This is a genomic window from Kosakonia sp. WA-90 (assembly GCF_039871955.1).
Taxonomy (GTDB): domain Bacteria; phylum Pseudomonadota; class Gammaproteobacteria; order Enterobacterales; family Enterobacteriaceae; genus Kosakonia; species Kosakonia oryzendophytica.
On the sequence record NZ_JBDPLJ010000001.1, the window covers coordinates 344,570 to 459,912 of the forward strand.

Sequence of the window (115,343 nt, forward strand, 5' to 3'; positions counted from 1 at the left end):
CTGATGGCGACCGGTACGGTATGTTTTATGATAGGTCTGCTCGGCTTTATGTTGTCCGGCAACAATCTGTGGCTGTGGGGGCTTTCCGCCGCCGTTTTCACGCTGGGTGAGGTGATCTACGCGCCAGGCGAATACCTGCTGATCGACAACATTGCGCCAGCGGGAATGAAAGCCACCTACTTCTCGGCTCAGGCGCTGGGCTGGCTCGGTGCGGCAATGAATCCCTTAATCACCGGCATTATTTTGACCACGTTACCCGCCTGGTCACTGTTTATTATTTTAATAATCACCATTGTGCTGGCCTGGCTGATGATGATACGGGGGATGCAAATCCGCCCGTGGGGCGTTGTGCAGACGCAATAAAAAAACCGGCGCGTTACGCGCCGGTGTCCCACGCTTACCACACCTGTTCGGCAATCTGCGTCACCAGCCGAACCTTGTCCCACTGTTGTGCTGGCGTCAGGGTATTGCCCTCTTCCGTTGAGGCAAAACCGCACTGCGGGCTGAGGCAAATCTGGTTGATGTCGACAAATTTCGCTGCTTCCTGAATACGCTCCTTGATACCCTCCGGGTTTTCCAGCTCGCCATTCTTGGTGGTGATCAGGCCCAGCACCACTTGCTGTTTGCCGGGGCGGACAAAACGCAGCGGTGCAAAATCGCCGGAGCGGTCATTGTCATATTCGAGAAAGAAGGCATCAACATTGACGCTGCCAAATAGCACTTCCGCTACCGGCTCATAGCCCCCTTCCGAAATCCAGGTGGAGCGGAAGTTACCACGACAAACATGCAGCCCGACGGTTAAATCCTCCGGCTTGCCTTCCAGTGCCTGGTTAATCACCCGGGCGTAAATGCGTGCCAGCGCATCCGGATCGTCGCCACGCTCACGGATTTGTCGACGCTGATCGTCAGAACACAGATAGGCCCAGACGGTGTCATCCAGTTGCAAATAGCGGCAACCTGCGGCGTAAAACGCGTGGATCGCGTCGCGCCAGGTGGTCGCCAGGTCATCAAAATAGGCATCCAGATGCGGATAGACTGTCGCGTCGATATCTTTACGTCCGCCGCGGAAGTGCAGCACGCTCGGGCTGGGAATGGTCATCTTCGGCTGGGCATTGCCGCTGATGCTTTTCAGATAACGAAAATCCGCCAGCATCGGGTGATTGCCGAAACGCAGTTTGTCGATCACCCGTACGCCGTGCGCTTTGGTTTGCACGCCATTAAATTGAATACCTTTATCAGCGTCATAGCGCTCCACACCTTCCAGACCGTCGAAGAAGTCAAAATGCCACCATGCACGGCGAAACTCACCGTCGGTCACCACATGCAGACCGCAGGCGCACTGTTGCTCAACAACCTGACGAATGGCTTCATCTTCCACACTGCGCAACTGCTGTGCGGTGATGTCACCCTGAGCAAACTGCTGACGCGCCTGTTTAATGGCGTCCGGACGTAAAAAACTGCCGACTACGTCAGCGCGGAATGGGGCCTGATGTCGCTGCATACTGCTTCTCCTCGTGCGCCTGGGCAGATGGTTACCCGGCGTGATAATTCATTATTTGAATTTTTAGCCTTCTGGACGGCTAAATGTCCAAATAAAATGTCACACCGGGCCGCTGACCGCAAACGAGAAAAATTCACGGGCCATGAATAAATTTCAACTTGAGTGCACGAAGATGAAACTCTCATGCTTAGCTCGCATCAGGGCCTTACCCGTGGGCAAAAGTATAGCCTTCATCTTCCCAGCCGGTGATCCCACCGAGCATAATTTTCACCGCCAGCCCCATCCGCGCCAGTTTCAGCGCCGCGCGATCGGCACCGTTGCAGTGCGGCCCGGCGCAATAGACAACAAACAATGTGTCTGCTGGCCACTGTGCCATACGCTCCGGAGTCATCTGGCTGTGCGGTAAATGCAGCGCGCCGGGGAGATGGCGACGGGCAAACGTTTCAGGGCTACCCACTACGTGTAACAACACAAAATCCTGATCCTGCTGGCTGATGGCATGGTGCACATCCGCACAATCGGTTTCTACGCTCAGGCGGTGCATAAAGTGGCTGGCGGCTTCTTCCGGCGAAGCGGCGGGAATATCGGTCACATAGCTCATAGTGCTTTCTCCGTGTTTGTGTTAACACTACTCTAACCAAAACAATACAATCTCACTGCCCGTCTCTATGCCAGATAACACCAGGATAATGACAACTTTACGACGTACTGCATCGCGCCATCGCGTTATTGCCCTCGCCTACGATGGCCTGTGCACATTTGAGTTTGGCGTGGCCGTGGAGATTTTTGGTCTGCCACGCCCGGAGATGGGCGATAGCTGGTACAGCTTTGCGGTGGCGGCCATAGAAGAAGGTGAGCTTCGCGCCACGGGCGGTATTCGCGTCCTGACGGAGGGGGGGCTGGCGCTGCTCGCCACTGCTGACACGATTGTGGTTCCCGGCTGGCGCGGCGCGCAAATGCCGGTTCCTGAGACATTGTGCGCTGCCTTGCGGACAGCCAGCCTGCGGGGTTGCCGCATCATCTCAATCTGTTCCGGTGTCTTTGTGCTGGCGGCTGCCGGCCTGTTGAACGGGCGTAAAGCGACCACCCACTGGCGCTACACGCCGCTGCTGCGTGAGCACTATCCGGCAATAGATGTGCTGGAAGATGCGCTCTATTACGATGAGGGAAACGTGATGACGTCTGCCGGTAGCGCGGCAGGTATCGACCTGTGTCTGCACGTGGTGCGACAAGACTTTGGTATCGAAATAGCCAATCTTGTCGCACAGCGCCTTGTGGTACAGCCGCACCGCGATGGTTCGCAAACGCAGCACCTCACCCGCCCGGTAGCCCGAACCCGGGAGAGTAAGCAACTGGGGCAGTTGTTCGATTTTCTCCACCAACAGCTGGCACAGCCACATACGGTTACCTCGCTGGCACAGCGCACAGGCATGAGCCCACGTACCTTTTTACGCCGTTTTCAGGAGTCTACCGGAACCACGCCACAGCGCTGGATTTTACAGGAACGGCTCCTGCGCGCACAGGAGTTGCTGGTCACGTCGCGGATGAGTATTGATCTTATCGCCGGGCATAGTGGATTTGGCAATGCCGCATCATTACGTCACCATTTTCACCAACAGCACGGTATTTCCCCGGCGATGTATCGGAAGAAATTTACGCTTCCCACGAAATAATTCACACTATTCAGCTTTTATTTAGATTTACCCGGTTAATATATCTCCATCGCGGCAAATTAAGGTAAGAGAGGTCAGTTCGTACATTAGATGGAGGTTTAACATGATGGGAAATATGCACGTATTTATCGCAGTACTGGGAATTGTATTGTTTTCTGGTTTTCTGGCTGCTTATTTTAGCCATAAATGGGATGACTGATGAACGACGATAATCCCCCACCGCGACGGCCCTTTACGCAAAACGTAAAGGGCCGTTTCTTTTTCTGGCTGATGAACAAAAAAAAACCGCCAGATAACGGCGGTCAATGCTTGCATGGATAGTTTTATGTTTTGCTTTATACGCTAACTCAAACGATCTGGTTAACGGATCGTACATAATTTAACATCGCCATCCTCAACGGTATCTAAACGGAAAAAACCACATCGCGCTTACTGCGTGAGGGTTGTGGGCGGAATATTTCCGTCAGCGAAACGTTTTACTGTTGAAATCACTGACGATATATCTTTCAGAATGAACTTATTGTGTTAACTTCAGCTTTCCATTCAACAGGCCGGAGGGGTTATCCCCAATATTAAATTTCAATGCCCGGTTTGCAGCAGTCAAAAATTTTTATTCACGACATTCTGCCCGGGCCGGCATCAGCCTCATGGTGCAATTTGCTCGGTTTGTGGTACGAGACTGACGGCAAAATCCTGTATTCCCGTGCTACGAAGGAAAAGGTGGCCGAAGCAGGTAATAGAGTAAGGGCCTCTTGTTGAGGCCCTTTTATTGACATATTCCGTTACGCGTTTTTGGCTTTGCCTAAAGAAAAACCGCTCACCTTCGCAATATGCACGCGTAATATGGTTCCTTTAACGCTGGTCCACCCCGCATTTCCGGTCATCCATGACGGATCTTTAATATGCAAATAATTAAGTGGAATAACATGGTCATCGTCAACGCGATAATCTTCAGCCAGATCGTCAAAGAACCGGGCGATAGAGTTTGTCACCGATTCATCGCCGGGAACAGAGCGGATCGCTTTGGCGGTAAATAAGGCATACTCCTGCCCGGAAACCAGTTCTCCGGCGACAACCTGACCGTCGACAACCAGCGTGACCACCATTCCCGCACCTAAATTCGCACAGGATACCAGGTGAGATAAGGCGCTGTCCTGCGTACTGATCGTGGGCGTTATTGCCGCGGGCACTTCACGTTGATTTTCCATTTTGATCTCCGCATCTGGTATTGAAAACCGCCCGCAGGCGGTTGTTATGAGTAGAATTGACGGATGGCCTGTTCAGTTTCCTGCGAAGTGACCAGGTCAGAGAATCGGGCGACAAGAAATGTTTCGCCATCAAGATCCCAGGATTCAATGGGAATTTCGAGAAACGAGCTCTGCTCATTTTTGAACGTAACCGATTTTGCATTATCTTCCACGGTTACGTTTTCAACCTTACCACCGGCGCGAATTACCACTACATTTTTGGTCATGTCGGTTACCTCAGTTGCTCAAATAGCATTCGACATTAACACAGACATTCCAGTAATGCCTGCGTGATGCCACAGAATGTTAAGCTCCAAAATCGGGTCTTTTAATTTGACTTAATGAGGCGGGTAATGCCACGGGTCGAAATGTGAGGCAGCACACACTTTAACAATTGAGTGTGCCGCCAAAAGCACTTAACGCAGTAAGGAGAGCATGGTTTGTGGCACCTGGTTGGCCTGCGCCAGCACCGAGCTTCCCGCCTGCTGGAGTAGTTGCGCGCGCGACATGTTCGATACCTCCGTACCATAGTCCGAATCCAGGATCCGGCTGCGAGCCGAGGAGAGATTATTCGCGGCATTGCTTAAATTGCTGATCACCGATTCAAAACGGTTCTGGTAAGCACCCAGTGCGCTACGCTGCGTATCGACCGCTTTAATCGCATCATCGATGGCCGCCAGCGGGCTGCCGCTCGTCATGCCGCCGGAGGTCACAAGACCGTGAAGAACATCAAAGCCTTGCGACATCGTGCTACGCGCGCTGCCATTGATAAAATCCCCGGACACGTCGCGAATCGCACCTGAATTGGCGTAGAGGTTGTAGCTGTCGCTGCTGCTCATGCTGATGGCGATTTCCTCACCGTCCTCCGTGCCCACATGGAAGCCATAGCGGAACGTTCCGGAACTGGTGTTCAGCACTTTGATGCCGTTGAAATCCGTTTGCGTGGTCACACGGTTAATCTCTTCCATGCGTTCGTTCACTTCCGCCTGGATTGAGTCGATATCCGAGGCGGAATTTGAGCTGTTTTGCGCCTGGACGGTCAAATCCCGGATACGTTGCAGGTTGTTGTTGATTTCACTCAGTGCGCCTTCCGCCGTTTGCGCCAGTGAAATGGCGTCGTTGGCATTACGCGCAGCAACACCCATGCCGTTGATATTAGAAGTAAAACGGTTGGCAATAGCCTGACCCGCAGCATCATCTTTCGCGCTGTTGATGCGGACCCCGGAAGATAAGCGTTCAATCGACGACCCCAACGCCGTCTGCGATTTACTGAGATTGTTTTGGTTAATCAGTGAGAGTGTATTGGTGTTAATGACGGCCATAAGCGAATCCTGCGCTGAATTTTTATAATCTTTCCTGCCGATATGAACCGGTGTTCCGGTTATGTATCGACAAATTATTTCAGGGCTTTAAGGATTTTCTTAGGAAGCTTTACGGCGACAGCCAGAGACCCGACGACAAAACAGATCTCTGGCTGTACAGATTACGGTGATGCCGGGTGCCTCCCGGTGAGTCTGCTCCAGTCCGCAAACTCGCCTTATCCCAAAAAGGTACGACTGGTAGCCCCTCCGCGCAGGGGGATTCATCACCACGCCTAACGGTATTTCCCTTGTGTATGTAAGGTCAATGACCGGGCGGGTTATGTAACTTTTTAAAGTGTATTGCAACCGGAATACGGCCTGTCCATCACACAATATGTGACAGGAAGGGTATTTGACTCCCTGTACGCCACAGCGCGGAAGGTCAGAAAACCTACCTGATTTTGCCTTGATTCTCATTCTTGTTTGGAAGACCACTCGCCCGCTTAAGTTTTTTCTTAAAATCAAATTTTTATTACATTGTTAACGGATTGCGCATGAATATTGATACGGATAGCGATTGTTTAGGCTTCGATCCTAACCATCCTCTGGCGAATAAATTTGATGTTTTGGTTTATCGGGATGGACTTTTCAGCACATTGCCTAAAAATTTCTTCCAGAACTGGCTGGATGATACGTCGCAAATTGGCACGATGCATATCGGTAAGTGCTCCGGTTTTGGCGTTGACTCCTTAGTGAAATATGACAGTGATGCGCAAGCATTGCATGTTGGCCGCTTTGTTTCCGGTGGTTTGCGGTTAAAATTCATCCTGAATGGTCAACACGAAACCCGCGCCATGTCGACGTCGATCCTGTCGTTTATTCATCCTGAACTGAAAAGCCCGACGCTGCCGCAATACGGACATTCAGTTATCAAGAATGATATCTGGATCGGTGACGAAGTGATGATGTTAGGCGGCGGCACGATTGAGAATGGCTGTATTATTGGCGCGCGTTCCCTTCTCCCGCCGAATTTCACATCAGAGCCCTATGGGATTTATGTCGGTAGCCCGGCACGGCTGGTGCGTTTTCGTTTTACGGACAAAGTGATTGAATCCTTACTGGAACTCGCCTGGTGGGACGCCCCGGATTTGGCGAACTGGTTAAAACGGGTTAACCGCTATTTTCTCGTGGATTTTACGCAGGACGAGAGCAAAACGCTGGATTTACTGGCCGAAGTGAAAGCCCATAAAGCGACGTGGGGTAAAAAAATGGCGCTGGCCGTCTGAGGCTGGGGCACACGCAAATAAAAACCGGGCTCAACGCCCGGCCTCGGCATTATTCACTCAATCCACGGTTTTTCAGCATCGGTTCAATTTGCGGATCATGGCCGCGCCAGTTACGATAAAGTTCAGCTAAATCAGTGCTATTCCCGCGCGATAAAATCGCTTCGCGGAATTTTTGCCCGTTCTCACGGGTTAATCCCCCCTGCTCAACGAACCATTGATACCCATCATCAGCCAGCATTTGCGTCCACAGGTAGGCGTAATAACCCGCGGCATAACCGCCACCAAAAATATGGGCAAAATAGCTGCTGCGATAGCGCGGCGGCACGGCGGCCAGATCAAGCTGCTCGCGTTGGAGCGCCTGCTGTTCGAAGCTCTCCACGTCATTCACAGCCGTACCGTTCGCCAGACTGTGCCAGTTCATATCCAGCAGTGCAGCGCTCAGAAGTTCGGTCATGTCGTAGCCTTTGTTAAACTGTGTAGCGCGCAGCATCTTCTCGCGCAGCGCGTCCGGCATCGGATCTCCGCTCTTGTAGTGCCGCGCATAGCGACTGAACACCTGAGGCTGGCTGGCCCAGTGCTCATTAATCTGCGAGGGGAACTCAACAAAATCACGCGGTGTATTGGTACCGGAAAGGCTGGCGTAGCGCTGTCGGGCAAACAGACCGTGCAGCGTGTGACCAAATTCATGGAACAGGGTGATGACATCATCCCAGGAGAGCAGCGCGGTCTGCCCGGCGGCGGGTTTTTGATAATTACAAACATTGTAAATCACCGGCTTCGTGCCCAGCAGGGTCGACTGTTCAACGAAGTTCCCCATCCATGCGCCACCGCTTTTTGAATCGCGTGCGAAGAAATCCCCGTAGAACAGCGCCAGCCCTTGCCCGTCGGCGTCGAAAATCTCCCATACGCGCACATCCGGGTGGTAAACCGGAATATCAAAACGTTCAACCAGACGGATGCCGAACAGTTCACTGGCGGCCCAAAACACACCTTCGGTGAGCACGGTATTGAGCGCAAAATAGGGTGCGATTTGCGACTCATCTAAATCGTATTTCGCCAGCCGTACCTGTTCAGCATAAAACGCCCAGTCCCAGGGTTGTGCGCGAAATCCCCCTTGCTGTGCAACAATCACCTGTTGAATATCCGCCAGTTCGCGTTCGGCACGCGCCCGGGCAGCGGGGGCAATATTGCGCATAAAGGTCAGTGCGGCCTGCGGTGTACCCGCCATCTGATCAGCGATTTTCCAGCTGGCGAAGTCAGCGAAACCGAGCAATGCCGCCTGCTGCGCGCGTAATTGCACCAACCGCAACACCAGTGCCCGGGTGTCATTAGCATCACCGTGCTCTGTCCGTAGCCAACCCGCCATAAACAGATTTTCACGGGTTTGCCGATCGCGCAACGCTGCCAGCGCGGGTTGTTGTGTGGTGTTCAACAGCGCCAGCAACCAACGGTTTTCAAGGCCTTTTGCCGACGCAGCTTCAGCCGCCGCCGCAATCGCCTCTTCGCTCAGCCCTTCGAGCTGGCGCACGTCGTCCACCACCAGTCCGCCTGCTTTATCCGCTGCCAGCAAGCGTTGATTAAACTGACTGGTAAGCGTGGCGGCTTCGGTATTCAGCGCTTTGAGAGTCACTTTATCGTCAGCACTTAAGGTCGCCCCTGCCAGCACAAAGCGTTGATACGTTGTCTCAACCAGTCGCAATGACTCCGCATCGAGCGCGAGGGCATCACGCTGCTGCCAGACGGTTTCTACCCGCGCAAACAATGCGTCATCAAGATAGATATCGTTCGCCAGCTCCGCCAGTTCGGCAGAAAATGCCTCATCCAGTTGTTGCAAAAACGCATTGGTATGCGCAGAGGTCATGGCGAAAAAGACGCTGGTTACCTGATTTAACAATTGCCCGCTGCGCTCCAGCGCCAGCACGGTATTATCAAAATCCGCCGCAGCCGGGTTACCCGCAATGGCGGCGATTTCGCTGCGCTTTTGTTGCAGGCCTTGATCAAAGGCCGGACGGTAATGTTCCTGCTGAATCATGTCGAACTGCGGTGCCTGGTAAGGCAACGGACTGGCGGCAAAGAAAGGATTAGTAACCGACATATTTCGCTCCTGAATTCGGTAAGTCTCCTCAGAGTAGGCATCCCTCGCGCGCATCGCAATCATTTCTCGTCCTTGCACACAAGCAACGGTTTTTTGCCACACTGTAGGGTAGGACAACTTGCGTTACCGCTCAGCAGCGGCGCATGCTATGGTACAACACCACAAAAAGCGTTGAGGAACAGTGAGATGATTATTCTGGTTACCGGGGCAACGGCAGGTTTTGGCGAAGCTATTGCGCGCCGTTTCATTCAAAACGGCCACAAAGTGATTGCGACAGGGCGCCGCCAGGAACGTTTGCAGGAGCTGAAAGACGAACTGGGCGATAACCTCTACACGGCGCAACTGGATGTGCGCAATCGCGCCGCTATCGAGGCGTTTATTACCGCGTTGCCAGCACCGTGGCGTGAGATTGACGTGCTGGTCAATAACGCCGGTCTGGCGCTGGGTCTGGAGCCTGCGCATAAAGCCAGTGTCGATGACTGGGAAACGATGATCGACACCAATAACAAAGGCCTGGTCTATATGACCCGCGCCGTGCTGCCGGGCATGGTGGAGCGCAATCGCGGCCATGTGATCAACATTGGCTCCACCGCAGGTAGCTGGCCTTACGCGGGAGGCAACGTCTATGGCGCCAGTAAAGCCTTTGTTCGCCAGTTCAGTCTGAACCTGCGTACCGATCTGAGCGGCACAGCCGTGCGCGTTACTAATCTTGAGCCGGGACTGGTTGGCGGTACGGAGTTTTCGAACGTGCGCTTTAAGGGCGATGATGATAAAGCCGGCAAAACCTACGAAAATACCACTGCCTTGACACCGGAAGATGTGACCGAAGCGGTATGGTGGGTAGCGACGCTGCCGAAACACGTCAATATCAATACGCTGGAAATGATGCCAGTCAGCCAGACATACGCGGGGCTTAGCGTTCACCGCCAGGGTTAATCCCCTCGCCCGGCCTGCGGGCCGGGTATGGGATGTGGGTAAAATTAATGGTATGGTAGACAGGTTAACCCTTTAAAAAGTAAGAGCGCATGGCTGCCGAAACGGAACTCAATCCTACCCAACCCGTCAATCAACAAATTTACCGCATCCTGCGGCGAGATATTGTGCATTGTCTTATCCCACCAGGCACGCCGCTGTCAGAAAAAGAGGTGTCGGTGCGTTTTGACGTGTCGCGTCAGCCGGTGCGTGAAGCATTTATCAAACTGGCGGAAAACGGCCTGATTCAGATCCGCCCGCAGCGCGGCAGCTATGTCAATAAAATCTCCATGACGCAGGTTCGCAATGGTTGTTTCGTCCGCCAGGCAATTGAGTGCGCCGTTGCACGACGTGCCGCCGCGATGATCAATGACAGCACCGCTTATCTGCTGGAGCAGAACCTGAACCAGCAGCGTGTCGCCATTGAGCGCAAGCAGTTGAATGACTTTTTCGAGCTGGATGACAGCTTCCACCAGAAACTGGCGCAGATTGCGGATTGCCAGCTTGCCTGGGACACCATCGAAAATATCAAAGCCACCATCGACCGCGTGCGTTATATGAGTCTCGATCACGTTTCACCGCCGGAGATGCTGCTGCGTCAACATCTGGATATTTTTGCCGCACTGGAAAAGCGCGACGCCGATGCCGTCGATCGCGCCATGACCCTGCATTTGCAGGAAATCAGTGAGTCGGTAAAAACCATTCGCCAGGAAAATCGCGACTGGTTCAGCGAAGAGTAATTTCCCCTCCTTATCCGCCCTGTCTGGCAAGCACGTCATGCTTTTTGCTCATTAAAAAGTGTGACTTTGATCAAAAACAACACCTCATCGCGTGAGAGGCGTATTGATAGTGAGTCCGTCGCGGGGACATCTTCTGCCCCGGATGATTTTGCGGATATCAACAAGGAGAAACCACCATGATGACTTATGATCGTAACCATAATCCCATCACCACCGGCACCCGCGTCATGATTAATGGCACAGGGCGCACCGGGAAAATTGTCGCTATTCATGCTGAGGGGCTAAGTGCGGCAGCGCTGCGTCGCAGCAAAACGGTGGAAGTGGAAGGTTGTGAAGGCAAATTCGAACCGGTTGAACTGATTCGTCTGGGCATGCACTAAGCACGACGTGGTGAGAATGCCGCCGCGGCGGCATTCTACAGAGAATTACAACGCCGCAGCGTACTGCGCAACCGTCGCTTTTGCTCCTTTCTCCAGCAGTGTCTGATACGCTTTTTGCACCTGCGCAACAAAGGTGGTGTCTTTCGGCAGCTCACGGCCGAAAATCGCATCAATACCCAGTAATGCCCACACGCGCGCTTCACCCTGCGCACTGTTGTTCACGGCGCTCTGGATCACCGCCAGCAGCGGATCGCACACCTCAATGGCCTGCCCCTTTTCATCCACACCGCCCACGTAGCGCATCCAGCCCGCGATGCCTAACGCCAGCAGAGAGAAATCGCGCTGATGAACCCGGTGCCAGCGTACAGAATCGAGCATACGTTGTGGCAGTTTCTGACTACCGTCCATCGCGATTTGCCAGGTGCGATGACGCAGCGCGGTGTTGCTGTAGCGTGCAATCAACAGATCAGCGTAGTGCGCCAGATCAACGCCCTTCACTTTCAGCGTCGGTGCTTGCTCTTTCAGCATGAGCGCGTGTGCGGCTCGGCGATAGTTGTCGTCTTCCATGCACTCATTAATGTGCTGATAGCCCGCCAGGTAACCGAGATAAGCAAGGAACGAGTGGCTGCCGTTGAGCATGCGCAGTTTCATCTCCTCAAACGGGATCACATCCGCCACCAGTTCAGCGCCTGCTTTTTCCCATTCCGGGCGTCCGGCAACAAAGTTATCTTCGATAACCCACTGACGAAATGGTTCACAGGCCACACCCGCCGGGTCGCGCACACCGGTCAGTTGTTCGATTTTATCCAGCGTGTCAGCGGTTACTGCCGGAACAATGCGATCCACCATGGTTGACGGGAACGTGACGTTTGCCTCGATCCAGTCAGCGAGTTCTCCGTTGACAGCGCGGGCATAGGCACAGACGACATTGCGCGTAACATGACCGTTTTCCGGCATATTATCGCAAGACATCACGGTAAAAGGCGGTAACCCAGCGGCTTTGCGGCGCGCCAGTGCTTCGACAATCACCCCGGCAGCGGATTTTGGCTGGTGCGGGTTTTGCAAATCCCCCACGATTAAAGGATGGTCGGTCATCAACTGGCCGGTGGCCGGAGAATGGCAATACCCTTTCTCGGTGATGGTCAGCGACACAATCGCTACTTGCGGTTCGCACATTGCCGCCAGTACGGTTTCCAGGCCGTCCACCTGCGCGTGCAGCGCGCGTTTCGCAACACCGACCACACGCGCCGTCCATGCATCCGCAGACATTTCCGCCACGGTGTACAAATTATCCTGCTGTTTCAGGTCAGCAATCTGCTGCTCGCCGCCAATCAGGTTGACTTCGCAGTAGCCCCAGTCGCTGCCATGTTCCGCGGCGAGGATATCCGCATAGACCGACTGGTGAGCACGGTGAAACGCACCAAAACCCAGATGCACGATCCGCGCCTGCAGTGCGTCGCGGTTATAGTGGGGAAGTGTTGCTTTTGCGTTGAGTAACCGGTTTTCCATAGTTGCGACTCGTTAATAGATGAAACGGAAATCCCGTCAGCATGGCGGCCGGACTGTTTGATGCGACCGGTCGCCTGCTGACTACATAAACTAGAATGGTAGATAAGGTAAAAAAATATCTGTCATTAACGATACCAATTGTGGGTGGCTGAACATTGATTTACGTTAACTTTTGCCTAAGTGGTGTGATACAAAAGCAAAGTTATGTGACAGCATTGTGCTTTAACAACCAGGTTGTAAACCAGAAGATCAGGCGGAAGTCACCCGCGAGGTCCCTGTTTGCTCTACCGTGCCTTTTTCTACCCATAATGCGTCGTAATCGTAACCGGTCAGATCTTCCACAATGCGGCGGGTATCCGTGGTTACCGCATTTTTTGTCCCTCCCGCTTTCAGGCGATCCACCTCTTCAACAAAAATCTTATGCGTCTTTTTATTGAGATTGAACGTGACAGCCTGCCAAAGTGCGAGTAACAGGAGCCCTGCCGTGCCGATAAACATCAACATGGCAATCATGTGAATTGCTTCTGGCGGTTGAACCTGACTTCCTTTTACAAACCCGCCATTCTGCAATAAAAGGCCGACAATAAATGTCGCAATGGCTACCGTCGTTTTACGTGAAAACGTCATTACTGCCGCAAACAAGCCCTCACGACGCTGGCGACTCACCATTTCGTCAATATCAGGAATAAACGGGAACACGTTCCACGGAGTGAACTCCAGAACACAGCGACCAACCTGATACAACCCCGCCAGAATCACCAGTGTGGCGACCGTGTTCAACGCCGGGATGTGATATACAGCGAAGAACCCCCCAAGGCACAACAACATCAATGAGTAGGCAAAAACATAAAGACGCGAAGGACCAAATTTAATAATGCCAATCCCGGCGATCAGCGTTACAGGTAAGCCAACGATGCTCATAGAAAGGAGGCTACCAGCCAATGAAGATGAGACATTCAGACAATACACACAAAAGAAGACAAACACTGTGTTGTAAACATCTTTGCCCGTGAATGACAATAAATAAATGGCAAGGTGTTTTCTGAACGCCCTGATTTTCAGCGTTGAACCATACTCTTTGAACAAGCGTGTAAATGCGCATACTTTTTGCGAAAAAGTCGTATTTCGTGTTTTTGTTTCCAGTTGAGCGAGCATATCCGGGGTCAACTCACGCTCCCAGGTCACTTTCCATGAAATAAACACACAGACCATAAATAACACCGCAAAAATCACACCGTTAATCAAATAGGCGTTCGCATTATGCTCACCAAAATAGCCTATCAAAAGCCCCGGAATAAACGTTGCCAGAAAGGTGCCGGATGCGGATAAAAACATGCGACAAGTCGATAACTTCGTACGCGCATTAAAATCCTTGGTCATTTCCGAGGGCAGCGTTTCCCAGGGGATCAAGACCATTGCGGCAATGATTTCGAATGCGAGATAGACAGACAGATAAAATCCATAACTCATTCCATTCAACCACAACAAGCTATATACCAGCATGAGTGGCGCGCCAAGCAACAAGAAGAAGCGGCGACGACCGAATTTTTTGCCGAAATAATTCTTGTAAAAATGATCGGTAAAGCTGCCCATAAATAAACTTACGATGGCATCCACAATACGAGCAATCGCGACAATGGAAGCGGCTTCTACCGGGGACAAGCCAACAAAAGTCGTATAAAAAAAGAGTAACCATGCACCAATAACGGTAAATGCACCCCCACCCATTATATCCGTCATGCCATACCCGATACTCACCGGTATGGTGATTTTTTTACTTGAAATAGACATGTTCTATCCTCAGAGAAGGTAATTAGAAATTAAAATAATCCTTGGCGTTGTCGTGGCATATATTCCGAATCATGCGAGACAATATCTTGTTATTATCGGGTACTTCTTTTCTTTCTACCCAACCGCCAATAAGGTTGCATAAAATCCGTCTGAAATAATCATGTCGGGTATAAGATACAAGACTACGAGAATCCGTAAGCATGCCAACAAAGTTCATCAACAAGCCCTGATCGGCCAGGCAAGCAAGCTGGTTCTCCATGCCCCGACGTGTGTCATTAAACCACCAGCCTGATCCCAATTGCATCGGTGATTTAACACCGCAATCCGCAGACTGGAAATTCGCGATAGTCGTAGCCACAAGATCGTTATAGCTGGCATTAAGGTTGTACAGGATAGTTTTCGGCAAGGCATTGTCTTTCGCCATGGCATCTAACAATCCATTCAGATTTTCTGCCAGTTGATATTGATCTGTTAACGCATCAAAACCTGTATTAATGCCCAGAAGTTGATGCATTTTGGTATTGTTATTGCGAATAGCACCAAAATGGATCTGCATTGCCCAATTATGTTTTTTATAATGCCGTGCGAGCATGATAAAAATAGCGCTATTAAGAATAATACTTTCGTCCTTGCTTAACGCCTGCCCTGCTCTTTTACGCAAAAAGAGTGACGAAACTGTCGTCTCACTTGCGGATTTATAATGAATCTCAACGGGCCCATGATCGGAGACACGACACCCCGTTTGGTGAAAGAAACGGATGCGTTCACCAATAGCCGCGGAGAAATCAGCAAAAGTAGCAATATTTATTGCTGTTATATCAGACAATTTATCAATAAATAGAGAGAACGCTTTCGCGTTATTTTCAAAAACTTCATCAGGGCGGAACGTGGGTAATACTTTTACTGGGAAGTCAGACTCTTCACTTAGTCGTTGATGATAATACAAAGAGTCGAGCGGAGAATCGGTCGTGCAAATCACTTCAACATTGGCGCGTGTAATTAACTGTCGCGGTGAAAAATCCGCCCCAGATAATAAACTGTTGCAATGCTCCATGATCTCTTTCCAGTTATGGCTATCCAGCAACTCGTCACAATGAAAATAATGATGCAACTCAAGGTGAGTCCAGTGGTAAAGCGGGTTACCGAAACTTGCTTCTACTGTTTGCGCCCATGCGGCAAATTTCTCTTCAGCGCTGGCATCCCCGGTAATGTATTTCTCTTCAATCCCATTGGCACGCATTGCACGCCATTTATAATGGTCACCTGCTAACCATAACTGAGTGATGTTATCGTAGTTCTTATTTTCGTATATTTCCCTGGCGTCGAGATGACAATGGTAATCAATGATTGGTAATCCTTTTGCGATATCCTGATATAATTGCACACCGCGAGCATTGCCAATCATAAAGCTATCGTTGATAAATTTCATATATAACCCACATTTATTTATGGTGTTACTTTTTATCGTTATCCCCGCCTGCGTAGAGGCAGGCGGGAATGCCTTAATTCAGCGTTACCAGTTCCATAATGTGCCGTCTTCCAGTCTGGCGACCGGTAAGTACGCCGGGTCGTAGGGATATTTTGCCGCCCGTTTTTCATCAAACTCGATACCCAGCCCCGGTTTATCGCCCGGATGCATATACCCATCTTCAAAACGCCAGTTGTGCGGGAAAACCTCGAGCATCTGTTCGGAGTAACCCATATATTCCTGTACGCCAAAGTTCGGTACCCACAGGTCGAAATGCAGTGCGGCGGCGTGACAAATCGGTGACAAATCAGACGGGCCATGAGAGCCGGTGCGAACCTGATAAAGGGATGCAAAATCGGCAATGCGACGCATACCGGTAATGCCGCCTGCGTGAGTAATAGTGGTACGGATATAGTCAATCAACTGCTCTTCGATCAGCTGCTTGCAATCCCAGATGCTGTTAAACACTTCGCCGACGGCAATCGGGGTGACGGTGTGCTGGCGGATCAGCCGGAAGCATTCCTGATTTTCCGCCGGGGTCGGATCTTCCATCCAGAACATGCGATACGGTTCGATGCTCTTGCCAAAACGCGCAGCTTCAATCGGCGTCAGGCGATGGTGCATGTCGTGCAGCAGATGCTCGTGGAAACCAAACTTATTGCGCACGGCGTCGAACAGTTTCGGCGTAAAATCGAGGTATTTCTCCGTCGACCATAATTGCTCTTCCGGCCACTGCCCTTTGGTTGCCGGCTCGTAGGCCAGGCCTTTGCCTTTTGCCATGCCATAAGTGGTTTTCATGCCCGGCACACCGCATTGAACGCGAATGGCCTTAAAACCCATCTCTTTATGCCGGGCATAATCTTCCAGCACATCCTCAATGGTATGGCCGGTGGTGTGGCAATAAACCATCACCCCCTCGCGCGACGCACCGCCCAACAGTTGGTACAGCGGCATATTGGCGGCTTTGGCTTTGATGTCCCACAGCGCCATGTCCACCGCGGAAATCGCCGACATGGTCACCGGACCGCGACGCCAGTAGGCACCTTTATAGAAAAATTGCCAGATATCTTCGATACGATGGGCATCGCGGCCAATGAGCTGCGGGCAAAGATGATCTTTCAGGTAGGACGCGACAGAGAGCTCACGCCCGTTAAGGGTGGCATCGCCCAGCCCGACAATCCCCTCGTCGGTAGTGATTTTTAAGGTGACAAAATTGCGCCCTGGACAGGTAACAAAAACTTCAGCCCCTACGATCTTCATTCGGTTATTCCTTGCATCGTCTTAACGTAATGCAGGAAATCTACGCTCTTGGACTACTACCATACAAGTAGGTTGATCAGAAAATACGCTTTTGGTCACAAAAAACGGAGGCTTATGCGCGCCCCCATCCGGCGACAATGATCAACATTCCACACATCGCCACTGCGGCACCCAGCCAGTCATATAGAGTGAGTTTTACTCCGTCCACCATGCGCAACCACAGCAGCGCGGTACAGACATACACTCCGCCGTAAGCGGCATAAACCCGCCCACTGGCCGCCGGATGCAACGTCAATAACCAGACAAACAGGGCCAGCGCCAGCGCCGCTGGCACCAGCAACAGTGGCGTTGCGCCACGCTTCAGCCACAGCCAGGGCAGAAAACAGCCGACGATTTCACACAATGCTGTGGCAAAGAAAAGCAGTGTCGTTTTGAACATTTTTGGCACTATTATTCAATATTGGTTGAACCATCATACCCGATAATGCTCTCAGTCAGAGCGCCCGGTATCCCGGATGGCTGAGATCGCATAGAATAGAAACGTACGCCTTTTGTTTCTCACAAATAAGGAAATCGCAATGACAACTACACTTAGCAAACGCCTGTGCCTCACCGCTATGCTGACGCTGGGTGCCATCGTGTACACCACTTCCGCTCTGGCTGAAACCAACCGACTGGTGATCGAATCCGGCGACTCGGCCCAAAGCCGTCAACAGGCCTCGATGGAAAAAGAGCAATGGAATGACACGCGCAGCCTGCGCAATAAAGTGAATAAACGCGTAGAGAAAGAGTGGGACAAAACCGACGTGGCTTTTGATGCCCAGGATAACTGCCAGAAAAGCACTAACGTGAACGCTTACTGGGAACCGAATACCCTGCGTTGTCTGGATCGCCGCACCGGTCGCCAAATTCAGTAATCGCTTTCGGGCGCGCTTAGCGCCCACCTCTCTCACTGCAAAAGGATGTCTCATGAGTGACGCCAGCAGCGTTCGTTTGCGCCCGCTAGAGCGCGAAGATCTACGCTTTGTCCACCAGCTTGATAATAACGCCAGCGTGATGCGCTACTGGTTTGAAGAGCCGTACGAAGCCTTCGTTGAACTGTCTGACTTGTATGATAAGCACATCCACGATCAGAGCGAGCGCCGTTTTGTGGTGGAGTGCGAAGGCGAAAAAGCCGGGCTGGTTGAACTGGTGGAAATTAACCATGTGCATCGCCGGGCGGAGTTTCAGATCATTATTTCGCCGGAGCATCAGGGCAAAGGCCTGGCATCAAAGGCGGCCAGGCTGGCCATGGATTACGGTTTTACCGTACTCAACCTCTATAAGCTCTATCTCATCGTTGATAAAGAAAACGAAAAGGCCATTCACATCTATCGCAAGCTGGGATTTATGGTGGAAGGCGAACTGATCCATGAATTTTTTATCAATGGTGAATACCGCAATACCATCCGCATGTGCATTTTTCAGCAGCAATATCTGGCCGCGCATAAAACTGGCTCTACGCTGCTGAAACCCACCGCGCAATAAGCGCGGCGGGCACGGGTATCAATAATAATCGATGGTATTTTTGATGCTGAATTTGCGTTCCACCGATGGCGTTACGCTGTTATCGATCATCACCAGGCTGCAACTGATCGGGTTGTCGTGGCTGTCGTAATCACAGCTCTGTTTCACGTTGCCCAGCGGTTTATCATTCAACGTACTGACCGCTGTGTAATCGAGCTTCTTGCGCTTATCTTTGGAGGGCGTGGAGGCCACCGTTAAATGTTCCTCTTTCGAGGTGGTGGATTTACCCAGCGGGTATCCTTCCTCATCGTAGCGGTACTTCACTTCCATATCTTTACCGCGGGCAAGCACAACAAAACCGTTGTCATCCGTATCCCAGGTCACACCCGCCGCAGGGAACTCCGCCAGCTGGCATTTCCCCTGCAAGCGCAAGCGCTTCTCCTGAGAATCGGCATCAACATAGTAGTTCGCATTCAATACCAACGACACGCCGCTATTGTTTTCCAGGTCGTGAAGCTCCAGCGTATCGAAACACCCCTCCTTCGACAGCGTGCCGGTCACGCGCTTGGTCACTTCACCCTTATCGTTGAGCAACGTCTGGCTGAAATCTTTTACCGGGCCACGCAGCGGATCAAAATCAAATTCATTTGAAAAACTGGCCATCTCTGGCGTAAACGATACCGGTCCTTTCGCATCATCACATCCGGCTAATAACACGGCGAGAGAGATGACTAATAGCTGTTTTTTCAACGGGTTCACCACATTTTTCTTCTGTATTGCGCATATATTAGCAAATCCTATCCAATATAGGGCAGCCCCCTGGTGGTTTCTCTGCTTTTCTATCTAGCTTATTCAGATTATTCAGATATTTACCTTTCGCTTACGCGGGAAGTGCTAAGCTTAATACGGGTTAAATAAAAAGGAGACGAGGATGCACGCTTCACGTTGGCTTTGTGCACTACTGCTGGGGGCATGTGTTCCGGCATTTGCCGCGCCGGATTCCTGCGAGCGCGTCAAAACAGACATCCAGCAGCGCATTATGAATAATGGCGTTCCGGAATCTGGTTTTAGCCTGAAAATTGTGCCCAATGACCAGGCCGATCAGGCAGGTGCCCAGGTCGTTGGGCATTGTGCCAATGATACCTACAAAATTCTGTACATCCGCAATAGCGGTGCCGCGCCGCAGGGCGAACAGGGCACCGACGCGCAGTAAATATAATCCCCCTGAATACTGGGGGATTATCCTCAACTTGATCACGGTTAATATTTCCCTACCCCATGGTGGGTACGATCACTCTATTGTTAGCCTGCTTATTAATTTGGCGGGTAATTTCTTTTAATTATAAATAATAATGGAGTGAGCTATGTCTGAAACCGAACACAGCGGTGGCATAAGCCGACGAACGCTGGTGAAATCCACTGCGCTCGGGTCGCTTGCGCTGGCTGCCGGTAGTTTTCATCTCCCTTTCGGTATGCGTTCCGCCGCGGCCGCAGTGCAGCAAGCCATGCAACCCGCTCCGGATAAAGTGGTATGGGGCGCCTGCTCCGTAAACTGCGGCAGTCGCTGCGCATTGCGCTTACACGTCAGGGATAACGAAGTTTACTGGGTTGAAACAGATAATACCGGCGATGATCAGTATGGCAACCACCAGGTCCGCGCTTGCTTACGCGGGCGTTCGATTCGTCGGCGCATCAACCACCCGGATCGCCTGAACTACCCGATGAAGCGCGTGGGCAAACGCGGCGAGGGTAAGTTTGAACGCATTAGCTGGGACGAGGCGCTGGATACCCTCGCCAACAGTTTAAAAAGCGTGGTACAGAAATACGGTAACGAAGCGGTCTACATTAATTACTCTTCCGGTATCGTCGGTGGAAACATTACCCGCTCTTCCCCTTCAGCCTCCATTATTGCCCGTCTGATGGCCATGTACGGCGGTTTCCTTAACCAGTACGGCACCTACAGCACCGCGCAAATCTCCTGCGCCATGCCCTACACCTACGGCTCCAATGATGGGAACAGCACCTCAGACATCGAAAACAGCAAACTGGTGGTGATGTTTGGTAACAACCCCGCAGAGACCCGTATGAGCGGCGGCGGCATCACCTATTATCTGGAGCAGGCGCGCGAGCGTTCCAATGCACGGATGGTGGTGATTGACCCGCGTTATACCGACACCGCCGCCGGGCGCGAAGATGAGTGGATCCCGATTCGTCCGGGAACCGATGCCGCGCTGGTGGCAGGAATGGCCTGGGTGTTGATCACCGAGAACCTCGTCGATCAACCGTTCCTGGATACCTATTGCGTGGGCTACGACGAGAAAACGCTGCCAGCAGACGCGCCCGCCAACGGGCACTACAAAGCCTACATTCTGGGACAGGGCGATGACGGCGTGGCAAAAACACCGCAGTGGGCTGCCCATATCACCGGTATTCCTGCCGATAAGATCATTAAACTGGCCCGCGAAATCGGCACAACGAAACCGGCGTATATCTGCCAGGGCTGGGGACCACAACGCCAGGCCAACGGTGAACTGACCTCGCGGGCAATCGCCATGCTGCCCATCCTCACCGGTAATGTCGGCATTCATGGCGGTAACAGCGGTGCGCGGGAATCCACTTACACTATCACCATCGAACGGATGCCGATGCCGGAAAACCCGGTCAAAACATCAATCTCCTGTTTTACCTGGACCGATGCCATTGACCATGGACCGGAAATGACTGCCACCCGCGACGGTGTGCGCGGAAAAGACAAACTGGATGTGCCGATTAAGTTCATCTGGAACTACGCGGGCAATACCCTCACAAACCAGCATGGCGATATCAATCACACCCACGATGTGCTGCAGGATGACAGCAAATGCGAAATGATCGTGGTGATTGAGAATTTCATGACTTCATCAGCCTTGTACGCCGATATCCTGCTGCCGGATCTGATGACCGTGGAACAGGAAGATATCATTCCCAACGATTATGCCGGGAACATGGGTTACCTGATCTTCCTCCAACCGGTGACCACACCGAAGTTTGAGCGTAAACCGATTTACTGGATCACCAGCGAAATCGCCCGCCGCCTGGGGCCAGATATTTACCAGCGCTTCACCGAAGGACGCACCCAGGAAGAGTGGCTGAAGTATCTGTACGCTAAAATGGTGGCGAAAGATCCGCAGTTGCCCACCTACGACGCGCTCAAGGAGATGGGGATTTACAAGCGCAAAGATCCGAATGGTCACTTTGTCGCCTATAAAAAATTCCGTGACGATCCGCAAGCCAACCCACTGAAAACCCCGTCAGGCAAAATCGAAATCTACTCCAGCCAACTGGCGAAAATCGCCAGCAGTTGGGAGCTGGAAAAAGATGAGGTCATTAATCCGCTGCCAGTGTATGCCTCAACCTTTGAAGGTTGGGACTCACCGGCACGCAGTCAGTACCCGCTGCAACTGTTTGGCTTCCACTATAAAGCGCGTACCCACTCAAGCTACGGCAACATTGATGTGCTGAAAGAAGCCTGCCGCCAGGAAGTGTGGATCAACCCCATCGATGCGCAACAACGCGGCATCGCCAATGGCGACATGGTGCGCGTGTTTAACGACCGTGGCGAAGTGCGGATTGCCGCAAAAGTGACGCCACGCATTATGCCGGGGGTCAGCGCAATGGGCCAGGGCGCATGGCATCAGGCCAATATGGACGGCGATCGTGTCGATCATGGCGGCTGTATCAACACCCTGACCACCCACCGCCCCTCGCCGCTGGCGAAAGGCAACCCGCAGCACACAAATCTGGTCGACATCCAAAAGGTTTAAGGAGTAGCGGATGACTACGCAGTATGGTTTTTTTATCGATTCCGCCCGCTGCACCGGTTGTAAAACCTGCGAGCTGGCCTGTAAAGATTACAAGGATTTAACCCCGGATGTCAGTTTCCGCCGCGTATACGAATATGCCGGCGGCAACTGGCAGGAGGATCAGGGTATCTGGCATCAGGACGTTTTTGCCTATTACCTCTCTCTTTCCTGTAACCACTGTGACGATCCGGCCTGTACCAAAGTCTGCCCAAGCGGCGCTATGCATAAACGCGAAGATGGCTTTGTGGTGGTGGATGAAGATGTGTGTATCGGCTGTCGCTACTGCCATATGGCCTGCCCGTATGGTGCGCCGCAATACAATGCCGCGAAAGGGCATATGACCAAGTGCGACGGGTGTTATGACCGCGTCGCGCAGGGCAAAAAGCCGATCTGCGTCGAGTCCTGTCCGTTACGGGCGCTGGATTTTGGCCCCATCGACGAATTGCGCAAACAGCATGGTTCGCTCGCCGCTATCGCGCCGTTGCCGGCATCGCACTTTACCCGGCCGAATATTGTCATCAAACCCAACGCCAACAGCCGCCCGACAGGGGATACCACCGGCTATCTGGCAAACCCGCAGGAGGTGTGAAATGGGAAGCGGATGGCATGAATGGCCGCTGGTGCTGTTTACCGTGCTCGGTCAGTGTGTTGCAGGCGGATTAATCGTCACCGGCCTTGGCTGGATGGCTACCTCCGGGGATCAGCGTACACAGGCAAGCATTGTGCGCAGCCAGCTTTTGCTGTGGATCTTGATGGGCATTGGCTTTATTGCCTCGATGATGCACCTCGGCTCACCGCTGCGGGCATTTAACTCCCTGAACCGTGTGGGCGCATCGGCGTTGAGTAATGAAATCGCCGCCGGGTCGCTGTTTTTCGCCGTGGGCGGTGTCTGGTGGCTACTGACATGGCTTGGCAAAATGCCGGCTGCGCTCGGGCGCTTATGGCTGGTTGTCAGCATGGTGCTGGGTGTGCTGTTTGTCTGGGCGATGACGCGTGTTTACCAAATCGATACCGTTCCCACCTGGCACAACGGTTACACCACCGCCAGCTTTTTCCTGACGATGCTGATTGGCGGGCCGCTACTGGGGGCGCTGCTGCTAAGGCTGGCGGGGATGCGTTATAACGCATCACGTTTTGCGGCGGTGAGCGTTGCCGCCCTGGTGGCGAGCTGTGCAGTGGTGATGTTACAAAGCGTGCAGTTAGGCGAAATCCACAGTTCGGTACAGCAGGCCATCGCGCTGGTGCCAGATTACGGCATGCTACAGGTATGGCGTTTAGCGCTGGTGGCGCTCGGGCTGGGGTGCTGGATCTGCCCGCTGGTGATGCGTAAGCAACCACAGGTGATCAGTCTGCTGGCCGGGATCGTGCTGGTGGTGGCGGGCGAAGCCGTGGGACGCGGCCTGTTTTATGGGCTGCATATGACCGTCGGCGTTGCCGTTGCGGGTTAACCGCGTGCGTGCCGGATAGCGGCTTGCGCCCTGTCCGGCCTCTCTAAACGACGTTGACCGACATTATCAGGAAGAGTATGACTGACGATACCCGTGAAGCATTCATTTTTACCGCCCGCGTGCTGGGCGCACTCTTTTATTATCCACCGGACAGCGAACCCGCAGCACCGCTGATTGCCGCGTTTAAACAGGATGACTGGGTTGAGCAGTGGCCGCTGCCACAAGCCGTCCTTCAGCCGCTGGTAGCGGCTTTTACAACAACCAGTGATGAGCCATTGCAGGACGCCTGGCAGCGTTTACTGATTGGTCCTCACGCGTTGCCCGCACCGCCCTGGGGCTCGGTGTGGCTGGATAAAGAGAGTGTGCTGTTTGGCGACTCCACACTGGCGCTGCGCCAGTGGATGCGCGAAAACAGCGTCGTTTTCGACAGTACGCAAAATGAGCCGGAAGATCACTTCGGCGCATTGCTGTTGCTGGCAGCGTGGCTGGCAGAACAAGGCAACCGTGTTGCCTGCGATCAACTGCTGGCCTGGCATCTGCTGCCGTGGGCCGGGCGTTTTCTCACCGTATTCAGCGACGAGGCCAGGCATCCTTTCTGGCATGCGCTGGGCTTACTGGCGCAGCTTACGCTGGCGGACTGGCAATCCCGCTTGCTGATCCCGGTCGCACAAAAACCCCTTTTTCGTTAATTTCCCTCCCGATCAGGCGATCGGGACACATCTCTGCGCACCCTCATTAGTGACAGTGTCACTTACATGCTTCGCTTTTAAGACAATTCTATAGGCACTGTATACAGCCGTTACGCCATCCGGCTTGAGCCCGTGACACGGCACCTGACGATGTGTCAAAACCGACGCCATTTACTGGAATCCTTCCCAGGTGCTTGCTATAGCTCAACACACCCTGCCGAACATGGCATAACAACACGCAACGTCTGTTGCCACAACGCATGCAAACAGGGAGACACACTGCAATGCACACCTCCACGCTTACGCGCGCCCTGCTCTTTATCGCCGGGATTGCCGTTGTTCTGGCTCTGCTGGTCTGGGGAATCGGACCGGAAACCGTTAAAGCCCGCCAGGTTGATTTGCTCTACCTCGGGCAACAACATGTGATTCTGGTGTTCAGTTCCATGTTTTTTGCGCTACTGGTAGGGATTCCCAGTGGTATCGCCCTTAGCCGACCCGCGGCACGCGGTGTGGCGGAATACGTGATGCAACTCTTTAATGTTGGCAATACCCTGCCGCCGCTGGCAGTGCTGGCACTGGCGATGGTGGTGATTGGTATCGGCGATACACCGGCCATCATCGCACTGTTCCTGGCCTCGTTGCTGCCGATAGTACGCAACACCTATGCCGGCCTCTGTTCCGTGCCCCCTTCATTACTGGAGGCAGCGAACGGGATCGGTATGACCAAATGGCAACGGTTGCGCCAGGTGGAGCTGCCCAGTGCCCTGCCAGTGATACTCTCCGGCGTGCGCATTGCCACCGCTATCAACGTCGGCACTGCGCCGCTGGCTTTTTTGATTGGTGCCAGCAGTTACGGCGAGCTGATTTTCCCCGGTATCTACCTGAACGATTTTCCAACCTTGATCTTAGGCGCGGCGGCAACCGCACTGTTCGCCCTGATCCTCGATACCCTGCTGGCAGCACTGGGCCGTTATCTGAGCCCGCACACAGCCTGAGTACATAACAAGGAATGCCAATGAAACGACTGAGCCGATTGCTGGGAGCCCTGGTCGCCATCGCGTTGTTTAGCGCCAGCGCCCAGGCCGCACCGTTAATCCTCGCCACCAAAAGTTTTACCGAGCAGCATATTTTGTCCGCCCTGACCGTGCTGTACCTGCAAAAAAGAGGTTTTCAGGTGCAGCCGCAAACCAATATCGCCACGGTAATTTCCCGTAACGCCATGATAAATAAGCAGGTTGATATGACATGGGAGTACACCGGCACCTCGCTGATCATCTTCAACCATATCAACAAGCGGATGTCACCACAGGAATCGTATGAAACGGTGAAACGCCTGGATGCCCAACACGGGTTGGTCTGGCTGAAGCCCGCAGATATGAACAATACCTATGCGTTCGCCATGCAGCGCAAACGCGCGGAAGCCGAACATATCAACACCCTGTCAGAAATGGTGGCGAAGATTGAGCAGATCCGTAAAACCGACCCGAAAAAGAACTGGTTGCTCGGGTTGGATCTGGAGTTCTCCGGGCGTAGCGACGGTATGAAACCGTTGCAACAGGCCTATGCCATGGAACTGGATCGCCCGCAAATCCGCCAGATGGATCCCGGCCTTGTCTATAACGCCATTCGCGACGGTTTTGTCGATGCCGGGCTGGTTTACACCACCGATGGACGTGTGAAAGGGTTCGATCTGAAAGTGCTGGAGGACGACAAAGGCTTCTTCCCCAGCTACGCGGTGACGCCGGTGGTGCGCAAAGACACGCTGGCGGCCAATCCGGGGCTTGAAGAGGCACTGAATAGCCTCTCAGGGTTGCTCAATAATGACGTCATCATGACCCTGAACGCCAAAGTCGATATTGATCACCAGACGCCGCAGCAGGTCGCCAGCGACTTTCTGCACGAAAAAGGGGTGTTATAAGGAGCGCCTATGGACACGATTCATTACATGATGGAAAACGCGGGCTATCTGGCGGCGTTGACATTCCAGCACCTGTGGCTGGTCGCGCTGGCGGTGGGACTGGCGATTGTGATTGGCGTACCGCTGGGGATTTTAATCGTCCGCCATCAATGGCTGGCAACCCCGGTATTGGGCATCGCCACGCTGGTGCTAACGATCCCCTCAATTGCGCTGTTTGGTTTGATGATCCCACTCTTTTCGCTGATCGGTCAGGGTATTGGCGCCGTGCCTGCCATTACCGCCGTCTTTCTCTATTCACTGCTACCGATTGTACGCAACACACATACCGCGCTCGACAGCCTGCCGCCGGGTCTGCGTGAAGCAGGTCGTGGTATCGGCATGACGTTCTGGCAACGTCTGCGCTGGGTAGAGATCCCGATGGCGCTACCGGTCATTTTTGGCGGTATTCGCACCGCCGTGGTGATGAATATCGGCGTGATGGCGATCGCCGCCGTAATTGGCGCGGGCGGACTGGGTCTGCTGTTGCTTAACGGCATTGGCGGCAGCGACCTCCGTATGTTGATTGCCGGGGCGCTGATGATCTGTGTTCTCGCTATCGTGCTCGACTGGTTACTGCATCGCTTACAAATTGTGCTTACGCCGAAGGGGATCCGTTAATGATTAAACTCGACAATCTGACCAAACAATTTACGCAAAAAAACGGCCAGACCTTCAAGGCTGTTGACAATGTCAGCCTGGAAGTGCCTGAAGGTGAAATGTGCGTTCTGCTTGGCCCATCGGGCTGCGGTAAAACCACCACACTGAAAATGATCAACCGCCTGATCACCCCCTCCAGTGGGACGATTTTGATCAACGGTGAAGACACCAGCGCGATGGATACCGTCAGTCTGCGGCGCAATATTGGCTATGTTATTCAGCAAATTGGTCTGTTTCCTAATATGACCATTGAAGAGAACATTACGGTGGTGCCACGCATGCTTGGCTGGGATAAAGCCCGCTGTAAAACCCGTGCCGAAGAACTGATGGAGATGGTGGCGCTCGATGCCAAAAAATTCCTCCACCGCTATCCGCGCGAGATGTCCGGCGGGCAGCAGCAGCGTATCGGCGTGATCCGCGCACTGGCAGCCGATCCGCCGGTGCTGCTGATGGATGAACCCTTTGGTGCCGTCGACCCGATTAACCGTGAAGTGATCCAGAATCAGTTTCTCGACATGCAGCGCACGCTGAAAAAAACCGTCATGCTGGTCAGTCACGACATTGATGAAGCGCTAAAACTGGGCGATCGCATTGCGGTGTTCCGCCAGGGGCGCATTGTGCAGTGCGCCAGCCCGGATGAGCTGTTAGCCAAACCGGCCAATGAATTTGTGGGAAGCTTTGTGGGCCAGGACAGAACACTCAAGCGGTTGCTGCTGGTCTCCGCAGGCGATGTCACGGATCAACAACCCACTCTCACCGTGCGCGAATCCACCTCTGCGGCGGAAGCGTTCGCCACAATGGACGATCACGATATCCGGGCGATTACCGTGGTGGATAACGCGGGTAAACCGTTGGGTTTTGTCAAACGCCGCGAAGCGCGAAACGCCGCCGGGCGCTGCGCAGATCTGCTGCATCCGTTCCGCATCACCGGCAAAGCGGAAGATAACCTGCGCGTGGTGCTGTCGAAACTGTATGAAAGCAATACCAGCTGGATGCCCATCGTCGACGAAGAGGGGCGTTATAACGGAGAAATCTCTCAGGACTACATTGCGGATTATTTAAGTTCCGGCAGAACGCGCCGCGTGCTCAATATTCACAGCGACGCCTGACGGTCAGGCAAAACCCTCCATGCGGAGGGTTTTTTCAGGCTAAAACACGGTCGGCCACCAGCATGCCGGTTGCCATTTGCAGATTAATGTACTGCGCCAAATCACGTTGTTCCGGGCGCGGCAAGTACGGCAGTTCACCGACCAGCGGCGCAGGCAGTTTTTTGCTCAGTACATTGATGATTTCTGCATAATGTGCCAGACCCGGATTGATACGGTTGGCGACCCAGCCAATCAGCGGCAGACCGTCGCTGGCAATCGCCTGTGCGGTCAGAAGTGCATGGTTAAGGCACCCCTCCTGGATCCCCACCACCATCACCACCGCCATTTGCTCTTGCACTACCCATTCAGAGAGCGGGCGTAAGTCATTCATCAGGCTGCGCCAGCCGCCGGTGCCTTCAACCACCACATGATCAACCCGGTCGCACAAATTCGCCAGGCCGTTGGATAACAGGGTGTAATTGATTGGGCAGCTATGTGCAACGCTGCTCTCTTCTTCGCTTAACGCGATAGGGTTTACCGCCTGGTAAGGTAACTCCAGCGATGAAACGCTTTGCAGCACCAGCGCATCTTTATTGCGCAGCCCTTCCGGCGTCTCTTTACTTCCTTTAGCGACAGGTTTGTAGCCTGCCACTGTTTTGCCGCTGGCAGCCAGCGCCTGTAGTAGCGCGCGGGACGCCACTGTCTTGCCGACAGAAGTGTCTGTACCCGTTACAAAGAAACGCTTAAGCATGACGAACCCCACCGTTGTTCAACGAAAATATAAACCAGGAAAATAATTCAGTGGGGAAAGTCTAAGTTAAGTGCACAGGACTCAGCTTGAGGTAGCGCAATTTTTAGGGCAACAGTGCAAAATTGTTACCCCTGCAACAGACGAATCAGCAACGATCCGTTATACATCGCGTCTTTTACCAGCGCCGCACCGGCCATGGTGCCCTGGTTGGTGAACTGGGTGCTCTCAACGCTGATGTGTTTACTGTAAGCCGGCAGCGCCTGTTGGCGAATGCAATCGGTAATGGCGGGAAAGAGGATATCTGCGGCTTTGCTGAGTGGCGAACCAATCAATATTTTTTGCGGATTGAACAAATTCACCATGATGGCAAGGATACGACCAATATTGGCGCCAACACCGTTGATAATGTCTTTTGCCAGCAGATCCCCCTGCTGTGCGGCCTGACACAGCCACTCTACCGTTAGCGGTTTTTGATGCAGCATCGAACTCATTGACTGGCTCATTCGCCGCTGCGCCAGTTCCAGCACGCTTTCTACGCTGGCGATGGTTTCGAGACAACCGTGGTTGCCGCAATAGCAGCGTTTACCGTAGGGATCGACCTGGGTATGGCCGATTTCCACCAGACTGCTGCTCCCGGCATGCAGTAAGCGCCCGTCGGTGATCACCCCGGCGCCCACGTTATGATCGATCACCACCTGAATCACATCCCGCGCGCCGCGCGATGCACCAAACAGCGCTTCCGCCATTGTCCACGCGCTGATGTCATGCTGCACATACACTGGCACACCAGTGTGATTCTCCAGCACTTCGCCCAACGGCATATCTTTGACATCCTCATAAAACGGCATGCGGTGAACGATGCCATTTTCCGTATCAATAATGCCCGGCAGCGTAATGGCGATAGCAGTCAAACGCTCCAGCTTGTTCTGATGGCGGGTAAAGAAACGATCAATATGCGACGTGACGCGTTCCAGTAACGGTAACGGATCAACAAGCGGCAGTTCGAGGCGATCTTCCACGACCAGTTTGCTGCTGAGATCGCGCAAGGAGAGGAAGATTTCGCCCCGGCTGATGCGCAGTGAAAGATAGTGCCAGGCTTCGGTTTCCACCGTCAGCCCCACAGCCGGACGCCCCCGGCTGCCGGGTTCCTGAATTTCCGTTTCCTGCACCAGGTGCGCTTCGAGCATTTCACGGACGATTTTGGTGATACTCGCGGGCGCAAGTTGCGCCAGTCGGGAAAGGTCGATGCGCGACACCGGGCCAAGCTGATCAATCAGGCGATACACTGCCCCTGCATTGGTCTGCTTAATTTGATCAATATGCCCAGGCTGACTATCAGCAACCACCTCTGACTCCCTTATTTTCGCGCTTCGAAATAAACTTTTGAGCTATGGTGAAGCACTTCACGGGTCGTCGTCAAATTTTTACCCCGGCTTGTGATTTACAGCACATTTTGCAAGGACTTATGTGCAAAAATCATCCGCCCGCCGCGGCAAGCAGATGCTGTTTAAAACGCGCCGCCGCCGTTCCCTGTTCATGGTGTTTTGACCATACCAGCCACATTTCCGACACCGCATCCGGTTCGGTAATCGGTACCCAACGCATTTCACGCAATTGTACGCGCCGGAAAGAGGCAGGCAGAATCGACACCCCCATGCCGGCCGCCACCAGACCAATAATGGTCATGGCTTCGCCGACCTCCTGCGCAATCGTCGGCGTCAGGTGGTAACGGCGCATCAGCCCAAGAATATCGTCATACAAGCCAGTGCCCACATGCGGATCGAAAAAGACAAACGGTTCCTGCGCCAGTTCCACCAGCGATACCGCCTCACGCGCGGCTAAGGGGTGGTTGCGGTGGATCATAGCCAGCAGCGGTTCACGCAGGATCACCTGCCATGCCAGCGTTTCCGGCAGTTGTGTATTACGCATTAACCCCAAATCCAGGCCCCCTTCGTTTAACGGTGCTATCTGTTCACGGGTGTTTATTTCCCGCGTTTGCAAATGCACATCCGGGTAGCGTTGACGAAACGATGACAGCGTGTCGGAGACAGCTTTGATAAAGGGTGCCGATGAGGTAAAACCGATGCGTAACTCACCGGTTTCCCCTTGATGCAAACGCGCCGCGCGAGCCGCGGCGTCATCCACCTGACTTAAGATTTGCCGGCTATCGGCCAGAAACTGTTTGCCCGCAGGCGTCAGCGATACGCTGCGGTTGGTGCGTGCCAGCAGACGCGCGCCGATTTGCTGCTCCAGAATCTGGATCTGCTGGCTCAGCGGCGGTTGCGAGATATTCAACCGCGCGGCGGCATGACCGAAATGCAACTCTTCGGCAACGGCAATAAAGTAGCGTAGATGGCGAAGCTCGATATTCATATTTAATAAGTCTTATTTGAGATTATTAATATATTAGACAGAATATTACACATTTCATACCCTTATGAGGTGGTAAGCCCGTCACCAAAATCACGGGATGAAAAGCTAAGGATCTCGAGTGAGTCGTACAACTACCGTTGACACCGCGCCGGCAAGCGTCGTTAACGAAAAACCTGTTTCTGTGCCGGGACAGTTTATTAAACGTGGTACTCCCCAATTTATGCGCGTGACGCTGGCGCTCTTCTCCGCCGGGTTAGCGACCTTCGCCCTGCTCTATTGTGTACAGCCGATTTTACCGGTGCTCTCCCAGGAGTTTGGCGTCTCGCCGGCCAGCAGCAGTATCTCCCTTTCTGTTTCGACCGCGATGCTGGCGATCGGCTTGCTGTTTACCGGACCGCTGTCGGATGCGATTGGACGTAAAAAAGTGATGGTGACCGCACTGTTACTCGCCTCCTGCTGTACGTTACTGTCGACCATGATGACCAGCTGGCACGGCATTCTGGTGATGCGCGCGCTGCTGGGCCTGTCATTAAGCGGCGTGGCGGCGGTCGGTATGACCTATTTAAGCGAAGAGATCCACCCCAGCTTTGTCGCCTTCTCAATGGGGTTGTACATCAGCGGCAACTCTATTGGTGGAATGAGCGGCCGCCTGATCAGCGGGGTATTTACCGACTTTTTTAACTGGCGTATCGCGCTGGCGGCCATTGGTTGCTTCGCACTGGCCTCGGCGCTGATGTTCTGGAAAATTTTGCCGGAATCGCGCCATTTCCGCCCGTCCTCACTGCGTCCCAAAACGCTGTTTATTCATTTCCGGCTGCATTGGCGCGATAAAGGCCTGCCACTGCTCTTTCTGGAAGGCTTTCTGTTGATGGGGTCGTTCGTCACGCTGTTTAACTACATTGGCTACCGGCTGATGCAATCCCCGTGGATGCTGAGCCAGGCGGTGGTCGGGCTGTTGTCCGTGGCCTACTTAACAGGGACCTGGAGTTCGCCGAAAGCGGGTGCGATGACCAGTAAATATGGCCGTGGCCCGGTGATGATGGGTGCCACCAGCATAATGTTGATAGGTTTGCTGTTAACACTGTTCTCGTCGCTGTGGCTGATCTTTGCTGGCATGCTGCTGTTCACCGCCGGTTTCTTTGCCGCCCACTCGGTCGCCAGTAGCTGGATTGGGCCGCGTGCAAAACGCGCCAAAGGCCAGGCCTCGTCACTCTATTTATTCAGCTACTACCTGGGATCCAGCCTGGCGGGCACGTTAGGTGGGGTGTTCTGGCACAGCTACGGTTGGAATGGCGTGGGTGGTTTTATTGCAGCAATGCTGGCTATCGCGGTGTTGGTAGGCAGCAGGATCCACGCTCGCCTGCGGTAATGCCGCGAACAGCATCATGACCCCGCCCTTGCGCGGGGTTTTTTATTTGCGCTGTTGGCCTGTTAAAACAACCCCAGTATGGACGAGGCGCCCATCAGCTCCCGCACGGCATCAAGCGCCATCAGAGCAAAAATTACCCATACAAATGGATTCATGGTTATCGCTGCGCTGTGTTGTTATTTGGTGATGTAAATAAGATTTATCTATTATGGTACAAATCCCATTATCGGCAGCATAACTACTACTTTTAGGTGGTTATGACAGAAAAACACAACCAGAGGCATTATGGATAAGCAAAACTATCAACAGCTCACCCGCACATTTCTTCGCCTGTCGCGCTTTTCACATCTCGCCGCCATCGCCAGTTGGGACATGTTCGCCATGATGCCGCCGGGCGGAAGCGCCGCGCGGGGAGAAGCGCTGGCGGAACTCAGCGTATTGCGCCATCAGATCCTTACCGACAAGAAAACCGGTCAATGGATACAGGCCGCGCAACAAGAAGATCTGGACGATATTGAACAAGCCAACCTGCGTGAGATGACCCGCCATTACCAGGAAGCGGCCCTGTTACCAGAAGCGCTGGTGGAAGCGCAGTCGCTGGCGGGCAGTAAATGCGAGCACGCCTGGCGCACACAGCGCCCTAATAATGACTGGGCCGGATTTTCCGCCAACCTGAAAGAGGTCGTCAGGCTGAGCCGTGAAGAGGCGAAACTGCGTGCGGACGCCAAAGGTTGCACGCCTTACGACGCTCTGCTGGATAAATTTGAACCGGATATGACCAGCGCCCGTCTGGATGCACTGTTTGGCGATATGAAATCCTGGTTGCCGGACCTGTTGCAAAAAGCCGTCGCGAAGCAGGCGCAGCAATCGCTGGTTGCGCCGCAAGGGCCATTCCCCATTGATGCGCAGCGTGAACTGGGGTTACAGGCCATGCAGGTGCTGGGTTTTGATTTTAATGGCGGGCGTCTGGATGTGAGTGCGCATCCTTTCTGCGGCGGCGTGCCGGAGGATGTGCGCATTACCACCCGCTACGATGAAAATGAGCTACTGAGCGCGTTGTTTGGTGTCGTGCATGAAACAGGTCATGCGCGTTACGAGCAAAACCTGCCGCGTCATTGGCCAGGCCAGCCCATCGCGCTCGCGCGCTCCACGGCCATTCATGAGTCGCAAAGCCTCTTTTTTGAGATGCAACTCGGGCGCAGCGATGCCTTTTTGCGCCGCCTGCAACCTGCCATCGTGCAGCGTTTCGGGATGCAGCCAGCCTTTGAAGAGCACAACTTTATTGCCTGGAATCAGCGCGTAAAACCGGGGTACATCCGCGTCGATGCAGACGAAGTCAGCTATCCGGCGCATGTGATCCTGCGTTATGAGATCGAACGCGCGCTGATGGATGGCGAGATTGAGGTTGAGGATATTCCGGCACTGTGGAACGAAAAAATGCAGGCATGGCTGGGACTCTCCACTGAAGGCAATTACCGTAACGGTTGTATGCAGGACATTCACTGGACCGACGGCGGCTTTGGTTATTTCCCCTCCTATACGCTGGGTGCCATGTATGCAGCCCAACTGTTCCATGCCGCGCGTAACGCGCTACCGGGGCTGGATGACGCCATTGCCGCCGGTGATTTCACCGCACTGTTCGACTGGCTGCGGCAAAATATCTGGCAACATGGCAGCCGCTTCAGTACCGCGCAACTGATCGAAAACGCCACTGGCGAGGCGCTCAACGTGCGCTATTTCCGCGAGCATCTCACCCACCGTTACCTGTAGTAAACCCGCGCCGGAGCTGCGTTCCGGCGCGCTATTTTTCGCTGTACATCCCCGCTGTACATTCCGTTACACGCCGATACCAATCACTCACGGAAGTGGTGATTTTTTATGGATATAGTTCTTTCAACGGCCCCGCAGTGGGGTTGAATGAAGAAACCAATTCGAGGATATCGGAATGAAAAAAGTATTAGCTCTGGTTGTTGCCGCTGCAATGGGTCTGTCTTCTGCTGCTTTCGCTGCCGACACTGCAACAACAACTCCGGCTCCGGCTGCAACCACGACTGCGACGACCACCACGACTGCCGCACCAGTGAAAAAAGTACAGAAACATCATAAAAAAGCCGCTAAACCGGCTGTAGAGCAGAAAGCTCAGGCTGCAAAAGTTAAGAAACACCACAAAAAAGCCGCTAAACCGGCTGTAGAACAGAAAGCTCAGGCTGCAAAAGTTAAAAAACACCACAAAAAAGCTGCCAAACCGGCTGTAGAACAGAAGGCTCAGGCTGCTAAAAAACACGTTAAACATACTAAACACGTAAAACACACTGCTAAACCGGCTGCACAACCGGCTGCATAAGTAAACGTGATTGAATCCGGCGCTCAACGTACGAGCGCCGTGTTTAACCGGCGCTGACCCTTCGGGCGAAGCGCCGCTTTTCTCTGGAGGGCATATGCTGCGACGTTATCGTTTTGAAGTGATCCTGGCGATGCTGATTATTTGCGCGATCATTGCCGTCCAGTTCTATCTTTACTGATGTAGTGCGCTGATTTTACTCCCACTTTCTTCACGTCCCGTCTATATTTATTAACCTGGGCTTACGTTTAATAATCATAATTACCCCCACCCGAGTGTGATATGCGAAAAACCGTTGTGCTGTTGCTGGGACCGCTGCTTTTGTTTTCCGCTGTTGGACATGCTGACGAAGGCGATGATGACGCCGTAAACGCCAGCGACGTGAAGACGCTGTTTTTCGGGCATGATGATCGTGTCCGGGTTACCACGCCGACCAAAGCGCCATGGGATGCGATAGGTCAACTGGAAACCGCCAGCGGCAACTTGTGTACCGCTACGCTGATTTCTCCTCACCTGGCCTTAACCGCCGGGCATTGCCTGTTAACGCCGCCGCGCGGTAAAGCGGATAAGGCCGTCGCCCTGCGTTTTGTGTCGCAAAAAGGCGTCTGGCGCTATGAAATTCACGATATTGAAGGTCGGGTCGATTCCTCGCTCGGGCACCGCCTGAAAGCAGACGGCGACGGCTGGATCGTCCCCTCTTCTGCCGCATCCTGGGATTTTGGGCTGGTGGTGCTGCGTAACCCGCCTTCCGGCATTACGCCACTACCGCTGTTCGCCGGTGATAAAGATGCGCTCACTGCGGCGCTGAAAGCAACCGATCGTAAAGTGACGCAGTCCGGCTATCCGGAAGATCACCTCGATACGTTATACAGCCATCAGGATTGTGTGGTGACGGGGTGGGCGCAAAATACGGTACTGTCGCACCAGTGCGATACGTTGCCGGGCGACAGCGGTTCGCCGCTGATGCTGAAAACCGATGACGGCTGGCAACTGATTGCCGTGCAAAGCTCAGCGCCCGCGGCAAAAGATCGCTGGCGCGCCGACAACCGGGCCATTTCCGTCACCGGGTTCCGCGATAAGCTGGAAGCACTGGCGAAAGAGAACGACTAGTTCAGCCTTGCTGCTGTAATGGCAGTTGCAAAATCTCGTTCAACGGTTTTGGCGCACTGTAATAATAACCCTGTAGCTGGTCGCAACCGGCCAGCCGCAGCAGTTTCATCTGTTTCTCTGTTTCCACCCCTTCTGCCACCACCTGCATGCCGAGCGCACTGGCGATACGGATGGTGCCACTCACCAGCACCGACGCCTGTTCATCATCATCCACCAGACCGGCCAGTGATTTATCAATTTTGATGGTGTCAAAATTAAAACGCCGTAAATAACCGATGCTTGAATACCCCGTGCCAAAATCATCCAGCGCCACCGCCGTCCCCAGCGCTTTTAAATTGGCGATCGCCGCCCGCGCGCGTTCCGGGTTTTCCAGTACGTAGGTTTCCGTCACTTCAAGCTGTAACCGCCGCGCGGGAAAATGGGTTGTGCCCAGCACGCTGGCCACTTTGTTTTCAAATTCCGGATCGCGAAACTGCGCGGGCGAGATGTTTACCGACAGCTTAAGCGTACTCAATGGCATTAATTGCTGGCAGGCACGCCGCAGCACAAACTGGCCCAGCGCATAGATCAGGCCACTGGTTTCGGCCACAGGAATAAAATCATCGGGCTTCAGTTCACCGCCCGGACGACGCGGCCAGCGCGCCAGCGCTTCCACTCCAATCATCGCCTGCGTACGGGCATCAACAATCGGTTGATACCAGACATCAAACTCCTCGCGCTCCAGCCCTTCACGAATGTCATTTTCGATCAACAGTTGCCGCTCGCGGGCGCTGTTCAGTTCGGCATTGTAAAGTGTCATACACGCCTTGCCTGTCATTTTAGAGTGATACATCGCAATATCGGCGCGGCGAAACAGTTCCGAACTGGAGCACTCCACCAACGTCCCGCTGGCAATACCGATACTGGCACCAATATGAATCGTCCGTTTACCAATACGGACCGGTGCCGTAAGGTACTGCAACACGCTTTCGGCAAATTCGATCGCTTTCTCCATCGACCACGGCCCACTGAGCGTCATCGCGAATTCGTCTCCCCCCATCCGCGCCAGCATACCATCGGTAGGGATCTTCTCGCGCAGCGTCTGAGCAAGGGTGGCAATCAACCTGTCGCCGACATCATGCCCGTAAATATCATTGATATCTTTAAAACCATCGAGATCGATAAACACCACGCTAATCAATTCACTGTCACCCATCGCACTCAACTGCTCCAGGTGTTCGATCAGTGCGCGTCGGTTTGGCAAGCGACTCAACCAGTCCGTCAGGGCAATTTTGCGCGCGATTTTCTCTTCTTTCGCCAGCTTATATAACCCGGCGCTGCTCAGGGCAATAAACAGAAGGATCAGCGCAGAGGCAAGCATCGCAATGTGGCGGATATCTCCGGCGGCTGCACGGGCGGCCTGGACGCCAGGTAAACCCGGCCTCCAGCTCAGATAGCCGAGCAACTCACCTGCGGATCCGCGAACTGGAATACTGGTTGTTGTCACTACGCCTGGAGAATAGCTCAGGTTTTCAATTTGAAAGGTCGTGCCGAGATCGCTCAGGATGCGGGCGTTAAGATGTCGGGTAATAACCAGATAGCGGCGGGTCTGGTCATATACCTCAAGGCGCCCCACCATCGGGCGGATAAGCCCGATACTGACAAATGCTACCCCTTCGCGGGTTCGGGTCAGACCGGCAAAAACCTCCTGCCCGGACTGTAACGACTGCGCATGGTTACGGATTAACGCCACCAACCCGTCGCCAAAAAAAGCGAGATTGCTTTCGCTGAAAGGTTCGCCACGAAACGCGCCCCATAACACGCGGAAATTTTCGTCCAGCACGAAGGTACCATCATAGAGGTTATCCACTTTGAAACCCGCGCCCCAGGTCGTGAACAGCCACTGAAGATCAAGCTGCGGGCGATAAGTCTCACGCACCGCGTCATCCCAAACGGCGTTATCAATTACCAGCGAACGGGTACGATTAATTGCGGTCTGAATCGCCCCCTGCACCGAGAGCGCCGTGCGATGCTGATCAATTTCATTGGTCTTGGTGCTGATCAGGTGTAACGAGAGATAGAGTAACGCGATAACGGAAATAATCAGGCCAATCCCTGCCATAAAAATCATGATAAACAGGGTTCGGGCTGTAGGGATATTTCGCCAGCTTAACGGATTAAACATTCGCCGCCTCTTAATGGTGGCCCGAAAAAGTAGCCGCAGTGCGTCACGGTATTCTAAGCGTAATACAGCCGACGAATTTCGCTGCCCGCAATAACGGGCAGCGATCACATCAGGCGAGTTTAATCAGTGTCATCCCGACGATTAATAATATCAACCCCAACCAGCCTTTATCGTTCAGACGCTGCCCAAAGAGGATCCAGCCCGCCGCCAGCGTAGCGATAACACCAAAGCCCCCCCACAGAGCGTAAGCCACGGAAAGATCAATGCCTTTTACCGCTTGCGACAGTGCGCTGAACGCCGCCAACACCGCCAGCAGCGATCCGCAACCAAAGGCTTTACGACGAAAACCATCGGACCATTTGAGAAAAATATTCGCCGTGATCTCCAGTACGATGGCAATGGCCAGCCATGCGCCGTGGATCCATTCAAACTGCGACATGTTCACGCTCCTGGCGCACGGCTTTGCGCGTCCCTGATTTAATCAACACAATGCCCAGCACCAGTGTTGTTAGCCCCGCCACTTTTAGCGTCGATAACGGTTCATCAAATAAACGGACGCTCAACACAGTAATCAATACTATGCCAATGCCTTCCCATAATGCATACGCCACGCCCAGGGCGATTTTTTTTACCGCGAATGACAAGAAAATATATGACAGCGCAATCATTACCAGCATTACAATAAAACCGCTGTGGTTCTCGCTCATCGTTGCCCATTTCATCGACAATGTGCCGGTAATTTCCGCAACGATGGCCAGCGCTAAGAAGATCCAATAAATCATTTTTTTCTCCTGCTTGAGAATACAATCCTTTGCGGCTTACCGAACCTCGGCAAACCGGATCAACAGAAATATCCGCCGCGCGTAAGCGGCCAGTTCAGGCAGAGAGAAAACTAGAGCGCCGAGCGCCAGTATTGTTCGCCCGAGAGCGGGCAGCAGGTATTGGAAAGAGAAAAAACAGAAGTGAAAATGCTGAATGGAATATCCATATCATTACAATTATCCGCAAATTGCTTCTCATCGTCGCGGAATAATATGTCCCCGGTAGTTAAACACGGTTTATTTCTATCACAGGCCAGGAATTTACTCAAAAGCTTTGCACTTCTTTACGCCGACAGTAACGCGCCGCTTGATACAGACAGCGGCGCGCTTTCTGCTACTCTTGCTGTTTTACAGCGCTGGCCCGCGCTTCCGCCAATAAATTCCACGAGCTGATAAATAATGCGGCAATCATTGGCCCCAGCACAAACCCATTAATGCCAAAGAATTGCAGCCCGCCCAGCGTGGTAAGCAGGATCAAATAATCCGGCATGCGGGTATCTTTCCCCACTAACAGCGGACGCAAAATATTATCGGCCAACCCTACCACCACCACAAAATAGAGCGTCAGCATTGTTGCAGTAGCAAGTTCATCGGTGGAATAGAGGAAAATCACCGCCGGGATCCAGACAATCGCGGTTCCTACCGCCGGAATCAACGACAAAAACGCCATCAGCGCGGCCCACAGCAGACTGCCGTTGAAACCGGCGAACCAGAAACCCATTCCGCCCAGCGCCCCCTGGACAATGGCCACCACCAGCGTCCCTTTGACGGTAGCCCGTGCCACACCCGCAAATTTCAGAAACAAGCGGCGTTTAATTTTTGCCGACAGCGGCATCGCTTCATAGATTTTACGCACCAGATGCGCGCCATCTTTCAATAAAAAAAACAGCAAATAGACCATTAAGCAGAAATTGATGGTGATCCCCAACGTACCTTTGCCAATGATCACTGCGCTCCCGGCCAGGTAACGCCCAACGCTTAGCGCAACGCCGGAAAGTTTTTCACGGATGGCCATCACTGAATCAAAGTCGTTCTCCCGCAGATAATTTCTCGCCCATTCCGGCAGATGCGCAATACCATTGCTTAATAACTGCGGTAGGTCGGTGGCGTTATTTTGCAGGCGCTGATACAGATTATTTATTTCGACCGCCAGTGACGACAGCACGGTCATCATCGGAATAAACACGATCACACAAATCAGCAACACGGTAATCAGCGAGGCGATACCGTTACGCCCGTGCAGGAGAACCGACAAACGCATGCGCAATGGATAAAAAATTAATGCCAGAATCACCGCCCAAATAATCGCGGAATAGTACGGCTGGATAAGCGCAAAAAACGCCACACTGACCAGCAATAGCAAAATGATAAAGAAGAAGTTGTTTATTTTTAGCGTCGTCATTCGGGCCATCCATTGGTTACACTGCCCCCAAGTGTAGTGACCTGACCCCGGAATGTAAAAACAATGTCTGCCACCACAGGATGTATTGAAGCCAGAAGAAGATACCTATGCGGCTGAATAATGACGTAACGGCAGCGGCTCCACGGCAGATAACAACTGCCGGGTCCAGGGGTGACGCGGCGCGCTGAATACCTGCTCCACCCCGCCGCTCTCCACGACTTCGCCATCTTTCATCACCGCAATACGGTGACTCATATGCTGCACGACACCCAAATCGTGTGAAATAAACACCATCGATAAGTGCAGACGATTTTGCAGCGCCACCAGCAGATCCAACACCTGCGCTTGCGTGGTCACATCCAGTGCCGAGACCGGTTCATCGCAGATCAGGATGTCCGGCTCGCAGGCCAGCGCCTGAGCAATGGAAATGCGTTGCCGCTGGCCACCGGATAATGTTGTCGGGCGTCGGCTCAGCAGATCACGGCTTAACCCCACCAGCGTCAGCAAGGTTTCGATGCGGGCAAGACGCGCCGGAGCAGAAAGCGTGGTATGCAACCGCAACGGCTGTTGCAGCAACTGCGCCACCGTGTATTGCGGATTAAAGGAGCCGAGCGGATCCTGCACAATGGTCTGAATGCGTGTACGCAGCGGACGCCGCTGACGTTCGGTTAATGTACTCCAGGCCTGCCCGCCAAGACGGATTTCGCCCTGCGGTGGCGTTTGCAGCGCCAGCATCAGTTTACCCAGCGTGGTTTTTCCGGAGCCGGATTCACCAACAATGCCCAACGTCTCGCCGTAGGCCACCTGCAATGACACGTTATTCACCGCCTGCAATACGCCGCCATCCGGCAATGAAAACGCCTGTGAGACGTTATCCACCGCCAGCACGGGCGTTGCACTTCCGGTCACGACATGCTCACGTACCGGCGTATGCGCCAACGGATCGCTCCCGGTCAACCACTGCCCACGCGTGCCCGCGCCCGGAATAGCCGCCAACAAACGTTGGGTATAGGGGTGTTGCGGCGCATGCAACACCTGCTGCACCGTGCCACTTTCCACCGCCTCTCCCTGTTGCATCACCACCACCCGATCGGCAATATCCGCAACCACCGACAGGTCGTGGGTGATCAACAGCACGCCATGCCCGGCATCCGCCAGCGCGCGGAAAACTTTCAGCACCTGTTTTTGCACGGTGGCATCCAGCGCGGTGGTCGGTTCATCGGCGATCAACAAACGCGGACCGGCCGCCAGCGCAGAGGCAATTAACGCACGCTGCCGCAAGCCGCCGGAGAGCTCATGAGCGTACTGCGCCATGCGATTGTGCGGATCGGGGATCCCCGCCTGAATCAACAGCGCTGCCACCTGTTGACTGACCTTCGCTTTTCGCGCCAGCCCGTGAGTCAACAGAGGTTCCGCCACTTCCTGGCCAATACGACGCAACGGATCGAGCGATGTCAGCGCATCCTGTAAGACAAAACCGATTTCCCGCCCACGCAGTTGCCGCCAGCGTCGGGTATCGCACTTCAGCAGATCTTGCGCCTGGCCATCGCGTCCTTTCAGGGTTAAGGCACTGGCGTGGATCACCGCACCAACGCCTGCCAGTCCTACCAGCGTGCGGGCAGTGACCGATTTCCCCGAACCGGACTCGCCTACCAGCGCCACGACTTCGCCAGGATTGACGCTGAATGAAAGTGATTTTACGGCCTCCACCACGCCCTGCGGCGAAGGAAAACTGACGCTCAGCTGCGCCACGCGCAGTAGCGGTTGTTGCAGGATCTCTGTATTCATTCGATACCGCCTTTGGTCATAATGGTTTGCAAACGTCTCCCCAACAGCGTAATGGCAATCACAGAGAGCGCGACAACGCTGGCGGGCAGCAGACTGACCCACGGCGCACTATCAAGGAAATTACGCCCTTCGGAAAGCAGCGCCCCCCACTCCGCCGTAGGTGGGGTAACGCCCAGTCCAAGAAAACTTAACGCCGACGCGGACAGCACCGCGTACCCCATTCCAACCGTGGCCAGCACCAGTAACGGACGCAGCGTATTAGGAATGATATGACGCAGGATAATCGTCAGCGGTGACTCACCCAGCGCGACCGCGTGTTGCACATACCCGGACAACCGGACCTGCAACACTTGCGCGCGCACCAGACGTGCATAACCGGCAATGCCTGCCAGCCCGACCGCCAGTAACGTATTCTCCGGCCCGCGTCCCAGTACCGCGATCGCCAGCAGCGCCAGCAACAGATCGGGAAAGGCCAACAATACATCCAGCAACCGCACCAGCGTCTGGCGTACCGCACGAGGGGCTAACCCGGCGAGGGTGCCAAGAAGAATGCCGCCCGTGCTCGCGACAAGCGTTGCCCCCGCGCCAATCCCCAGCGACAACGCACTGCCATATATCACGCGGGCAAAGACGTCGCGCCCGAGCTGATCGGTACCGAACCAGTGCACCGGCCCCGGTGGCTGTAAAATCGCGCCCAGATCCATGTCGTCCGGCCGGTAAGAGGTAAACAGCGACGGAAAGCACACGGCCACACTCAGCAGCAGCACGAGCAATAAGGGAATGAGGGTGCCTGGCGTCAGCCACGGGTTGCGGTAACGCGCACGTACGCGGCGGGAAGCCGCCAGCAGAAAATCACTCATCGGCGTGGCTCCTTGTTCGCAGACGCGGATCGATCAGCAGATAGAGCGCATCGATAAGCAGGTTGATCACCACAAACAGCAGCGCAGAGAACATCACCACGCCCAGCACCAGCGGCATATCGCGGTTCTCAATCGCACTGAGGGTGACCTGGCCCAGCCCTGCGCGACCAAAGACCGTTTCCGTCAGGATCGAGCCGCCCAGCACGCTGGCCAGCAGCGTGCCGGTCAGGGTCGATACCGCCAGTGACGCATGGCGCAGCGCATGACGCAGTCGCAGGCGCGTTTCACTGACGCCACGCGTGCGCACCGTGACAGCAAACGGCTGGGAAAGCGCCTCTTCCAGCCCATCGCGCAGCACCTGGCTGAGCATCGCCGCCAGTGGCAAACTGAGGGTGACAACGGGCAACACCAGCGACATCCAGCCGTCATTACCGGTCACCGGAAACCATTGCAGGCTAAAGCTGAAGAGGCTTAACAGCACAATGCCAATCCAGTAAACCGGTGTACTGAGCAACATCAGTTCCAGCCCGGCCAACAGATTGCGCAGGCGTGGGTTGCGCCCGGCAGTCAGCAGCGCATTACTCACCGCCAACAGCAGCGCCAGCGTTAACGCGCTCACGGCCAACGGAACGGTCTCTTGCAGTGCTCCGCCAATCACCTGCGCCACCGGTAACCGGTACTGATAACTCTGCCCGAGGTTGCCGGTCAGCGCCTCGCCGCAATAGCGCAGGTACTGCAACCAGAGGGGCTTATCCAGACCAAACTGGCGGGTCAGCGTTTCGCGGAAACTGTCATCCACGACGCTGTTGGCGCTGCCCATCAGAATCGCCACCGGATCGCCAGGGATCAACTTCACGGCAATAAAGGTCAGCGTCGCCGCGCCCCACAGCACGGCGAAAATGGTCAGCAGCCGTTTGCCTGCGGCCCGCAGCTTAACGTTGGATCCAGACATCATAGAAGTTCGGCTTCGCGTTAGTGGCCCAGCTAATACCCTGCACCTGTTTCGATTTACCCAACTGATACGCCGGAATATAAATCGGCACCGCCCACGCCTGATCAATGATCTGCTGCTGGATGGCGTAATAGAGGCGTTTACGCTCCGCGTCGCTGGCGCCAACGGCGGTCTCCAGTTGACTGTCCAGCGCTTTTACCCGGCTGAAGTTGTTCCCTTTTGGCGGAATGTAGTTGGAGTGAAACACCGTGCGCAGAATGTCCGGCTCCGGGCGAACAAAGTAGTTCGAGATAATGTCATAGTGATTCGCCGCCGTGCGACTGCTGAGGATGCCGGAATCCAGCGGATCGAGTTTCAGTTCAAAGCCGGCCTGCTTCACCTGATACTGAATCGCCTGAAACAGCGTCACATCCGCCGCTTCCACATCGCTGGAGGCGTAGCTGAACTGCACCGACAAACGCTTACCCTCTTTCAGCCGATAACCTTCGCCATCTTTTTGCGTCCAGCCTGCCTCATCCAGCAGGCGATTGGCTTTTTGCAGATCAAACCCCCACTTACCGGCAATCGACGGATCGTAATCGAGCGTCGCAGGCCCGAGGATATTGTCCGCCGGTTTCAGAATGCCGAAAAAGGCCGCCTTCACCACGGATGTGCGATCGATAGCGCTCTGGAACGCCTGGCGCACCTTGACATCGCTAAAGATGCCGGTGTCGCTATTCAGATAAAGGACGCGCGGCACACCGGGGTTTTCCCGGGTAATGACATCCAGTTTCGGGTTATTTTTCACCTGCGCGTAGTTCACCGGTGGAATGGCGTCGATCACCTGCACCTGACCGCTATTCAGCGCCCCCAGGCGTACCGCAGATTCCGGCAGATACTTGAACTCAATACCATCGAGCCAGGCGGGTCCTTGATGACTGGCGTAGCCCGGTCCCCAGTGATAATCCGCGCGCTTGCTCAGACGGCTGCCGCTGCCTTTCACAAAGGCGTCAAGAATAAACGGCCCGGACCCCACCACCGTGTTACTGGTGTTAGCGCTCTTTTTCAGGTAGGTCGGTGACTGAATACCTAAATAGGGCAAACTTAAGCCCTGCAACAACGGTGCAAACGGAGACTTATAACGGATCACTACCGTGTACGGATCCGGCGCGGTAATCGACGCCACCGGGCCCAGCAACGATTTGGAATAGCTGGAGGTGGTTTTCGGGTCGAGAATTCGGTCAAAGTTGTATTTTACCGCTTCAGCATCCAATTTCGTGCCATCACTGAAGGTGACATCCTGGCGGAGATGAAAAGTGTATTCGGTATTGTTGTCGTTAACCTCCCAGCGCTGTGCAAGCCACGGTGTAAAGCGGTTATCTTCCGCCTGGCCCACCAGTGAATCCACCACGTTGCGAGTGACCAGCGCGGTGACGGAATAGGCGGTGATTGACGGATCGATAATCGGCGTATCGCTCCCCAGTGCCACATGCAGCACGCCGCCTTTCTGCGGTTCGGCGTAACCCGGAAAGGCAACACCAGCCAGAATGACGGCGGAAATAAGGGACAAACTGACAATACGGCCAGCGGTAACGACACGTTTTTTCATCTCTTTTTCTTCCTTTTTGAGTAGTGAAGGCGCGAAGTCATCTTAGGAAGAAAAAAACCACCGGCAAACGATGTAAAACGTCTATCCTTTGCCAGAAATAAGCACTCGTCAGTCAGCCCCCCATGGATGTGACGTGCTGTTAATCCGTTTTCTTTCAGATTCGTCTGCTCGAAACCTGATTCACGATGCCTATTCTCTAATTACGCGTTATCATATTCGCTGATCTATATTGTATACATTAATGAATGTTATATCAGACATCATATATATCTCACCTCTCCCGGACCAATGTTTCAACAGCATTATTTGCAGGCTATTTAATCATTAAACTATTTTGACAGCCGACAATAACAATTCCATCAAAACACATTAACCACATGATTTAAATAGTTAATATTTTTATTTTATTCTCGATGTTGTTTTTTTTGTTATTGCTGCATATTGTTAATGACGTAGTTACCTCAAAACTGTCTTGCAAAAGAAGCAGATTAAATACCATTACTGAGGTAGTCACATGCTCGTTAAAATATATGCTATTGCAGGCAGCAATCAATTACGGAAAGTAATAATAACCCTGGTTTAATGCAATGGGAATCAACGGGTTTCATCTGTTTTTATCTCACGCAATTTAAGCCATGCTTAATGCACTATTCAAAATAGTGTAAAACACAATAGTCATTTAACAATGAACACCAGCCATCAATAATACGTTGATGCAAAAGCTTATTGACCACTTTTATTACAGCAACAAATCGGTATTTATAAACATAATTATCCTCTCTTCCCGTATGGGAATGGGGCACCTTTTCCCTTGTTTTCTGGATTATTGTATGACGACACTCAGCTACTCCAATGACGACAGAGATATCGTCAAAAAAGTGATCGCACAATACGGCAACAAAGGCACATTCGCGATTGATGCCAATGACCCTTTGCTGGTGCGCTTTTATGCTATTCAACTCGCACTGGCGGGTATCACGCCGAACAATTACCCGGCGTTTAGCCGCCAGTGGAACGACGCTACCCGCTTTAAAAGCAGCGCCGGTAGCCTTGATCAAGCCAGCGTCAACGGCGCGGTGCCGGTTTACAGCATTGTGGATATCAACTCCCTGGATGGCCGGAATTACACCGCTGATGCGCTGGGATCGCTGCCCACCCAGGCCACCAATGTCACGCAAACGTTAGGGCTGTTTGACAGCGATGCCAACAGTGTGGGAACGGTAAATTACACGAAGTCCTATATTAATGCGACAGATTGCCATATTCAGGCCAGCGGTGTTTATTCCCGCGCTCCGCAGGAAAATACAGAAAACGTCGCTGTTATTTATACCTTTGCGCAGACTATCAATCAGCAAACGGTTTTTGGCGCAGAAGTGATTGCCTCGCAGAGTTATCCAAAAGAAATCATTAATACCTCACCCACAGATCTGAAACAGAATAGCCAGATTAAAATTTGTTTAACCCGCGAGTCTGCCGACTGCGATTACTGGCATGATTATAACGGCGTGGTCAGCGTTCCCATTAAAGGTCAGGTCACCTATTTAAATAACATTGACATGAATGGCGGGCAACCGGTAAATGCCTGGAACGCCATTTACCTTATTCGCACGCGGGCTGGTGGTGATCCTATTACTCCGCTCAGTGATGTGAATGTGTTTAACAGCCCGAAAACGCAAATCAATGGCAATAGTATTTCCTGGGACCTGGACTGGCTGAAGTTTAAAACGGTTGATTTTCAATCGGGTGAAAATGTGTATTACATTTTCAAAATGGGCGTTTCCGTTGGTGGGAAAAACGTAGCCAGTTTTATTACCAACGCACCCAAAAATGTATTACCCGAACAGCGTTTTCTTAATACGTTCACCATAAAGCCCATGCAAATTGTTTATGGCTGTCTGGCCAAAGGGACGCAAGTCATTATGCGGGATGGCAGTCAGAAGAGTATCGAAACGATTGTGCCTGGCGAATGGGTATTATCCCAGCAGCAGCGTTATTTACGCGTGGAAGATGTCATTCGCGGTAAGGAATCCGATTGTCGGGTGCTTCATTTTACCTCGCCACATGGCGCACAAAACCTGACCGCCAGTGCCGGGCACCCCATCTGCACCACCCTCGGTGTTGTGCTGGCAAAGGAACTGACGCCGCAACACCGCCTGATAACACATGAAGGTGAGTTCACCATTGACGCCATTGAGACAACAACCCATGAACAGGACGTTTATAACCTGCATCTGTCGACCGACGATCCCCTTGCCGATGGGCTGGAAGGACGCAGCACACTGTACGCCAACGGTGTACTGGTGGGCGACAGCCAGATGCAGTGGCAGTACGAAGAAGAGTACAACCAGCGTCCGGTGAATGTGCTGGCTCAATTGCCCGACGAATGGCATCAGGATTACCAGAATTACCGTGCGGTAATGAGGAAATAGCGCCATGTACAAAGGCTATCCGGATTTCCAACAGATCATCACCAGCGACGATCACCTTTTCGTTGCGGATTACCAGCAAGATGGCGTGTTCTATCTCTACCCGCAGAGTAGCGCCATTCTTGCCACGGAACCGCCACCGCTGGCGTTTGCGCTGGATATTATCCGCAGCTATAGCCTGCAAGTGATCTACGGCAAACTGGCGTTTACCTGCCAGTTGCAATTTGCCGACAAAACGACGCTGGTGAATTTCAGCCGTCAGCACCCGGACTCCAGCATCCGCGTGCTGCCAGTGTCGCCCGACCAGCTTGGCTTCAGTGCACCACCTGACCACGCCTCCACGCTGACCGACAAACCCTATGATCCGACGTGGTATGCCGCGCAGGATATCCAGTTTATTGTGCTGCTGGATGTCTATAGCGCGGCGTTGATTGAAAAAGTACTACGCGATGGTATTACCGGCTTTCGCGCACGGATGGATGGCGGGGTTATCGGCGTCTCCCCGCGTCTGGACTATACCGTCGACACGAACGTTAAAACGTTGATTGGCGTGCTGGCCGACAATGTACCAGGCAGTGAGCGGCTGGCGGACAATCGGGTGATTTTTAATTATCTGCAACTGGCCGGGTATCTTGCTGAACATCTTACCCGGCTTCCGCTTAACATCATGCCGGTGTTAACGTCAACGGATCCGGAGCTGATACGCCTCTTAAGTCAGGCGTTACTTGACCGGTTGTACAATCGCTACGGTCAGCCGTGGTCTGGCCCTGTTGACAGCAATACCCCGTGGATTGGCCTGAAAACGCCGAATGACGGGCACGATGTTATTGAACTGTTCCGGGAGGAACTCACCCGCCGCCCGCTCTGTTTTACCCTTGATCCGTTTGCCGCCGCGCAACAGATCGCCAAAGTCGACATCAACGCTATTCTCCATTATCCCGAGCCGCTGCCGATGCCAGACGGCAAGCTGACATTCAATCTGTTCTATACCTGGCCGCCGGGATTGAGCGATGGTGTCAATATCGATGTGCAGATAACGATCCCGGCCGGGCTGTTGTACCCCACTGAGCAGACAAAAACGCTGTTACTGCAGGCAACGACCACCCATTTAACCTGTGAGTTTTATAACAACAACCCGGACGAAACGGGCAGTTATCACTACCAGGTGCGCATGACCTGGTCTGGGGAGCACGGTCGTCAGTTTCTGATCGGCGAGCGCACTCCCTTTAGTGGCAACACGCTGGTACTGGGCTACAACGCGCTACCCTGTCCGTTTTTAACCATCAATATTGATCCCGGCTTTGCCTCCAGCTGCCGGGTAAGCGGCATTTTCCACAGCCAGGATAAGGAAGTCCCCGTGCTGTTAACGGAGAAAGCGCAGTGGTTCAGCTATCCGCTACTCGACAAGGCGGATCACGCACAGCTTAGCGCTGAGCAACTATCCGGGCCGGGCGTCGTCCCGCTGCCGACACCCGTGATGTTAAGCACCACCATTGGCGCCTGGTGTTTCCCGCAATTTGGCGCACAGCGTGCGCTGATTACCGTTCACTTTCCGTCAACGATGCCTTACGTGGAGCTGCTGTTTCAGGCGCAGGGACGGGACGATGATCAGGCACATGCGTTTACCCACTCACAACCCACTTTTGAGTATCGCTGGATCGTGACGTCAATATTCGCCGCGGGTTTTCGTTACAGGCGACCTGCTGGCGAGTGGTCAGATTACGTAAGCGGCGATCAGACGATCGATATAGAGGCCTAACCATGACAGCCGAATACCTCAACCCGGAGCAAACATTGCAGGATTTTTTTCTGCTGGAGAGTGCGTTTGCTTTTCACGATCAAACCCAACCACCGACGGTGTACGCCTATGGCCGCTTCACCCCAGACTTGATACTGGATATGCAGAATACGCCGGTGAGCGCCCTGCACCTGATAACCAGCCCCGGCGGCGGCCTCGCCACGTTTATTTCACCTCAGCTTCCCGTCGACCGGGGGGCCATCGTTGCGTGGATCGAACAGCATATTGCGCCAGGGTTGCAGAACGTCCAACTGATGCAGTGCGAGAGTCAAATCGCCCTTGGTCTGCGCTTTGTTAACAGCGCCGACGGTACCTCCAGACGGCTGGAATTCAGCGAGGCAAAACTGGCGCTGACCCATGCCGAAAGCAGCCAGTTGGCGGGCGCGATTCAGGGAACGGCGAACCAGGTGTTTCTTAACACGCTCACGACGTTTCTGGTTATTTGTCAGGCAGACGGCGCGCTTGCCGCAGACTGGCTCGCTTTTTTACGTCTGGCGGTCACGCAGGGCATCCGCCAGACGCCGGAACTGATTGCGCTGATTAATCAGCAAATTGACGCTGGCGCGATCACATTCACTCACCACTATGCCAATTCACCCTCTGCGGAAACCCAGGCGCTGGTACGCAGCGAACTGGTGAACCTCGCGGCATTGCTTACTGGCAACACCTTAAAAAACATAAACAATATTGATCAGTTACCCAGTCAGATCACTTACGACATCACCTACAGCCACAGTGTGCCGCAGCGTTATTTGCTGGAGTATGACCAGGATCTTGCGCCGCTGCTCAGTCAGTTGCCTTTTGACACGATCGTCTCCTACAGCCCAACACCGCTGCCGGAACCCTCAAGACCCGATAAACCCGTTGAGCACACTCGCTGCACTGTACAACTGGGCTTTAAAGCCAGCGAGTACAAGATAACCGCCATCGAATTACGCTGGGGCAGTCAAACACAGGCCATGCAGTGGCCCTCATTTCCCCCGGTCACGCTGGAGAACGAAGGTTCCCCCGGCGACATCACGTTGACGGTGACCTTCGCTGACTACTCCACCTTCAGTAAGTCATTGTTCTGGCAGAAGGACATTACCCTCTGGCCAGCCGATATTGGCGTGAATACGGTGGTGTTCGATGCCAGCCATCTGGCAACCGTGTTTGCCAGCATCAACGGCAGCGCCACCTGGATCCCTGCCACCTCTTCGCTGAAAAAAGTCTCCACCAGTTTTCAGTTCTCCGGCAACCAGTGGCAAAGCACCTGGTTGTTGAATACCCATGCCGAAAACCTGAACGGGCGCATTGAGTATCGCTGGGAGGGCGTACCGGCGTCTCACTGGTCGAAGAAATATGAATCAGGTCCACAGCAGTCCACCGTCAGCCCCATCGTGTTGCAGTACATCAAGTAACATCACTGAGAGGAAACGCACATGTTAACGACCGCATTGCAGCAATCTGTCAAAATTCCCGTCAGCAGCTATTTAGGCCTCACTGAATATGCCTATACCTGCTATGCCGACAGTAATGACAAGAACGTTTTTTACGTCGTGCCCGAAATTCCCGTCTTTTCCGCCCGGGACGGCAGACCACAGTTTATGTTCTACAAGTACCGCAGCACCGACCAGCAAGGCGGCTATGCGCAGTTTACCGTTAACCTGCCCCAGCCCACGGAGGAGATGAAAGATAAGATCCGCGCCCTGCTCTATAACAATATTTCAGGGCAGCTGAGCGCTAAATCGACGCTGATTGTGAAGTATGTGAAGGCCAATAAAGCCTTTAAAGACGATCCGACCAACAAAACGAAAGAAAAAGATCGCGATACCGCGCTGAAAAACACCGGCTTAACCGCCGAGCAGGCCAGTGTCTATGAGGAGTTGTACGACCCCAGCAAAGGCGATGATCAATTCTTAAACCGTCTGATGCCCGATGAAGCGAAAAAGATAAAGCTGCAACAGCCGCGTTATACCACTGCGCAGGCCACCTTGATCCTCGATAATAACAAAGCGTTTTACCGGGAGATCCCCACGGTGTTGACCCCATCGGGCCTGGGTGACAACGATACCGTATTTAGCCTGTCGCTGACCGGTGAAGGCGCCACGCTATTCGAACAGGTTCTGAAAGGCTCAGAAAAAAATGCCAGCGTTGGCGTCCGCTTTAACTTCACGCTGGATGCCTCACTCCCGGCGGCAAGCGTTACCGTCAGCTATAGCAGCGAAAAAACCAAAGAGGTGACGCAAGAGATCGATCGCCACACCTGGTCCGCTGATGAGAAGAAAATCGAGCAAAAATACCTCGACGCGCAGGCCATCACCTCCAAAGTGGAGATCGACCTGGGGGCAGAGGAACTGGGCATGAGCCAGGAGCAGTACCTCGCCTGGAAAGAGTCGCTTCGCCTGTGGGGGCAGAAACAGGTTGAGCAGATCCTCAGTAGCCAGACCGGTCTGGATATGAGCCTGAACCTGCTGAACGATGCTGGCGGCTTCGATAAGTTCAAAGAGAGCCTGAAAGATACCCAAAGTTTCAGCCGCGTCTATTCAGAAAACGCCGTGGTTTCCTTTACCATCGCGCCGCAAACGCAACTCCCCTCAATTCTTTCGCTCCTGAAGAAAGGTGAAAAACTGGAGGACTACTTTAAAGAGTACGATCTGGACGACCCGTTCTACAGTCACCTGCAACCGGAGTTCTATGTCACCCGCGACCTGGCGAAATACAACATTGAAAACGTTATCGTCACGGTGAAATATGGCGATAAAGCCTCTACGTTGACCTTCGACAGAGATGACGATAAGCCGAAAAAAACGGATTACTGGTATGTCGACCAGAAACTCGGTCGCGTCTACAGCTACTCCTACGTGGTGAACTTCTCCGGCGTCCATGCCAAACCCTACCATTCCGGGCCGATCGAAGTGGTGGATAGCCTGGTGGAAACCATCAACGTCGCCCAGTGCGGTATCGTCTATGCAGATATCGCCACGCTGATCTCACCGGCGGGTTGGAAAATCTTCGAGCAGGTGGTGGTTAAAACGCAGTATTCCGATCCCAAACATGGCATTGAAGAGAACCCGGTAAACCAAATCGTTACCGAGAAAAACCCGCCACAGCCCTATATTTATCCGATTGGGATCAAACAGGAAGAACCGATCTTCTTCACCGCCGACTACCACACTGTCGATGGCAGTAAACTGACCTATGTGCCGCCGGGTTCAGACTCCAGTTCGCAGATGCCGGATTATGCCACTACCAAAGCCAATCAAATCCAGATCGAAAACGCGCTGCCACGGCAGCAGAACTTTAACATTGTGTTCCAGATCCCTGAACAAAACGTGGCGTTTATCTCCTTCGACTTGTATATCGACTATCCGCGGTACCATTTTAAAATCACCAAAAATCTGACGGTAGATGAGTTCCCGGAGAACAAAAAAACCATCGTCAAATCACTCACTGTGCAAGTCATGGCGGATGAGGCCGGTAACGAGGCTGAATACAGTTATAAAGCAACCATTGTTTATAACGAAAAACCGGAAAAAGAGATTGAGGATAAATTCACCGGCACCACTGTTTTTGTTAAGTGCTAGCGATATTTCCCGCCAGGGTAATGCGCTGATGCATTCCCTGGCGACGGTCTCTCTTTATTAAGATGGACAACTGCCATGTCCAATATCATTATTCAGAACAATATTGCTTTTATTCCTGCCGCGGTGGAGCGCCCGATATTTTATTATATTGCGGCCACGCCGACGTGCATTCTTCATACCGACAACACGCCCGCCGTGCAGTTGCAGGTCTTTCGCAACAGCAGCGACCCGGACGATGTGTATTATGCCATGCTGTCACTGCAAACGCAGTTGGCCAGCAGTCAGGCTGCGGCGCAGGCAGCGGCAAGATCCTGTCCGGCGATCCCGCCGGATGCCGTACTGCAACCCTTGCAGGCGATAGCCTGTACGGCAACCTTAAATATTCCTGGCATACTGCCTGAGCAACCGAACAGAGCCTCGCTGAGCAATGAGCAAGTCTGTTATCTATTCGGCAGAATAGCGAAAAAAGAGGATATTGAAGTACTGGTGGCGTTATTACGATCTCCGCAGTCCGCCCCTGTTGCCGTAAGTTATAAAGTGGATTATTTGCAACAATTACCGCCCTCAACGTTTGAGCTGGAAGCAAACTGGCAGGAGGTGTACGACTATTTACAAACCAGCGTGGGATTTAACATCCTTATTTTATCGGTTGATATTAAGGATATTTCCTCGACGCTGATTAGCCAGCGTACTGTCAAGATTAAGACCCGCCAGAGCGATCCCGACAGTCATATTATTCAGGCCGGTGAAGAGTTGACAGATATTTTAATCAGTGAATTTTTCACGCCGGCATTTGCCCATCAGGCGCCCGAGGCACCACCCCGTTTTGGCTTTTATTTACAGCAGGTCTCGCTGAAGGAGACGGATAATCGACGCCTGAGTGCGAAGCTTTCGGAAACCACCGCCGTCAAGCGCTCCCTCTACCCGCAGGCGCTATTGGGTGTGCTGGTCGAAAACAGCGATTATCAGCCACAACGCGTGATTGAACTCATTGATCTGAAAGATGATTTTTTTGCTCATCGTACGGTCAACGTGCATCTGCTCAACCCGGAGCTTGACGATAATATTCTGCTGGTGGTGGCAAACATGACCTATGGCAAGCAGAACCAGGCACTCAAGTTCAACGCCGCCGCGCCACAGCCGCAAACCTTTACCCGCCCCAGCCTTCTCGATCCCAACACCGGCGAAATGATCTGGCCGGTCAGTTATCAGTTTACGGTCTATTTCCAGCAGCCCATTGGCGGCCTGGCGAGCGTGAGTTCCGGGCCGATGAGCACCTCGCTGGGAGATGTCTTCCTCGACGTCGAATCGTTATATGCGCGCTATGACTTTACGATCAAAACGCAGTCGCGCTTTAACTGGGACTGGTATGACTCGGTGTTGGTCACCGTCATCTGCCAGCATTTGCGGCAGAAAAACAATCGCATTGCGAAAAGTTTTCTGCTCGATCAACACACCACGCACGTCAATTACCCGCTGATGCTTCCGGACACGGATCTCTGGCAGTTTGACGTCACCAAGCAGTACAGCAATGCCGCCAACGCCCCGCATATCCCGGCCACGCTGAGTCAGGCTATCGGGCAGGATGTTTTCATTTTTTCGGCACTCTACCCGCAACGCACATTACAGGTTGCCGCCGGGTTTGACTGGCAGGTTGTCAGACAAGCCACAGTGTTTCTCAGCTACAACAGCGGGCCTGATGGTCCCGTGCTCCAGCAGATGCAGATGTTTACTGAAGATGGCGAGAACCCGCAGTCATTCTCCGCCGACCAACTGAACGCCGACTGCCGCACCATTGCCCTGGAAATCCTGGTCGAGTTTCAGCCGGATCACAGCAACGGTAACGATCCGCGCATCAACACCACCACGGATGCTGATTTTATCGATATTGCCAAACTCATTTAAGGAACCGCTATGTTACTACTCAGAGCAAAAACCGCGACCATCGACAACATCACCTTCTTTGCTGATGATTCTGATGAAAACCAGTTCTGGTATATGCCCGGCGATATCCACCTCGCTGAGCGCGAGGGGAATCCCATTTTTACCTTGATCAAATACACCGGGGATGGTGCCGATCAGCAAGGCGGTTATATCAACTTTGAGGTGGATACCTCCATCCCGGAAAGCGACCTGAAAAGCGCCTTCAGAGCCTATTTAAGCAAGCTGAAAGTGACCCCGCCCAACCCGCTCCTGCAACAGGTTCCTTACGACAACGGTACGGTAAACTTTTTCGTGCTGGATGCGCAAAACGCCAATGGCAAGCTGGTCAGTGCGCAAAGCCCAAGCCTTTTCGCCAAAAACAGTGCCATTTTTAGCGCAAAACTGACGCCGGAACAGGCGGTGATCCTTGAAGCGGCATTCAGCGAAATGCAGGCACCAGCGGCGGTTGCGTATAACCTGACCTACACCGGCATTACGCCCGCGCTGAAAGTGGAGGTTGAGGGCAAATTTGAAAATATCTACCAGGAATTCGACACCAAATTTGGCGCAAACATTCCGATTCCAATAGAGACGCCTGCCAGCTTCTGGCTTGGCTTCGACAGCGTAATGCAAAAGCTCCAGCAGGAGCAGAAGTTAATTATCAAAGTCACTGAAAGTATGCCGGGCGAAGAAGCGGCCAAAGAAAAAGAGTGGGCGCTGGAATTTGTGAAAGGTGAAATCCTGAAAAGTTTCTTCACCGCCTCGCTGAAGCCCAACGAGGATAAAAATACGCAGGCCAAATCCGCCAGCGACTCGATTCTGGACGCACTGTTCGCCAGTGGCAAGTCCGAAGACGGGAAAGAAGGTAAAGGTGGCCTGCTACCCTGCGCCTCTCTGGAGATCAAGCTGGTGCGCCGGGAAGAGACCAAAACGCTCAACTTTACCTACACCTCTTCCAAAGCCATCACCCAGTCCGCCGTGCCGCAGAATTTTATCGGCAGTAAGCTGCTGCGCGTGAAGAAAGAAAAGCCTTATTTTAGAGAGGTCAATGTTAACGATCCCTTCTTCCAGAAAATTAAGCTGGAGGTGCTCGGGCCGGACGGTTTTAACCAGTACGGGCTGAAAGCCGCCACGGTGGCGGTGAAATACAACAATAATATCTACACACCGGATGCTTTTACGTCAGATAACGGGAAGTGGGAAAAGGAGATCGCCCGCAGCAAAAATACCCAGGAACTGTTTCAGATTGACAGCGAGTTTGCGTTTAAATCAGCGGCGGTATCCGGCTGGGAAGGCAGCACCAGTTACCACCCGGCGTCCCGCAGCGCCTCCACCATGGTGAACCTCGATCCCACCGAAGTCCTGACCTTTAACCAAATCCGCATTAAACCGGATAAAAAGTTCCCGTGGGATGACTATAACGAGGTGGTGGTTGAACTGCGTTATCAGGATGATGAGCAAACCATCAAGTCGAAGAAGTTCACCTTTTCGGAAGATGAACCACAAATGCAGATCTTTAAATATCGCTGCCTGACGGAAAAACCCTGGACGATAAATTACACCATTACCTACTACCTGCTGAACGGTAAAACGCGGCTGTTCAAAGGCGAAGAGAACCCACCCGCCATTATTATCTCGCCGTTTAAAGAGGAGAATACCTGATGGTGACGGGCATCACTTCCGTACGACCTGCGGCGCTGGATGCGCTGGTAGAGGGGTTATGCCAGCAAGCCCCGTGGCTCGCTGACGCATTACGGGCAGATGTTGCCCGTTTTCTGGCACCCCGGCTGGCGTCGGGCTATCTCTCTGCGGCGTTTAATACCAGCCTGCTGGCGTGGAACGGCTGCCCGCTTGAATTTACCACCTCAACCGCCAGGCCTCAGGGTCTGGCGGGTACATTTGATACGCAATTGCCGCAGTTCCACTGCGCATGCGATGACGGTCTGCGCTTTGGTCACTGGCAAGGACGCAAATACAGTCCGCAAGGCGTGCGCACCAAGATCTATAGCGAAGTGCCCACTGGCGGCGACTGCCCGGCGCAGTGGACTCACAAGGGCATGCCCTACAGCACCGCGCAACTGGCGGAAGCAGGTCTGCAACTGCTGATGGTCGGCCACTATCCCGATCAGGCCGACTCACCGGTTGAGTTCTATTTCCAGTGGCACAGCGCGGAAATCACCCACGACGATATGGTTGCGGTTGCCGCGTTGTTTGCCTGTGACACCGCCCTGCCAGCGCTGATGCCGCTTCTGGAGGCAGCACGGGCGCAAACGCAAAGTGACGGGCATTTCCCGTATACCACCTACGGCTTCAGCGTGGTTTACCAGCAACACCAGTTGGAGAGTTTCACCGTTTTCACCATCGCGCCGCGTTTTTTTGGCAGTAACGCGCGTGTTCCCGATGCACTCAACCACCTGCTGGCACAGCAGGTGTGCGCCATGCCGTTGCTGCAATCGTTGCTGGATAAGCGCATACCGCTACAGTTCAACGTGCTCGGTCTCTCCGTCGATATGCAAGGCCGCTGCGCCATCAGTTGCACATTCAGTCCGCAGAACGATCGCTTTACCGAGGTGGCGATAAAGGTTGCCCCCTCGCCGCCGCCTTCCACGCCGCTGGGTTGTTTATTGCAACGGCAGACCGCGAGCGGGGCTTTTCCTTCGTATGTGCGCACGCCGGATGGCCGCTGGCATCGGGATGAAAACGCCTTTGTTACTGCACAGGTGCTGCGCACACTGGAATATACCGCTGAAACCGCGCCCTACATTGAAAAAGCGCTCGATTTTATCGCCGCCTGCGCATGCCAGCCTGCGCATTATCGCTTCTGGCCTGGGGATGCGCACCCGGTCTGGATGCGGGGCGATACCCTGCCACCCGACGTCGACGACACGGCGATCATCACCGAGTTGCTGTATAAGTTTGGCCGTATTTCACTGGATGAGGTCGTGAATACGCTGGCGACGCTGAGTGCCTACCAGATCCAGCGGGTGGATCGTCGTCAGGCAGAACCGCAATGTCAGTGGGCGGAGTGCCTTGCCTTTTATACCTGGATGAAAGAGCCCACTGTGCTGGCGCAGGTCGATTGCTGCGTCAATACCAATGCGTTGATTTTAATCGCGTGTGTGAGCAAAGCGCAGAACCGCGTGATCCCGGCGTTCGCCCGTATCCTCACCCAGTTCGACAACGCGCTGGCATGGAGTGAAAACCAGTACGATCGCATCAATCAACTGATCCCTTATTACGCGCATCCCAACGAATGGCTGGCCACGTTGCACTACGCCGCACGTTGCGGCATTGCGCATCTGACGCCGTTTATCGCAGCGTTAGAAAAATGGCGACTTCCCGCCAGCCAGACGGAAATACCGCTGTATCGCCGCCATGACGGGCAGTATCTCTGGACCTCCACCGAACTGAATGCTTTCCGGCAATTAGCCCTTTCACATCCCATCAAGGATACCTATGAACACCTTCCTCACTGATCTGGTCACCCTCAACAGGGTTATCCTGGCGAATGCGGCGCAACAGTTTCCGGGTGTCGCGAAACCGCAGTTACGCGCTCTGCGCGCGCTACCCACCGATCTGACGGCGGCGGTGAGCACCGAAATTGTATCGGGCGAAATTCGCTATCAAATCACGACCGCCAAAAAAGAGACCGGCTGGATAATGACCCTTGATTTCGATCTCAATCAGGCCGTATCGACCCTTCCTGATGTGGTACTGAGTTTCTCAACATTCGGTGATGAAACCGAGATGCGCTTTCAACAGGTGGAAACCAAGCCTTCCGGCGGCAATAGATATCAGGCGCGGCTGCTGCTGTCGCTGCCGAGCGAGCGGGATGCCTTACTGCGGGCGCTGGACAGTTATGATTCGCAAACCACGTTGGTGGTGGCCCTTAAAACCCACGAGGGACTCCTGAACACCGTCACCGTACCAACGGTGTTTTACTTCTCTCAGACTTACTACCCCTACATCTATCAGGGTCTCTTACCCCCGCCGCCCGTGCGGCAACTCACGCTACTGAACATTCCGTTCAACACGCACAACGATCACTATTTCCAGGACTATGTCCACCCGGAATATCTTTTTTACCTTCCGGACCGATTTGCGCTGGCAACCGATGCTGAGAACGATAATAAGCCAATGTTATCCATCTCGTTCAGCGCACCGGAACATGCGACATCGCTGGATCAGATCAACGTGACGTTTGATTATTTTATCCTGCCGCAGGTCAATCAGGCGCGCATTGCCAACGCCCAAACGGTGTTTCACGATCACTATGCACAACCACAAGGACAACTGTTTCCACTGGCTAACGCCCATGCCTTAACCCTACGGCTTTCGTTGCCGGCAGGCATGACAGAAGAGAAAAACGCGCTGATCGACCTGCAAAGCGGCATCGTTGATGCTTTCACCTTGCCGTCATCACAATTCGGACAGATTTGGGATGCGTTGTTCGACACGGCACAGCAAAGCCTGCTGCTTAAAGGTTTCCTCAAGGTGGAACTGGTGGGATTTGACCCGGAAAACATCCCGGTGCAGTTAGCGCTCGACGCGAAATACAAAAATACCCCGCGGACATTTATTAAGCAGTCTGCACCGGTCGATATCACCAAAACGTTGGAATTCAAAAGCGATAAAGATGCCTTTGATCCCTACGGTCCGAAACCCATTTCCCGCATTCTGATAAGCGTAGGCGGGCAAACGATCGAACTCGATAAAGATCACACCAGCCAGAAAGTGGATGTGAAGGTGTCGGTGCTGGAACAGATCCTCAACCCCTCCAGCAAACTGGTTTATCACTACGATATGCAAATTTATTACGTTAACGGCGGCAGGAAAGATCTCCCTGACCAACAAACCACGTTTGAGGTGATCTACGTGCCCTGATAGCGCTGCTGTTATGTTTGCGGCGAATCAGGATCGGCTGACGATCCTGATTCGGCCTTTATCGCCGCTTACCTGTCAGCAGTAAGCTGAAGGCCGCGGGTAACACCGTAAGCGTCACCAGTGTTGCCACCATCAGCCCACCGATAATGGCAAAGGCCATTGGCCCCCAGAACACCTGGTGCGAAATGGGGATCATCCCCAGAATAGCTGCGCAAGCGGTAAGCATAATCGGCCGCGCACGGTGTTCCGCCGCCGCGATGATCGCCGCATCATTCGCCATGCCCTGCTGCACATTGCTGTCGACTTCACTTATCAGGATCACTGCGTTGCGGATGATCATGCCCGCCAGCGCAATCACGCCCAACAAGGCGACAAACCCCATTGGCGTCCCCGTTGGCAACATCGCCAGTACAATGCCCGGCAGGCCAAAAGGGGCCATCAACAACGCCAGCAGCATGCGGGAAAAACGCTGCAACTGGATCATTAACAGCAGCAACATCACGATAAGTGTCACGGGCAGTACCGCATAGACCGATCGGTTGCCTTTATCCGACTCCGCCACCGCGCCCCCCTCTTCAATCGTGTACCCGGCGGGTAATTGCGCGCGCAGCGCATCCACTGCCGGGCGCAGCCCTGCCGACACAGCATCGGCGCGCATTCCCGGAGCGAGGTCGGTTTGCACCGTAATAAACGGTAACCGCTGTCGCCGCCAGATAACCGGATCTTCCACCCCCCAAACCAGCGTGGCCACTTCGCTCAGGGGAATTTTGGCGCCATTCGTCCCGGACAGCATTAACGTCGATAATGTGCCCATATCCAGCCGCTCACGATCGTTGCCGCGCAGCACCACATCCACCAGGCGATCCTGATCCCGTACCGTGGTGACGGTCGAGCCGGACCAGACGGTGTTTAACATCTGCGCAATGCTTTCGGATGAGACGCCCGCTGCACGTGCCGCGGTTTGATTCACCTGCACGGTGATCGCCCTTTCTGGCTCGCCCGCCGTGAGATTGACCTCCCGCGCCAGCGGCGATTCACCCACCACCGCTGCCAGACGGTGGGCATAGCGCTGCACCTGCGCATAGTCCGGCCCGCTTACCCGGTATTTTACCGGCCAGCCCACTGGCGGACCGAGCTCTAACGGTGACACACGCGTGGTGATATCACTAAAGTGTCTGTCCAGCAGCGTCGACAGTTGTTCACGTAAGCGATCCCGCGCCGCCAGGTCTTTGGCCACCACCACCAGTTGCGCAGTGTTTTCGTTTTCCCGCAGCACGTCCATGGGGAGATAGAAACGTACCGCGCCGGAGCCCACGTATGCACTGAAGTGATCGATGTTGTCATTGCCCATCAAAGACTTTTCCAGGCGCTCGACCTGTTTTTCTGTTTCTGTCTGTGATGCGTTGGCGGGGAGAGAGAGGCTCACCAGCAGCTCGGGACGGTCGGAAGCCGGGAAAAACTCACCCTGCATATGCGTTACACCCACCACGGACAGCGCCAGCGCCAGCAGTGCCGCCCCGATTGTCGCCAGCCGATGACGCAGCGCCAGATGCAATAACCGCCGGTACAGGCGGGCCAGTTTTCCCGCCTCACCACTATGCGCCGGTAAGCGAACAGGCAGCAACCACGCACCGGTCAGAGGGGAAAAAAGCACCGCGACCACCCACGAGCAAAGCAGCGCAATCAGTACCACCGCAAACAGGGAATAGCAGTACTCGCCGGCGCTCGATGCGGCAAAACCGACCGGAATAAAGCCGGCAATCATCACCAAAGTGCCCGTCAACATCGGAAAGGCGGTTGTGTTGAACGCTCGCGTTGCCGCCTGTTGACGCGTATCCCCCGCTTCCAGCCGGGCAACCATCGTCTCGACCGTGATCATCGCATCATCAACCAGCAGACCGAGGGCAATGATCAGTGCCCCCAACGAAATGCGCTGTAAGCCAATGCCCGCCAGCATCATCCCGACAAACGTCATCGCCAGTACCAGCGGAATGGCGGCGGCCACCACCAGCCCCGCGCGGGTTCCCAGAGAGACAAACGACACCGCCAGCACAATCAGCACCGCTTCCACCAGCACCCGAACAAAGCCGCTAACGGCCTCGCTGACCACCGCCGACTGGTCTGCCACCTTGACGATCTCGATACCGTGCGGCAACTGTGCTTTCAGTTGCGCCATTCTGGCATTCAGCGCCTGGCCGAAACGAAGCATATTGCCGGTCGATGCCATAGAAATCGCCAGCCCCATCGCCGGTTGCCCATTAACACGAAAGACCGGCGCTGGCGGTTCCGCACGTTGTCTGCTCACGGTGGCGATATCCGTCAGGGGGATATAGCGGTTATGAATGTGCAGGGTCACGGCACGCAGGCTCTCTTCCGATGCCAACGCCCCGCTAACCCGCAACGCCATATTATCCTTTTCGGTGCGTATCGTTCCCGCAGGTGCGACGGCGTTTTGTGCGGCTAACGCATCGCTCACCTGCTGGATGTCCAGCCCCATACCCGCCAGTTGGCGTGGCGAAAAAGCGATGACAATCTGCTCATTCTGCTCGCCCAATAACGTGATCTTGCCGATATCTTTCAGCGACATCAGATCGCGGCGGATCTCCTCCAGCCGATCGCGCAACTCGCGGGGCGTATAACCTTCGGCGGTAAAGCCATACAGCGTACCGAATGTGTCATCAAACTCATCGTTAACGGCTGGACCCTGCGCGCCCTGCGGCAGTGACGAGGCCACATCCTGCATTTTTTTACGGACTTGATACCAGATATCGGCGACGTTTTGCGGTGGCGTATCGTCTCGCAGGTTCACATAGATAACCGCACTACCGGCACGAGTTTCACTTTCGAGATAGTCGAGCCATGGCGTCTCTTGCAGCTTTTTTTCCAGCACATCTGTCACCAGCCGGGTGGTGTCGTCAACGGTCGCGCCAGGCCATTGCGCAGACACCACGGCGGTTTTGATGGTAAATGCCGGATCTTCATTACGCGGCAGGTTTTCGTAACAGAGGATACCGGCGGCAACAATCACCAGCATAAAAAAGCTCACCAGCTGCTGGTGCGCAAGCGCCCACGCGGAGAGATTAAACGTGGCGTTGTTTGAACGAAGCGTCATCATAGTTGCTCTCCGGGGATCACTTTTTCGCCGGTGCGCAGTTTGCTGACGCCCGCGGTCACGACCTTATCCCCTGGTGCCACTCCGGAGGCGATAATGGCTAACGACGCGGTATAGCCCGCCAGCGTCACCGGGCGCAACTGCACCTGCTGGTGGTTATCAATAAGAAAGACGGCAGGACGGTTGTCCAGACGAGCGATCGCCGTTGCCGGAACAGCATAAGTATCGCCGTTATGATCGGAACCGGGGTCAGCGGGCATGGCTACCGTGACGCTGGCACCCAGCGCCATCGCTGCAGGTGGGGTTAGCAGCGTTAACCTGACCCGCCATGTCCGGGTCTGCGGGTCCGCCTGCGGGCTGATATCACGGACAATCCCCGTAGTCTGCACCGCCGGATCGGCCAGCAGTGCAACCGGAAAATGCGTCGCGGTGTCTGTTGACAAGCGTTGTGGATCGGTAATATCAATCACCACATCACGCCGATCGCTGGTCGCCAGCGTGAAAACCGTCTGACCTGCGCTGACTACCTGACCTGCCGCTGCACTGACGCCGGTGATCACCCCGTCAGCAGGCGACGTTAATTGCGTCCATGCCAGGTTGTCCTCTGCGTTCCGCAAAGCGGCCTGGCTACTTTTCAGGCGCGAGGCGGCGGTCAGCCAGTCCGCGCGGGCACTGTCAAGCTGAGTACGCGCTATCGCGCCGGAGGGCATCAGCTTCTGCATCCGGCTCAGATTAAGGGCCGCCACTTGCTCTGAGGCTTTCGCCGCCTCCAGGTCGGCTTTCGCGCTGGTTAGCTGATTTTGCCCGGTTGTGCTTTCCAGTCGCGCAAGGACCTGGCCTGCCCGCACGCGATCGCCAATATCAACAAGGCGGCTGACCATGCGGCCATCCAGACGAAAAGCCAGTGTGGTTTCATCATGTGCGCGGATCTCTCCGGTGCGCATGGCGGCTTGTCCAAACGCAGACGGCGCAACCACCACGTAGCGCACCGGCCGGGGCGGCGCGGGTTTATCCGCTGACTTTTCGCCACAGCTTGTCAGCAGCGGAACAGCAATGCTCAACGCAATGAGCGGAAGAAGGGAGAGGAGTGAAACGGTGCGTGCAGCAGTGAAAAGGTGGTGCAGGCACTGACGAAAGTAATCAGTAAATTGTTCTGGCATGATGGCGCTCCGGCACATAAAGAGCACCATTTCATGCCAGTTAAATCGAGATTCACTGCATGTTTCGTCAAGAGTTTATCAAGACGACGATTTTCCTTCCTGCGCCGACGCCGCCGGGAGGATGACGCTGATTTGCAACCCGCCAGATGCGGGTAACGATGCGCTGATGCTCCCGCCATGCGCCAGGCATATCGCACGGGCAATGGATAACCCCAGCCCGCTGCCGCCCGAATGCCGTGCGCGGGAGGTTTCCGCCCGCGTAAAGCGATCAAACATCACCGGTAGAAAATCGGCCTCCACGCCGGGTCCGTTATCGCAAAAATCAATCCGGTAATCCTGCTGCTGGCGGTGTAGGTGAATGGAGAGACGCCCACCCCGTTGCCCGTAGCGCAGCGCATTTTCCATCAGGATGGTAAAAACCTGCCCCAGGCGAAACGCATCACCGTAATAAGGACAGGGTTGTGCGCCCTCAATGGAAACGCCGATCCCGGCGTCGTCGGCCTGCGGTTTCAACCAGGCTGCCTGCTCACGCAACAGCTCATCCAGAGAGAAAACCTGTCGGTTGAGTGTCAGTTGTCCCGCGTCTGCCAGCGACAGTAAATGCAGTTCGTCAGTCAGACGACTGAGATGTTGCAGTTGCTTCATCACCATCCCCAGTTGCTGGGGCGTGGGTTCAAAAACACCATCAAGCATCCCCTGTAAGCGGCCGATGGCGGCGGTCAACGGCGAGCGAATTTCATGGGCCATCGCCACGTGCGACGCGCGCAATTCCCGGTCATAACGCGCCAGTTGCCGTGTCATCACGTTGAAATCGCTGGCAAAACGGATCATTTCCGCAGGCGCATCCTTGACCAGCTCGGCCTGGCGACCAAACTCCCCCTGCGTCACCTCTTCGGCGGCATCCCGCAGACGGCTAAACTGAATGGACAATGGGCGGGCATATTTTAGCCCCATAAAGACAATAAAGGGGATCATCACCAACACCAGCACCCCAACCATCAACCAGTCGGCAGAAGCGATGGACGGTGTGGAGTAGCTGAGTCCCCACCAGCTGTCCACAATATCGTGGAAACGCGCCGGGTTTATCTGCGGATCCTCCATCAGTACAAGGAATTCTTCGCGCAATGCCGCGGGCATCTTATGCAGGATCCAGTAGTTGCCAATGGCAAAGCGTAACCACATACACAGGGCGATAAGGATCACAGTGCCAATCGCCAGCGCCAGAATGCGCCCGCAGATCCAGCGCCAGAGAGATTGATATGTGGAATTATTCATAGCTGGCGAAACCTGTAACCAATGCCGCGAACGTTGGCTAACACGCCGGTAATGCCTGCGTTCTCCAGTTTTTTGCGCAGGTTGTAAACGTGCGTATCCACCACCCGCTCCAGCGCTTCGCTCTCCGGCAGACAGTGTTCCAGTAAATGTTGGCGGGAAAACGGCCGGGTCGGGTTGCCCATCAGCGTCGACAACAAGGAGAATTCGGTCGGCGTCAGATCCAGTACCCGAATGTTATCCCCCTGCGTCACCGTGGCGGTAATGGCGACCCTGTCCACTTCCAGGGTATGCCAGCGCAGCACGTCGTCCCGCGTTTCCGTCTTTCGACTGCGGCGCAGCACCGCCTGTACCCGCGCCACCACTTCGCCAGGGTGGTAAGGTTTAACAACATAATCATCCGCGCCGTAGCGCAGCGCACCGATGCGATCCGGCGTATCCCCCATGGCGGTCACCATAATGACGGGCACATCGCTTTTACGCCGCAGCGCCGCCAGCACTTCGGTGCCATTCAGGCCAGGCAACATCACATCCAGCAGGATCAGATCCGGCTTCCAGCGCTGCGCCATCTCAAGCCCGGATAAGCCATCGCCCACAATGGACACCTCGTAGTTTTCACGACGCAGATAAGCTTCCAGCACGCTGGCGGCATCCGCATCGTCTTCAATCACAAGCACTCTTCTGGATAACATCTGCCCACCTTGACCGTTTCTTAACAATTTCCCGACCGTTCATTGATACGTCGCGACCATACTTCTGCACCATCCTACGGTGACCTTTGGTCAGCCGTATTATCTCCTCACCACCGGGATGCCATGATGATAATGAGAAAAAATGCGCTGTACATGATCGGCTCACTCCTCCCCGCCTTTATGTCGGGCGCATACGCCAGTGATGCCACTGTGCCACAGGATACGTTTACGCTGGGACTGGGTGGGCAATATGCGCCACAATACAGCGGTTCAGACAAATACGCATTGCAGATTGTTCCCGTGATCCAGGCGCGCAAGGGGGCCTTTTTTCTGGATACGGAAAAAGGGGTGGGCTACGACCTGCAAACAGCAGATGGCCTCTATCTCGAACACACGCTGGGTTACAACCTCGGGCGGGCGGACAGCCGCTCTGCCTGGCGGGACGGTGCAGATAACTTAAAAGGGATGGGTACGATTGACGCTGTCCTCAATACCGCGCTGGCTGTTGGCTGGTCGGTAACGCCCTGGCTGACGGTAGAAGGCAAAGCCACATTGCCGCTGACCGACAGCCAGGGTGTGCAATACCAGACTTCGGTAACACTTTTACCTGTGCAGAGCGCCTACGATACTGTCGCTATTCAGTCCGCCATGCTGTTTGGCGACAGTCGCTACATGAACATATTTTATGGCGTGAACCGGCAGCAAAGCCTCGCTTCGGGGTATAGCCGTTATTCGGCGAAAGGCGGAATGTACGGCATTGAGACTCGCCTTATCTGGAGTCACCAGTTTGATGCGCATTGGGGCACCACGTTCAGTGCCGGGTATCACTGGCTGGATAGCGCAGCCGCAGACAGCCCAATCGTGCTGCGGCGCAACGAAGGTTCCACTGTCGCCGCCTTCACTTACACCTTCTGACAGGAGCACCAGTCCGTGAACAAAGAGGATTATCAGTGGGTAGGGATTCTCTGGGGATTAAGCGCGGTGACTTATCTGAGCGCCTGGTATTTTTACGTTGTGTTATTGCCGTAGCCAGCCAGTGTCGGTTTTTTTATCACCGCCAGCGCTACACCGGTATTTCACCGACGCAACAGGTGCGGGTCGGCCGTCGCCCTGTCATCTACGCATCGTGATTGTATGCAGGTAATGATGGGGATCGTTCGCACCCTGCCACTCATTCGGTAAAAATAAACGAAAAAAGTGGAGTGGTATATTCACAGGGAAAGCGGTGCCATACTTTCCCCGCAAAAAATGGCTTCATGATAACCAATACATATTGGCTCCATACTCCCTACAAAACAGGATAATAAACCCTCTGCATACTGTTCAGCGTTCTCAGGAGGAACAATGAACAGATTAAAATATGTATGCAACTATGCAGAGTACCTTGGAAAAAGAGTGAGAGCGTGGATTGTGAACGATGAAACATTCCATATCAGCAGATTGCAACGCGTAATAAACAGGAAGCCTGACTTAATGCATCCGAGGGCGTTAAGTGAGAAAATTTGTCATCGGTTACTTTTTGATCGCAATCCACTTTATACACGACTGGCGGACAAACTGGCCGTCAGAGAGTATATCCAAAACAAGACGGATAAATTAACCCTCGCACCGCTGCTGGGTATTTATACCCGTGTAGAGGAGATCGATTTTAGCCAGTTACCCGAGAAATTCGTGCTGAAATGCAATCATGACAGTGGCAGCGTGGTGATATGCACGGATAAAGCCACGTTTGATAAACCTCGTGCGTTGGCCAAACTGAAATTAGCCATGAAGAAAAATATGTATTACAGCACACGCGAATGGCAGTATAAAAACATCACACCGGTAATATTATGCGAAACATATATTGATCTTTTTACTGATCGCATAAAAGACACCACGCCAGAAATGTTACGCATACATTGCTTTCATGGTATTGCCAGTCTCATTGAGGCCGATATAACAGACAGTTCAGGAAAAGAATATATCAACGTTTACGATCGGGCATGGCAACTGCAGCCATTTCAGATGGAGTATCCCAACACGCCTTACGCGGTTTCCACGCCACCATTACTCTACGAAGCGCTGGATGCGGCTCAGGATGTGGCGCGTGACATTGATTATTGCCGCGTGGATCTGATGTTACGACACGATGCTGTCGTTTTTAGCGAAATCACCTTAAGTCCACGCCGGGGAAAACTCCAAATCACGCCTGCCGAGTGGGATATAAAACTGGGTGACATGTGGCAATTAGCGGGAACAGACAACAGGCTCTGATGAGCCTGTTGGCGTGGAGTCCTTAACCCGTTTTGCTGGCTGGCCACGAGAGTGTAAACACGGAGTGATGGTTATTGAGCAAGGTATAGCTTACATCGCCGCCATGTGCATTCATGATGGCTTTTACCACCGACAACCCTAGCCCGCACCCTTTTGGGTTCACATTTCGCGCACGCGAGCCTCGCTGAAAAGGCTGAAACAAAAACCGATGGAAATCCTCAGGAATACCCGGGCCATAATCTTCTATCTGAATATAAGACGATCCTTCAGTAACGCCATTTCTGATAACGATGATTTTGGGGGTGGCATATTTTATGGCGTTATCGAAAAGCACGGTAAGACACTGAATGATGCGTAACGGGTCGCAAACGACGTGATGCGTCTGAAGTTGCGTGATGATTTGAAATTCATTGCGAGTGAACTCAAGCGAAAACGCATCGATGGCATTCTGAATGGTATCTTGCAGTTCAACATCGGTTAATTTCAGCGAAAAATCGGTGGTGCCGGATGAACCGACAATCCGCAGATCGTCGATCAGGTTTGTCAGCCCTTCCGTTTGTTTTAATAAGTTATTGAATAAGGTTGGACTGGGTTCAAAGACGCCATCAACCAGCCCTTGCAGCCGTCCTCTTAACACGGTGACCGGAGTACGGAACTCGTGCGCAATTGCAGCATTCCAGGATTTTCGCTGGCTATCAAGCGCTTGTAACTTTTCCGCCATTTCATTGAAGTCATTGACTAAATTGTTAAGCTCGCCCAAATGTGAGTAGGCGCAAAATGCCCTCGCCCCCAGATCGCCCTGAGCAATGCGCCGCAGGCTGGTTGCAACGGAACTTAATGGATTGAGTATTTTCGCTGATAGCCTGATGGTGAAAAAAAAAGAGACAATTAAACTGCTGGCTGACGCGACGAAAAGCCAGATCCAGTCAATGTATGTCACGCTGTCTTCATCTCCGACGAGCGTGCCGCCCGGAATATAATCAATAATAAAGGCGTAGAAAAAATAGGATCCCATGATCGTTATCGCTATCACGATAAGCGTCAGGGAGATCATAAACAGCAGGATCTGTCGGCTGAGAGCCTGATCTTTATTCATTTGTTTTCACCCAGTCGATAACCGATACCGCGGATGCTTTCTGGCGTCCCTTTTAATCCGCAGTTTTCCAGCTTTTTGCGTAGCTTACTGATGTGGCTGTCAACGGTACGGTCAAGCGCATCGCCTTCCGGCAGGCAGGAGCTTAACAATTCGTCACGCGAGAAGACTTTTCTCGGGTTTCTGGCCATACAGGTCAGTAGCTTGAATTCTGTTGTCGTCAGATCCGGCGTGACCACTCCCCCTTCGGTGGTAATTTCCACATAAAAATCTTCCGGGTAAATCGTTAAGTGAGGGGTGCGGATCGGCTTTTGGTAACTGTTCTCCGCGCTGACGTTGACGCGCCGCAGCACGGCTTCTATCCGGGCGACCACTTCAGAGGGATTAAATGGTTTCACCACATAATCATCGGCTCCCAGCCTTAACCCCATCAATTTATCCACATCCTGATCGAGCGCGGTGACCATAATCACCGGGATGTTGCTTGCCCTGCGTAACGTCGACAGGACACGCCAGCCATCGACCAGCGGGAGTTGAATGTCCAACAACACCAGATCGGGTTTGCGTAATCGAAACTGTTCCAGCGCCTGTTCCCCGTCGGCGACACGAACCGTTTTCATTCCTGCCCGATGAATATAACTCACTAAAATATCAGCGATTTCATCATCATCTTCTGCGACCAGAATAATTTTCTCATGGTTCATATAACCTCCGTCTCGTACCAATCCGCGTTATGGGTTTTAAAGTGTGTTCGCCAAAAATAAAAATTCTTTTTTCTCATCATTTTTAAGGGCTTCAGATGCGTAAACGTAGTGATTGCAGATAATCTTCACCAGCGCTGCATCGATAAATCGCTGTTCATTTTCAACTCACTTTCGAACGTAATCTGACAGGATTAACCGGGTTAAAATCGTTATAATTTGCATGAGACTTTTTTTAAACTAAAAAGTTTCTTCGCGATGCTAAAAAAAATGAACTGACCATCAAACAGGTGATTCAGCATTGTCGGTTCATAAAGACAACAGCTTTTGCTCTCTTTGAGAAAAATGCAGGTTCAGAATGGCACTCCACACTTCCTCCATACTCAATCAATTATCGTTACATACAGCCGTACGATAATACGCTTTCATCGCAATGCTATTTGGATGTAATGACAGTGGCGAAAATTTTAACAGCATCACTCCTTTTTTCTGAAAAGATCATGTCGCTGTTTTTTTTCCTGGCAGGTACCTGGTCAATGCTTTATGGCTGGCTGATTTTGATGCACTCCATTGGCGAGAGGGTTAAATGGACAATGCTGGCGTCACCTTTAGCCTACGTGGGCATTTTGCTGACCTGCGCATTAATTTTACTACAAAGAAAAGAGGGTATCTTTCGCGAGTTATGTACCATTATAGTGGTATTAAGTCTGTTTTTTATTTACCTGATTATTCTTTTCAACATACTGATATGTTCATACCCGACGACCTGCGATTTTATATTTTATTATGAATGTTTTATCGTCGTTTTTTTAGGCGTAACGCCATTATATTTTGTTTTCAGGTTATATGTACGCTGACCTGCGTGTTGAATCAACCTGGATGATGAGACGTTATTTACGTGTTGGATTGGATATCTATTAATGTCTGACTTCTTTATTAAACGCCCGATTTTCGCCTGGGTAATTGCGCTTTTCATTACTCTCGGCGGTATTCTGGCTATTCCTCAATTACCCGTGGCGCAATATCCCTCGGTAGCCCCGCCCAGCATCATTATTTCTGTCAGCTATCCGGGTGCTACGCCGCAAACCATGAATGATTCGGTGATATCCCTGCTCGAACGTGAAATTTCGGGGGTGGATCATCTGCTCTATTTTGAGTCAACCACCGATGTGTCCGGGATGGCATCCATCACGGTGACGTTTAAACCCGGCACTGACATTAAACTGGCGCAAATGGATGTACAGAACCAGATAAAAGCCGTTGAGCCACGTCTGCCGCAAGCCGTGCGCCAAAATGGCATCAGCACTGAGGCTGCTAACCCGGGGTTCCTGATGATGGTGGGCCTGAAATCGCCTTCCGGGGCGTATCAGGAGGCTGATCTCAGTGATTATTTCGCCCGTAACGTACTGGAGGAGTTGCGTCGGGTTCCCGGTGTCGGAAAAGTGCAACTTTTCGGCGCTGAAAAGGCGATGCGTATCTGGGTCGATCCGGTCAAACTTTTCAATTATCGCCTCTCCTTCAACGACATCACATTGGCGTTAAATCAGCAAAACGTTCAGATAGCGCCAGGAAGCGTGGGCAGCGAACCCGCCCTGCCCGGTCAGCAGGTGACTTACCCATTGAGAGTTCGCGGTCAGCTCACCTCCGTTGAGGCTTTCCAGAACATCACGCTGCGGGCCAATACCGACGGGTCACGCGTCCGACTCGGCGACGTTGCGCGTATTGAACGCGGCTTACAAAGCTATGCCTTCGCCATCCGGGAAAATGGTCATCCGGCAACGGCCGCCGCCATCCAACTGGCGACAGGTGCCAATGCCGTTAACACGGCGGCCGGTATCCGGGATCGTCTTGAAACCTTATCTGCCGTGCTCCCTGAAGGGATGCAGTTCTCCGTGCCTTTTGACACCGCGCCTTTTGTAAAACTGTCGATTGAAAAAGTGGTTCATACCTTTTTTGAGGCCATGGTGTTGGTGTTTCTGGTGATGCTGCTGTTTCTGCAGAATCTGCGCTATACCTTTATTCCCGCCATTGTGGCACCGGTTGCGTTGCTGGGAACGTTTACGGTGATGCTGCTCAGCGGCTTCTCCATCAACGTTCTCACTATGTTCGGCATGGTGCTGGCTATCGGCATTATTGTGGATGATGCCATCGTGGTGGTCGAAAACGTCGAGCGGCTGATGGCAGAAAAAGGGCTTGCGCCACGGGAAGCGACACAGCAGGCGATGCGTGAAATCACCCCGGCCGTTATTGGCATCACACTGGTGCTCACCGCTGTGTTTATCCCGATGGGTTTTGCCAGTGGCTCGGTGGGGGTTATCTACCGCCAGTTTACCCTGTCGATGGCGGTGTCTATTCTGCTTTCGGCCTTTCTTGCCCTGACCCTGACGCCAGCATTGTGCGCGTCGCTGCTTAAGCCGGTCAGTCATCAGAGCGAGCGGGAAAAAGGGTTTACCGGATGGTTTAACCGCCACTTCAACCGGCTCTCCCTTCGCTATGCGTCCGCTCTCGACCGCACGATAACGCGTTCAGGGCGCGTGATGGCGTTGTATGCGGTATTGTGCGGCGTCCTTTTTCTGGCGCTGCGTGAACTGCCTTCCTCGTTTATTCCCGATGAGGATCAGGGGTATTTTATCACCTCCGTGCAGCTTCCTTCCGATGCGACCCAGGCACGTACACAGGAGGTCATGCGTCGTTATGAGTCGCTTGTCGCCGGACGGGAAAGTATTCAGAGCAACCTGTCCATATTCGGCTTCAGTTTTTCCGGTTCGGGGCCCAATACGGCACTGGCGTTTACCATGCTCAACGGGTGGGATAATCGACATGGCGCAACGGCGCAGGGAGAGGCAAACGCGGTGCAAGCGGCAATGAGTGCCGATCCGGCAGCCACGGTGATGAGTATCATGCCGCCCGCGATTTCCGATCTGGGCACCTCATCCGGTTTCACATTTTACCTTGAGGATCGTGCCGGGCACGGCTACCCGGCGCTGCAAGCCGCACTCGAACAGTTGCTTAGCCGTGCCGCCAACAGCCACGTTGTTGAAGATGTGTATCTGGACGGATTGCCGGAAGGCATCAGCGCCACACTGGATGTGGATCGCGAAAAAGCTGAGGCGATGGGCGTTTCCTTTGAGGAGATAAACCAAACCCTCTCTTCGGCGAGCGGTTCAAATTATGTGAATGACTACACGGACAACGGGCGCGTTCAGCAGGTGATCGTTCAGGCCGATGCGCCCTACCGTATGCAGATACAGGACCTGATGAAACTGTACGTTCGCAACAAGAGCGGTGAGATGACGCCGCTGGCGTCGTTTGTGAAAGCCCACTGGGGTCTATCACCGCAACAGCTCAACCGCTATCAGGGTTATCCTGCGGTCAGAATAAGCGGCAGTGCAGCCGCAGGTTACTCCAGCGGCGCGGCGATGGCCGAGATGGAGAAACTGGCGGCTACGCTGCCTGCGGGCTTTATGATGGAATGGACCGGCACCTCCTTGCAGGAACGCGCCTCCGCCTTACAGATGCCGACGCTGATGGCGCTGTCCGTGCTCACCGTGTTTATGGTGCTCGCCGCGCTGTATGAAAGCTGGGCCATCCCTTTATCGGTGATGCTGGTGGTGCCACTGGGCCTGGCGGGGGCCGTGACGGCGGTTTATATCGCCGGAATGCCCAATGATGTCTTTTTCCGCGTGGGACTTATCACCCTGATCGGCCTTTCCACTAAAAATGCCATCCTGATTGTTGAGTTCGCCCGGCAACTTCACGCCAGCGGGATGGGTATTCATCAAGCGACCATTATGGCTGCGCGCTTACGTTTACGCCCCATAGTGATGACATCGCTGGCGTTTACCCTTGGCGTAGCGCCGCTGATGCTGGCCACCGGAGCAAGCTCGCAGACCCAGCACGCAATTGGCACCGGCGTCTTTGGCGGGATGATCAGCGGCACACTGCTGGCGATTGTCTTTGTGCCGGTATTTTATGTGGTGGTCATGCGTGGCGTTGCCGCCATAAACCGCCGGAGAAAACGCATGTGAAGGCACGGACTCACGTAAGACCCAGGCTTTACCTTCTGTCAGCGGAGACACTCCCTGACAGGCAGTGAAATAGCGAGTCAGGGTGGCAGTATCCCAGCAGCCACCCTTCTCCGGCGGGCATAATGCGCGTTTTTTTGCAGCATTGAGCTCGTAGCCGTTTTGCGTGATACCCGTTTCATGGTCGCTGAGCCGTTTCAGAAATGAGGGGGGAGACAAACAGCGCCTTACACCCCGGACACAGCATTGTCTGTTTACGGCGAACTCTGGAGAGAGATTGAGATGAGCGTAAGCCGCAAACCGGACAGATGATAGAGGATCTTGATGAACCACTAATGAATTTCATTGCGTAATCGATGAGAGACATGATGATTAACCTTTCAATGAATGAGCTTCACCGTAACACGGTTGATTGAAATTTAATCATTCAATTTATCCTCCCGTTCTTTATAAAAATACCACAGGGAGAGAGGATACCGTTTCAGGAGAGATAGATGTTCGCAGCCACAGGACCACGGAGACCGTTGATCCGACAAAATTCGATGCGGACCCCCGGCATGAGTAATTCTGATTCGCTGGCGTTAACGGCTGAAATATGAAGCAGAACGTCTTTTCGACCATCTGAAGGGGTGATGAGGCCTTTGCCACTGAGACTGTCAAAACTTTTGACAATTCCTGTCATTTTACGGGACAAGTCATTTCCTTTTATTGAAAACACGTAATCACTATACGTTGAAATAAATTTAATGCCACTTTTAACTTTTTTCAGGACCTCTGGATGGCTAAAATATAATTTGCTTATTATGACTTCCCGTGCCTTAATGAACTCATCGGTTCGATGTACAAACGAACGTAAAACATTTTCCGTGCAGTCCTCATTACCAGGCGCTATCGCTGATATCCCCTTCTTTTGAGTCCATACGCTTAATACTATACGTTTACTATCAATACTAATAGGTAACTGGAGTCAGTATGTCCTCAAGAATTAAAGGCCTGGTAAAGTGGTTTAACGAAGACAAAGGTTTTGGCTTCATCTCTCCTCTCGATGGAAGTAAAGATATCTTTGTTCATTTTTCTGCACTTAACGGCGATAACTTCAAGACGTTATTTGAAGGACAGAAAGTTGAATTCGCAGTACACAGTGGTGATAAAGGCCCTGCAGCTGCAAATGTAATACTTTGCGATAAATAAATTTTTGTGGATCTGCGACAACGATGAAGGATTATTCCTGAGTAGACAGGTCCATAAATTAATGCAACGACATAGAGATTATTCTTAATATCAGGTCAGCGTATTTTTGCGCATATATGAGTGTGCTGACCGATGTGATGAAGTGCAGGTCTGCTGCATGAAAAGTCTAAAAGCAGAAGCTAACTGCTTGTTAAATAATAAAGTGCGTAAGAGGCCTGGCAGCCTCCGAAAGCATCACGTCCTTGATTTTACTTTACTGGCATTTCCCAGTTTGCATCATTACGTGAACAGGGTTTTGACATGCATAACCCCTGTCACCTGGAAAATGCAGCGCTTTTATCGTTGCGTCGATTTGAACAGTGTACTGCAGTAGGGACAGACAAGTTGGGACCCTTTCAGGACTCGACTGAAACTATGTTCAGACTCTTTTGCACAGTTTGGGCATGGGCATTTGACTAAGTGATTACGACGGGCTTGTGTGTTTTTACGTCCGGACATAGGCATTTCCTGATTTAATGGACAGTCACCATACACCTTTTAATCAAGTGGTGCTTGTTTTAATTTCCTTAAAATTACAAAAATGTAAAAAAGGGAAATTGCAAGACTTTTTTACCTGTCACATCGTCCCGTAAAATTTACTGCAAAAAATTATTCCCTGTACCGAAGCGGTGACATTATGGGAAAGACTAACAGAATCATGGTGGCATATGATAAGAGTCCTTGTTTTTTTTAATGTCGAACCCTGTAAGGTCGTGACCGTTCTGGAAGGTATATCCTCTATCAGGCAGGAATACCCAAACGGTGAAGAAACACATCTTCGGATTATGTCTGCAGGCTTTCCTTCATTGACCGGTGATCATAGTGTTGTTTACGTGGCTTCTGACAGGGAATTGACTTCACAGGAGATACTTGATGCTGCCAGGAAATATTTATAGCCTTTCATTAAGTTCTCTGTCTCACATTGCATTGCGCACTCTTGCTTACCTGATTCATCCGATACAAACAAAAAAATGCGTAAAAAACCTTTATTGCCTGCTAACAGCAGGCTTTTTTATTACAGACTCAAATTTTTATAAGAACTCACCCTGAGAAGAGAACATCATTCTTTGTGTGCTGACCAATTGCCGATTTTCTCCAATCCCCTTCATGCCTATTTTGCCTTTATGGTGACCCTGAAGGGAGACTCGCCCGGGTACAACGTACCGAAATGATCGTATTATTCAGCATTGTGTTCTCAATCTGTGTTCCCCGCGAATGAAATAAAGAATTGCCCCTTTCTGCGGTTCGATACAGGCATCCCTACCGAACGATCGGTAAATCGGGATAGTGTGTTGTATACCTGGGCGATAACATTTCACGTTTCATCGCCCAGCTTTGCTGGATCCCCTGCCCGGCAAACCATACTGTACCCCGGCCAGAATGATTAAGACGGTCAATGACCTGCATCAGCGCATGGCTATCGGGCCGGGGTGGGTATTCATCAAATAAATTGAGCTGCGCGACGCCCTGACTGAAAAAGTCGCTCAACATCACTCCCGCTTTCATATAGCGAAAACCCTCTTTCCAGATCGCCTGCAGCGCATGGGTGGCAACACGAACAATGTCGCGGGTATCGTTAGAGGGAACCGTCAGCCGCCCGCTGGATTGTGGGGCGTAGAACGTTTCATTTTGAGCATGCGGACTGGTGCGCATAAACACACTGACTGCACAGCAGAACTGCCTTTCTGCTCTCAGCTTTTCGGCCGCGCGTTCAGCATAAGCACACACCGCCTGATGCATATCACGGTACGCGGTAATGCGCTGGCCAAAGGAACGACTACAGATGATCTGCTGTTTGGAGGGGGCGAATTCATCAAATGCCAGGCAGGATTCACCACGAAGTTCACGGACGGTGCGCTCCAGCACCACGTTGAAGTGTTTACGCATAACCCATGTCGAGCTGTCGGCAAGTTGCAGCGCATTTTCGATGCCCATCAATCCCAGTTTTTTGCTGATACGCCGCCCTACTCCCCAGACTTCATGCACCGGCACCAGCGCGAGTAATTTACGCTGCCGATTCCGGGATGAGAGATCGACAACACCACCTGTCTGTTGCCAATTTTTGGCCGCAAAGTTGGCCAGTTTGGCGAGCGTTTTTGTGGGTGCAATACCGACACCCACCGTCAGCCCTGTATTTTTTAATACCCGTTCACGGATTTGGCGGCCAAACGTCTCAAGCGGCATACAGTTCGCGATACCGGACACATCAACAAACGCTTCATCAATGGAATAAAGTTCAACCGCGGGCACCATTTCTTCTAATGTCATCATCACGCGGTTGCTGAGGTCACCATACAGTGCGTAATTCGAACTAAAAACAGTCACCTGGTTGCGATGTAATTCGTCTTTAATTTTAAAGTAAGGTGCCGTCATGTTGATGCCCAGCGCCTTTGCCTCTACCGAGCGCGAAATGATGCATCCATCATTGTTTGACACAACAACAACGGGCTTTCCCCGAAGATCGGGCCGAAAAACCGTTTCGCAGGAGGCATAGAAGTTGTTTACATCAACAAGCGCGAACATATCTCTGTTTAACTCACAATAATACTGTATATATAAACAGTATTATCCTGTGGTATGAACAAATCAAGCACATCAAAAGATAGCGGAGCGATCATATTGAAATGTGAGAAAATTTAGCGGCTGCCAACATCGCTTAACGGCAACGCCACCTGGAGAGGCCAGAGTCAGACGCGGGTGCTAACGCATTTAATTAATGGCTGTGATAACAAAAAGCCAGTCGCGCTGACTGGCTTTGGGGCACTGTCTTAAATTATGCCAACCATCCCGTCGCGGCAAGGTAGTCCTTTGATTGCGAGTTCGTAAAATCAATCATTTTGCTCAGGATAATGACCGGGTCGGTGCCTTTTGCCTTCTCAGTATTGTAGATCTGCATCCGCTGTGCATCGATGTGCAAAGCGTTCTGGTAAAACTGACGCTTGTACTCATCGCCCACTTTTTCGCCCGTTGAGGCGAGTTTGATATCTTCCATCCTGTTGGTCTTGATCGACTCACTCAGGTCATAGCAGATATCGCTGCGGCTATACGCCATATCATGCGCAAGTCTCTCCGCATCCTGAGCATCTGCCCGTGCATAGCGTAAAATATCTTCCTGTACTGCCGTTCTCGATTGCGTCGCGGCATTGCTGCTGATAGACACTTGCGCCTTGTCTGCCGATGAAGCATTCACGGTTTCGGTCGCTTTTGTCATCAGACTTTTGAAATCCTGTTGCTGCTCTGTTTTCCTGCTAACGGTGTTCCATAGCGAGGCAGTACTTCCAATTCCTTGAATAGCCATTTTCTACTCCTTCAGTTAGTAAGCTCCCTCATTCTAATGATAACGATGCCCACTGATGCGATGAAAAACGGGTGGATTAACGTCCATTTATTGTTTGTAGTTATGACGAGTCTTTGCTGTTTCGGTGGTAACACGCATCAGAGAGAATAATGGCGGTGCATTAACCGGTATAGATCTGCCCGATATCTTCATGATCAACACAGATATTCGCCTACCCGAATGCGGTTACTGAATGGAGCAGGATTTCGGGCCCGGATCACGCGTACGACGATAAACTGTCTCTCCCTGCCCCCTGGATGGGATATATTGTCACTATGACTCTTTATCTCAGGTGGTATTAGCAATGGCTTTGATCCCCAAAAACTATTCACGGCTGGAAAGCGGTTACCGCGAAAAAGCACTCAAAATCTACCCATGGGTCTGCGGGCGCTGCTCACGGGAGTTTGTTTATTCAAATCTACGTGAATTAACGGTTCACCATATCGATCACGACCATACCAATAATCCGGAAGATGGCAGTAACTGGGAGTTGTTGTGCCTGTATTGCCATGACCACGAACATGCGAAGTACACTGAAGCCGAACAGTACGGTACCACCGTTGTGGCGGGGGAAGATGCGCAAAAAGAGGTGGGGACAGCGACCTATAATCCCTTTGCCGATTTAAAATCGATGCTGAATAAGAAGAAATAACGCCAGCAAATATTTCGCGTCGTTGTAACAGGTTCGGTTTTCCAGACTGCGGTAAATGGCCTTATCCCTTTAAACACCAGTGCCCTGATGACGGGTGACGCAACGGCGAGAAGCCGTATTCCGTTGCGCCAGAAGTTGTGCTCTCCCTCAACAAGAGAGCACTTTCAGGACAAGATGATTGTCAGAACGATTCCCAGTCAGCCCCATTGCCTGTCGATGCGACGGGTCGCAGATGACCTCTGTTTTTATACGCTGCTGAGTGATGTTTCTGTTTGTCGCTCTCTGAACCGAGCCTGAATACGGAAACGAGCTGCGCAAGCTGCTCGGCCTGTTGTTCAAGAGATGATGCCGCTGCCGATGACTCCTGAACCAGTGCCGCATTCTGCTGGGTGGTTGAATCCAGCTCGGTAACGGCTTTACCTATCTGATCGATACCCCTGCTCTGCTCTTCCGACGCCGAAGATATTTCATTCATGATGCCGCTCACATTCGTGACAGAGCTGACAATCTGTTCCATGGTGCTACCGGCCTTGTTAGCCATTTCTGAACCGGTTAACACACGTTGTACCGATTCTTTTATCAGTCCTTCAATCTCCTTGGCAGCATTTGCGCTGCGTTGAGCCAGCCCTCTGACTTCTCCGGCTACTACGGCAAACCCCCGCCCCTGTTCACCCGCTCGCGCAGCCTCAACCGCAGCGTTAAGCGCCAGAATATTGGTCTGGAAAGAGATGCCATTGATTACGCTGATGATTTCGGTAATTTTGTTTGAGCTTTCGGTAATGGTCTCCATGGTGCTGACGACGTCCCAAACAATTTTCCCACCGGAACGGGCATGCTCAGCAGCCACTACCGCGAGCTGGCTGGCTTCACGCGCGTTATCCGCATTACGTTTAACGGTTGAGGTCAGCTGTTCCATGCTGGCAGCGGTTTCCACAACGGCAGCAGACTGCTCTTCAGTGCGGGACGCCAGGTCAGTGTTGCCAGCGGAAATGTCCGATGACGCATTTGCCACATGGATGACCGACTCTTTGATCTGGCTAATCATTTCACGAAGTTTATCGTTCATCACGCCCATTGCGACCGTCAGGCGACCCAGTTCATCTTTTGACTGAGGCTCAATAACGGCGGTCAGATCGCCTTCAGCAATACGTTCTGCCAGCGTCAGATTATGTTTTATCTGGCGGGTCATCTGCCGTGTCAGCAGCCAGGCAACCAGTAATCCCGTCAGCACTGCGCAGAAAGCAACCAGCCCCATGATCATCATGACGCGTTCAATAATAGCGATGTTTTTTTGCGTCTGGCCTGTCACCAGATTTGCCGTAACGGTATTGATTCTTTCCGCCACGCCAGTCAGTTCTGTTGCGGCTTTCTGTGATGCTTTCTGTGCATTCGTATAGGCGTCTACATTCGCCTGCATTCTGTCAAGAAATGACTGCGCCATCGCTTTGTCTTCGGCTGCCAGGTTAAGTTTTTCTGAACGGAGCGACTTAAGCGCATCACCCAGTACGGTCGCAAAGGCATCGTACCCTCGCTTGCCATCGGACGACTGGATTTCATACACCGCTACCCAGAGTGCATTAAGGCGATTGAGCAATGCGAATTCATCTTTTGAGATGCTCTCTTGCTGCACAAAGCGGGAACTGAATGTATCAAGCAGGTTTTTCAACTCCGGTGATGTCAACGCCAGGGATTTCTCAACAGTCACTTTTTCGAGTTTAATGAAACCATCACGCGTGCTGGCATAAACAGGAATAGCGCTGCGCAACTCATCAAACAACACCCGCGCATCACTGTCCCAGGTAAAGGTCAGGCCGCTCTCCGCTTTTTGATCCATTTTTTCAATGGCGACTCTATTGGCCTGAAGTGCACTTTCATCGTGGTTTATTTGGTATGTCAGGCGATTACGTCGTGCCGTGTTGAGATCATCACTGATTTCGCTGATTAATTTTCCCTTTAATGCATGATCGCGGATCGTGTCCGACTGTTGAATACTGATAAGCGAAGATAACACGATGATAATGATTAATATTGCGAACCCGCCAAACAACTTGGCAGCAACAGGTAGGTTTTTAATAGAGGGTAAAAGCTGTGCCATAAAGGTATCCTCAGTAACATTTCTTTATTTTCGAAAATCAGTTTCATTTTCAATGCATAGCTAACCACAGATACCTGCTTTTATTTTTGGCAACATAGGGACAGCTATCATATTACTTATCGTCAATCATCAGGCATTCCTTAATGTAAATATGAAAAAATTCGATCCGCACAATTATTTCATATATCACATGGTGAAAATTACATTCCTACCGTGAGCAAGTCTGCATATTTATTAATGCTTATCGTGGTAATAATATGCAGATAAACAAATAGCCGAATGACAATACACACCTGAAGGCGTATCTGCATGCCAGTATGCACGGGACAAAGGAGAGAAGTGTCATGGTGTGCCCCCTGAAGTCTGCTGCGCGTTCTGAGGGCAAAACGTTTTCCGGTATTTTCGCGGGGGCAGTTGATATTTTTTGTGAAAAGCTCTGGTCAGTGATTGCTGGGAATCGAAACCGAATTTCATCGCGAGATTTATTAAAGGTTCATTGGATGTGATAAGTTCATCAGCAATCAATTGAAGTTTCCGATCTCTAATGTACTGACCCAGCTTTTGGCCCGTTTCGGCAAAAAATAGTCTTTGTAAGTGCCATTTTGAATACCCTGACTTGATGGCAACCGTATCAATTTTCATGGGTGACTCAATATTATCATTTATCCACATAAGCAAGCTATTTATAAACTCTTTTTTGTTTTTCATAGCGTTAATCTCAATGTCGTGCTGAGGAGTACGTGAGTGATCAGCGTTAATTCAGGTCACGCTTTCGATATATTTTCAGCAAGGGTGGAATTTACTCTTATGGCGTGACAGACACCGTCGCCGATAATCCTGCCACCAGCTCAACCCCCGCAGGTAAGGTATCAATGTGAATACGTACCGGGATGCGTTGCGCAAGTCGCACCCAATTAAATGTCGGTTCAACCTCGGGTAAACCAAGCCCGCCCGTCTCGTCATTATTGTCACCGATCCCATGCCCGATACTCTCAACATGCCCCGTCAGGGTGGGTTCAAATCCCATCAGCGCAATGTGGGCGCTATTTCCCACACGGATATGACGCAGTTTTGTCTCTTCAAAATACCCCACCACCCAGAAACTGTGGGCATCAACGATGGCGACTTTTGTCACCCCGGCGGTGGCATAGTCGCCCGGACGGAGTCTGAGATGGGTGATATAACCCGCTACCGGCGCCCGCACGATGGCATGGGATAAGTTAAGTTTCGCCAGTTCCAGCGCAGCCAGCGCACCATGATAATTTGCCGTTGCGATGTTTGCGGCGCTGTCTGTTTGCTGTAAATCCTCGCCGGAAATCACCCCTTTGATCCGGGTACGTCTTGTTGCCGCATCCTGACGCATGACCATCTCATGACGTTTCGCGTCAACATCAGCCTGTGCACTCGCCACCGCCAGTTTCAGCCAGTGTGGATCGATTGAATAGAGCACATCGCCTCGGTTAACCCATTGGTTATCGCTGACTGCCACATTGATGACCGGCCCGGAAACATCTGGCGCAATTTGCACCACATCAGCACGAACCCGGCCATCGCGGGTCCAGGGTGTCTGCGCATAATGTTTCCACAGCATAAAAGCCAGAAGAGTTGCCACCACGACCGCACTTAATGTCAGCGCATAACGACTCAATAGAGATAGAAAAGATTTCATGCTAATAACCCCAACGCATTCAGGCCCTGCAAGAGCAGAAAAAAAGTAACGATACAAACAGATAGCCCCGTCAGCGGGCGACAAGGTAAACAGCGGTAGAGCCGGCTGAAAGAGAAAAGAGGCACGAATAACAGGATGCAGACCAGGGTCACAAGCGCGATGACCAGCAGACCCGGGAAGTAGACCCCCCCGATGTTAATGTCATTAATCATGGGCTTGCCCCCTCTCCTGCTCTCCCAATGCGCAATGCAGATCAACCAGCCTGTCAACACTCTGGCGCGATTGCTCATGGGGTGTAGACAAAGAGGTATCAATCAGTGAAACGATACGCAGGCGCAAAGCGCAGTAGTCTGTCGTCCGGGTAAGCAAATGAAGCACCTCGTTAATCTCCCTGGCCATTTCACTCCCCGCCGGTAGAGCGCAGCGGCGTAAGTGCATGACAGAGAGGCCAATACGCAGAGCGTGCAACAGGTGATTAAGCACCTCTTCTGCTGATTGCTGGCTGCGTGACAGACGTGGCAGTAATAACGCAGTCCGGTCTATCATCAAATTGGTCCAGTGTGCTTCGTCTGGTGTAAATACGCCTTTCACACTGCGCCGGATATCGCGCCGACAGATATCCAGCAGGCGATTGATGGCCGCGTCTGCCGGCACCGTTTGCAGTAAACGCATACTGACCACCGCAAAGCCGGTTGCGGAAAAGAGCGCGATGGCGGTATTGACAGCCGCCGCGAAGTCGCCGCTGTAATGGGGACCTAACTCACACAGCACAGGCAAGGTCAGCGTGATCCCCATGGCCATAAAGGTGGTGGGTGGCCGAGCCTGGAGCGATCCGGCCAGCAAATATGCCGGTGCCAGCACCGCAACCAGCACAGGGAAATCGCTAACCTGCGGAAGAAAAACAAAGCTGTAGAGCAGGCTGATGGCCACGCCCCAGACGGAACCTATAATGTATTTCACAATATGCGGGGCTGGCGTATCGAAGCTGCCAAACAGTGTGCAGCAGACCCCAAGGATAGAAACGGCTGTACCGCCATCAGGCCAGGCCGAATAAATCCAGACCAGACAACCGCTCAGAATGATCGCAAAAGCGCCTAACGCAGCGCGTGCCGCAGTAAAGCTGTCACGATGAAAAACATACCCTTTTGCGCCCTTACCTTCCGGCTGCACCAACATGGGTTTCGCATGATGGATGGCATCGGAAAGCCGATCGCATTGCTGCAGAAGGGTCAAGGCTTCCGTAAGATAACGGACAACGCTCACCTGCAACACCGCTTCACGCGTCACGGCACAGGTCCCATGTCGTTCGGCTAACTGCTCACTTCGTTGTTTTAGCTCGCCAGCCATGATTTTTCGCTCCCCCTCATCGTCACAGCGAAGCCAGTGTTGAACATCGCTTAACAGGATCTGCACGTCGGTGGGCAGCGCCTTTGTCATCTGTAAGCGATCGCGTAATTCACAACTCACAATTAACAACCGCGCTAACCTGTCATGAATGGCTTTTCTGGCCTGCCGGACCGGAACAGCGAGGGCAAAATCATAGGGAATGTGGTGGCTTATGCCTTGCAAGGACTGCAAGGCCAGTGCCAGGCGCAGGCTCCCTGCATTCCCATCGGATTGACCGGCCAGTGCGCCGGCAAGTATCTGCCGTGCTGAGCGAAGCGTCTCCGATAACGTGCTGTTGAACAGCCCGGACAGCCGTTTTGGTAACACATACCGGTGAATAAGCGCGGCACAGAAGATACCAATAACGATCTCCTGCACACGGGTGATGGCAGTATCAAATATTGCGCCGGGCTCCAGGACAGCAGGAAAACCAATCAGACTCGCGGTGTAACCTGCTAAAACAAAGGCATAAGCGCGGGGGGTGCGTTCCAGCAGCGACAAGTAAAGGCAGAAAGTGATCCAGCCGCTCAGCATCACACTGCAAAAGATCGGCATCGTCACAAAAGTGGGCACCAGTAAAACGGTGGCCCCGGCGCCGATTATCGTTCCGGCCAGACGATAAAGGCTTCTGCTCAGTGAAGCGCCAACCGAGGTTTGCGAAACGATATAGACGGTAATGATTGCCCAGGATGGTTTTTCAAGGCCTATCGATAAGGCGATGTAATAGGCCAGCATCGCTGCGGCAAAGCTCTTGATGGAGTACAGCAAGGCATTTGCATCGTTCAGCAGAACGGATGAGGTCAGTGCCTGGCCCACCCGACGAAACGCGTCGCCGGTAGCCCGCAAAGAACGAGAGTGAATAACATTGATTTTGTTCATGCCGGGGATTATTACCGGCTTGCGTCCGCCATTAAATACTCTATTCTGTCAAAAAATACCTAAATGTTGCCAATCACATGACATCCACATTCGCGACGACGTTGTTTGATCCTGACTCCACCTCGTGCCCGGCGGTTGCGCGCCATCTTGACTTCGTTGATTACGAAGCAGAAGTGCCGGTTCATACCCACCGCAAGGGGCAGTTGATCATTGCGCTGTATGGTGCCGTTATCTGTCGCGCGGAAAACGATATATGGATAGTGCCACCTCACTGCGCCGTTTGGATCCCCGGCGGCATCCCTCATAGCGCTAAGGCGACCTGGAACGCGCATCTCAATTATTTATTCATTGAACCCGGCGCCGCAGCACTCCCGGAAAAATGTTGCACACTGGCCATTTCTCCGCTGATTAACGCGTTAGTTGACCGTTTAACTCACGAGCGAGTGGATTACCCACCAGAGAGCCATGCTGCACGGCTCACCCGGGTGACGCTCGACGAATTGGCCACGATGCCACAGCAGAAATTGAGTTTGCCTGTCTCCGGGAATCCTAAAATACGCACCATGGCCGATGCACTGGTCGGTCATCCGGCGGATCGCAGTACGTTTAAAGAATGGGCGAAACGGCTGGCGCTCAGTGAACGCTCTCTGGCGCGATTGATGCTGCGCGAAACGGGGCTGACCTTTGGACGATGGCGCCAGCAACTTCATTTGATCATTGCGCTTCAGGAGTTAGCCAGCGGCGTAACGGTACAAAACGTGGCGGCTAAACTGGGGTATGAGTCCGTTAATGCGTTCATTACCATGTTCAGGAAAACGATGGGCAGTACGCCCGCGCACTATTTTTCCGAACGGAAAACAGGCGCACGCCAGGGGGATACGCCATGATCTTTTCTGGCGCGGCGTGGGCAGCAAAAATGCACCCGGACGCCGCGTTGAGTAAAACACAGGCGGCGACTATTTATGGGCGAGTTATCGCCAGCCGGGAGCGGGCGTGCATCAACAACCGCGAACGGGTCTGTTTGCTTTTAAAGTAAAGGTGACCACGCCGAAGAGTTGCAGCTCTTCCTCAGACTGGAAAGTGATAGGGGCATAATTGGCGTTATGCGGCATGAGCTGGAGCGATGGCCGGGTCCGTAACTCTTTTACCGTAAATTCACCCGCGACGGCTGCCACAACGATGTCGCCATGCACGGGAGTCAACGATCGATCGACAACCAACAAATCACCATCGCTGATCCCTGCACCAATCATCGAATCACCACTGACGCGAACAAAGTAAGTAGCACTGGGATGTTTAACGACCAGTTTGTTCAGATCCAGACTCTGTTCAACATAGTCTTGCGCCGGGCTGGGGAAACCGCACGGAACGCGTTCTAAAAATAAAGGGACGTCAATACGCTTTTCTTGTTTATAGGCATAAAGGATGGTCATGATTACCACCTCATAATACTGTGTTTACATACAGTATTATGGAAGGAATGACGGGGTCAAGTCACATGTAACAGCGCAGCGTGAAGTGACTGAAGTCGCAAGGAATTTAACGTGTCCTGTTTCGTGGGAAGGCAGGTGATGTCCAACGGCAGTCGGACACCTGTACCTTATCAGCCCATATCTGGCGGGATAAGGCCATTTGCCTTCCTGCAGAAACGATGATGAAGGCGGATCATCGGGCAGGCCGTAAGCAGTGCATAACAGGATCCAATATTGTCATCCTACAGTCTCGTTTATTTAAAAACAGCCCACGCTCACCTCATGGATATTATTACAGTAACAGCATCAGAATATGTCGTATCAACCCTGCGAAGAAAATGAGAAATATTATTATGGCATCCGCGCGTAGCCTGGATATTGTCTTCAGGCAAGATCCGCATTATCAAAAATCTGTAGTCAGTGTGCGGATTTTTCAGGCGGGAAGTAGCACAAGTTAATTTATTTTACGAGCTTTTCTGTCATAAAATATCAGGCCATTGATGCGCTGCAAAATACGCTGGATAAGAAAAGCCACACCGTAACGCGTACGCCGGTTAGCGCCAGGCCAGACGATGAAGCGCTCCCTGCACTCCCGTCCGGCACAACCGGCTGAAGGCCCGGTCTGGCTGTGGCATCAACGACCCCGTTTAGCGTGACGCTCCCAGGTATCGCGTTTTGCCTGTTCAGACTTACGTAACGCCACATAACACGCGCCACTGCCGCCATGGTGCGGCAACGCCGTACAGAATGCCTGCACGTCGTCAAACTCCGTCAGCCAGCGCGCAACGTAGCTGCGCACAATATTCGGGTGCGAATTATTTTCACGACCTTTCCCATGGATAATCAACACATTACGCAAGCCATCTTGCCGCGCCTGATGCATAAAGCGAAACAGCATCTGGCGGCACTGCTCAACGGGCTGCCGCAGGAGGTTGAGGCTTGCCTGCTGACTATATTTACCCAAACGCAGCTTATCCACCACGCCGGTTTGCAGGCCTTCACGCCTGAATTCCAGCGGCGCTGACAGGGGAATGATGTCGAGGAACCCGGTGGTTAAAAAGTTGTCCAGTTGCAGCGTATCGACACGCTGCGGCGCACGTGCATTGCGGCTCGGTTGCCAGTGAATATCGGCGCAGCGCTTCAGGGGCTGGACATCCTCCATGGCGTCAAGAAACAGCGATTTGTCGTCAGGGTTCATGAGCGGTCCTCCGATGGCTTCAGAACAGGTACTATAACGAGCGTGGCGTACGCTCACAATGCCCGGAGAGGATTTATGGCGCATGGGCCCGTGCTTATAAATAGACGCTGTTTGCGGCAGCGCCAAAGACATTAATAACTGTAATGTTATTAGCGTTCCTTAACTTATATCGCGTGTTGGGGTTATATCGATTTTAGTTAAATTAACGTGAAATTAATCACCAATTAATAGTGGAAAGATAATGAAGGGCAGCTATAACTATATTTAAGATGCAGGGATGAACTTGCATAAAATAACGAAAGGAAGCGCTGCTGTGTGTACTGTAGAGCCTGACGGATGTCGGCAGGCTCTATTTTTTTATTATTTCAGGAATAATAAAATATATCATCTATAATTCAATGCAAATCGATTTGTTATTATCCACGCTTAATATTAGCCATCTATAAATAGACGCCCTTTCGGGGTATGGTTAGCCCGAGCCGGGCATGGTAGATTGACGCCCGTTTGCCATAGTTCAAGGATGCCTGATGCTCACACTACTCGAAGATAAAATCGCCACTCCGCTGGGCCCACTGTGGGTAATCTGCGATGAAGCCTTTCATTTACGTGCTGTCGAGTGGGAAGAACACAGCGATCGCATGGTGGAGTTGTTGAATATTCATTATCGACGCGATGGCTATCAGCGTATCGCAGCCGATAATCCGGGCGGGTTAAGCCGGAAACTGCAGGATTATTTCGACGGCGATCTGTCGATCATCGACACGCTCCCCACCGCAACGGCCGGTACGCCTTTTCAGCGTGACGTCTGGCAGGCGCTGCGTACAATCCCCTGCGGTCAGGTGATACATTACGGCCAACTGGCGGAAACGCTGGGGCGCGCAGGTGCGGCGCGTGCGGTAGGCGCGGCGAATGGCGCAAACCCGGTCAGCATCGTAGTACCCTGCCACCGTGTGATTGGTCGGAACGGCACGTTGACCGGTTATGCGGGCGGTGTGCAGCGCAAAGAGTGGTTGCTCCGGCATGAAGGCTATCTGCTATTGTAAGAAAAGACGCATATTTAGTGCCCTTTTCCCCGAATGTTGTGGTAAAAACCTTGGCGAAGTGATGAAATATCAAGGAGATGATATCCGGTCATCTCTTCTCATTTCTCTCCCCCGTTTCAATAATCGTGAATTGACGTTTTGCCAGGCTTACGTGCTCAATAAAAAGATGTTAAAATTGACCAATATCAATTACGGCGTTGAGCAGACCTATGATCCCGGAAAAGCGAATTATACGACGCATACAGTCTGGCGGATGTGCAATACATTGTCAGGATTGCAGCATTAGCCAGCTTTGCATCCCGTTTACCCTCAATGAACACGAGCTGGATCAGCTCGATAACATCATTGAGCGTAAGAAGCCCATCCAGAAAGGTCAGACGCTGTTTAAAGCAGGGGATGAGCTGAAATCACTGTACGCTATCCGCTCCGGTACGATTAAAAGCTATACCATTACCGAGCAGGGTGACGAACAGATCACCGGTTTCCATCTGGCGGGCGATCTGGTCGGTTTTGATGCGATTGGCACTGGCCATCACCCCAGCTTCGCGCAAGCACTGGAAACATCCATGGTTTGCGAAATCCCCTTTGAAACGCTCGACGATCTGTCCGGCAAGATGCCCAACCTGCGTCAGCAGATGATGCGTCTGATGAGCGGCGAAATCAAAGGCGACCAGGATATGATCCTGTTGTTGTCGAAAAAGAATGCAGAAGAGCGTCTGGCAGCGTTTATTTATAACCTGTCCCGCCGTTTCGCTCAGCGTGGTTTCTCGCCGCGCGAGTTCCGTTTGACCATGACCCGCGGTGACATTGGTAACTATCTGGGTCTGACCGTTGAGACCATCAGTCGTCTGCTGGGCCGCTTCCAGAAGAGCGGCATGCTCGCGGTAAAAGGCAAATATATTACGATCGAAAACAGCGATATACTGGCTCAACTGGCCGGTCATTCCCGTAACGTTGCCTGAGTTTTACCCCTTCTCTTTTAGACCTTCGCCAGCGCATTAAATTTTTCTGATTTATTGATCTGGCTGAAGGTTTTCCCTGTTTCATTCAGCGCTAATGGGTTATCTTTTATTTACAGACTGTGGTGACAGATGTAAGGAGACCCTGTATGGCTAAATATCAGAATATGTTGGTCGCCATCGATCCTAATCAGGACGATCAGCCAGCATTACGACGTGCTGTGTATTTGCATCAACGGATTGGTGGCAGAATCAAAGCATTTTTGCCCATCTATGACTTCTCTTACGAGATGACCACCCTTCTGTCCCCTGATGAGCGTACAGCAATGCGCCAGGGCGTGATCAGCCAGCGTACCGCCTGGATCCGCGAGCAGGCGAAATATTACATTGATGCTGGTGTGCCGATTGAGATTAAAGTGGTCTGGCATAACCGTCCTTTCGAAGCCATCATTCAGGAAGTGCTGGCAGGCGGTCACGATCTGTTGCTGAAAATGACCCACCAGCACGACAAACTGGAGTCGGTGATTTTCACCCCGACCGACTGGCATCTGCTGCGTAAATGCCCTTGCCCGGTGTGGATGGTTAAAGATCAGCCATGGCCGGAAGGCGGTAAAGCCGTTGTCGCCGTCAATCTGGCCAGCGAAGAGCTTTACCACAACTCACTTAATGAAAAACTGGTTAAAGAGACGCTGCAACTGGCCGAACAGGTTAACCATACCGAGGTGCATCTGGTTGGTGCCTATCCGGTTACGCCAATCAATATTGCTATCGAATTACCGGAATTCGATCCCAGCGTCTATAACGACGCGATCCGCGGTCAACACCTGCTGGCGATGAAAGCGTTGCGGCAGAAATTTGGCATCGATGAAAAACTGACACACGTTGAGAAAGGCTTACCGGAAGAGGTGATCCCGGACCTGGCCGAACACCTGCAAGCCGGTATTGTGGTACTCGGTACCGTCGGGCGCACCGGGATTTCTGCAGCTTTTCTGGGGAATACCGCTGAGCAGGTTATCGATCATCTGCGCTGCGACTTACTGGTGATCAAGCCGGATGAATATCAATCGCCGGTAGAACTTGATGACGATGAAGATGACTAACGCATGAAGCCAGAAACCCGCGAAAGCGGGTTTCTTTTTATGCCCTTGTGTTTGCCGGAGCCCATTCACCTTCGACGGCCAGCCCGCCCCTGAGCTGAACATTCGGCAACGCCAGCTCTATTCCCTGCTCCGCCAGCTTCTCCATAATGCGTATATTGATCTCCTGCTGAATATCCATGTATTTGTTGTAATCAGCGGTACTGACAATATGCACCACTTCAACGTTGAGCCTGTCGGAGCCAAAACCCTGGAAATGCGCCCGGTCAAAACGTGTTTCCCCCACCTCGGTGATGATGGTGCGGATCAACTCTCCGACCTTACGCAGCTTATCTGGCGGCGTCGTTAACGCCAGCCCAAATGTAAAGACGATACGGCGCGTTTGCATGCGTTTGTAGTTATGCAAGGTTTGTTGCAACAGGATGGCATTCCCACAGACAATCTGCTCGCCGCTCAGGCTGCGAATACGCGTGGTTTTAAGCCCAATGTGTTCGATAGTTCCGGCGACATCATTGAAGACCACAAAATCGCCTATTTCGAAGGGCTTATCGAAACCGATAGAGAGTGACGCGAACACATCGCTAAGGATGGTTTGCACCGCCAGCGCAATGGCGATACCGCCCACGCCCAGACTGGCGACCAGGGCGGTAATATTGACACCGACGTTGGCCAGAATCGACAGCAGCATGATCGTCCAGAGCATCATGCGCAACAGCAGGCCAGCAATTACCATGGTCACTGGATTACGGCTCGCACCGGGGGTGTACATCAGATGACGCATCCATGAAACAACACCTTGATCAAACCAAAGTGCCATCTGGATCGCCAGTACCAGGAACCAGGCATGCCCGAGCGTGCTGAACAGGCGGTCAGGAAGCTCGACAAAACGTAAACTGAACAGCAGAGCCGCAATAAAAAGCAGGAACCGGCTGGTTCGACCGATCATGTCCACCAGGACATGCTGCATTTTTCCAACACCGTTCTGCCTCTGCCCCCAGTTTTGGGCACCTTTAAGTAAGACAGCCAATAAGCGTTTAAACAACCAGTAAATGAGACAGGTCACCACAACTACCGTGGCAAGACCGAACCAGAATGATGGCTGCATCAGCATCGATATAAAGTCAAAGCGTGACAAAAACGCCATTCTCCCTCCGCATAAAAAACATAAAGATAAAAGTATAGACGTTACTTTTTAGCGGATAGCGGGCAAAAAAATACCGCTCCGAAGAGCGGTATTGCGCATTTCACAACGCGAAATTATAGCGCTTTAAGGATTGCATCAACGCTGGCTTTGGCATCGCCAAACAGCATCTGGGTGTTCTCTTTAAAGAACAGCGGGTTTTGCACGCCCGCGTAGCCGGTGTTCATTGAGCGTTTGAAAACGATGACATTCTGCGCTTTCCACACTTCCAGAACCGGCATTCCGGCGATTGGACTTTTCGGATCGTCCTGTGCGGCCGGGTTAACCGTATCGTTCGCGCCAATCACCAGAACGGTGTCGGTCTCTGCGAAGTCATCGTTGATCTCGTCCATTTCCAGTACGATGTCGTACGGCACTTTCGCTTCCGCTAACAGTACGTTCATATGGCCCGGCAGACGCCCGGCGACCGGGTGAATACCGAAGCGCACTTTCACGCCGCGCGCACGCAGTTTTTCAGTAATTTCCGCCACCGGATACTGCGCCTGCGCCACTGCCATGCCATAGCCCGGGGTGATTATCACAGAGTGTGAGTTTTTCAGCATTTCCGCCGTTTCTTCCGCACTGATTTCGCGGTGCTCGCCGACTTCCTCATCGCTGCCGGAAGACGAACCGTCCGTACCGAAACCACCGGCAATCACGCTGATAAAGGAGCGGTTCATCGCCTTACACATAATGTAGGAGAGGATCGCCCCTGAGGAACCCACCAGCGCACCGGTAACGATCAACAGGTCGTTGCTGAGCATAAAGCCCGCTGCCGCCGCTGCCCAACCGGAGTAGGAATTCAGCATCGACACAACCACCGGCATATCCGCACCGCCAATAGATGCCACCAGATGCCAGCCGAACACCAGTGCAATAATGGTCATCAGCAGCAGCGCCAACACCTGTACGCCAACGCTTTCAGTACGGACAAAAGCCACCAACAGTACAAAAGAGACCACCAGCGCCGCCAGGTTCAGTTTGTGGCGGTGCGGCAACATTAACGGTTTGGACGAAATCTTGCCACGTAGTTTACCGAACGCAACGATGGAGCCGGTGAACGTCACCGCACCAATAAAGATGCCGAGGAACACTTCCGTCAGGTGAATATTCACCATGACCGGTGCCAGACCCGGCTCATGATCGAGATAGCTGTTGAAACCCACCAGCACAGCAGCCAGACCCACGAAGCTGTGCAACACAGCCACCAGCTCCGGCATTTCAGTCATTTCGACTTTCTTCGCCAGACGAATACCGATCGCCCCGCCGATAACCATCGCCACCAGGATCCAGGCGACATTGCCGGTATCCGGGCCAAAAATAGTGGCCACCAGCGCAATCGCCATACCGGCGACGCCAAAGTTATTACCCTGCTGGGAGGTTTCATGCTTGGAAAGCCCCGCCAGACTGAAAATAAACAGGATCGCGGCAACAATGTATGCAGCTGTAACTAATCCTCCAGACATGTGTTACCCCTTAGTTCTTCCGGAACATTTTCAGCATGCGCTGAGTGACAGTGAAACCACCAAAAATATTAATGCTGGCGATCAGTACCGCAATAAAGCTTAAGAAGCTGACCCAGCCGCCATGGCCAATCTGCAACAACGCGCCCACCACAATAATGCCGGAGATAGCATTCGTGACCGACATCAGCGGCGTATGCAATGCATGGGAGACATTCCAGACCACGTAATAACCGACGACGCAGGAGAGCGCGAAGACGGTGAAATGACCGAGGAACTCTTTCGGCGCAACGTCCGCCAGCCAGCCAAACAAAACAATCGCCAGCGCCATCAGCGCATATTTGCGCCACGGAGAGGTAGGCTTGACCTCTTCTTTTGGCACTGCTGCTGCTTTTGGCGCAGCTTGCGGTTGAGCAGAAACCTGAATCGGTGGCGCCGGCCAGGTAACTTCACCATCACGCACAACGGTCACACCGCGCACCACAACATCGTCAAAGTCGACAACCACATTGCCGTCTTTTTCCGCACACAAGAGTTTCAGCAGGTTAACGAGGTTGGTGCCATAAAGTTGGGAAGACTGCGTCGGCAAGCGTCCCGGCAGATCGGTATAGCCGATGATTTTAACGCCATTCGCAGTGGTGCTGATTTCATTCGGTACAGTGTATTCGCAGTTACCGCCATTTTGCGCAGCCAGATCGACAATCACGCTGCCCGGTTTCATGGAATCCACCATCTCACGGGTGATCAGCTTCGGTGCCGGTTTTCCCGGGATCAGCGCAGTCGTGACGATAATATCGACATCTTTCGCCTGCGCGGCGAAGAGTTCCATTTCCGCTTTAATAAAGGCTTCGGACATCACTTTTGCATAGCCGTCGCCGCTGCCCGCTTCTTCCTCAAAATCCAGCTCGAGGAATTCAGCACCCATACTCTGCACCTGCTCTTTCACTTCCGGGCGGGTATCAAAAGCACGCACAATCGCGCCAAGGCTGTTGGCTGCGCCAATCGCGGCAAGCCCTGCCACGCCCGCGCCAATCACCATCACTTTTGCAGGCGGCACTTTACCAGCTGCGGTAATTTGGCCGGTGAAGAAACGACCGAACTCATGCGCAGCTTCAACGATGGCACGGTAACCCGCAATGTTGGCCATCGAACTGAGCGCATCCAGCGCTTGCGCACGGGAGATACGCGGTACGGAGTCCATTGCCATCACGGTCACGTTACGCGCGGCCAGCTTCTCCATCAGCGCCGGATTCTGCGCAGGCCAGATAAAGCTTATCAGCGTTGTGCCGGGGTTAAGCAGCGCAATCTCTTCATCGTCAGGCGCGTTAACTTTAAGGATAACGTCCGAATGCCAGACATTGCTGCCATCGACAATCGTCGCCCCGGACTGGGTGAACGCATCGTCATCGAAACTTGCCAGTTTGCCAGCGCCGCTTTCAATCGCGACAGTGAAACCCAATTTCAGCAATTGCTCGACCGTTTTCGGCGTCGCGGCAACGCGGGTTTCATTGGCCAACCGTTCTTTAGGTACACCAATACGCATAGTTTTCCCTTCCATCGGTTTTAGATGATGGTTTGTCAGTCGTCACCGGAACAACCGGCATCTGTTGAACAGCATTACGGAGTGTGTCCCGGAAAATAAAACAGTAACAAACTTTCTATAACCTACTGAAAATAACGCTTGTGATCCACCGCCGGAAAACAGAATTTGTGCTTTTATCAGTGAAAACCAGCCATCAGCCGGGGCTGGCAAGGTTATTTACCTTTAATTCGTTATAACAGGCCGATATTCCGCTCAAGCGAAGCGGCAAAACACGATTAATCTCCAGTGCGGAATCGTCTTTTAACAATGCATTAACTTAAAAAAGTCATAATCTTTATCTGTTTTGCTGGTCAACCGGCTGTTTTTTCAACATATCACTTAAGGTTATCGTTATTAACCCACCCCATAGCACAGTCAGTGAAAAATGACGCAGACAGTGGCTCTGATTAAATGCAATAATCGTCGACGTTTTCTCAACAACAACACCAGTTTATGGTTTGCGCAAGGCGAAGGACTATTTTTATGAAGCTCAAGTACACCCTCCTGGCGTCAGCACTCCTCTCTGCGACTGCTTTGTCAGCCAACGCAGCGACAGAGTTAACACCGGAGCAAGCAGCGGCGGTGAAACCTTATGATCGTGTCGTGATAATCGGCCGCTTTAACTCTATCGGCGATGTTGTTAAAGCCGTTTCCGACCGTGCGGACAAAGAGGGTGCCGCCTCTTTCTATGTCGTTGACTCTGCCGATTACGGCAACAGTGGCAACCAACGCGTTACCGCCGATTTATACAAAGCTGATGCAGCAAAAGCTGAAAACCCTGCATTTCGCGTGATTAACGGCGTAGTGGAATTACCGAAAGACAAAGCCGTAGAACTTGAGCCATACGATACGGTGACCGTACAGGGCTTTTACCGTACCCAGCCGGAAGTGAATGATGCCATTACGAAGGCCGCCAAAGAGAAAGGTGCCGCCTCTTTTTATATCGTTCGCCAGGTCGACACCAACCAGGGCGGCAATCAGATGATCACCGCGTTTATCTATAAAGCGGATGCGAAAAAACGCGTCATCCAAAGCGCTGATGCGATTCCGCGTGACTCCGACGCGGGCCGCGCTGCGCTGGCAAAAGGTGGTGAAGAAGCGAAGAAAGTGGAAATCCCGGGTGTTGCCAGCGATGCCACGCCTGGTGTGGGCGTCGGCCGTTTCTTCGAAACGCAATCCACTTCCGGTGGTCGTTACACTGTCACGCTTCCTGACGGTACAAAAATTGAAGAGCTGAATAAAATTACCGCTGCACAGATGGTGCCGTTTGATAGCATCAAGTTCACTGGTAACTACGGCAATATGTCGGAAGTCTCTTACCAGGTCGCCAAACGTGCCGCACAAAAAGGTGCCAAGTACTATCACATTACCCGTGAGTGGTCCGAGCGTGGCAACAACATGACCATCAGTGCGGATCTCTACAAATAATCAGCACGGATGAATCAGGCGGCTTCGGCCGCCTTTTTTTGATCTTTTTCCTCTCTTTTTCACAAAATTGTTGCCGTCCTCATTGCATGCCTTTGCGACTCTCCGTAAAATCCCGCGCCTTAGTGATATCCACCATATTTATGCGCCCCGGCAAAATAATTATTCTGGATGAGTGGCTTTTTTGACAGGATAACAATGGAAAAGAAACTTGGCCTTAGCGCTTTGACTGCTCTCGTTTTAAGCTCAATGCTCGGCGCTGGCGTGTTCAGCCTTCCACAGAATATGGCGGAGGTCGCCAGTCCTGCGGCTTTACTGATCGGCTGGGCCATTACCGGCGCAGGGATTTTACTTCTGGCTTTCGCCATGCTGATCCTGACCCGTATTCGACCGGACCTCGACGGTGGGATTTTTACCTATGCTCGTGCAGGTTTCGGTGAGCTGGTTGGCTTCTGTTCCGCATGGGGATATTGGCTGTGTGCGGTAATAGCCAACGTTTCCTACCTGGTGATCGTTTTCTCTGCGCTCAGTTTCTTTACCGATACACCGCAACTACGCCTGTTTGGCGATGGCAATACCTGGCAGTCTATTGTGGGTGCATCGGCGCTGCTGTGGATTGTCCATGCTCTGGTGCTACGCGGTGTGCAGACTGCGGCAAGTATCAACCTGGTGGCAACGCTGGCGAAGTTAGTCCCGTTGGGCTTGTTTGTGGTACTGGCGGCCGTGGCGTTTAATGTCGACACATTCAAATTTGACTTTAGCGGCGTTGCGCTCGGCGTGCCGGTCTGGGAACAGGTTAAAAACACCATGCTGATCACCCTGTGGGTGTTTATCGGTGTGGAAGGTGCCGTGGTGGTTTCTGCTCGCGCGCGTAACAAACGGGATGTCGGCCGCGCCACGCTGCTGGCGGTACTGGCGGCGCTGGGTGTCTACCTGCTGGTGACACTGCTGTCGCTCGGGGTGGTGCCGCGCGCCGAACTGGCGGGAATTCGTAACCCGTCAATGGCCGGATTGATGGTCAGACTGATCGGTAGCTGGGGTGAGGTGATTATCGCCGCCGGGCTGATCGTGTCGGTGTGTGGCGCTTACTTGAGCTGGACAATTATGGCAGCGGAAGTCCCGTTGCTGGCAGCGACACATAAAGCGTTCCCGCGTATCTTCGCCCATCAAAATAAAAATAATGCCCCTGCCGCATCGCTGTGGCTCACCAACATCAGCGTACAGGTCTCACTGGTGCTGATCTGGCTGACGGGGTCTGATTACAATACGCTGCTGACGATCGCGTCTGAGATGATCCTCGTGCCCTATTTCCTGGTGGGCGCCTATTTGCTGAAAATCGCCAGCCGTCCGCTGCATCAGGCCGTTGCAATCGGTGCATGTCTGTATGGATTATGGCTACTGTACGCCTCCGGGCCCATGCACTTATTACTGTCAGTGGTACTGTATGCGCCAGGTTTACTGGTCTTTATGTATGCCCGCCGCACCCATGAAATGACCGAGTTGCTCAAGCGCCGGGAAAAGGCGCTGATTGGTCTGTTGCTGATCGCGGCGGTTCCCGCAACATGGCTGCTGGTGAAATAACTTAGTGGAGGCGGCTCCAACAAAAGATAAGCAGCCAGGCGCTGAGGCTCCAGCAGAGCACCGCACAGCCCAGCGCCGGCCAGACCCGCATAAAGCCGGTGAAATACCACAGCGAGAGCAGATAGATAAAATAGGGAATGATCGCCCACATTCCAAAAATAACAGTGGTACGTAGCGCCTCAATACCGCGCTCCGTTGCAACAATATAATGTGCAATCAAGGCGAAGGTGGGAAAGAGCGGGATTAACCCGGCAATGTAGTAATTCTTCGTTTTTGCCAGTAACCCAATCAGCAACACCACTAACGCACCGATCGCTGCTTTAATAACCAATCCCATAATTTGGCCTTTATTACTTCAACAACAAAGACCTACAGCATAACGGAACACGTCTTGTTTAGAAAAGATTAATGGCAGGTTGCAGCAAGGCGGTGTATGTTGACGTTTTTAGTCAATCGCAATGGCTTATGAATAAGATCGTTTTTGTAGAAGACGACCCGGAAGTGGGCGCGTTGATCGCCGCTTATCTGGGCAAACACGATATGGATGTCATTGTAGAACCTCGCGGTGATCGCGCCGAAGAGGTCATCGCACGGGTCAATCCTGAACTGGTGCTACTGGATATTATGCTGCCCGGTAAAGATGGTATGACGTTGTGTCGCGATTTACGTCAGCAGTGGAATGGCCCGATTGTTCTGCTCACCTCCCTCGACAGTGATATGAACCATATCCTTTCGCTGGAAATGGGCGCCAATGATTATATTCTTAAAACCACACCGCCCGCCGTGTTGCTGGCCCGGTTGCGTTTGCATTTACGCCAACGTACCAGTACGCCAGCAGAGCCAGCAGCGCCTCCCCTGAAGCAACACAACATTATTCGTTTTGGCACGCTATCGATTGATCCGGTAAACCGTCAGGTGCTGCTGAGCGGCGAAGAGGTGATCCTTTCTACTGCGGACTTCGATTTGCTCTGGGAGCTGGCCACGCACGCCGGGCAGATTATGGATCGCGATGCGCTGTTGAAAAATTTGCGCGGTGTGACTTACGACGGCCTTGATCGCAGCGTGGATGTGGCGATTTCTCGCCTGCGGAAAAAACTGCTCGACAGCGCCACAGAGCCTTACCGCATCAAAACCGTACGCAATAAAGGCTATCTGTTTGCCCCGCATGCGTGGGACAACTAAAAAAGCATTTAACCAGGTGTCACTATGAAGAAGCTGTTCGTCCAGTTTTACCTTCTGCTGTTCGTGTGCTTTATCGTGATGACGATGCTGGTGGGCCTGGTATATAAATTTACGGCCGAGCGTGCAGGTCGCCAGACCCTTGATGATCTGATGAAGAGTTCACTCTATTTGATGCGCAGCGAGCTGCGAGAAATTCCGCCGCATCAGTGGGCTAATACCCTGAAAGAGCTGGATCTGAATCTCTCCTTTAATCTGCGTATCGAACCTATGAACAAATTCACGCTCGATGCGCCGCATGCTCAACGTCTGCGTGAAGGCGACATTGTGGCACTGGATTCTGAATACACCTTCATTCAGCGTATTCCGCGTAGCCACTATGTACTGGCCGTAGGGCCGGTGCCGTATCTGTTTTTCCTGCATGAAATGCGCCTGCTGGATATGGCGCTGATGGCCTTTATCGCTATATCCCTCGCTTTTCCGGTGTTTATCTGGATGCGGCCGCACTGGCAAGAGATGCTACGGCTTGAATCCGCCGCGCAACGCTTTGGCGAAGGCCATCTTGAGGAACGTATCCATTTTGACAGCGCGTCCAGTTTTGAGCGGTTAGGCATCGCCTTTAACCAAATGGCGGACAACATTAATGCGTTGATCGCCAGTAAAAAGCAGCTCATTGACGGTATCGCGCATGAATTGCGAACGCCGCTGGTCCGGCTGCGTTACCGGCTGGAGATGAGCGATAACCTTAGCGAGGCCGAACATGCCGCGCTGAACCGCGATATCGGGCAACTGGAGGCGCTGATCGAAGAGCTGCTGACCTACGCCCGTCTTGACCGCCCACAAACCGAACTGAAACTGACCAGCCCGGATCTCCCTGCCTGGTTTAACAGCTATATGGATGATGCCCGGACGATGAATCCGCAGCACCAACTATTACTGACTTGTACACCCGGCGATGATTACGGCGCGCTGGATATGCGTCTGATGGAGCGGGTACTGGATAATCTGGTGAATAATGCGCTGCGCTATTGCCAGCAAACGGTCAAAGTCACGTTGCAACGCCAGGGTTCACAGGCCAGTCTGATCGTTGAAGACGATGGCCCGGGCATCGCGCCGGAAGAACGTCAGCGTGTATTTGAGCCCTTTGTCCGCCTTGATCCCAGCCGCGATCGCGCCACAGGCGGCTGCGGTCTTGGGCTGGCCATTGTCCACTCCATTGCCCAGGCATTTGGCGGCGAAGTGCTGTGTTCGCAAAGCGAACTGGGCGGCGCGCAATTTACCTTCAACTGGCCCATCTACCATCACATTGTGCTGCCCTGATAAGCAGCAACCGCGCAGTGGCCGAAATCCTGCACCTGTGTTATAACTTAAAAGTATGTTGTAACTAATAAGGACAGATAATGACTGCATTAGACCTTATCGATCGCCTTAATACGACCTTTCGCCAGCTTGAGCATGAGCTGGCTGCATTGAAAACGGAATTGAATGCATGCCGTTTAATGGCCGCGCGCGTGTTTACGCTGCCGGCGATCCCGAAAGGTGCTGAGCACGACCCGCTGTCGTGCATTCATGTGCAGCAGCATATTGGTCAATCTGCAGCAGAGCTTGCGCTACGCCATTACACGCATCTGTTTATCCAGCAGCAGTCAGAAAACCGCAGCAGTAAAGCCGCAGTGCGCCTGCCGGGGGTGCTTTGTTACCAGACGAATGCAGTGACGCGCGCCATGCTGGAAAAACGCGTCAGCACCATTAACGCACTGAAACTTACCTTTGAGCGCATTATCACCGTGGAATCAGGCCTTGCCTCCGCAGCCCGTTTTGAATGGGTGCACCGTCACCTGCCGGGTTTGATCACCCTGAATGCCTACCGGACACTGACCGTCATTGACGCGCCAGCCACCATCCGCTTTGGCTGGGCCAATAAGCACATTATTAAGAACCTCACCCGTGATGAGGTGCTGGCACAACTGGAAAAAAGTATGAAATCCCCACGCGCCGTCACCGCCGGGACGCGGGAACAGTGGCTGGTTCGGGTCGAGCAGGAGTACAACGACATTGCTGCCCTGCCGAAACAGGCGCGGTTGAAGATCAAGCGGCCGGTAAAAGTGCAGCCGATTGCGCGGGTCTGGTATTCAGGGTCGCAAAAACAGGTGCAATACGCCTGCCCGACCCCGCTGATTGCGTTTATTTCTGAGGAAAATGGCGGAACGGTGCCAGACATCGGCGAACTGCTGGATTACCACGCCGATAATGTTCAGCACCGGTATAAACCTGAGGCACAGCCGCTAACGCTGATGATCCCGCGACTGCACCTCTATCTTGCGGATTAGGCGGGTTTCATGCTGCCAACCATCGATTCCGGGCGTACCCAACTGTCAAACTCGGCTTCTGTCAGATAGCCGAGCGCCAGCGCCGAAGCTTTCAGCGTAAGTCCTTCCTTGTGCGCTTTCTTGGCGATTTCCGCCGCTTTGTCGTAACCGATATGGGTATTGAGCGCCGTCACCAACATCAGTGACTCATTAAGCAGTTGATCAATTCGCTCACGGTTCGGTTCAATGCCCACCGCACAGTGCGCATTAAAGCTTTCCATTCCATCTGCCAGTAAGCGCACAGATTGCAGGAAATTGTGGATCACCAGCGGGCGAAAAACGTTGAGTTCAAAGTTGCCGGATGCGCCGCCAATGTTTACCGCCACATCATTGCCCAACACCTGCGCGCAGAGCATCGTCATGGCTTCGCACTGGGTGGGGTTGACTTTACCCGGCATGATCGAGCTACCAGGTTCGTTTTCCGGAATGGCGATTTCCCCGATACCGCAACGGGGACCGGAAGCCAGCCAGCGGACATCGTTGGCAATCTTCATGAGCGACGCCGCCAGCCCTTTCAACGCGCCATGCATCTGCACCAGTGCATCGCAGGTCGCCAGCGCTTCGAATTTATTCGGCGCGGTGATAAACGGTTGCCGGGTAACATTCGCCAGCTCTTCCGCTACGCGCCGGGCATATTCCGGATGGGTATTCAGCCCGGTGCCAACGGCAGTACCGCCCAGCGCCAGCTCACCAAGGTGCGGCAGGTTCAGTTCAATGTGTTTGAGATTGTGCTCCAGCATTGCCACCCAGCCGGAGATCTCCTGGCCGAGCGTTAGCGGCGTGGCATCCTGCAAATGTGTACGGCCAATTTTGACGATATCAGCAAAGGCGATAGATTTTTCGCTGAGTGTCTGCTTCAGTACCTGAAGCTGGGGCAGTAAATGTTCGCGGACCGCAATCACTGCCGCCACATGCATCGCGGTGGGAAACACGTCATTCGAACTCTGGCTTTTATTGACGTCATCATTGGGATGGATTTTACGCGCCATGCCGCGAACACCACCGAGGATCTCGCTACCGCGATTTGCCAACACCTCATTCATGTTCATATTGCTTTGCGTGCCGGAGCCGGTCTGCCAGATTGCCAGCGGAAACTCATCGGGATGCTTCCCCTCCAGCACCTCATCCGCCGCCGCGATAATGGCGCCGGCTTTTTCGGCAGGCAGCAGCCCCAGATCCTGGTTAACCTTCGCTGCCGCACGTTTGGTCAGCGCCAGCGCGTGGATCAGCGAGACCGGCATTTTTTCCGTCGAAATACGGAAATGCTCGAGCGATCGCTGGGTCTGCGCTCCCCACAGCTTATCGGCCGGGACGTCAATCGCGCCCATTGAATCTTTCTCACTGCGATGCGTTGTCATTACTTTCTCCTTGAATACAAAGTGGTGTTGAGTGCCGACATTGCTCACCTGCAAACAAGTCAAAGTATTGATGCTTTTTATTATGTCGTTTAATGCTTTGTGCTTAAAAAACCGCCCCGAAGGGCGGTGATATTACTTCACGCAGCGCGCGCACTGCCCGGACTGGATCTGCTGGAAGAAGTCGTTGCCTTTGTCATCCACAAGGATAAACGCCGGGAAGTCTTCAACATCGATTTTCCAGATGGCCTCCATACCCAGCTCAGGGTACGCCACGCACTCCAGACTTTTAATGCTGTTCTGCGCCAGAATCGCCGCCGGGCCGCCAATGCTTCCCAGGTAGAAACCGCCATGTTTTGCACAGGCGTCCGTCACCTGTTGGCTGCGGTTACCTTTCGCCAGCATGATCATGCTACCGCCTTGCGACTGCAGCTGATCAACGTAGGAGTCCATGCGCCCGGCGGTGGTCGGGCCCAACGAACCTGACGCGTAACCTTCCGGCGTTTTCGCCGGACCAGCGTAGTAAATTGGGTGATCTTTCACATATTGCGGCAGCGGTTGGCCGTTATCCATCAGCTCTTTCAGCTTCGCATGCGCGATGTCGCGCGCGACCATGATGGTGCCGCTCAGCGACAGGCGTGTGGAGACCGGGTATTGTGTCAGTTGCGCGAGGATCTCTTTCATCGGGCGATTGAGATCCACCTTCACTGCTTCCCCCTCACCTGCCTGACGCAGCGCCTGCGGGATATATTTACCCGGATTCTGCTCCAGTTTCTCCAGCCAGATGCCATCGCGGTTGATTTTACCTTTGATATTACGATCCGCTGAGCAGGAAACCCCCATCCCCACCGGGCAGGAGGCGCCATGGCGCGGAAGACGGATCACGCGAATATCGTGGGCAAAATATTTCCCGCCAAACTGTGCACCGAGGCCAAGGTTTTGCGCTTCCAGCAGCAGCTCCTGTTCGAGTTGCACATCACGGAATGCCTGACCATGCTCGTTACCTTCTGTCGGCAGCGCATCGTAATATTTGGTTGATGCCAGTTTTACCGTCTTAAGCGTGGCTTCCGCCGACGTGCCGCCAATGACAAAGGCGATGTGGTATGGCGGGCAGGCGGCAGTACCAAGGGTGCGCATTTTCTCGACCAGGTAATTTTTAAGTTTCGCCGGGGTAATCAGCGCCTTGGTTTCCTGATACAGATAGGTTTTATTGGCGGAACCGCCACCCTTGGCGATACAGAGAAATTTGTACTCGTCGCCATCCACGCTGTAGAGATCAATCTGCGCTGGCAGATTGCTGCCGGTATTCACTTCTTTATACATATCGAGCGGGGCATTTTGCGAATAGCGCAGGTTATCTTCGATATAGGTGTTGTAGACGCCGCGTGCCAGCGCCGCTTCATCACCGCCGCCCGTCCACACGCGCTGCCCTTTTTTCCCCATAATGATGGCGGTACCGGTATCCTGGCAGGTAGGCAGAATCCCCTTCGCGGCGATCTCTGAGTTACGCAGAAACTGTAGCGCAACATATTTGTCGTTCTCACTGGCTTGCGGGTCATCCAGAATATCCGCCACCTGCTGTTGGTGCGCCGGGCGCAGTAGGAAGGATGCATCGTGGAAAGCATGCTGAGCCAGCAACGTCAGCGCCTGCGGATCGACTTTAAGGATCTCCTGGCCTTCGAAGTGGGCGACGGAAACATGGTCGCGGCTGAGCAGATAGTATTCGGTGTCATCCTTTCCGAGCGGGAAAGGTTCCTGATAATAAAAGGGTTTGTTCGACATTGTTCTCTCACTTACGACACGATCTGGTTATTGTTCAGGCAGCATATCCCTCTGCCCTCTGGCATAGCGAGTCGCCATATCCTACACAATTTTTTAACAAAAACTGAGACTAGTACGACTTTTTGTCCCCGCAGGTTACTTCGCGAAGGTTTATTGCTTTAATGACGCAATAATGTGTTCAATTGAAAGGGCTTGATAATGCAAAAACTCATTAACTCAGTGCAGAACTATGCCTGGGGAAGTCATACTGCGTTAACGGAACTCTACGGTATCGCGAATCCCGACAACCTGCCGATGGCGGAGTTATGGATGGGCGCCCACCCGAAGAGCAGCTCAAAAGTACTGGATGCCAGCGGTCAACCCCAAGTGCTTCGCGAGGTGATCGACCAGGATAAACGTCGCCTGCTGGGTACTGCCGTTGCCGAACGTTTTGGTGAATTGCCGTTTCTGTTTAAAGTGCTCTGTGCCGATCAGCCACTCTCCATTCAGGTACATCCGAACAAGAAAAACTCTGAAGCTGGCTTTGCCAAAGAGAACGCCGCCGGCATCCCGCTGAGCGCGGCCGAGCGTAATTATAAAGATCCGAACCATAAACCGGAGCTGGTGTTCGCCCTGACGCCGTTCCTGGCGATGAATGCGTTTCGCGAGTTTTCCGACATCGTTTCATTATTGCAGCCGGTTGCCGGCGCGCATCCTGCGATCGCCCACTTCCTGCAAGCGCCGGGGGCTGAACGCCTGAGCGAACTGTTCGCCGCATTACTGAATATGCAGGGTGAGGAAAAATCCCGCGCGCTGGCGGTACTGAAATCCGTACTGGAACATCAGCAGGGTGAACCGTGGCAAACCATCAAGGCCATTGCGGCGTTCTACCCTGACGACAGCGGCCTCTTCTCTCCGCTGCTACTTAACGTGGTAAAACTCAATCCGGGTGAAGCCATGTTTCTGTTTGCCGAAACGCCACATGCCTACCTGAAAGGCGTGGCGTTGGAAGTGATGGCGAACTCGGATAACGTCCTGCGTGCGGGGCTAACGCCGAAATACATTGATATTCCGGAACTGGTGGCCAACGTTAAATTTACGCCGAAACCGGCGGGAGAATTACTGACCCAGCCCACCCGCAACGGCGCTGAACTCGATTTCCCGATCCCGGTAGAGGATTTTGCTTTCTCTCTGCACGATCTGTCGCCTACGGAAACCAGGCTGACGCAACAAAGCGCGGCGATTGTTTTCTGTGTGGAAGGCGAAGCGGTGCTGAGCAAGGGCGCAGAGCGTCTGGTGTTGAAACCGGGCGAATCCGCGTTTATTGCTGCAGACGAAACAGCGGTGACAGCAAGCGGTACGGGCCGACTGGCGCGCGTGTTTAATAAGTAAAACTAAGTTACTGTATTTTTTAGCAAGGATTGCTAAGCTTGGGGTAACTAACTCAACAGTCCAGGCGGTTTACACCGCCTGGTTTCATTTTTTATGGATAAACACTATGAAAAAAACGCTGGTTGCCGCAGGAGTGATCGTTGCACTGGGTGTCGTCTGGACCGCAGGCGCCTGGTACACAGGGAAACAACTTGAAGGCCGTCTGGCCGATATGGTCAGTGAGGCAAATGCGCAAATTAAGCGCAACGCACCGGAAGCCAATGTCGAATTGCTGGCGCAGGATTATCGCCGCGGTCTCTTCTCCAGCCAGTTCAATCTGCAAATCAAGCCGGTAGACGGCAGCGAAAACCCGTGGCTGAAACCGGGTCAAAGCGTTGTGCTGCATGAAGTTGTGGATCACGGTCCACTGCCGCTGGCGCAGCTAAAGTCATTCAATCTGATGCCATCAATGGCGTCTGTTCATACCGAACTTGTTAATAATGACGTGACCAAAGCGCTGTTCGAGATTGCGAAGGGCGAATCGCCTTTTACTGCCGATACGCGAATTGGTTACAGCGGGGATACCCGCAGCGATATCAGCCTGCGCCCGCTTAACTCAGAAAAAGACGGCGAGACCGTGGCCTTCAGTGGTGGCGAGTTCCGCCTCACCGCCGATAAAGACGGCAATGCCATTTCGTTGAGCGGCTCCGCTGAAAGCGGCCTGGTGAATGCCGTCAATGAATACGGTCAGAAAGTACAGTTGTCGTTCAACAACCTTAAAACCGACGGTTCCAGCGAACTGGCCAGCTTCGAAGAGCGCGTGGGAAGCCAGAAACTGAGCCTCGATAAGCTCGCCATCGCCATTGAGAATAAAGAAATGGCGGTGCTGGACGGGATGAATATCAACGCAAAATCTGACGTCGCGGCGGACAAAAAAACCATTAACAGCCAGCTGGACTACACGCTGAATAGCCTGAAAGTTCAGGGGCAGGATCTGGGCAGCGGCAACCTGACATTGAAAGTGGGCCAGATTGATGGTCAGGCATGGCATCAGTTTAGCCAGCAGTATAATGCGCAAACCCGCGCCCTGATGGCGCAACCGGATGTGATGCAGAACCCGGAACTGTATCAGCAAAAAGCCACTGAGGCCTTCCTGAGCGCCGTACCATTGCTGCTGAAAGGCGAACCGGTCATTACCATTGCACCGCTGAGCTGGAAAAATGCCAAAGGTGAAACCACGTTTAACCTTTCATTGTTCCTGAAAGATCCTGCTAGCGTGACCGCAGCACCGCAAACGCTGGCGGAAGAAGTCGACCGGAATGTGAAATCTCTCGACAGCAAGCTGACTATTCCGGTGGATATGGCCACCGAGTTTATGACGCAGGTTGCGAAACTGGAAGGTTATCAGCAGGAAGATGCGGCGAAGCTGGCGAACCAGCAGGTGAAAGGCCTTGCCGCAATGGGGCAGATGTTCCGCATTACCACGCTTGAGAACAACACCATCCTTGCCAGCCTGCAATATGCCAATGGCCAGGTCACGCTGAACGGAGAAAAAATGCCGCTTGAGCAGTTTGTCGGTATGTTCGGCTTGCCGTCACTGCAACAGCAGGAACAGCCGGATGAAACCCCACCGCTGACACCGGCGGTTCCGCAGCAATAATCTGAAAAGCCCCTCTGCGGAGGGGCTTTTTTTATCCCATAAGGCTGTGCTTTCACGCCAGGGCTTACGGCCAAACAGATATGCTGCATGGCCGGATTCATTGCTGCGAACGCTGTACCTGACCAGAGAATAATGACGCAATTGCGCTTTGCTGGTTGCGCAACATAGCTTTTCACCGCCTTTTCTTCTTATAATGGTCTGCACTTTATCAAAAATAAGAGTGCGACCATGATAGATCCCAACCTGCCACTAACCGATATTCATCGCCACCTTGACGGCAACATCCGTGCCCAAACCATTCTGGATCTTGGCCGCCAGTTCAATTTAACGCTCCCCGCCGGGACGCTCGACACCCTGCGCCCGCATGTTCAGGTCACCTCGAATGAACCGGATCTGGTGAGTTTTCTGGCCAAACTCGACTGGGGTGTAAAAGTACTGGCATCGCTGGATGCCTGCCGCCGCGTTGCGTATGAAAATATGCAGGATGCCGCGCAAAACGGCCTGCACTATGTCGAACTCCGCTTCTCGCCGGGTTATATGGCCATGACCCATAACCTGCCAGTGGCGGGCGTAGTGGAATCGGTGATTGCCGGGATCCGCGAAGGCAGTCGCGACTTTAATGTTGAGGCGCGTTTAATTGGCATTATGAGCCGCACCTTTGGCGAAGCCGCCTGTTTGCAGGAACTGGAAGCGCTGCTGGCCCATCGGGACAGCATCACTGCACTGGATCTGGCCGGCGACGAACTGGGCTTCCCGGGGAGCCTGTTTCTACCTCACTTTAACCGCGCGCGCGATGCGGGCTGGCGTATTACCGTTCATGCAGGCGAAGCTGCGGGTCCAGAGAGCATCTGGCAGGCGATCCGTGAACTGGGCGCGGTACGCATCGGGCATGGCGTAAAAGCCATTGAAGATCCCGCGCTGATGGATTTCCTTGCGGAGCAGCGAATCGGCATCGAATCCTGCCTAACGTCGAATATTCAGACCAGCACCGTCGCGTCGCTGGCGCGTCATCCGCTGAAGACATTCCTTGAGCACGGAATTCTGGCCAGCATCAACACTGACGATCCTGCGGTTCAGGGCGTGGAAATTGGTCACGAATATAATGTGGCCGCCCCGGCTGCAGGGCTGAGCCGCGACCAGATCCGCCAGGCGCAAATCAACGGGCTGGAGATGGCGTTTCTCAGCGACAGCGAGAAACAGACGATTCGCGATAAAGTCGCTACTGCGTAATAAAAAACCGCTCACGTCCTTGCGTGAGCGGTTCATCCTCAGGTGAGACTCAGCGTGGCACGGTGTTTCGCCGACTCAATACCCAGTTCGATCAGCTCCATGATCCGGATAGCCTGGCTGGCCGGAACCGGGTTTTCACCGACACCGTTCAGCGCATCGCGGATCGCAGCATAATAAGCAGGGTAATTCCCCGGCAGCGTGAGCCAGTTCTCTTCCTGACGCTCTTCGCCTTCCACGCGAGTCAGCACCCCATCCCGCATGTCATAGCCCCAGTCCGCCTGCGGCAGGCGCGCACCGCTTTTCAGGCACTCCTCCTGTGGGTCGAGACCGTATTTCACATAACTGCCGCGGCTGCCGTGCACGATATAGCGGGCAGATTCAGCCGCCGCCAGAAGGGTACCGTGCAGTATTACCCGACGCTGCGGGTACGAGAGCACCGCATGGAAATAGTCGGTTGACTGGGCTCCGGGGCGTAACTGCGCCAAATCGACCGTCATGGAAACCGGCAGACCAAACAAGTTAACCGCCTGATCGAGCAGGTGCGGTGCTAAGTCGTACCAGATCCCGCTGCCCGGACCGCCCTGTTCGCGCCAGCGATTGCGCACCTGCGGGCGGTAGCGGTCGAAATGGGATTCGAAATAAGCCACTTCACCAAGCGTACCGTCAGCAAGCAGCGCTTTTAGCGTCAGGAAATCGCTGTCCCAACGACGGTTATGGAACACCGATAGCACACGACCAAGACTGCGCGCCAGCGCATCCAGTTCACGTGCCTGTGACAACGTCACAGTGAAAGGTTTATCCACCACAACATGTTTACCAGCCTCCAGCGCCGCTTTCGCCAGTGGGAAGTGTGTATCGTTGGGGGTCGGGATAACAATCAAATCGATTTGCGGATCGTTAAACAGGTGTTTAGGTTCCGAAACAACCGGCACCGCAGGCCAATCCGCTTTCACTTTCGCTTCATCACTGCTGGAAATGGCCGCCAGCTCCATCCCTGCTGTTCCGGCAATCAGCGGCGCGTGGAAGGTTTTACTGGCATAGCCATAACCGATTAATCCGACACGGATATTATCACTCATATTGCGGCCTCTCCTCGTTGGATGAGCTATTTCACACTATCAGCCTCGTTGCGACAACCTGTTCAGTTATTGCCGGGCAAATCGTATAAATAAACATCGTTCAGCCCTGGTTTCCTGGCCTGGAATCTGCTTAAATCCCCGATCAACGCCTTGCCGCTAACGGGCGGTATCAGTAACATGCGTGGGCTAACATCAGGGAGTAGTAGAAGTATGGCCGCAATCTTCAATCGGATCATTGAATTAATGGGCTGGGTTGTGCTCGGCGTATCAACCATACTGTTGGTTTTCGCCAGCCATATTGATAATTACCAGCCGCCGGAACAAAGCATCGTTGCGCAGAAAAAATAGCGTGCAGTGCATCCCTTACGGCGAGTAAATAAACAAGCAGATGTTTATTGCCAGTCATGGTGAAGATCGTTACTCTTCTACCGGGCGCTGTTCTGGCGCCCGGTTTCATCCGGAAAGAAAACTCTTAATTTAATGGCAGAACAATCAGCGACTATTTACGTCCTGTTAATAATGTTTATTATTCGAACGAATTATACACACCTGTATTTCTGCCTCTTTGATTATATGGATAACCCTCAACATGACCGTCCAGGACTATTTATTAAAATTTCGCAAAATCAGTTCGCTTGAAAGTCTGGAAAAATTGTTTGATCACCTTAACTACACCTTGAGCGATAACGAAGAGATCATCAATATGTACCGCGCAGCCGATCATCGTCGCGCTGAGCTGGTCTCCGGTGGCCGTCTGTTTGACATTGGATGCGTTCCTAAATCCGTATGGCATTACGTGCAATAACGCCACTGGCAATCAGCGTGTAATGCTTTATACTCCTCGCCCGGCGCAATAAACCTATCGCAATAATGCCTGAGCGAGGAATGCAATATGACAACACTCTCCGCAGAAAGAATCGGCGGCTGGTTGCTTGGCCCTCTGGCCTGGTTGCTGGTGGTATTGTTCAGCACGTCGCTGGCGTTATTAATGTACGGAACGGCATTATTGACGCCGCAAACCGTCACCATGCTCGGTACGATGCCCTTTCGCGACACACTGCTGTGGTTTGTGTCGTTCGCCTGCGCGCTGGGTATCTGGTACTACACCTTCTGGCTGGTGATTGCCTTTTTTAAACGCCGCCGTAGCGTACCGAAGCATTATATCGTCTGGTTGCTGATTTCCGTCTTGCTGGCGGTGAAAGCCTTTGCTTTTGCACCGGTTTCCGACGAACTGGCCTTACGCCAGTTGCTGTTTCCGCTGCTTGCCGCTGCGTTAATGGTGCCCTATTTCAAGCGCTCCACGCGCGTTAAGAAGACCTTTATTAACCCGTAATAACCTTACAGTTATCCTGTTGTCGCCCGGTGCTGTTTGACCGATAATAGGCGGCTTTTTTTATTTCAGGCCACATCATGACAGACTATCTGCTGCTATTTATCGGAACGGTACTGGTCAATAACTTCGTACTGGTGAAGTTTCTTGGCTTGTGTCCGTTTATGGGCGTATCCAAAAAACTGGAAAGCGCGATGGGCATGGGACTGGCGACCACTTTCGTGATGACGCTGGCCTCCGTCTGCGCCTGGCTCATCGATACTTGGGTGTTGATCCCGCTGGATTTAGTCTATCTGCGCACGCTGGCGTTTATTCTGATTATCGCCGTGGTGGTGCAGTTTACCGAAATGGTGGTGCGCAAAACCAGCCCGGCGCTCTATCGCCTGCTGGGTATCTTCCTGCCGCTGATCACCACCAACTGTGCGGTGCTGGGTGTGGCCCTGCTCAATATCAACCTTGGGCACAATTTCATGCAATCGGCGTTATATGGTTTCGCTGCTGCGGTAGGGTTCTCTCTGGTTATGGTGTTGTTTGCGGCGATCCGCGAACGCCTGGCCGTTGCAGATGTGCCCGCCCCTTTTCGCGGCAATGCGATTGCGTTAATCACTGCGGGCTTAATGTCTCTGGCCTTTATGGGCTTTAGTGGTCTGGTGAAACTGTAATGAGTGCGATTTGGATAGCCGTTGCAGCCCTGAGCGCGCTCGGGTTGTTATTCGGCCTTATTCTCGGTTACGCCTCCCGCCGATTTGCGGTGGAAGACGATCCGGTCGTTGAAAGAATTGATGAGTTATTGCCGCAAAGCCAGTGCGGGCAGTGCGGCTATCCTGGCTGTCGCCCTTACGCTGAAGCCGTTGGCAAACAAGGCGAAAAAATTAACCGCTGCGCCCCTGGCGGCGAAGCCGTGATGCTCAAAATCGCCACCCTGTTGAATGTCGATCCGCAACCAATTGATGGCGATGCCGAGGCCAGGGAACCCGTGCGCATGCTGGCTATCATTGATGAAAACAATTGCATTGGCTGCACCAAATGTATTCAGGCTTGCCCGGTGGATGCCATCGTTGGCGCAACCCGCGCCATGCATACGGTGGTGAGCGATCTTTGCACCGGTTGCAATCTTTGTGTGGATCCGTGCCCGACACAGTGTATTGAACTGCGTCCGGTAGAAGCGACCACCCGTAACTGGAAATGGGATTTGCAGACCATTCCTGTGCGCACTATTGCCGTGGAACAACATGCTTAAGTTATTTTCCGCTTTCCGAAAAGAGAAACTGTGGGATTTTCACGGCGGTATTCATCCGCCTGAAATGAAAACCCAATCAAACGGAACACCGCTGCGCCAGATACCGCTGGCGAACCGTTTTGTCATCCCCTTGAAACAGCATATCGGCGCTGAAGGCGAGCTATGCGTAAACGTGGGCGACACTGTTCTGCGCGGTCAGCCGCTGACCCGTGGTCGCGGGCGCATGCTGCCCGTACACGCGCCGACGTCCGGTGTGATTACCGCTATTGCGCCACATTCGACAGCGCACCCTTCCGCACTGCCGGAAATGAGCGTGATCATTGACGCCGATGGTGAAGATCGCTGGATCGATCGCGATGGCTGGCAGGATTACCGTTCCCATAGCCGCGACGCGTTAATTACGCGTATTCACCAGTTCGGTGTCGCCGGTCTGGGTGGTGCAGGTTTCCCGACCGGTGCCAAGCTCCAGGGCGGAGGCGATAAAATTGACACGCTGATAATTAATGCTGCTGAGTGCGAACCTTACATCACAGCGGACGATCGCCTGATGCAGGATTGTGCAGCACAAATTATGGAAGGCGTGCGTATCCTGGCGCACATTCTTCAGCCGCGTCAGACACTTATTGGCATCGAAGATAATAAGCCGCAGGCCATATCGATGATGCGTGCGGTACTGGCGGGCAGTCACGATATCCAGCTGAAAGTGATCCCTACCAAATACCCGTCCGGCGGTGCTAAACAGTTAACGCAAATCCTTACCGGTAAGCAGGTGCCGCACGGTGGTCGCTCTTCCGATATTGGCATTCTGATGCAAAACGTCGGGACAGCGTATGCGGTGAAACGCGCCATCATCGACGGCGAACCGCTGACCGAACGCGTAGTGACCTTAACCGGCGAAGCGATCACCCGTCCGGGTAACGTCTGGGCGCGCCTTGGTACACCTGTTCGCCACCTGCTCGATGTCGCGGGTTTCTGCCCCTCTGCCGAGCAGTTGGTGATTATGGGCGGGCCGCTGATGGGCTTCACCCTGCCGTGGCTTGATGTGCCGGTCGTTAAGATAACAAACTGCCTGCTGGCGCCCTCCGCAAGCGAAATGGGTGAGTCGCAAGAAGAGAAAGGGTGTATCCGTTGCAGCGCCTGCGCTGATGCCTGCCCGGCGGATTTGCTGCCACAGCAACTCTACTGGTTCAGCAAAGGTCAACAGCACGATAAAGCCACCGCACATCATCTTTCCGACTGTATTGAGTGCGGTGCGTGCGCCTGGGTCTGCCCGAGTAATATCCCTCTGGTGCAATATTTCCGTCAGGAAAAGGCGGAGATCGCCGCCATCGCCGAGGAAGAACGACGCAACGCTGAAGCCAAAGCACGCTTTGAAGCCCGCCAGGCACGGCTGGAGCGCGACAAACTCGCGCGCCTCGAACGCCACAAACAAGCCGCCGTGCAACCGGGTGCGAAAGATCAGCAGGCAATTGATGCTGCTCTGGCGCGCGTCCGTGAAAAACAGGCTGCCGCCACAAAACCTGTCGTGATTCAGCCGGGCGAACAGCCGGATAACAGCGCAATGATCGCCGCCCGCGAAGCGCGAAAAGCGCAGGCACGTGCACGCCAGGCTGAAAAAGCACAGCGCACAGAGCAGGAGCACCCTGCGGCGACTGATGCCCCCGTTGATCCGCGCAAAGCCGCA

At 53.1% G+C, this 115,343-nt stretch carries 104 protein-coding genes (2 of these 104 running past the window's edge); 55 read left to right on the top strand and 49 right to left on the bottom strand.

Annotation, left to right across the window (positions count from 1 at the left end; all coding sequences use genetic code 11):
• On the top strand, window positions 1–363 hold the 3' end of the coding sequence (gene ydeE / locus ABGA49_RS01505) for an efflux MFS transporter YdeE (protein ID WP_061495627.1). It extends 825 nt beyond the left edge of the window; the window shows 363 of its 1,188 coding nt (coding positions 826–1,188); its start codon lies off the left edge, out of view; the stop codon is at window positions 361–363.
• A gap of 34 nt (window positions 364–397) precedes the next feature.
• Here the strand turns inward: ydeE and ABGA49_RS01510 are convergent, their stop codons facing one another.
• Window positions 398–1,501: a cobalamin-independent methionine synthase II family protein gene (locus tag ABGA49_RS01510; RefSeq protein WP_347665026.1), complete on the bottom strand. Its 1,104-nt coding sequence runs from the start codon at window positions 1,499–1,501 to the stop codon at window positions 398–400.
• A 205-nt stretch (window positions 1,502–1,706) separates the two neighbouring features.
• A complete protein-coding gene (locus tag ABGA49_RS01515; RefSeq protein WP_061495622.1) occupies window positions 1,707–2,102 on the bottom strand; it encodes a rhodanese-like domain-containing protein in 396 nt (131 codons plus the stop codon).
• Between the two features lie 88 nt (window positions 2,103–2,190).
• Here ABGA49_RS01515 and ftrA point away from each other — a divergent pair, with 88 nt between their 5' ends.
• Together ftrA and mgtS are read left to right on the top strand one after the other, a co-directional pair.
• Window positions 2,191–3,174: a transcriptional regulator FtrA gene (gene ftrA, locus ABGA49_RS01520; RefSeq protein ID WP_347665027.1), complete on the top strand. Its 984-nt coding sequence runs from the start codon at window positions 2,191–2,193 to the stop codon at window positions 3,172–3,174.
• Between the two features lie 103 nt (window positions 3,175–3,277).
• Window positions 3,278–3,373, top strand: coding sequence for a protein MgtS (mgtS, locus tag ABGA49_RS01525; protein WP_088237490.1), 96 nt, complete (start codon window positions 3,278–3,280; stop codon window positions 3,371–3,373).
• 583 nt (window positions 3,374–3,956) lie between these two features.
• Here the strand turns inward: mgtS and ABGA49_RS01530 are convergent.
• The 3 genes from ABGA49_RS01530 to ABGA49_RS01540 all read right to left on the bottom strand — a co-directional run bounded on the left by ABGA49_RS01530 (window position 3,957) and on the right by ABGA49_RS01540 (window position 5,743).
• On the bottom strand, window positions 3,957–4,382 hold the full coding sequence (locus ABGA49_RS01530; protein ID WP_061495618.1) for a hypothetical protein: 426 nt from the start codon (window positions 4,380–4,382) through the stop codon (window positions 3,957–3,959).
• Window positions 4,383–4,426: 44 nt separating this feature from the next.
• A complete protein-coding gene (locus tag ABGA49_RS01535; protein ID WP_061495616.1) occupies window positions 4,427–4,648 on the bottom strand; it encodes a hypothetical protein in 222 nt (73 codons plus the stop codon).
• Between the two features lie 189 nt (window positions 4,649–4,837).
• The gene (locus ABGA49_RS01540) at window positions 4,838–5,743 is read right to left on the bottom strand and encodes a flagellin (protein ID WP_347665028.1); all 906 of its coding nucleotides are present in this window, start codon (window positions 5,741–5,743) and stop codon (window positions 4,838–4,840) included.
• 533 nt (window positions 5,744–6,276) lie between these two features.
• On the opposite strand from ABGA49_RS01540, the gene ABGA49_RS01545 reads away from it, so the two are divergent.
• Complete coding sequence (locus ABGA49_RS01545) at window positions 6,277–7,008, top strand: hypothetical protein (protein ID WP_347665029.1); 732 nt, start codon at window positions 6,277–6,279, stop codon at window positions 7,006–7,008.
• A 49-nt stretch (window positions 7,009–7,057) separates the two neighbouring features.
• On the opposite strand, the gene dcp is transcribed toward ABGA49_RS01545, so the two are convergent.
• Window positions 7,058–9,103 (bottom strand): peptidyl-dipeptidase Dcp, encoded by a 2,046-nt coding sequence (gene dcp, locus ABGA49_RS01550; RefSeq protein WP_347665030.1) that lies wholly within the window; start codon window positions 9,101–9,103, stop codon window positions 7,058–7,060.
• Window positions 9,104–9,289: 186 nt separating this feature from the next.
• On the opposite strand from dcp, the gene ydfG reads away from it, so the two are divergent.
• From ydfG to ydfZ, 3 genes are all read left to right on the top strand, one after another.
• Window positions 9,290–10,039, top strand: coding sequence for a bifunctional NADP-dependent 3-hydroxy acid dehydrogenase/3-hydroxypropionate dehydrogenase YdfG (gene ydfG / locus ABGA49_RS01555; protein WP_061495607.1), 750 nt, complete (start codon window positions 9,290–9,292; stop codon window positions 10,037–10,039).
• A gap of 89 nt (window positions 10,040–10,128) precedes the next feature.
• On the top strand, window positions 10,129–10,815 hold the full coding sequence (locus tag ABGA49_RS01560; RefSeq protein ID WP_061495605.1) for a GntR family transcriptional regulator: 687 nt from the start codon (window positions 10,129–10,131) through the stop codon (window positions 10,813–10,815).
• A 176-nt stretch (window positions 10,816–10,991) separates the two neighbouring features.
• The gene (gene ydfZ / locus ABGA49_RS01565; protein WP_061495603.1) at window positions 10,992–11,195 is read left to right on the top strand and encodes a putative selenium delivery protein YdfZ; all 204 of its coding nucleotides are present in this window, start codon (window positions 10,992–10,994) and stop codon (window positions 11,193–11,195) included.
• Window positions 11,196–11,240: 45 nt separating this feature from the next.
• Here the strand turns inward: ydfZ and ABGA49_RS01570 are convergent, their stop codons facing one another.
• From ABGA49_RS01570 to ABGA49_RS01590, 5 genes are all read right to left on the bottom strand, one after another.
• Complete coding sequence (locus tag ABGA49_RS01570) at window positions 11,241–12,704, bottom strand: mannitol dehydrogenase family protein (protein ID WP_347665031.1); 1,464 nt, start codon at window positions 12,702–12,704, stop codon at window positions 11,241–11,243.
• A 249-nt stretch (window positions 12,705–12,953) separates the two neighbouring features.
• Entirely contained in the window at window positions 12,954–14,495 is a 1,542-nt protein-coding gene (locus tag ABGA49_RS01575; protein WP_347665032.1) for an MFS transporter, read from the bottom strand.
• A gap of 22 nt (window positions 14,496–14,517) precedes the next feature.
• Entirely contained in the window at window positions 14,518–15,924 is a 1,407-nt protein-coding gene (uxaC, locus tag ABGA49_RS01580; protein ID WP_347665033.1) for a glucuronate isomerase, read from the bottom strand.
• 84 nt (window positions 15,925–16,008) lie between these two features.
• Window positions 16,009–17,223, bottom strand: a complete 1,215-nt coding sequence (gene manD, locus ABGA49_RS01585; RefSeq protein WP_061495595.1) for a D-mannonate dehydratase ManD — start codon at window positions 17,221–17,223, stop codon at window positions 16,009–16,011.
• A 112-nt stretch (window positions 17,224–17,335) separates the two neighbouring features.
• On the bottom strand, window positions 17,336–17,662 hold the full coding sequence (locus tag ABGA49_RS01590) for a YnfA family protein (protein WP_061495593.1): 327 nt from the start codon (window positions 17,660–17,662) through the stop codon (window positions 17,336–17,338).
• Between the two features lie 139 nt (window positions 17,663–17,801).
• On the opposite strand from ABGA49_RS01590, the gene ABGA49_RS01595 reads away from it, so the two are divergent.
• Both ABGA49_RS01595 and speG read left to right on the top strand, forming a co-directional pair.
• A complete protein-coding gene (locus ABGA49_RS01595; protein WP_061495592.1) occupies window positions 17,802–18,140 on the top strand; it encodes a DUF1283 family protein in 339 nt (112 codons plus the stop codon).
• A 52-nt stretch (window positions 18,141–18,192) separates the two neighbouring features.
• A complete protein-coding gene (gene speG / locus ABGA49_RS01600; RefSeq protein ID WP_061495590.1) occupies window positions 18,193–18,750 on the top strand; it encodes a spermidine N1-acetyltransferase in 558 nt (185 codons plus the stop codon).
• An 18-nt stretch (window positions 18,751–18,768) separates the two neighbouring features.
• Here speG and ABGA49_RS01605 read toward each other — a convergent pair whose 3' ends face one another.
• Window positions 18,769–19,479, bottom strand: coding sequence for a YnfC family lipoprotein (locus ABGA49_RS01605; RefSeq protein WP_170933838.1), 711 nt, complete (start codon window positions 19,477–19,479; stop codon window positions 18,769–18,771).
• Between the two features lie 181 nt (window positions 19,480–19,660).
• On the opposite strand from ABGA49_RS01605, the gene ABGA49_RS01610 reads away from it, so the two are divergent.
• The 9 genes from ABGA49_RS01610 to osmV all read left to right on the top strand — a co-directional run bounded on the left by ABGA49_RS01610 (window position 19,661) and on the right by osmV (window position 28,431).
• On the top strand, window positions 19,661–19,942 hold the full coding sequence (locus ABGA49_RS01610; protein ID WP_061495588.1) for a DUF1161 domain-containing protein: 282 nt from the start codon (window positions 19,661–19,663) through the stop codon (window positions 19,940–19,942).
• Window positions 19,943–20,093: 151 nt separating this feature from the next.
• On the top strand, window positions 20,094–22,532 hold the full coding sequence (gene ynfE / locus ABGA49_RS01615) for a selenate/tellurate reductase subunit YnfE (protein WP_134318231.1): 2,439 nt from the start codon (window positions 20,094–20,096) through the stop codon (window positions 22,530–22,532).
• Window positions 22,533–22,542: 10 nt separating this feature from the next.
• On the top strand, window positions 22,543–23,160 hold the full coding sequence (locus ABGA49_RS01620) for a DMSO/selenate family reductase complex B subunit (protein WP_061495584.1): 618 nt from the start codon (window positions 22,543–22,545) through the stop codon (window positions 23,158–23,160).
• A 1-nt stretch (window position 23,161) separates the two neighbouring features.
• On the top strand, window positions 23,162–24,019 hold the full coding sequence (locus ABGA49_RS01625) for a dimethyl sulfoxide reductase anchor subunit family protein (RefSeq protein WP_347665034.1): 858 nt from the start codon (window positions 23,162–23,164) through the stop codon (window positions 24,017–24,019).
• A 77-nt stretch (window positions 24,020–24,096) separates the two neighbouring features.
• On the top strand, window positions 24,097–24,708 hold the full coding sequence (gene dmsD / locus ABGA49_RS01630; RefSeq protein WP_088237480.1) for a Tat proofreading chaperone DmsD: 612 nt from the start codon (window positions 24,097–24,099) through the stop codon (window positions 24,706–24,708).
• A 284-nt stretch (window positions 24,709–24,992) separates the two neighbouring features.
• On the top strand, window positions 24,993–25,703 hold the full coding sequence (gene osmY, locus ABGA49_RS01635) for an osmoprotectant ABC transporter permease OsmY (RefSeq protein WP_347665035.1): 711 nt from the start codon (window positions 24,993–24,995) through the stop codon (window positions 25,701–25,703).
• A gap of 20 nt (window positions 25,704–25,723) precedes the next feature.
• On the top strand, window positions 25,724–26,626 hold the full coding sequence (gene osmX / locus ABGA49_RS01640; RefSeq protein ID WP_061495577.1) for an osmoprotectant ABC transporter substrate-binding protein OsmX: 903 nt from the start codon (window positions 25,724–25,726) through the stop codon (window positions 26,624–26,626).
• A 9-nt stretch (window positions 26,627–26,635) separates the two neighbouring features.
• Window positions 26,636–27,283 (top strand): osmoprotectant ABC transporter permease OsmW, encoded by a 648-nt coding sequence (gene osmW, locus ABGA49_RS01645; protein ID WP_347665036.1) that lies wholly within the window; start codon window positions 26,636–26,638, stop codon window positions 27,281–27,283.
• Entirely contained in the window at window positions 27,283–28,431 is a 1,149-nt protein-coding gene (osmV, locus tag ABGA49_RS01650; protein WP_134318233.1) for an osmoprotectant ABC transporter ATP-binding protein OsmV, read from the top strand. Before osmW ends, osmV begins: the two co-directional genes overlap by 1 nt.
• 34 nt (window positions 28,432–28,465) lie before the next feature.
• On the opposite strand, the gene bioD is transcribed toward osmV, so the two are convergent.
• From bioD to ABGA49_RS01665, 3 genes are all read right to left on the bottom strand, one after another.
• A complete protein-coding gene (gene bioD, locus ABGA49_RS01655) occupies window positions 28,466–29,161 on the bottom strand; it encodes a dethiobiotin synthase (protein WP_061495569.1) in 696 nt (231 codons plus the stop codon).
• 125 nt (window positions 29,162–29,286) lie between these two features.
• The gene (gene mlc, locus ABGA49_RS01660; protein ID WP_134318234.1) at window positions 29,287–30,507 is read right to left on the bottom strand and encodes a sugar metabolism global transcriptional regulator Mlc; all 1,221 of its coding nucleotides are present in this window, start codon (window positions 30,505–30,507) and stop codon (window positions 29,287–29,289) included.
• A gap of 130 nt (window positions 30,508–30,637) precedes the next feature.
• Window positions 30,638–31,534 carry a LysR family transcriptional regulator gene (locus tag ABGA49_RS01665; protein ID WP_347665037.1) on the bottom strand — a complete coding sequence of 299 codons (897 nt, stop codon included), beginning with the start codon at window positions 31,532–31,534 and terminating at the stop codon, window positions 30,638–30,640.
• Window positions 31,535–31,652: 118 nt separating this feature from the next.
• On the opposite strand from ABGA49_RS01665, the gene ABGA49_RS01670 reads away from it, so the two are divergent.
• Window positions 31,653–32,903 carry an MFS transporter gene (locus tag ABGA49_RS01670; RefSeq protein WP_134318235.1) on the top strand — a complete coding sequence of 417 codons (1,251 nt, stop codon included), beginning with the start codon at window positions 31,653–31,655 and terminating at the stop codon, window positions 32,901–32,903.
• A gap of 62 nt (window positions 32,904–32,965) precedes the next feature.
• On the opposite strand, the gene ABGA49_RS01675 is transcribed toward ABGA49_RS01670, so the two are convergent.
• A complete protein-coding gene (locus ABGA49_RS01675) occupies window positions 32,966–33,058 on the bottom strand; it encodes a KPN_01571 family protein (protein WP_209446737.1) in 93 nt (30 codons plus the stop codon).
• A gap of 130 nt (window positions 33,059–33,188) precedes the next feature.
• On the opposite strand from ABGA49_RS01675, the gene ABGA49_RS01680 reads away from it, so the two are divergent.
• The 3 genes from ABGA49_RS01680 (at window position 33,189) to ABGA49_RS01690 (ending at window position 36,354) form a co-directional block, all read left to right on the top strand.
• Window positions 33,189–34,673: a carboxypeptidase M32 gene (locus tag ABGA49_RS01680; RefSeq protein ID WP_088237475.1), complete on the top strand. Its 1,485-nt coding sequence runs from the start codon at window positions 33,189–33,191 to the stop codon at window positions 34,671–34,673.
• Between the two features lie 175 nt (window positions 34,674–34,848).
• Window positions 34,849–35,247, top strand: coding sequence for an acid resistance repetitive basic protein Asr (gene asr, locus ABGA49_RS01685; protein WP_061495553.1), 399 nt, complete (start codon window positions 34,849–34,851; stop codon window positions 35,245–35,247).
• Between the two features lie 279 nt (window positions 35,248–35,526).
• The gene (locus ABGA49_RS01690) at window positions 35,527–36,354 is read left to right on the top strand and encodes a serine protease (protein ID WP_134318236.1); all 828 of its coding nucleotides are present in this window, start codon (window positions 35,527–35,529) and stop codon (window positions 36,352–36,354) included.
• 1 nt (window position 36,355) lies between these two features.
• On the opposite strand, the gene ABGA49_RS01695 is transcribed toward ABGA49_RS01690, so the two are convergent.
• The 8 genes from ABGA49_RS01695 to ABGA49_RS01730 all read right to left on the bottom strand — a co-directional run bounded on the left by ABGA49_RS01695 (window position 36,356) and on the right by ABGA49_RS01730 (window position 45,929).
• Complete coding sequence (locus tag ABGA49_RS01695) at window positions 36,356–38,518, bottom strand: bifunctional diguanylate cyclase/phosphodiesterase (protein WP_347665038.1); 2,163 nt, start codon at window positions 38,516–38,518, stop codon at window positions 36,356–36,358.
• A gap of 109 nt (window positions 38,519–38,627) precedes the next feature.
• Window positions 38,628–38,957, bottom strand: coding sequence for a multidrug/spermidine efflux SMR transporter subunit MdtI (gene mdtI, locus ABGA49_RS01700; protein ID WP_061495547.1), 330 nt, complete (start codon window positions 38,955–38,957; stop codon window positions 38,628–38,630).
• Window positions 38,944–39,300, bottom strand: a complete 357-nt coding sequence (mdtJ, locus tag ABGA49_RS01705; RefSeq protein ID WP_088237472.1) for a multidrug/spermidine efflux SMR transporter subunit MdtJ — start codon at window positions 39,298–39,300, stop codon at window positions 38,944–38,946. Before mdtJ ends, mdtI begins: the two co-directional genes overlap by 14 nt.
• A gap of 373 nt (window positions 39,301–39,673) precedes the next feature.
• A complete protein-coding gene (locus tag ABGA49_RS01710) occupies window positions 39,674–40,741 on the bottom strand; it encodes an AI-2E family transporter (protein ID WP_347665039.1) in 1,068 nt (355 codons plus the stop codon).
• Between the two features lie 105 nt (window positions 40,742–40,846).
• Window positions 40,847–42,529, bottom strand: coding sequence for an ABC transporter ATP-binding protein (locus tag ABGA49_RS01715; protein WP_347665040.1), 1,683 nt, complete (start codon window positions 42,527–42,529; stop codon window positions 40,847–40,849).
• Window positions 42,526–43,389, bottom strand: coding sequence for an ABC transporter permease (locus tag ABGA49_RS01720; RefSeq protein ID WP_347665041.1), 864 nt, complete (start codon window positions 43,387–43,389; stop codon window positions 42,526–42,528). The genes ABGA49_RS01715 and ABGA49_RS01720 overlap by 4 nt, the downstream gene beginning before the upstream one ends.
• Complete coding sequence (locus ABGA49_RS01725) at window positions 43,382–44,344, bottom strand: ABC transporter permease (RefSeq protein WP_061495533.1); 963 nt, start codon at window positions 44,342–44,344, stop codon at window positions 43,382–43,384. Before ABGA49_RS01725 ends, ABGA49_RS01720 begins: the two co-directional genes overlap by 8 nt.
• Window positions 44,322–45,929: an ABC transporter substrate-binding protein gene (locus ABGA49_RS01730; RefSeq protein WP_347665042.1), complete on the bottom strand. Its 1,608-nt coding sequence runs from the start codon at window positions 45,927–45,929 to the stop codon at window positions 44,322–44,324. The genes ABGA49_RS01725 and ABGA49_RS01730 overlap by 23 nt, the downstream gene beginning before the upstream one ends.
• A gap of 830 nt (window positions 45,930–46,759) precedes the next feature.
• Between ABGA49_RS01730 and ABGA49_RS01735 the strand changes: the two genes are divergently transcribed.
• The 8 genes from ABGA49_RS01735 to ABGA49_RS01770 all read left to right on the top strand — a co-directional run bounded on the left by ABGA49_RS01735 (window position 46,760) and on the right by ABGA49_RS01770 (window position 60,526).
• A complete protein-coding gene (locus tag ABGA49_RS01735; RefSeq protein ID WP_347665043.1) occupies window positions 46,760–48,358 on the top strand; it encodes a hypothetical protein in 1,599 nt (532 codons plus the stop codon).
• Window positions 48,359–48,362: 4 nt separating this feature from the next.
• Window positions 48,363–50,114 carry a hypothetical protein gene (locus ABGA49_RS01740; RefSeq protein ID WP_347665044.1) on the top strand — a complete coding sequence of 584 codons (1,752 nt, stop codon included), beginning with the start codon at window positions 48,363–48,365 and terminating at the stop codon, window positions 50,112–50,114.
• Window positions 50,115–50,116: 2 nt separating this feature from the next.
• Entirely contained in the window at window positions 50,117–51,553 is a 1,437-nt protein-coding gene (locus tag ABGA49_RS01745; protein WP_347665045.1) for a hypothetical protein, read from the top strand.
• A gap of 21 nt (window positions 51,554–51,574) precedes the next feature.
• Complete coding sequence (locus tag ABGA49_RS01750) at window positions 51,575–53,719, top strand: hypothetical protein (protein WP_088237468.1); 2,145 nt, start codon at window positions 51,575–51,577, stop codon at window positions 53,717–53,719.
• A 75-nt stretch (window positions 53,720–53,794) separates the two neighbouring features.
• Window positions 53,795–55,624 (top strand): hypothetical protein, encoded by a 1,830-nt coding sequence (locus ABGA49_RS01755; RefSeq protein ID WP_347665046.1) that lies wholly within the window; start codon window positions 53,795–53,797, stop codon window positions 55,622–55,624.
• Between the two features lie 9 nt (window positions 55,625–55,633).
• On the top strand, window positions 55,634–57,304 hold the full coding sequence (locus ABGA49_RS01760) for a hypothetical protein (RefSeq protein WP_347665047.1): 1,671 nt from the start codon (window positions 55,634–55,636) through the stop codon (window positions 57,302–57,304).
• Window positions 57,304–59,118: a hypothetical protein gene (locus tag ABGA49_RS01765; RefSeq protein WP_347665048.1), complete on the top strand. Its 1,815-nt coding sequence runs from the start codon at window positions 57,304–57,306 to the stop codon at window positions 59,116–59,118. The genes ABGA49_RS01760 and ABGA49_RS01765 overlap by 1 nt, the downstream gene beginning before the upstream one ends.
• Complete coding sequence (locus tag ABGA49_RS01770; RefSeq protein WP_347665049.1) at window positions 59,099–60,526, top strand: hypothetical protein; 1,428 nt, start codon at window positions 59,099–59,101, stop codon at window positions 60,524–60,526. The genes ABGA49_RS01765 and ABGA49_RS01770 overlap by 20 nt, the downstream gene beginning before the upstream one ends.
• Before the next feature lie 58 nt (window positions 60,527–60,584).
• Here the strand turns inward: ABGA49_RS01770 and ABGA49_RS01775 are convergent, their stop codons facing one another.
• The 4 genes from ABGA49_RS01775 to ABGA49_RS01790 all read right to left on the bottom strand — a co-directional run bounded on the left by ABGA49_RS01775 (window position 60,585) and on the right by ABGA49_RS01790 (window position 66,762).
• Window positions 60,585–63,638 (bottom strand): efflux RND transporter permease subunit, encoded by a 3,054-nt coding sequence (locus ABGA49_RS01775; RefSeq protein WP_347665130.1) that lies wholly within the window; start codon window positions 63,636–63,638, stop codon window positions 60,585–60,587.
• Window positions 63,638–64,798 carry an efflux RND transporter periplasmic adaptor subunit gene (locus ABGA49_RS01780; RefSeq protein ID WP_347665050.1) on the bottom strand — a complete coding sequence of 387 codons (1,161 nt, stop codon included), beginning with the start codon at window positions 64,796–64,798 and terminating at the stop codon, window positions 63,638–63,640. Before ABGA49_RS01780 ends, ABGA49_RS01775 begins: the two co-directional genes overlap by 1 nt.
• Before the next feature lie 78 nt (window positions 64,799–64,876).
• Window positions 64,877–66,073 (bottom strand): ATP-binding protein, encoded by a 1,197-nt coding sequence (locus ABGA49_RS01785; RefSeq protein WP_088237463.1) that lies wholly within the window; start codon window positions 66,071–66,073, stop codon window positions 64,877–64,879.
• Window positions 66,070–66,762 carry a response regulator gene (locus tag ABGA49_RS01790; protein ID WP_347665051.1) on the bottom strand — a complete coding sequence of 231 codons (693 nt, stop codon included), beginning with the start codon at window positions 66,760–66,762 and terminating at the stop codon, window positions 66,070–66,072. Before ABGA49_RS01790 ends, ABGA49_RS01785 begins: the two co-directional genes overlap by 4 nt.
• Before the next feature lie 126 nt (window positions 66,763–66,888).
• Here ABGA49_RS01790 and ABGA49_RS01795 point away from each other — a divergent pair, with 126 nt between their 5' ends.
• The 3 genes from ABGA49_RS01795 (at window position 66,889) to ABGA49_RS01805 (ending at window position 69,018) form a co-directional block, all read left to right on the top strand.
• Window positions 66,889–67,677, top strand: a complete 789-nt coding sequence (locus ABGA49_RS01795; RefSeq protein WP_088237462.1) for a MipA/OmpV family protein — start codon at window positions 66,889–66,891, stop codon at window positions 67,675–67,677.
• A 35-nt stretch (window positions 67,678–67,712) separates the two neighbouring features.
• On the top strand, window positions 67,713–67,892 hold the full coding sequence (locus ABGA49_RS01800; protein ID WP_134318247.1) for a hypothetical protein: 180 nt from the start codon (window positions 67,713–67,715) through the stop codon (window positions 67,890–67,892).
• Window positions 67,893–68,106: 214 nt separating this feature from the next.
• Window positions 68,107–69,018: an ATP-grasp fold amidoligase family protein gene (locus ABGA49_RS01805; RefSeq protein WP_347665052.1), complete on the top strand. Its 912-nt coding sequence runs from the start codon at window positions 68,107–68,109 to the stop codon at window positions 69,016–69,018.
• A gap of 22 nt (window positions 69,019–69,040) precedes the next feature.
• Here ABGA49_RS01805 and ABGA49_RS01810 read toward each other — a convergent pair whose 3' ends face one another.
• Entirely contained in the window at window positions 69,041–70,114 is a 1,074-nt protein-coding gene (locus ABGA49_RS01810) for an ATP-binding protein (protein ID WP_347665053.1), read from the bottom strand.
• Window positions 70,111–70,815 (bottom strand): response regulator, encoded by a 705-nt coding sequence (locus ABGA49_RS01815; RefSeq protein ID WP_061495487.1) that lies wholly within the window; start codon window positions 70,813–70,815, stop codon window positions 70,111–70,113. The genes ABGA49_RS01810 and ABGA49_RS01815 overlap by 4 nt, the downstream gene beginning before the upstream one ends.
• Window positions 70,816–71,732: 917 nt before the next feature.
• Here ABGA49_RS01815 and ABGA49_RS01820 point away from each other — a divergent pair.
• The gene (locus ABGA49_RS01820) at window positions 71,733–74,840 is read left to right on the top strand and encodes a multidrug efflux RND transporter permease subunit (protein ID WP_061495481.1); all 3,108 of its coding nucleotides are present in this window, start codon (window positions 71,733–71,735) and stop codon (window positions 74,838–74,840) included.
• A gap of 175 nt (window positions 74,841–75,015) precedes the next feature.
• Here the strand turns inward: ABGA49_RS01820 and ABGA49_RS01825 are convergent, their stop codons facing one another.
• Window positions 75,016–75,204 carry a YnfU family zinc-binding protein gene (locus ABGA49_RS01825; RefSeq protein WP_071890014.1) on the bottom strand — a complete coding sequence of 63 codons (189 nt, stop codon included), beginning with the start codon at window positions 75,202–75,204 and terminating at the stop codon, window positions 75,016–75,018.
• A gap of 114 nt (window positions 75,205–75,318) precedes the next feature.
• Window positions 75,319–75,531 carry a cold shock-like protein CspF gene (cspF, locus tag ABGA49_RS01830; protein ID WP_071890012.1) on the bottom strand — a complete coding sequence of 71 codons (213 nt, stop codon included), beginning with the start codon at window positions 75,529–75,531 and terminating at the stop codon, window positions 75,319–75,321.
• Between the two features lie 278 nt (window positions 75,532–75,809).
• Between cspF and ABGA49_RS01835 the strand changes: the two genes are divergently transcribed.
• The gene (locus tag ABGA49_RS01835) at window positions 75,810–76,028 is read left to right on the top strand and encodes a cold-shock protein (RefSeq protein WP_061495478.1); all 219 of its coding nucleotides are present in this window, start codon (window positions 75,810–75,812) and stop codon (window positions 76,026–76,028) included.
• A gap of 336 nt (window positions 76,029–76,364) precedes the next feature.
• On the opposite strand, the gene ABGA49_RS01840 is transcribed toward ABGA49_RS01835, so the two are convergent.
• Window positions 76,365–76,532, bottom strand: coding sequence for a YnfU family zinc-binding protein (locus tag ABGA49_RS01840; protein ID WP_333780511.1), 168 nt, complete (start codon window positions 76,530–76,532; stop codon window positions 76,365–76,367).
• A gap of 203 nt (window positions 76,533–76,735) precedes the next feature.
• On the opposite strand from ABGA49_RS01840, the gene ABGA49_RS01845 reads away from it, so the two are divergent.
• Window positions 76,736–76,963 carry a hypothetical protein gene (locus ABGA49_RS01845; protein ID WP_071890010.1) on the top strand — a complete coding sequence of 76 codons (228 nt, stop codon included), beginning with the start codon at window positions 76,736–76,738 and terminating at the stop codon, window positions 76,961–76,963.
• Window positions 76,964–77,327: 364 nt separating this feature from the next.
• On the opposite strand, the gene umuC is transcribed toward ABGA49_RS01845, so the two are convergent.
• The gene (gene umuC / locus ABGA49_RS01850) at window positions 77,328–78,590 is read right to left on the bottom strand and encodes a translesion error-prone DNA polymerase V subunit UmuC (protein ID WP_061495476.1); all 1,263 of its coding nucleotides are present in this window, start codon (window positions 78,588–78,590) and stop codon (window positions 77,328–77,330) included.
• Between the two features lie 250 nt (window positions 78,591–78,840).
• Window positions 78,841–79,365 carry a hypothetical protein gene (locus tag ABGA49_RS01855; RefSeq protein WP_061495473.1) on the bottom strand — a complete coding sequence of 175 codons (525 nt, stop codon included), beginning with the start codon at window positions 79,363–79,365 and terminating at the stop codon, window positions 78,841–78,843.
• A gap of 343 nt (window positions 79,366–79,708) precedes the next feature.
• Between ABGA49_RS01855 and yajD the strand changes: the two genes are divergently transcribed.
• The gene (gene yajD, locus ABGA49_RS01860) at window positions 79,709–80,056 is read left to right on the top strand and encodes an HNH nuclease YajD (RefSeq protein WP_061495470.1); all 348 of its coding nucleotides are present in this window, start codon (window positions 79,709–79,711) and stop codon (window positions 80,054–80,056) included.
• Between the two features lie 181 nt (window positions 80,057–80,237).
• Here yajD and ABGA49_RS01865 read toward each other — a convergent pair whose 3' ends face one another.
• The 5 genes from ABGA49_RS01865 to ABGA49_RS01885 form a co-directional block, all read right to left on the bottom strand.
• Window positions 80,238–82,151, bottom strand: coding sequence for a methyl-accepting chemotaxis protein (locus tag ABGA49_RS01865; protein WP_347665054.1), 1,914 nt, complete (start codon window positions 82,149–82,151; stop codon window positions 80,238–80,240).
• A 342-nt stretch (window positions 82,152–82,493) separates the two neighbouring features.
• Window positions 82,494–82,859 carry a helix-turn-helix domain-containing protein gene (locus ABGA49_RS01870; protein WP_061495465.1) on the bottom strand — a complete coding sequence of 122 codons (366 nt, stop codon included), beginning with the start codon at window positions 82,857–82,859 and terminating at the stop codon, window positions 82,494–82,496.
• A gap of 97 nt (window positions 82,860–82,956) precedes the next feature.
• Complete coding sequence (locus ABGA49_RS01875) at window positions 82,957–83,820, bottom strand: HlyD family secretion protein (RefSeq protein ID WP_347665055.1); 864 nt, start codon at window positions 83,818–83,820, stop codon at window positions 82,957–82,959.
• Entirely contained in the window at window positions 83,817–84,032 is a 216-nt protein-coding gene (locus tag ABGA49_RS01880) for a DUF1656 domain-containing protein (protein WP_347665056.1), read from the bottom strand. The genes ABGA49_RS01875 and ABGA49_RS01880 overlap by 4 nt, the downstream gene beginning before the upstream one ends.
• Window positions 84,025–86,085: an FUSC family protein gene (locus ABGA49_RS01885; protein ID WP_347665057.1), complete on the bottom strand. Its 2,061-nt coding sequence runs from the start codon at window positions 86,083–86,085 to the stop codon at window positions 84,025–84,027. Before ABGA49_RS01885 ends, ABGA49_RS01880 begins: the two co-directional genes overlap by 8 nt.
• 77 nt (window positions 86,086–86,162) lie before the next feature.
• On the opposite strand from ABGA49_RS01885, the gene ABGA49_RS01890 reads away from it, so the two are divergent.
• Window positions 86,163–86,972, top strand: coding sequence for a helix-turn-helix transcriptional regulator (locus ABGA49_RS01890; protein WP_061495451.1), 810 nt, complete (start codon window positions 86,163–86,165; stop codon window positions 86,970–86,972).
• A gap of 111 nt (window positions 86,973–87,083) precedes the next feature.
• On the opposite strand, the gene umuD is transcribed toward ABGA49_RS01890, so the two are convergent.
• Both umuD and smrA read right to left on the bottom strand, forming a co-directional pair.
• Entirely contained in the window at window positions 87,084–87,518 is a 435-nt protein-coding gene (gene umuD, locus ABGA49_RS01895) for a translesion error-prone DNA polymerase V autoproteolytic subunit (protein ID WP_061495448.1), read from the bottom strand.
• Between the two features lie 673 nt (window positions 87,519–88,191).
• Window positions 88,192–88,755: a DNA endonuclease SmrA gene (gene smrA / locus ABGA49_RS01900; protein ID WP_061500005.1), complete on the bottom strand. Its 564-nt coding sequence runs from the start codon at window positions 88,753–88,755 to the stop codon at window positions 88,192–88,194.
• Between the two features lie 527 nt (window positions 88,756–89,282).
• Here smrA and ogt point away from each other — a divergent pair.
• The 3 genes from ogt (at window position 89,283) to uspE (ending at window position 91,857) form a co-directional block, all read left to right on the top strand.
• On the top strand, window positions 89,283–89,798 hold the full coding sequence (gene ogt / locus ABGA49_RS01905; protein WP_347665058.1) for a methylated-DNA--[protein]-cysteine S-methyltransferase: 516 nt from the start codon (window positions 89,283–89,285) through the stop codon (window positions 89,796–89,798).
• Window positions 89,799–90,007: 209 nt separating this feature from the next.
• Window positions 90,008–90,760 (top strand): fumarate/nitrate reduction transcriptional regulator Fnr, encoded by a 753-nt coding sequence (fnr, locus tag ABGA49_RS01910; protein ID WP_061495443.1) that lies wholly within the window; start codon window positions 90,008–90,010, stop codon window positions 90,758–90,760.
• 146 nt (window positions 90,761–90,906) lie between these two features.
• A complete protein-coding gene (gene uspE / locus ABGA49_RS01915) occupies window positions 90,907–91,857 on the top strand; it encodes a universal stress protein UspE (RefSeq protein WP_061495440.1) in 951 nt (316 codons plus the stop codon).
• 37 nt (window positions 91,858–91,894) lie between these two features.
• Here uspE and ABGA49_RS01920 read toward each other — a convergent pair whose 3' ends face one another.
• The 3 genes from ABGA49_RS01920 to pntA form a co-directional block, all read right to left on the bottom strand.
• Window positions 91,895–92,998: a mechanosensitive ion channel family protein gene (locus tag ABGA49_RS01920; protein ID WP_061495438.1), complete on the bottom strand. Its 1,104-nt coding sequence runs from the start codon at window positions 92,996–92,998 to the stop codon at window positions 91,895–91,897.
• A 113-nt stretch (window positions 92,999–93,111) separates the two neighbouring features.
• Window positions 93,112–94,500: a Re/Si-specific NAD(P)(+) transhydrogenase subunit beta gene (gene pntB / locus ABGA49_RS01925; RefSeq protein ID WP_061495435.1), complete on the bottom strand. Its 1,389-nt coding sequence runs from the start codon at window positions 94,498–94,500 to the stop codon at window positions 93,112–93,114.
• 10 nt (window positions 94,501–94,510) lie between these two features.
• Window positions 94,511–96,040, bottom strand: coding sequence for a Re/Si-specific NAD(P)(+) transhydrogenase subunit alpha (gene pntA, locus ABGA49_RS01930; protein WP_347665059.1), 1,530 nt, complete (start codon window positions 96,038–96,040; stop codon window positions 94,511–94,513).
• Window positions 96,041–96,562: 522 nt separating this feature from the next.
• Between pntA and ydgH the strand changes: the two genes are divergently transcribed.
• Window positions 96,563–97,507 carry a DUF1471 family protein YdgH gene (gene ydgH, locus ABGA49_RS01935; protein ID WP_347665060.1) on the top strand — a complete coding sequence of 315 codons (945 nt, stop codon included), beginning with the start codon at window positions 96,563–96,565 and terminating at the stop codon, window positions 97,505–97,507.
• Between the two features lie 195 nt (window positions 97,508–97,702).
• Entirely contained in the window at window positions 97,703–99,085 is a 1,383-nt protein-coding gene (locus tag ABGA49_RS01940; RefSeq protein ID WP_061495426.1) for an amino acid permease, read from the top strand.
• Window position 99,086: 1 nt separating this feature from the next.
• On the opposite strand, the gene ABGA49_RS01945 is transcribed toward ABGA49_RS01940, so the two are convergent.
• Window positions 99,087–99,422: a GlpM family protein gene (locus tag ABGA49_RS01945; protein ID WP_061495423.1), complete on the bottom strand. Its 336-nt coding sequence runs from the start codon at window positions 99,420–99,422 to the stop codon at window positions 99,087–99,089.
• A gap of 128 nt (window positions 99,423–99,550) precedes the next feature.
• Here ABGA49_RS01945 and rstA point away from each other — a divergent pair, with 128 nt between their 5' ends.
• From rstA to tus, 3 genes are all read left to right on the top strand, one after another.
• Window positions 99,551–100,267 carry a two-component system response regulator RstA gene (gene rstA, locus ABGA49_RS01950; RefSeq protein WP_061500002.1) on the top strand — a complete coding sequence of 239 codons (717 nt, stop codon included), beginning with the start codon at window positions 99,551–99,553 and terminating at the stop codon, window positions 100,265–100,267.
• Between the two features lie 24 nt (window positions 100,268–100,291).
• Window positions 100,292–101,584 (top strand): two-component system sensor histidine kinase RstB, encoded by a 1,293-nt coding sequence (rstB, locus tag ABGA49_RS01955; protein ID WP_061495421.1) that lies wholly within the window; start codon window positions 100,292–100,294, stop codon window positions 101,582–101,584.
• Between the two features lie 80 nt (window positions 101,585–101,664).
• Window positions 101,665–102,594, top strand: a complete 930-nt coding sequence (gene tus, locus ABGA49_RS01960; RefSeq protein WP_347665061.1) for a DNA replication terminus site-binding protein — start codon at window positions 101,665–101,667, stop codon at window positions 102,592–102,594.
• Here the strand turns inward: tus and fumC are convergent.
• Together fumC and fumA are read right to left on the bottom strand one after the other, a co-directional pair.
• Window positions 102,591–103,991: a class II fumarate hydratase gene (gene fumC, locus ABGA49_RS01965; protein ID WP_347665062.1), complete on the bottom strand. Its 1,401-nt coding sequence runs from the start codon at window positions 103,989–103,991 to the stop codon at window positions 102,591–102,593. The genes tus and fumC overlap by 4 nt on opposite strands.
• A gap of 132 nt (window positions 103,992–104,123) precedes the next feature.
• Entirely contained in the window at window positions 104,124–105,770 is a 1,647-nt protein-coding gene (fumA, locus tag ABGA49_RS01970; protein WP_061495413.1) for a class I fumarate hydratase FumA, read from the bottom strand.
• A 198-nt stretch (window positions 105,771–105,968) separates the two neighbouring features.
• On the opposite strand from fumA, the gene manA reads away from it, so the two are divergent.
• The 3 genes from manA (at window position 105,969) to add (ending at window position 110,010) form a co-directional block, all read left to right on the top strand.
• The gene (gene manA, locus ABGA49_RS01975; RefSeq protein WP_088237444.1) at window positions 105,969–107,141 is read left to right on the top strand and encodes a mannose-6-phosphate isomerase; all 1,173 of its coding nucleotides are present in this window, start codon (window positions 105,969–105,971) and stop codon (window positions 107,139–107,141) included.
• A gap of 106 nt (window positions 107,142–107,247) precedes the next feature.
• On the top strand, window positions 107,248–108,780 hold the full coding sequence (locus ABGA49_RS01980) for a YdgA family protein (RefSeq protein WP_061495409.1): 1,533 nt from the start codon (window positions 107,248–107,250) through the stop codon (window positions 108,778–108,780).
• A 228-nt stretch (window positions 108,781–109,008) separates the two neighbouring features.
• Window positions 109,009–110,010, top strand: coding sequence for an adenosine deaminase (gene add / locus ABGA49_RS01985; RefSeq protein WP_347665063.1), 1,002 nt, complete (start codon window positions 109,009–109,011; stop codon window positions 110,008–110,010).
• A gap of 38 nt (window positions 110,011–110,048) precedes the next feature.
• Here the strand turns inward: add and ABGA49_RS01990 are convergent, their stop codons facing one another.
• Window positions 110,049–111,089: an oxidoreductase gene (locus ABGA49_RS01990; protein ID WP_061495404.1), complete on the bottom strand. Its 1,041-nt coding sequence runs from the start codon at window positions 111,087–111,089 to the stop codon at window positions 110,049–110,051.
• Window positions 111,090–111,299: 210 nt separating this feature from the next.
• Between ABGA49_RS01990 and blr the strand changes: the two genes are divergently transcribed.
• The 6 genes from blr to rsxC all read left to right on the top strand — a co-directional run.
• Window positions 111,300–111,437, top strand: coding sequence for a division septum protein Blr (gene blr, locus ABGA49_RS01995; RefSeq protein WP_061495401.1), 138 nt, complete (start codon window positions 111,300–111,302; stop codon window positions 111,435–111,437).
• 241 nt (window positions 111,438–111,678) lie between these two features.
• A complete protein-coding gene (ydgT, locus tag ABGA49_RS02000; RefSeq protein WP_061495398.1) occupies window positions 111,679–111,894 on the top strand; it encodes a transcription modulator YdgT in 216 nt (71 codons plus the stop codon).
• A gap of 87 nt (window positions 111,895–111,981) precedes the next feature.
• Window positions 111,982–112,422, top strand: a complete 441-nt coding sequence (locus ABGA49_RS02005) for a DUF2569 domain-containing protein (RefSeq protein ID WP_061495394.1) — start codon at window positions 111,982–111,984, stop codon at window positions 112,420–112,422.
• 77 nt (window positions 112,423–112,499) lie between these two features.
• The gene (gene rsxA, locus ABGA49_RS02010) at window positions 112,500–113,081 is read left to right on the top strand and encodes an electron transport complex subunit RsxA (RefSeq protein WP_061495391.1); all 582 of its coding nucleotides are present in this window, start codon (window positions 112,500–112,502) and stop codon (window positions 113,079–113,081) included.
• Window positions 113,081–113,659 (top strand): electron transport complex subunit RsxB, encoded by a 579-nt coding sequence (gene rsxB / locus ABGA49_RS02015; protein ID WP_347665064.1) that lies wholly within the window; start codon window positions 113,081–113,083, stop codon window positions 113,657–113,659. The genes rsxA and rsxB overlap by 1 nt, the downstream gene beginning before the upstream one ends.
• On the top strand, window positions 113,652–115,343 hold the 5' portion of the coding sequence (rsxC, locus tag ABGA49_RS02020) for an electron transport complex subunit RsxC (protein ID WP_347665065.1). Its footprint extends 414 nt past the window's final position; the window shows 1,692 of its 2,106 coding nt (coding positions 1–1,692); its start codon is at window positions 113,652–113,654; its stop codon lies off the right edge, out of view. Before rsxB ends, rsxC begins: the two co-directional genes overlap by 8 nt.

Excerpts from the sequence above, each read along its gene's own strand:
- ABGA49_RS01510 (WP_347665026.1), bottom strand. The coding sequence starts at position 1,501 with ATGCAGCGACATCAGGCCCCATTCCGCGCTGACGTAGTCGGCAGTTTT.
- ABGA49_RS01515 (WP_061495622.1), bottom strand. The coding sequence starts at position 2,102 with ATGAGCTATGTGACCGATATTCCCGCCGCTTCGCCGGAAGAAGCCGCC.
- ftrA (WP_347665027.1), top strand. The coding sequence starts at position 2,191 with ATGACAACTTTACGACGTACTGCATCGCGCCATCGCGTTATTGCCCTC.
- mgtS (WP_088237490.1), top strand. The coding sequence starts at position 3,278 with ATGATGGGAAATATGCACGTATTTATCGCAGTACTGGGAATTGTATTG.
- ABGA49_RS01530 (WP_061495618.1), bottom strand. The coding sequence starts at position 4,382 with ATGGAAAATCAACGTGAAGTGCCCGCGGCAATAACGCCCACGATCAGT.
- ABGA49_RS01535 (WP_061495616.1), bottom strand. The coding sequence starts at position 4,648 with ATGACCAAAAATGTAGTGGTAATTCGCGCCGGTGGTAAGGTTGAAAAC.
- ABGA49_RS01540 (WP_347665028.1), bottom strand. The coding sequence starts at position 5,743 with ATGGCCGTCATTAACACCAATACACTCTCACTGATTAACCAAAACAAT.
- ABGA49_RS01545 (WP_347665029.1), top strand. The coding sequence starts at position 6,277 with ATGAATATTGATACGGATAGCGATTGTTTAGGCTTCGATCCTAACCAT.
- dcp (WP_347665030.1), bottom strand. The coding sequence starts at position 9,103 with ATGTCGGTTACTAATCCTTTCTTTGCCGCCAGTCCGTTGCCTTACCAG.
- ydfG (WP_061495607.1), top strand. The coding sequence starts at position 9,290 with ATGATTATTCTGGTTACCGGGGCAACGGCAGGTTTTGGCGAAGCTATT.
- ABGA49_RS01560 (WP_061495605.1), top strand. The coding sequence starts at position 10,129 with ATGGCTGCCGAAACGGAACTCAATCCTACCCAACCCGTCAATCAACAA.
- ydfZ (WP_061495603.1), top strand. The coding sequence starts at position 10,992 with ATGATGACTTATGATCGTAACCATAATCCCATCACCACCGGCACCCGC.
- ABGA49_RS01570 (WP_347665031.1), bottom strand. The coding sequence starts at position 12,704 with ATGGAAAACCGGTTACTCAACGCAAAAGCAACACTTCCCCACTATAAC.
- ABGA49_RS01575 (WP_347665032.1), bottom strand. The coding sequence starts at position 14,495 with ATGTCTATTTCAAGTAAAAAAATCACCATACCGGTGAGTATCGGGTAT.
- uxaC (WP_347665033.1), bottom strand. The coding sequence starts at position 15,924 with ATGAAATTTATCAACGATAGCTTTATGATTGGCAATGCTCGCGGTGTG.
- manD (WP_061495595.1), bottom strand. The coding sequence starts at position 17,223 with ATGAAGATCGTAGGGGCTGAAGTTTTTGTTACCTGTCCAGGGCGCAAT.
- ABGA49_RS01590 (WP_061495593.1), bottom strand. The coding sequence starts at position 17,662 with ATGTTCAAAACGACACTGCTTTTCTTTGCCACAGCATTGTGTGAAATC.
- ABGA49_RS01595 (WP_061495592.1), top strand. The coding sequence starts at position 17,802 with ATGACAACTACACTTAGCAAACGCCTGTGCCTCACCGCTATGCTGACG.
- speG (WP_061495590.1), top strand. The coding sequence starts at position 18,193 with ATGAGTGACGCCAGCAGCGTTCGTTTGCGCCCGCTAGAGCGCGAAGAT.
- ABGA49_RS01610 (WP_061495588.1), top strand. The coding sequence starts at position 19,661 with ATGCACGCTTCACGTTGGCTTTGTGCACTACTGCTGGGGGCATGTGTT.
- ynfE (WP_134318231.1), top strand. The coding sequence starts at position 20,094 with ATGTCTGAAACCGAACACAGCGGTGGCATAAGCCGACGAACGCTGGTG.
- ABGA49_RS01620 (WP_061495584.1), top strand. The coding sequence starts at position 22,543 with ATGACTACGCAGTATGGTTTTTTTATCGATTCCGCCCGCTGCACCGGT.
- ABGA49_RS01625 (WP_347665034.1), top strand. The coding sequence starts at position 23,162 with ATGGGAAGCGGATGGCATGAATGGCCGCTGGTGCTGTTTACCGTGCTC.
- dmsD (WP_088237480.1), top strand. The coding sequence starts at position 24,097 with ATGACTGACGATACCCGTGAAGCATTCATTTTTACCGCCCGCGTGCTG.
- osmY (WP_347665035.1), top strand. The coding sequence starts at position 24,993 with ATGCACACCTCCACGCTTACGCGCGCCCTGCTCTTTATCGCCGGGATT.
- osmX (WP_061495577.1), top strand. The coding sequence starts at position 25,724 with ATGAAACGACTGAGCCGATTGCTGGGAGCCCTGGTCGCCATCGCGTTG.
- osmW (WP_347665036.1), top strand. The coding sequence starts at position 26,636 with ATGGACACGATTCATTACATGATGGAAAACGCGGGCTATCTGGCGGCG.
- osmV (WP_134318233.1), top strand. The coding sequence starts at position 27,283 with ATGATTAAACTCGACAATCTGACCAAACAATTTACGCAAAAAAACGGC.
- bioD (WP_061495569.1), bottom strand. The coding sequence starts at position 29,161 with ATGCTTAAGCGTTTCTTTGTAACGGGTACAGACACTTCTGTCGGCAAG.
- ABGA49_RS01665 (WP_347665037.1), bottom strand. The coding sequence starts at position 31,534 with ATGAATATCGAGCTTCGCCATCTACGCTACTTTATTGCCGTTGCCGAA.
- ABGA49_RS01675 (WP_209446737.1), bottom strand. The coding sequence starts at position 33,058 with ATGAATCCATTTGTATGGGTAATTTTTGCTCTGATGGCGCTTGATGCC.
- ABGA49_RS01680 (WP_088237475.1), top strand. The coding sequence starts at position 33,189 with ATGGATAAGCAAAACTATCAACAGCTCACCCGCACATTTCTTCGCCTG.
- asr (WP_061495553.1), top strand. The coding sequence starts at position 34,849 with ATGAAAAAAGTATTAGCTCTGGTTGTTGCCGCTGCAATGGGTCTGTCT.
- ABGA49_RS01690 (WP_134318236.1), top strand. The coding sequence starts at position 35,527 with ATGCGAAAAACCGTTGTGCTGTTGCTGGGACCGCTGCTTTTGTTTTCC.
- ABGA49_RS01695 (WP_347665038.1), bottom strand. The coding sequence starts at position 38,518 with ATGTTTAATCCGTTAAGCTGGCGAAATATCCCTACAGCCCGAACCCTG.
- mdtI (WP_061495547.1), bottom strand. The coding sequence starts at position 38,957 with ATGTCGCAGTTTGAATGGATCCACGGCGCATGGCTGGCCATTGCCATC.
- mdtJ (WP_088237472.1), bottom strand. The coding sequence starts at position 39,300 with ATGATTTATTGGATCTTCTTAGCGCTGGCCATCGTTGCGGAAATTACC.
- ABGA49_RS01710 (WP_347665039.1), bottom strand. The coding sequence starts at position 40,741 with ATGACGACGCTAAAAATAAACAACTTCTTCTTTATCATTTTGCTATTG.
- ABGA49_RS01715 (WP_347665040.1), bottom strand. The coding sequence starts at position 42,529 with ATGAATACAGAGATCCTGCAACAACCGCTACTGCGCGTGGCGCAGCTG.
- ABGA49_RS01720 (WP_347665041.1), bottom strand. The coding sequence starts at position 43,389 with ATGAGTGATTTTCTGCTGGCGGCTTCCCGCCGCGTACGTGCGCGTTAC.
- ABGA49_RS01725 (WP_061495533.1), bottom strand. The coding sequence starts at position 44,344 with ATGATGTCTGGATCCAACGTTAAGCTGCGGGCCGCAGGCAAACGGCTG.
- ABGA49_RS01730 (WP_347665042.1), bottom strand. The coding sequence starts at position 45,929 with ATGAAAAAACGTGTCGTTACCGCTGGCCGTATTGTCAGTTTGTCCCTT.
- ABGA49_RS01735 (WP_347665043.1), top strand. The coding sequence starts at position 46,760 with ATGACGACACTCAGCTACTCCAATGACGACAGAGATATCGTCAAAAAA.
- ABGA49_RS01740 (WP_347665044.1), top strand. The coding sequence starts at position 48,363 with ATGTACAAAGGCTATCCGGATTTCCAACAGATCATCACCAGCGACGAT.
- ABGA49_RS01745 (WP_347665045.1), top strand. The coding sequence starts at position 50,117 with ATGACAGCCGAATACCTCAACCCGGAGCAAACATTGCAGGATTTTTTT.
- ABGA49_RS01750 (WP_088237468.1), top strand. The coding sequence starts at position 51,575 with ATGTTAACGACCGCATTGCAGCAATCTGTCAAAATTCCCGTCAGCAGC.
- ABGA49_RS01755 (WP_347665046.1), top strand. The coding sequence starts at position 53,795 with ATGTCCAATATCATTATTCAGAACAATATTGCTTTTATTCCTGCCGCG.
- ABGA49_RS01760 (WP_347665047.1), top strand. The coding sequence starts at position 55,634 with ATGTTACTACTCAGAGCAAAAACCGCGACCATCGACAACATCACCTTC.
- ABGA49_RS01765 (WP_347665048.1), top strand. The coding sequence starts at position 57,304 with ATGGTGACGGGCATCACTTCCGTACGACCTGCGGCGCTGGATGCGCTG.
- ABGA49_RS01770 (WP_347665049.1), top strand. The coding sequence starts at position 59,099 with ATGAACACCTTCCTCACTGATCTGGTCACCCTCAACAGGGTTATCCTG.
- ABGA49_RS01775 (WP_347665130.1), bottom strand. The coding sequence starts at position 63,638 with ATGACGCTTCGTTCAAACAACGCCACGTTTAATCTCTCCGCGTGGGCG.
- ABGA49_RS01780 (WP_347665050.1), bottom strand. The coding sequence starts at position 64,798 with ATGCCAGAACAATTTACTGATTACTTTCGTCAGTGCCTGCACCACCTT.
- ABGA49_RS01785 (WP_088237463.1), bottom strand. The coding sequence starts at position 66,073 with ATGAATAATTCCACATATCAATCTCTCTGGCGCTGGATCTGCGGGCGC.
- ABGA49_RS01790 (WP_347665051.1), bottom strand. The coding sequence starts at position 66,762 with ATGTTATCCAGAAGAGTGCTTGTGATTGAAGACGATGCGGATGCCGCC.
- ABGA49_RS01795 (WP_088237462.1), top strand. The coding sequence starts at position 66,889 with ATGATAATGAGAAAAAATGCGCTGTACATGATCGGCTCACTCCTCCCC.
- ABGA49_RS01805 (WP_347665052.1), top strand. The coding sequence starts at position 68,107 with ATGAACAGATTAAAATATGTATGCAACTATGCAGAGTACCTTGGAAAA.
- ABGA49_RS01810 (WP_347665053.1), bottom strand. The coding sequence starts at position 70,114 with ATGAATAAAGATCAGGCTCTCAGCCGACAGATCCTGCTGTTTATGATC.
- ABGA49_RS01815 (WP_061495487.1), bottom strand. The coding sequence starts at position 70,815 with ATGAACCATGAGAAAATTATTCTGGTCGCAGAAGATGATGATGAAATC.
- ABGA49_RS01820 (WP_061495481.1), top strand. The coding sequence starts at position 71,733 with ATGTCTGACTTCTTTATTAAACGCCCGATTTTCGCCTGGGTAATTGCG.
- ABGA49_RS01825 (WP_071890014.1), bottom strand. The coding sequence starts at position 75,204 with ATGTCTCTCATCGATTACGCAATGAAATTCATTAGTGGTTCATCAAGA.
- ABGA49_RS01835 (WP_061495478.1), top strand. The coding sequence starts at position 75,810 with ATGTCCTCAAGAATTAAAGGCCTGGTAAAGTGGTTTAACGAAGACAAA.
- ABGA49_RS01840 (WP_333780511.1), bottom strand. The coding sequence starts at position 76,532 with ATGCCTATGTCCGGACGTAAAAACACACAAGCCCGTCGTAATCACTTA.
- ABGA49_RS01845 (WP_071890010.1), top strand. The coding sequence starts at position 76,736 with ATGATAAGAGTCCTTGTTTTTTTTAATGTCGAACCCTGTAAGGTCGTG.
- umuC (WP_061495476.1), bottom strand. The coding sequence starts at position 78,590 with ATGTTCGCGCTTGTTGATGTAAACAACTTCTATGCCTCCTGCGAAACG.
- ABGA49_RS01855 (WP_061495473.1), bottom strand. The coding sequence starts at position 79,365 with ATGGCTATTCAAGGAATTGGAAGTACTGCCTCGCTATGGAACACCGTT.
- yajD (WP_061495470.1), top strand. The coding sequence starts at position 79,709 with ATGGCTTTGATCCCCAAAAACTATTCACGGCTGGAAAGCGGTTACCGC.
- ABGA49_RS01865 (WP_347665054.1), bottom strand. The coding sequence starts at position 82,151 with ATGGCACAGCTTTTACCCTCTATTAAAAACCTACCTGTTGCTGCCAAG.
- ABGA49_RS01870 (WP_061495465.1), bottom strand. The coding sequence starts at position 82,859 with ATGAAAAACAAAAAAGAGTTTATAAATAGCTTGCTTATGTGGATAAAT.
- ABGA49_RS01875 (WP_347665055.1), bottom strand. The coding sequence starts at position 83,820 with ATGAAATCTTTTCTATCTCTATTGAGTCGTTATGCGCTGACATTAAGT.
- ABGA49_RS01880 (WP_347665056.1), bottom strand. The coding sequence starts at position 84,032 with ATGATTAATGACATTAACATCGGGGGGGTCTACTTCCCGGGTCTGCTG.
- ABGA49_RS01885 (WP_347665057.1), bottom strand. The coding sequence starts at position 86,085 with ATGAACAAAATCAATGTTATTCACTCTCGTTCTTTGCGGGCTACCGGC.
- ABGA49_RS01890 (WP_061495451.1), top strand. The coding sequence starts at position 86,163 with ATGACATCCACATTCGCGACGACGTTGTTTGATCCTGACTCCACCTCG.
- umuD (WP_061495448.1), bottom strand. The coding sequence starts at position 87,518 with ATGACCATCCTTTATGCCTATAAACAAGAAAAGCGTATTGACGTCCCT.
- smrA (WP_061500005.1), bottom strand. The coding sequence starts at position 88,755 with ATGAACCCTGACGACAAATCGCTGTTTCTTGACGCCATGGAGGATGTC.
- ogt (WP_347665058.1), top strand. The coding sequence starts at position 89,283 with ATGCTCACACTACTCGAAGATAAAATCGCCACTCCGCTGGGCCCACTG.
- fnr (WP_061495443.1), top strand. The coding sequence starts at position 90,008 with ATGATCCCGGAAAAGCGAATTATACGACGCATACAGTCTGGCGGATGT.
- uspE (WP_061495440.1), top strand. The coding sequence starts at position 90,907 with ATGGCTAAATATCAGAATATGTTGGTCGCCATCGATCCTAATCAGGAC.
- ABGA49_RS01920 (WP_061495438.1), bottom strand. The coding sequence starts at position 92,998 with ATGGCGTTTTTGTCACGCTTTGACTTTATATCGATGCTGATGCAGCCA.
- pntB (WP_061495435.1), bottom strand. The coding sequence starts at position 94,500 with ATGTCTGGAGGATTAGTTACAGCTGCATACATTGTTGCCGCGATCCTG.
- pntA (WP_347665059.1), bottom strand. The coding sequence starts at position 96,040 with ATGCGTATTGGTGTACCTAAAGAACGGTTGGCCAATGAAACCCGCGTT.
- ydgH (WP_347665060.1), top strand. The coding sequence starts at position 96,563 with ATGAAGCTCAAGTACACCCTCCTGGCGTCAGCACTCCTCTCTGCGACT.
- ABGA49_RS01940 (WP_061495426.1), top strand. The coding sequence starts at position 97,703 with ATGGAAAAGAAACTTGGCCTTAGCGCTTTGACTGCTCTCGTTTTAAGC.
- ABGA49_RS01945 (WP_061495423.1), bottom strand. The coding sequence starts at position 99,422 with ATGGGATTGGTTATTAAAGCAGCGATCGGTGCGTTAGTGGTGTTGCTG.
- rstA (WP_061500002.1), top strand. The coding sequence starts at position 99,551 with ATGAATAAGATCGTTTTTGTAGAAGACGACCCGGAAGTGGGCGCGTTG.
- rstB (WP_061495421.1), top strand. The coding sequence starts at position 100,292 with ATGAAGAAGCTGTTCGTCCAGTTTTACCTTCTGCTGTTCGTGTGCTTT.
- tus (WP_347665061.1), top strand. The coding sequence starts at position 101,665 with ATGACTGCATTAGACCTTATCGATCGCCTTAATACGACCTTTCGCCAG.
- fumC (WP_347665062.1), bottom strand. The coding sequence starts at position 103,991 with ATGACAACGCATCGCAGTGAGAAAGATTCAATGGGCGCGATTGACGTC.
- fumA (WP_061495413.1), bottom strand. The coding sequence starts at position 105,770 with ATGTCGAACAAACCCTTTTATTATCAGGAACCTTTCCCGCTCGGAAAG.
- manA (WP_088237444.1), top strand. The coding sequence starts at position 105,969 with ATGCAAAAACTCATTAACTCAGTGCAGAACTATGCCTGGGGAAGTCAT.
- ABGA49_RS01980 (WP_061495409.1), top strand. The coding sequence starts at position 107,248 with ATGAAAAAAACGCTGGTTGCCGCAGGAGTGATCGTTGCACTGGGTGTC.
- add (WP_347665063.1), top strand. The coding sequence starts at position 109,009 with ATGATAGATCCCAACCTGCCACTAACCGATATTCATCGCCACCTTGAC.
- ABGA49_RS01990 (WP_061495404.1), bottom strand. The coding sequence starts at position 111,089 with ATGAGTGATAATATCCGTGTCGGATTAATCGGTTATGGCTATGCCAGT.
- blr (WP_061495401.1), top strand. The coding sequence starts at position 111,300 with ATGGCCGCAATCTTCAATCGGATCATTGAATTAATGGGCTGGGTTGTG.
- ydgT (WP_061495398.1), top strand. The coding sequence starts at position 111,679 with ATGACCGTCCAGGACTATTTATTAAAATTTCGCAAAATCAGTTCGCTT.
- ABGA49_RS02005 (WP_061495394.1), top strand. The coding sequence starts at position 111,982 with ATGACAACACTCTCCGCAGAAAGAATCGGCGGCTGGTTGCTTGGCCCT.
- rsxA (WP_061495391.1), top strand. The coding sequence starts at position 112,500 with ATGACAGACTATCTGCTGCTATTTATCGGAACGGTACTGGTCAATAAC.
- rsxB (WP_347665064.1), top strand. The coding sequence starts at position 113,081 with ATGAGTGCGATTTGGATAGCCGTTGCAGCCCTGAGCGCGCTCGGGTTG.